The organism is Mastigocoleus testarum BC008 (genome assembly GCF_001456025.1).
GTDB lineage: Bacteria > Cyanobacteriota > Cyanobacteriia > Cyanobacteriales > Nostocaceae > Mastigocoleus > Mastigocoleus testarum.
In genome coordinates this window covers 57,672-173,014 of record NZ_LMTZ01000024.1, presented here as the reverse complement: position 1 = coordinate 173,014, position 115,343 = coordinate 57,672, and the positions used below count along the sequence as shown (strand labels likewise).

At 36.8% G+C, this 115,343-nt stretch carries 73 protein-coding genes (1 of these 73 only partly in view); 42 read left to right on the top strand and 31 right to left on the bottom strand.

The window, feature by feature from the left end; translation table 11 throughout:
* Nucleotides 1-1,112, bottom strand: partial view of a beta strand repeat-containing protein gene (locus BC008_RS05780; protein ID WP_027841439.1) — the 5' portion only. It extends 1,093 nt beyond the left edge of the window; 1,112 of the gene's 2,205 nt are visible here — the first part of the coding sequence; the start codon lies at nt 1,110-1,112; the stop codon falls past the left edge of the window.
* Between the two features lie 1,305 nt (nt 1,113-2,417).
* Between BC008_RS05780 and BC008_RS05775 the strand changes: the two genes are divergently transcribed.
* Nucleotides 2,418-6,578: an nSTAND1 domain-containing NTPase gene (locus BC008_RS05775; protein ID WP_027841438.1), complete on the top strand. Its 4,161-nt coding sequence runs from the start codon at nt 2,418-2,420 to the stop codon at nt 6,576-6,578.
* A 206-nt stretch (nt 6,579-6,784) separates the two neighbouring features.
* On the opposite strand, the gene BC008_RS05770 is transcribed toward BC008_RS05775, so the two are convergent.
* Entirely contained in the window at nt 6,785-9,133 is a 2,349-nt protein-coding gene (locus tag BC008_RS05770) for a LamG-like jellyroll fold domain-containing protein (RefSeq protein ID WP_027841437.1), read from the bottom strand.
* A gap of 758 nt (nt 9,134-9,891) precedes the next feature.
* Between BC008_RS05770 and tatC the strand changes: the two genes are divergently transcribed.
* The 5 genes from tatC (at nt 9,892) to BC008_RS05740 (ending at nt 15,264) form a co-directional block, all read left to right on the top strand.
* Nucleotides 9,892-10,674: a twin-arginine translocase subunit TatC gene (tatC, locus tag BC008_RS05765; RefSeq protein ID WP_027841436.1), complete on the top strand. Its 783-nt coding sequence runs from the start codon at nt 9,892-9,894 to the stop codon at nt 10,672-10,674.
* Nucleotides 10,675-11,788: 1,114 nt separating this feature from the next.
* The gene (locus BC008_RS50335; protein ID WP_201026083.1) at nt 11,789-11,962 is read left to right on the top strand and encodes a hypothetical protein; all 174 of its coding nucleotides are present in this window, start codon (nt 11,789-11,791) and stop codon (nt 11,960-11,962) included.
* Nucleotides 11,959-14,028, top strand: a complete 2,070-nt coding sequence (locus BC008_RS05750; protein ID WP_027841434.1) for an AAA family ATPase — start codon at nt 11,959-11,961, stop codon at nt 14,026-14,028. The genes BC008_RS50335 and BC008_RS05750 overlap by 4 nt, the downstream gene beginning before the upstream one ends.
* Nucleotides 14,021-14,695 carry a Uma2 family endonuclease gene (locus BC008_RS05745; RefSeq protein WP_027841433.1) on the top strand — a complete coding sequence of 225 codons (675 nt, stop codon included), beginning with the start codon at nt 14,021-14,023 and terminating at the stop codon, nt 14,693-14,695. The genes BC008_RS05750 and BC008_RS05745 overlap by 8 nt, the downstream gene beginning before the upstream one ends.
* A 95-nt stretch (nt 14,696-14,790) precedes the next feature.
* The gene (locus BC008_RS05740; RefSeq protein ID WP_027841432.1) at nt 14,791-15,264 is read left to right on the top strand and encodes a DNA phosphorothioation-associated protein 4; all 474 of its coding nucleotides are present in this window, start codon (nt 14,791-14,793) and stop codon (nt 15,262-15,264) included.
* Nucleotide 15,265: 1 nt separating this feature from the next.
* On the opposite strand, the gene BC008_RS05735 is transcribed toward BC008_RS05740, so the two are convergent.
* The 5 genes from BC008_RS05735 to BC008_RS05715 all read right to left on the bottom strand — a co-directional run bounded on the left by BC008_RS05735 (nt 15,266) and on the right by BC008_RS05715 (nt 26,309).
* Entirely contained in the window at nt 15,266-20,686 is a 5,421-nt protein-coding gene (locus BC008_RS05735) for a response regulator (protein ID WP_027841431.1), read from the bottom strand.
* 120 nt (nt 20,687-20,806) lie between these two features.
* Nucleotides 20,807-23,941, bottom strand: coding sequence for a methyl-accepting chemotaxis protein (locus tag BC008_RS05730; RefSeq protein WP_027841430.1), 3,135 nt, complete (start codon nt 23,939-23,941; stop codon nt 20,807-20,809).
* 53 nt (nt 23,942-23,994) lie between these two features.
* Nucleotides 23,995-24,531 (bottom strand): chemotaxis protein CheW, encoded by a 537-nt coding sequence (locus BC008_RS05725; protein ID WP_027841429.1) that lies wholly within the window; start codon nt 24,529-24,531, stop codon nt 23,995-23,997.
* A gap of 13 nt (nt 24,532-24,544) precedes the next feature.
* Entirely contained in the window at nt 24,545-24,910 is a 366-nt protein-coding gene (locus tag BC008_RS05720; RefSeq protein WP_027841428.1) for a response regulator transcription factor, read from the bottom strand.
* Nucleotides 24,911-25,145: 235 nt separating this feature from the next.
* On the bottom strand, nt 25,146-26,309 hold the full coding sequence (locus BC008_RS05715) for a response regulator (protein ID WP_027841427.1): 1,164 nt from the start codon (nt 26,307-26,309) through the stop codon (nt 25,146-25,148).
* 776 nt (nt 26,310-27,085) lie between these two features.
* Here BC008_RS05715 and hmpF point away from each other — a divergent pair.
* A complete protein-coding gene (hmpF, locus tag BC008_RS05710; RefSeq protein ID WP_027841426.1) occupies nt 27,086-28,822 on the top strand; it encodes a pilus motility taxis protein HmpF in 1,737 nt (578 codons plus the stop codon).
* A 26-nt stretch (nt 28,823-28,848) separates the two neighbouring features.
* On the opposite strand, the gene tilS is transcribed toward hmpF, so the two are convergent.
* Nucleotides 28,849-29,844 (bottom strand): tRNA lysidine(34) synthetase TilS, encoded by a 996-nt coding sequence (gene tilS, locus BC008_RS05705; RefSeq protein ID WP_027841425.1) that lies wholly within the window; start codon nt 29,842-29,844, stop codon nt 28,849-28,851.
* 183 nt (nt 29,845-30,027) lie between these two features.
* Here tilS and BC008_RS05700 point away from each other — a divergent pair, with 183 nt between their 5' ends.
* Complete coding sequence (locus tag BC008_RS05700; protein ID WP_027841424.1) at nt 30,028-31,527, top strand: ABC transporter substrate-binding protein/permease; 1,500 nt, start codon at nt 30,028-30,030, stop codon at nt 31,525-31,527.
* 283 nt (nt 31,528-31,810) lie between these two features.
* Here the strand turns inward: BC008_RS05700 and BC008_RS05695 are convergent, their stop codons facing one another.
* Nucleotides 31,811-32,131, bottom strand: coding sequence for a hypothetical protein (locus tag BC008_RS05695; RefSeq protein ID WP_027841423.1), 321 nt, complete (start codon nt 32,129-32,131; stop codon nt 31,811-31,813).
* 383 nt (nt 32,132-32,514) lie between these two features.
* Here BC008_RS05695 and BC008_RS05690 point away from each other — a divergent pair, with 383 nt between their 5' ends.
* The gene (locus BC008_RS05690) at nt 32,515-33,249 is read left to right on the top strand and encodes an amino acid ABC transporter ATP-binding protein (RefSeq protein ID WP_027841422.1); all 735 of its coding nucleotides are present in this window, start codon (nt 32,515-32,517) and stop codon (nt 33,247-33,249) included.
* A 183-nt stretch (nt 33,250-33,432) separates the two neighbouring features.
* Here BC008_RS05690 and BC008_RS05685 read toward each other — a convergent pair whose 3' ends face one another.
* Complete coding sequence (locus tag BC008_RS05685) at nt 33,433-33,969, bottom strand: hypothetical protein (protein ID WP_027841421.1); 537 nt, start codon at nt 33,967-33,969, stop codon at nt 33,433-33,435.
* A 184-nt stretch (nt 33,970-34,153) separates the two neighbouring features.
* Nucleotides 34,154-34,453, bottom strand: coding sequence for a phosphotransferase (locus BC008_RS05680; RefSeq protein WP_153009524.1), 300 nt, complete (start codon nt 34,451-34,453; stop codon nt 34,154-34,156).
* A 409-nt stretch (nt 34,454-34,862) separates the two neighbouring features.
* Here BC008_RS05680 and BC008_RS05675 point away from each other — a divergent pair, with 409 nt between their 5' ends.
* Together BC008_RS05675 and BC008_RS05670 are read left to right on the top strand one after the other, a co-directional pair.
* Nucleotides 34,863-35,510, top strand: a complete 648-nt coding sequence (locus tag BC008_RS05675; RefSeq protein ID WP_027841419.1) for a histidine phosphatase family protein — start codon at nt 34,863-34,865, stop codon at nt 35,508-35,510.
* Nucleotides 35,511-35,521: 11 nt separating this feature from the next.
* Nucleotides 35,522-36,583, top strand: coding sequence for a glucokinase (locus BC008_RS05670; RefSeq protein ID WP_027841418.1), 1,062 nt, complete (start codon nt 35,522-35,524; stop codon nt 36,581-36,583).
* A gap of 233 nt (nt 36,584-36,816) precedes the next feature.
* Here the strand turns inward: BC008_RS05670 and BC008_RS05665 are convergent, their stop codons facing one another.
* Nucleotides 36,817-37,833, bottom strand: coding sequence for a ribose-phosphate pyrophosphokinase (locus BC008_RS05665; RefSeq protein WP_027841417.1), 1,017 nt, complete (start codon nt 37,831-37,833; stop codon nt 36,817-36,819).
* Nucleotides 37,834-39,737: 1,904 nt separating this feature from the next.
* Here BC008_RS05665 and BC008_RS05660 point away from each other — a divergent pair.
* The 15 genes from BC008_RS05660 to BC008_RS05590 all read left to right on the top strand — a co-directional run bounded on the left by BC008_RS05660 (nt 39,738) and on the right by BC008_RS05590 (nt 65,695).
* Complete coding sequence (locus BC008_RS05660) at nt 39,738-41,606, top strand: serine/threonine-protein kinase (RefSeq protein WP_058183331.1); 1,869 nt, start codon at nt 39,738-39,740, stop codon at nt 41,604-41,606.
* A 113-nt stretch (nt 41,607-41,719) separates the two neighbouring features.
* Complete coding sequence (gene bioD, locus BC008_RS05655) at nt 41,720-42,409, top strand: dethiobiotin synthase (RefSeq protein WP_027841416.1); 690 nt, start codon at nt 41,720-41,722, stop codon at nt 42,407-42,409.
* 331 nt (nt 42,410-42,740) lie between these two features.
* Complete coding sequence (locus tag BC008_RS05650; protein ID WP_027841415.1) at nt 42,741-43,973, top strand: M20 metallopeptidase family protein; 1,233 nt, start codon at nt 42,741-42,743, stop codon at nt 43,971-43,973.
* Between the two features lie 198 nt (nt 43,974-44,171).
* Nucleotides 44,172-44,972, top strand: coding sequence for a hypothetical protein (locus BC008_RS05645; protein WP_036264782.1), 801 nt, complete (start codon nt 44,172-44,174; stop codon nt 44,970-44,972).
* A 274-nt stretch (nt 44,973-45,246) separates the two neighbouring features.
* Nucleotides 45,247-45,795 (top strand): TRAP transporter small permease subunit, encoded by a 549-nt coding sequence (locus BC008_RS05640; protein ID WP_027845725.1) that lies wholly within the window; start codon nt 45,247-45,249, stop codon nt 45,793-45,795.
* Nucleotides 45,785-47,131 carry a TRAP transporter large permease gene (locus BC008_RS05635; RefSeq protein WP_027845724.1) on the top strand — a complete coding sequence of 449 codons (1,347 nt, stop codon included), beginning with the start codon at nt 45,785-45,787 and terminating at the stop codon, nt 47,129-47,131. Before BC008_RS05640 ends, BC008_RS05635 begins: the two co-directional genes overlap by 11 nt.
* 678 nt (nt 47,132-47,809) lie before the next feature.
* Complete coding sequence (locus BC008_RS05630; RefSeq protein ID WP_027845723.1) at nt 47,810-48,580, top strand: FHA domain-containing protein; 771 nt, start codon at nt 47,810-47,812, stop codon at nt 48,578-48,580.
* Nucleotides 48,581-48,905: 325 nt separating this feature from the next.
* Nucleotides 48,906-50,939 carry an AAA-like domain-containing protein gene (locus BC008_RS05625; RefSeq protein ID WP_058183330.1) on the top strand — a complete coding sequence of 678 codons (2,034 nt, stop codon included), beginning with the start codon at nt 48,906-48,908 and terminating at the stop codon, nt 50,937-50,939.
* Complete coding sequence (locus tag BC008_RS05620; RefSeq protein WP_058183328.1) at nt 50,936-54,052, top strand: HEAT repeat domain-containing protein; 3,117 nt, start codon at nt 50,936-50,938, stop codon at nt 54,050-54,052. Before BC008_RS05625 ends, BC008_RS05620 begins: the two co-directional genes overlap by 4 nt.
* 245 nt (nt 54,053-54,297) lie before the next feature.
* Nucleotides 54,298-55,110, top strand: coding sequence for a hypothetical protein (locus tag BC008_RS05615; protein ID WP_027845469.1), 813 nt, complete (start codon nt 54,298-54,300; stop codon nt 55,108-55,110).
* Nucleotides 55,111-55,377: 267 nt separating this feature from the next.
* On the top strand, nt 55,378-59,217 hold the full coding sequence (locus tag BC008_RS05610; protein ID WP_058183326.1) for an NACHT and WD40 repeat domain-containing protein: 3,840 nt from the start codon (nt 55,378-55,380) through the stop codon (nt 59,215-59,217).
* Between the two features lie 485 nt (nt 59,218-59,702).
* Complete coding sequence (locus tag BC008_RS05605; RefSeq protein WP_027845468.1) at nt 59,703-61,559, top strand: NAD(P)H-quinone oxidoreductase subunit F; 1,857 nt, start codon at nt 59,703-59,705, stop codon at nt 61,557-61,559.
* Between the two features lie 259 nt (nt 61,560-61,818).
* On the top strand, nt 61,819-62,517 hold the full coding sequence (locus tag BC008_RS05600) for a carbonic anhydrase (RefSeq protein WP_027845467.1): 699 nt from the start codon (nt 61,819-61,821) through the stop codon (nt 62,515-62,517).
* A gap of 224 nt (nt 62,518-62,741) precedes the next feature.
* Complete coding sequence (locus BC008_RS05595; protein WP_027845466.1) at nt 62,742-64,247, top strand: NADH-quinone oxidoreductase subunit M; 1,506 nt, start codon at nt 62,742-62,744, stop codon at nt 64,245-64,247.
* Between the two features lie 128 nt (nt 64,248-64,375).
* On the top strand, nt 64,376-65,695 hold the full coding sequence (locus BC008_RS05590; RefSeq protein WP_027846064.1) for a CO2 hydration protein: 1,320 nt from the start codon (nt 64,376-64,378) through the stop codon (nt 65,693-65,695).
* 94 nt (nt 65,696-65,789) lie between these two features.
* Here the strand turns inward: BC008_RS05590 and BC008_RS05585 are convergent, their stop codons facing one another.
* From BC008_RS05585 to BC008_RS05575, 4 genes are all read right to left on the bottom strand, one after another.
* The gene (locus tag BC008_RS05585; protein ID WP_027846065.1) at nt 65,790-66,908 is read right to left on the bottom strand and encodes an aldo/keto reductase; all 1,119 of its coding nucleotides are present in this window, start codon (nt 66,906-66,908) and stop codon (nt 65,790-65,792) included.
* Between the two features lie 253 nt (nt 66,909-67,161).
* A complete protein-coding gene (locus BC008_RS49275; protein WP_161938079.1) occupies nt 67,162-67,314 on the bottom strand; it encodes a hypothetical protein in 153 nt (50 codons plus the stop codon).
* 270 nt (nt 67,315-67,584) lie between these two features.
* Nucleotides 67,585-68,634, bottom strand: coding sequence for a type III polyketide synthase (locus BC008_RS05580; protein WP_027846066.1), 1,050 nt, complete (start codon nt 68,632-68,634; stop codon nt 67,585-67,587).
* Between the two features lie 257 nt (nt 68,635-68,891).
* A complete protein-coding gene (locus BC008_RS05575) occupies nt 68,892-69,896 on the bottom strand; it encodes a zinc-dependent alcohol dehydrogenase family protein (RefSeq protein ID WP_027846067.1) in 1,005 nt (334 codons plus the stop codon).
* A gap of 106 nt (nt 69,897-70,002) precedes the next feature.
* Between BC008_RS05575 and BC008_RS05570 the strand changes: the two genes are divergently transcribed.
* Together BC008_RS05570 and BC008_RS05565 are read left to right on the top strand one after the other, a co-directional pair.
* Nucleotides 70,003-70,455 carry a winged helix-turn-helix transcriptional regulator gene (locus BC008_RS05570; protein WP_027846068.1) on the top strand — a complete coding sequence of 151 codons (453 nt, stop codon included), beginning with the start codon at nt 70,003-70,005 and terminating at the stop codon, nt 70,453-70,455.
* Nucleotides 70,456-70,540: 85 nt separating this feature from the next.
* A complete protein-coding gene (locus BC008_RS05565; protein WP_027846069.1) occupies nt 70,541-71,368 on the top strand; it encodes a class I SAM-dependent methyltransferase in 828 nt (275 codons plus the stop codon).
* A gap of 70 nt (nt 71,369-71,438) precedes the next feature.
* Here the strand turns inward: BC008_RS05565 and BC008_RS49270 are convergent, their stop codons facing one another.
* The 13 genes from BC008_RS49270 to BC008_RS05510 form a co-directional block, all read right to left on the bottom strand.
* A complete protein-coding gene (locus BC008_RS49270) occupies nt 71,439-71,576 on the bottom strand; it encodes a hypothetical protein (protein WP_161938078.1) in 138 nt (45 codons plus the stop codon).
* The gene (gene topA / locus BC008_RS05560; protein ID WP_027846908.1) at nt 71,549-73,894 is read right to left on the bottom strand and encodes a type I DNA topoisomerase; all 2,346 of its coding nucleotides are present in this window, start codon (nt 73,892-73,894) and stop codon (nt 71,549-71,551) included. The genes BC008_RS49270 and topA overlap by 28 nt, the downstream gene beginning before the upstream one ends.
* Before the next feature lie 32 nt (nt 73,895-73,926).
* Nucleotides 73,927-74,079 carry an alpha/beta hydrolase gene (locus tag BC008_RS46125; protein ID WP_161938077.1) on the bottom strand — a complete coding sequence of 51 codons (153 nt, stop codon included), beginning with the start codon at nt 74,077-74,079 and terminating at the stop codon, nt 73,927-73,929.
* Between the two features lie 203 nt (nt 74,080-74,282).
* The gene (locus BC008_RS05555; protein WP_027847098.1) at nt 74,283-75,635 is read right to left on the bottom strand and encodes a hypothetical protein; all 1,353 of its coding nucleotides are present in this window, start codon (nt 75,633-75,635) and stop codon (nt 74,283-74,285) included.
* 42 nt (nt 75,636-75,677) lie between these two features.
* Nucleotides 75,678-76,064, bottom strand: a complete 387-nt coding sequence (locus BC008_RS05550) for a hypothetical protein (RefSeq protein ID WP_027847099.1) — start codon at nt 76,062-76,064, stop codon at nt 75,678-75,680.
* Between the two features lie 180 nt (nt 76,065-76,244).
* Nucleotides 76,245-81,551, bottom strand: coding sequence for a CHAT domain-containing protein (locus tag BC008_RS46120; protein WP_058183324.1), 5,307 nt, complete (start codon nt 81,549-81,551; stop codon nt 76,245-76,247).
* A gap of 161 nt (nt 81,552-81,712) precedes the next feature.
* Nucleotides 81,713-82,252, bottom strand: coding sequence for a hypothetical protein (locus BC008_RS05540; RefSeq protein ID WP_027847100.1), 540 nt, complete (start codon nt 82,250-82,252; stop codon nt 81,713-81,715).
* Nucleotides 82,253-82,321: 69 nt separating this feature from the next.
* Entirely contained in the window at nt 82,322-82,654 is a 333-nt protein-coding gene (locus BC008_RS05535) for a PadR family transcriptional regulator (RefSeq protein ID WP_027847101.1), read from the bottom strand.
* Between the two features lie 388 nt (nt 82,655-83,042).
* Nucleotides 83,043-83,207 carry a hypothetical protein gene (locus BC008_RS50330; RefSeq protein ID WP_027847102.1) on the bottom strand — a complete coding sequence of 55 codons (165 nt, stop codon included), beginning with the start codon at nt 83,205-83,207 and terminating at the stop codon, nt 83,043-83,045.
* Nucleotides 83,208-83,322: 115 nt separating this feature from the next.
* Complete coding sequence (locus tag BC008_RS05525) at nt 83,323-83,529, bottom strand: hypothetical protein (protein ID WP_027847103.1); 207 nt, start codon at nt 83,527-83,529, stop codon at nt 83,323-83,325.
* 259 nt (nt 83,530-83,788) lie between these two features.
* Nucleotides 83,789-84,925, bottom strand: a complete 1,137-nt coding sequence (locus BC008_RS05520) for a DUF1822 family protein (RefSeq protein ID WP_058183322.1) — start codon at nt 84,923-84,925, stop codon at nt 83,789-83,791.
* Between the two features lie 169 nt (nt 84,926-85,094).
* Entirely contained in the window at nt 85,095-86,615 is a 1,521-nt protein-coding gene (locus BC008_RS05515) for a hypothetical protein (protein WP_072207692.1), read from the bottom strand.
* Nucleotides 86,616-87,524: 909 nt separating this feature from the next.
* Nucleotides 87,525-87,902 carry a hypothetical protein gene (locus BC008_RS05510; protein ID WP_058183318.1) on the bottom strand — a complete coding sequence of 126 codons (378 nt, stop codon included), beginning with the start codon at nt 87,900-87,902 and terminating at the stop codon, nt 87,525-87,527.
* 699 nt (nt 87,903-88,601) lie between these two features.
* Here BC008_RS05510 and BC008_RS05505 point away from each other — a divergent pair.
* From BC008_RS05505 to BC008_RS05500, 3 genes are all read left to right on the top strand, one after another.
* Entirely contained in the window at nt 88,602-89,717 is a 1,116-nt protein-coding gene (locus BC008_RS05505) for a DUF1822 family protein (RefSeq protein ID WP_058183316.1), read from the top strand.
* A 566-nt stretch (nt 89,718-90,283) separates the two neighbouring features.
* Nucleotides 90,284-90,454, top strand: a complete 171-nt coding sequence (locus BC008_RS49265; RefSeq protein ID WP_161938076.1) for a ribbon-helix-helix domain-containing protein — start codon at nt 90,284-90,286, stop codon at nt 90,452-90,454.
* A 540-nt stretch (nt 90,455-90,994) separates the two neighbouring features.
* Nucleotides 90,995-97,177 carry an nSTAND1 domain-containing NTPase gene (locus tag BC008_RS05500; protein ID WP_058183314.1) on the top strand — a complete coding sequence of 2,061 codons (6,183 nt, stop codon included), beginning with the start codon at nt 90,995-90,997 and terminating at the stop codon, nt 97,175-97,177.
* A gap of 449 nt (nt 97,178-97,626) precedes the next feature.
* Here the strand turns inward: BC008_RS05500 and treS are convergent, their stop codons facing one another.
* Nucleotides 97,627-101,013: a maltose alpha-D-glucosyltransferase gene (treS, locus tag BC008_RS05495; RefSeq protein WP_027846226.1), complete on the bottom strand. Its 3,387-nt coding sequence runs from the start codon at nt 101,011-101,013 to the stop codon at nt 97,627-97,629.
* Between the two features lie 250 nt (nt 101,014-101,263).
* Between treS and malQ the strand changes: the two genes are divergently transcribed.
* Nucleotides 101,264-102,817 carry a 4-alpha-glucanotransferase gene (gene malQ / locus BC008_RS05490; RefSeq protein WP_268768201.1) on the top strand — a complete coding sequence of 518 codons (1,554 nt, stop codon included), beginning with the start codon at nt 101,264-101,266 and terminating at the stop codon, nt 102,815-102,817.
* A gap of 138 nt (nt 102,818-102,955) precedes the next feature.
* On the top strand, nt 102,956-103,648 hold the full coding sequence (locus tag BC008_RS05485; RefSeq protein WP_027846228.1) for a glutathione binding-like protein: 693 nt from the start codon (nt 102,956-102,958) through the stop codon (nt 103,646-103,648).
* Between the two features lie 331 nt (nt 103,649-103,979).
* Here the strand turns inward: BC008_RS05485 and BC008_RS05480 are convergent, their stop codons facing one another.
* Nucleotides 103,980-105,236 carry an FAD-dependent monooxygenase gene (locus tag BC008_RS05480; protein ID WP_036269262.1) on the bottom strand — a complete coding sequence of 419 codons (1,257 nt, stop codon included), beginning with the start codon at nt 105,234-105,236 and terminating at the stop codon, nt 103,980-103,982.
* 682 nt (nt 105,237-105,918) lie between these two features.
* On the opposite strand from BC008_RS05480, the gene hemE reads away from it, so the two are divergent.
* From hemE to BC008_RS05435, 9 genes are all read left to right on the top strand, one after another.
* Nucleotides 105,919-106,971, top strand: coding sequence for a uroporphyrinogen decarboxylase (hemE, locus tag BC008_RS05475; protein ID WP_027844049.1), 1,053 nt, complete (start codon nt 105,919-105,921; stop codon nt 106,969-106,971).
* A gap of 199 nt (nt 106,972-107,170) precedes the next feature.
* Nucleotides 107,171-108,133 carry a hydroxymethylbilane synthase gene (hemC, locus tag BC008_RS05470; RefSeq protein WP_027844050.1) on the top strand — a complete coding sequence of 321 codons (963 nt, stop codon included), beginning with the start codon at nt 107,171-107,173 and terminating at the stop codon, nt 108,131-108,133.
* Nucleotides 108,134-108,355: 222 nt separating this feature from the next.
* Nucleotides 108,356-109,348 carry a porphobilinogen synthase gene (gene hemB, locus BC008_RS05465; protein ID WP_027844051.1) on the top strand — a complete coding sequence of 331 codons (993 nt, stop codon included), beginning with the start codon at nt 108,356-108,358 and terminating at the stop codon, nt 109,346-109,348.
* 197 nt (nt 109,349-109,545) lie between these two features.
* Entirely contained in the window at nt 109,546-110,598 is a 1,053-nt protein-coding gene (gene hemF, locus BC008_RS05460) for an oxygen-dependent coproporphyrinogen oxidase (protein ID WP_153009522.1), read from the top strand.
* Nucleotides 110,599-110,662: 64 nt separating this feature from the next.
* Nucleotides 110,663-111,667 (top strand): oxygen-dependent coproporphyrinogen oxidase, encoded by a 1,005-nt coding sequence (gene hemF, locus BC008_RS05455; protein WP_027844053.1) that lies wholly within the window; start codon nt 110,663-110,665, stop codon nt 111,665-111,667.
* Nucleotides 111,668-111,696: 29 nt separating this feature from the next.
* Nucleotides 111,697-111,936, top strand: coding sequence for a hypothetical protein (locus BC008_RS05450; RefSeq protein ID WP_027844054.1), 240 nt, complete (start codon nt 111,697-111,699; stop codon nt 111,934-111,936).
* Nucleotides 111,937-111,971: 35 nt separating this feature from the next.
* Entirely contained in the window at nt 111,972-112,592 is a 621-nt protein-coding gene (locus BC008_RS05445; RefSeq protein WP_036265935.1) for a helix-turn-helix domain-containing protein, read from the top strand.
* Nucleotides 112,593-112,707: 115 nt separating this feature from the next.
* Nucleotides 112,708-114,123, top strand: a complete 1,416-nt coding sequence (locus BC008_RS05440) for an FAD-binding protein (RefSeq protein ID WP_058183312.1) — start codon at nt 112,708-112,710, stop codon at nt 114,121-114,123.
* A 73-nt stretch (nt 114,124-114,196) separates the two neighbouring features.
* A complete protein-coding gene (locus tag BC008_RS05435; protein ID WP_027844056.1) occupies nt 114,197-115,249 on the top strand; it encodes an aromatic ring-hydroxylating dioxygenase subunit alpha in 1,053 nt (350 codons plus the stop codon).
* Nucleotides 115,250-115,343: the final 94 nt, after the last annotated feature.

Here is a 115,343-nt window from a genome sequence, read left to right as displayed (position 1 = left end):
TCAGCTATAGGTATACCATCATCTAAGTTTCCAGAAACAATATTACCCACAACAATGTTCTTAGAACTTCCATCTTTGATTTGAATCCCATCATCATTACCTAAGGCTTTAGTACCGGTGATATCTGTACCAATATAGTTACCTTTTACTTCATTGCGTCGCGTACCTTCACCACCAATGTCAACACCATCATCGATATTACCGGACATAAGGTTGCGATCGCGGAAATCTCCGGTACCAATTAAGTTTTTGGAAGCTCCTTCCTTAATTTTTACACCTTCATTTTCATTCCCTAGGGCGATGGTACCAGTTGCATCTGTACCAATATAGTTGTTCTTAAGTAAATTGTGCTTCGTCCCTCTACCAATCATTTTGATTCCGTTATCCTTATTACCCGAAATCAAGTTATCAGCAATATTATTCCGTGAAGCTCCTTCATTTAGACTAATACCATTGTCGTTACCCAAAGCAGCTTTACCTTGGATATCGGTACCGATATAATTTCCTTCTATCTGATTGTTTTTGGTTCCACGACCACTCAACGCAATACCGTCACCATCATTACCCAAAATGAGGTTACCATTTACTCCCAAGCTCTTGACGTTAGCAAGGCTAGTAGAAGTAACTGTATCTTTTAAGCCTCCACCAATGATATTATCAGAAGCTCCATTTTCAAGACTAATACCATTACCCTGATTACCGAGGTCTACAGTACCGGTTATATCAGTACCAATATAGTTACCAATAATTTTGTTATCATCAGAACCATTGAGGCTAATACCTGAACCACTGAAACTATGGATTGCTAATCCTCGAATAATACTACCACGACCACCGCGAGTAATAGTTAATCCATTAACATCAGTCCCTGCATTTACACCATTTAGTTCGATGCTCGGCATACCACCAAACTCAGATTGGCTAGTAGCATCAATAATAACTTTATCCGTAATATCAGGTAGAGCAGATGCAAGTTGGATAGTGTGGGATTCCATCCCTGGAATATCAAACAAAATATTATCCAAACCTGAGGATTGATTTGCTCCTAGGATTGCATCACGCAGAGAACCAGCACCAACATCATTGGTATTAGATACAGTAAATATTGTCATGACTTAAATACAACCTCTTTTGAATCACTTATGGGTAATATTTCTAGGATTGTTCCTTCTAGCCAAATTGCCATTCTGTAGGCTTATCGTCCATATCGCTAAATAGAGTTTCTGCCATTAATGGGGTTACTATAAATATTTTTGACAAGCTTGCAGATAAGATAGCTATCTATAAGAGCTTAAGCAAAGCTGAACTAGCTCAAAAAAGATTTTCCTTCTTTGAAGTTTAAAGGTCAAAAGTGACAAAGTTAGATAGAAAAAGTGACAAACTAGGGCTATATTAGCTTGATGCTTAAAATTGGGAATATGTTACGGAGAGAAGGAGAATTATGGAGAAATTGCAGCTTTATCTTGGTAAATATGGTGCTTAAGTTCAATTATCTGAGTTTATCTCTTGGTTTCTCATATCAGTTCTTTCATAATTAGCCACCTGTTTGCAAGACATGTTGGGGATTTGTTGTATATGTGAGGAGAGAATAATATGTCTCACGTATGTCAATCAGATAGTTTTAGAATAATTTGAATTAACACCTTTTCGTTAAATAAATTATTATTTCGTTTTTGTAAAAAATATTTGAATCGTGTAATTTAAAAATATTAAATGTACACAGTAATGAGTTTCTCACAACTTCATCACAGATATTTAACACAAGCAGACTGGAGGAGGAACAAGCACTTGTAATAAAATTTATAAATTTTTTTGAAAATTACGTAAAAGTGAAAAATCGCAAACAAGTATGTGTTAAAAATTAGACGATGTATTAAATTTAAATTAACAAGATTTATTTAAAAGCAGTATATAAGTTATTTTCCACAGTTACATATGATTTGTGTGATTCCCTTCAAGGGAGTCGCATCGAGTAACCGTAATATAGTCAGTGGGAAAAAAGATAACACAAAAGTAACAAATAACAACTATGTAGTTTAAATCGCTTGTTTGTAGAATTATAAATATGTAATATCCATAAAAGCTCACTAATTTTGATTTGAGAAAGTTGAGAATTGACTCCAATCATTAACAGTTCTTGATTGGGCTCACAAAATTACAGCGCAGCGCACCCATGGGAAACAACACCATTAATCCCAAACTAATAAACAAACAACACAATCAGAAGTAATATTTGCCGCAAAAAACCACCTACTTGTAAGGCTAACTCGGTGGCTTTTCCTGAACGTCAATAGTTAGTAATGCTAGCTAGAGTTAAGTTAAAAGGCGATATGAGATGTACTTAACACCATTAAAATTCTAGATAAGCAAATAAAAATCAAAGTTATCAATTAAATTATTATTCTTATTTCTAAAACATGGTTAAGAAAATTCTGATTTTGGCAGCAAATCCCAGAGGGGATCTCGAGTTAGACAAAGAAATACGTGATATCGAGGAAGCTCTGAAGGTTTCAGTTTATCGCGAGCAGTTTGACTTCAAAATCAAATTAGCTGTACGTGTCAAAGATCTGCAAAATGCAATATTGAAGGAGAAGCCCTGGATTGTTCACTTTTGTGGACATGGTAGCGGAAGTGAAGGACTAGTTTTAGAAAATGATTTAGGACAACAGCAGTTGGTGAGCACGGAAGCTTTAGCGGATTTATTTAGGCTTGTTGCTGATCGGGGGATAGAGTGTGTACTACTTAATGCTTGCTATTCCCAAATACAAGCCGAAGCAATTGGGAAATATATTAATTATGTTATTGGTATGCAGCAATCCATAAGAGATGATGCAGCTAGGGCTTTTACACGTGGTTTTTATGATGCACTTAATTTAGAAGAGACAATAGAATCTGCTTATAAGTTTGGCTGTCATCGCATTCAAGCCGAAATTGGTGGTCAACCGGGATTATTCGAACATTTGATTCCTGTATTACTTAAAAAAATCATTCCTGGCAAACCGATGGCAAGGTATGCCCTTGTAATTGCTGTAGGTGACTATCAAAGTCAACATTTAACTTCTATTTCCCAGTCAGCAACCGACGCTGAGGCGATTGCACAGATACTAGAAAAACATGGCAAATTTCAGGTAGAACGTCTACCAAAACGCCAAAATCAACAAACAAAGAGTTGGGAAGTAGTTGCAGAACCAGTTACCAAAGAACAGATTGTTCAAGCAATAAAAACCTTACTTAAGGAGCGTGCTGTTAAAAATGAAGCGTTAATTTATTTTACAGGACATGGCTTACAGATACTTGATGACTGGGATGAACAAACAGGATTTTTAGCAACTTCCAACTGTGAACTTGAATTCAGAGGTGAAAAATTAGTCAAACAGTCTAACGAGATACAACTTAAAGATCTAAATAATTATATTGAAAAATCAGATGTCGGACGTCTGGTGATGCTGTTGGATTGTTGTCATAGTGGTTCGTTTTTAAATCATCAGTTGTTGCACGAAACTTTTAAAAAAGCTTTCAGCAACCAGAAGGAATATTATTTGATAGCTGCTTATCCTCATAAGCATGGTGTTAAATACAATCCTCATCAGCAACATAGTATTTTCACTGATATCTTGCTTAAAGGATTGTCAGTCGGAAATATGAATAATAAAGGAGAAGTTACTTGTCAATCACTCTTAAAGTATTTTCGCAGTGAGGCGAGAGAAGTAGAAGTGCTGCAAATGGGTGGAGGGCGAACTATTAAGTTGGTTACTCATGAATATGAAATTATAAATCCCACAATGCATTTGAACAAGCACAATCCATATGTAGCACTTAAATCTTTTGATGACCAAAAGAAACAGTATTTTTATGGTCGCGAACAAGCAGTAAGAGCTTTATTAGATCGTCTCAATCAAAGTCGTTTTATTTCTGTAATTGGTGCTTCGGGATGTGGTAAATCATCGCTGGTGAAAGCAGGATTATTACCAAGAATACAAAGCGAACCCATTTTTGATAGTTATCAATGGGAAATAGAACAATTAATTCCTGGCGATCATCCTGTACAAACACTCATAAACAAGTTGACCCCCCTGCATCATCTCAATAAGCCATTTGTGTTATTTATCGATCAGTTTGAAGAGGTATTTACCCTTTGCAAAGATGATAAAGAACGTCGTGCATTCTTCCGTTTAATACAACAAGAGGCTACAAACGCTAGATCCCAAAGCAAACTAATTGTTGCTGTAAGGGGAGATTTTTTAGATCGGTGTGCAGAGTACTCTGAAATTGCTAACTTAATTAATCGTACTCAACCGACAACATATTTGGTAGAACCACTTTCTGCGGAAGAATTAAAAGCAGCAATTATCGAACCAGCAAGATTACATCAAGTGAAGTTTGAATCTGGTTTAGTGGAAGCAATGGTCGAAGATGTACTAAACCAACCAGGTGCTTTACCTCTACTGCAATATACATTGTGGCAATTATGGCATGAATGCATTGAAAGACCGGAAATACCCCAATCTCCTTTAAGTTGGAAACATTATCAGCAAATGGGTAAAGTTGGTGGAGCTTTGGACAGTCAAGCAGATTTACTTTACCAAAGTTTTGTTTCTCAAACCGATAGAGCTTTTGTGCAGCAGTTGTTTTTAGGATTGGTAGAGTTGGGAGAAGGGGAAACAGTGACACGTCGTCGTGTCACTAGAGATAGTTTGGTAGATATTGCTGATTCCGCCGAACGGTTAGATGAGATATTAGGAAAATTGACACAAGGTCGCCTAATTGTAGTGAGAAGTGAGAAAAAGGAAGAGGATGATTTTGAGAATTACGTAGAGGTCGCCCACGAAGCACTATTAACTAAATGGAAATCATTACAGTGTTGGATTGCCGATAGTCGAGAGGATATTCGTATCAGAAGTTGGTTTCGAGAGTATTTTCTTGCGTGGCGAGATAAATATAAAAAATCCGATGAAGCACTGCTGACAGGATTACGATTGAGTGATGTGATTGAGTGGGAGCAGAGAGGCAATTTCCAACTTTCTGATGAAGAGAAAGAGTTTATTGATAAAAGTCAGAAGAAGCGTGATCGTGAATTTCAAGATAAATTAAAGCAGGAAAAGAAATTAAGGGAAGTTGCTGAGAATCAAGCAAAAGCTGAGAAGGAGAAAGCTCAAGAAGCCGAAGCTAGAGCAAAAGTTCAGAAACAAAGAACTAGATTTGCAATTACAGCAGGAGTATTCATTTTCTTGAGTTTTGGTTTAGGATTATTAACTCAACAACTGGCAAAACAGAAAAGTGTACGTGAGGCTATTATTGCTACAGAAGCAGTTGAAAAATCAAAAATTTCGTTAGTAAAGAATAATCAACTTGAGGCATTGTTAGAGAGTGTTCAAGCACTTGAAACTCTCAAGAAATTTGGTTCAGACGAACCTAAATTACTCAAAAAATTAGAATCAGTAATTTATAGTACACACGAACGCAATCGATTAACAGATCATACAGCGGAAACTACAGGTGTTAACTTTCATCCTAAAGGTAAATTGGTTGTCACTGCTGGATCTGATAACAAAATAAAACTGTGGGATATAAAAAAGGGTCAGTTAGAAAAAAAATTTCCGGAGGAAGAAGGACATCAAGATGTCATTTGGAATGTCAAATTTAGCCCTAATGGTGAAATGATTGCTTCAAGTAGTTGGGATAAAAATGTCAAAATTTGGACTCGGAAAGGACAACTTTTACATACACTCACGGGAGATTCTGGTCATAAAAGTAGTGTCTATGGTATTAGTTTTAGCTCAGATAGTAGTCTTCTAGCCTCTTCAAGTCGAGATGGAACTATTAAAATCTGGGATACACAGACTGGTACTCTAAAAAAAACACTAACAAACCAAGAATTCCTCCAACAGCAAGATTATAGAGTTTACAGCGTAGATTTTCATCCTAAAAATAATAGTATACTTGCTTCCTCAGGTTATTTTGACGGTAATGTCAATATTTGGTACTTAGATGGTGACAGTAACCAAAGTTATACTCCTGTCGTTTTGCCTGAAAAACACGCAGACCAAGTTCGTGCAGTCAAATTTAGTCCTAATGGTCGTCTTCTTGCTTCTGCTGGGATGGGTGGAATGATAAAAATTTGGGATGTAGAAAATAGAAAATTATTTGCTACTATTGATACTCATTCAGAATATACTTACGGTATTGCTTTTAGCTCTGATAGTAGTATCATAGCAGCTGCGAATAAAGATGGAAGCATAAAACTTTGGAAATTAGATGAAGATGTGAATAATCACGGTAGAGCATTCAAAAATCCCTATAAAACTTTGAAGGGACATTCGGGTGCAGCTAATAGAGTTGGTTTATTTAGTACGAATAAAGACAAACTAATAATTGTTTCTAGTAGCGATGACAAAACTGTGAGAATTTGGGAAATTGATACAAGCAAGAAAAATAATTATAAATTAACAGATCTTGATAGTCTACTTGAGTATAGTTGCACAGCACTAAATAGCTACGGTTATTTAAAAACTAGCTCCAAACCTAAAATAGGTAAAATCTGTGATACTGTTTTGCCTTACATGATTAATCCCAAGTAAGTATTAGGAAATTTAACTTGCACATTTAATTTAACAAAAAATCTTGTAACACAAGTATATTTTCCGTTTTGTTGTGCAAATTAAAGGTATTTTAAGTTATAAATAGTCAATCTGAAAATCTATAACTTATGGTTTTTTAGAAAAATTAAATCTTGAGCTTCCGCTTTTTCGACAATGCATAAATAGTTTATTCTAACAATCAACTATTATCTCGTTTGAGGAGTTTTTGATTCATCAGGTTCACCAGAAGACAGATCTTCTAATTGTAAGCCAAAATAATCCGTATCAAACCACTCAGCTTTGAGCATTGACCACCAGTCAAAAGTAAGACCAGTAAGAACATAAATATAAGGAAGCCAACCATAACCTTCATCTCCCCATTCTTTTCCCCAAGAATTTCTAATCTTGAAAGCTCCTTTGGTATAAATTTTATTATCTTTGTCTTGGTAAATAAAATTATGGCCTTTAATAATTTTTATCTCCTTTTTATTCTCTTTGCTTTCTATATTAATTTGAATATAATTATTGTTTAAACATTGCAAATTTTGACTCTGTGAATATAGATCTATTTCTATTTTTTTATCATCATCATAACCAACTGCAACAACTGCATGATTATTTAATTGGCCTTCATCAGTATAAAACGATATATCTCCTTGATGTTGTTCGGAAAACTTCCTAGCTTCTTGAGAAAACTGAAATCCAAACATAGGAGGAAAACCAGTATAGATAAATATCTTGATACTATCAAGTAAATCTAATTTACTGTTTATGTTAGGATTGTCTAAACGAAAATAACTTTTTGCTTTATATTTCTGAGCAAGACTATATATAAAAGGAAGCGGATAAAAATCAGAAGTTTTATTATGAATAACATTTTCAGTACTATTTGTATTTTGTTGTTGTTTTTCTTGTTCTTCCCTTATCAAATCAGGGAAATATTTTTTTAGATTGTTATAAGGGAAATACTTTTCTGGTGGTACACCAAAAGTTATCATTGCCGACATAACTTCCCTAATAGATAAACCATCATTGTTATCACTAGCTTTCGAACTCAAATAAAATGCTACTACATATAGAAATAAGCTTGAGTAATCTTGATATCTTCCTGATGCTTTACGCTCAAAATATTCTAACAAAGAAACCGCTGCATGCGTTGTACATGAAGGTAATTCAGATTGTTCTTTAACCTTAGACCAGTTATTAAAATCTAAAAATTTTATATTAAAGTAATGGTTATTTTTATTTTCATTATCATCATGCCATTTTAATTGGTAAGGATAAAATATTTTTTCTAAAATTTTTCTCTTTATTTCTTTTGAATTATCAATGAAATATTTATCTACTATTTTTAATAGTTCTTCTTTTTCTCCTTTTGATTTTATTCTTAATAAATTCAAAATATCTTGATTTATAGTATCAATATTCAGAGGAACATTTAAAATAGTTTCAATAAAGTAATCATTGATTTTTTTTCTGAAAAAATTAATATTCTCAGAGCCTTCAATACCTTGATTAATATTATCTATAACTTGAATTAAGACTTCTTTTAATTTTGTTGATAAATCTAAAAAATTAATATTGAGTATTAGTTTATGATTTATTTCTGTATCAGGTACAATAGTTATTCGGAAATATTTATTTTTAATCTCGTCTTCTGGAAAAGATACTTTCCAGATATGAATATAATAAATTTGACCCTTGAATAAATTTTCTTTGTTTCCCCTGCAACCTAGATAAACATTTGATAAATTTTGTGTCTTTTCCTTAGAAGAATTAATGTCATGAATTGTATCTAGAGTTTTATCCTCTAGTTCACCATCAATATACAAATATAATGTGTAATCTCTTTTTACAAATACAACATGATGGAATTCTCCATCATCGATAGATTTTTTAGAAATTAATTGAGGTTGATTATAATTACCATCATAACGGCTACATACTACTTTACCAGATGTTTTTTCATATCTAATAGCAAATGGATATCCTTTTTTTATATTCCCATCCCATTTTTCTAAAATAGAAGCATATTTTTCATGCAAGTTTGTTTGTATTGAACTGGATTTAATCAATAATTCAATTGTAAATTCTTCGAATTTATGAAAGTTGACTTTCTGAATAATTTCTTCGTCAGATAATTCTATATATGCATTATTTCCATTAAAAGTCAGGGCTTTCGTTAATATATTTACTTGACCTGTATTATGAGATAATTGATGATTATTAGGTGATTTATGAAGTAGGAATTTAGTTGGTAAATGTAAATTTATTTTTGTTGTATCATCTGAGAATCTACTTGAAATAGAAGGTTTTAAAGGAACTAAAATTTCTTTCTGTGCTTGACTTATTTGATTAGGGTCAATTTGATAAATTTTTACTTCGTAATTTGTTGGTTCTCCCTCTTTATCTCGATTAGGCTGCCAAATACCAATCTTAATACCTTGCTGTTGTAACTTAGCAAGTTCTTCTTTCAACCTTTCAAGAGTGTCTACTACAATATAATCCCGATCATCAAAGTTATCTCGTCTGACACCAAATGTATAATCTGTCATAACAATCCTCCTAATTCAGACTTTTCGTTCTTCATCAAACTTTTGTGCTCACAAAAAATATTTATTAAAGAATAAGTAAAAATAAATACTACTTTACTAAAGCATGAATTAATTAATGCAATATATGTTAAATCAAAAAATCTTGTGTATTATGACACATGTACATGTTTATGCACAACATGTATTAATGTATTTTTTTATATCTATTTAATTAATAATTCAATTTAAGGTGAGAAATACATTGAGATGCTTTTTCTTAAAATCCCTTGGATATTAAGGATCTTGACACAAAATAAACCTATTCTTAAATTCAAGAGAATCCCAAAGACAATTTAAAAATACTTAAGTATTTAATCAAAAAAACAACAAAGATCTAGTGTAAAAAACGACAAGTGAATTAAGCAAAAAACTAGTATATATAAGATAATTCATTTGTGATTATCTACTTAGAGTATTTGTATCTGTACTGCTTTATCACTGACCCCTAACTCTCACTGACAGATGTAGGTTTTTCACAAATGGGTGATTAAGCATTTTGGTTAAGTACTAAAACTTCATATTAAAGTATTTGAATATACTAGTTGTCGTGAAAAATATTTCTCTTATGTGCATATTTCATGTCTTTTCATCCATGAAAGCCATTAAACATAAAAACCTACACTTGTGAGACTCTACATTACTCCAAAATCAAACAAAAATTTCTGCAACCCCAACTCCCCGGATAGAATAGTTAACAAACACTGTCCTATCCCTGACCCATGACATCTTCCCCAGAAACAGAAACACCCACATTAGAAACCGAAACCGACGATCCAACGGAAAAATACCTCGACGAATTACCCGGTGAAGTCGAAATGTCCCTATTCGACCACCTAGAAGAACTACGACAGCGGCTTTTTTACGCTCTGATTGCGGTTGCGATCGGTGCTATTACCTGTTTTATTTTTGTTCGACCAATTGTCCGAATTTTAGAAGTTCCAGCAGGAGATATTAAATTCCTCCAACTCGCACCGGGAGAATTTTTCTTTGTTTCCCTAAAGGTTGCAGGTTATAGCGGTTTACTGATTTCCACTCCCTTCATCCTCTACCAAATCGCCCAATTTGTCCTCCCCGGACTCACAAGACGGGAACGTCGTTTACTCGCACCAATTGTTTTAGGTTCCAGTATTTTATTTGTCGCTGGTTTATTCTTCGCTTATATTGCACTTATCCCTGCAGCTTTAAACTTCTTTATTAGTTACGGTGCAGATGTCGTTGAACAACAATGGTCAATTGAAAAATACTTTGAATTTATATTATTGTTATTATTCAGCACCGGTTTAGCATTTCAAGTCCCGATTATTCAATTACTTCTAGGAACTTTAGGAATTGTCTCATCCCAAAAAATGCTTTCGGGATGGCGTTACATCGTTTTTGGTTCTGTAATTGCAGGTGCAATTCTCACTCCTTCCACAGACCCGCTCACCCAAAGTTTACTTGCAGGCGCTGTAGTTACACTTTATATGGGTGGAATTATCATGGTCAAAATTTTTGGGAAGTGAGGTAACAGGGAATGGGGCTGTAATCCTATGATTTAATAAAGAATTTTCAAAACAATCAAAACAATAATTTATACCATTATTTAGTTTGTAGGGGCGCACCGACGTGCGCCCTATTTCCTATTTATTTATTGGAAATGCATTTTCTGTATTGGAAGTACATTGAAATATTTCCTAGAAAACAATCACAAATATTTCATCTTATAAATAATTGATGAGAATATCAAGAAAGTATTAAATGAAAGATAAATATAATTGATTTTATCTTCTTTTTCTTTGCTTCTTCTTATTCTTCTCATTATTTTTCTGAATATTCTGAAGATGGAATTGGTAATCACTTTTTTGAACACCTTTCCCAATAATTATAACTGCAGGAATCAGAAATACTAATAGGACTTCCCAAGGGGCTAATGTAATACTAATGAACAAACAAAAACCAGCAAAAGAAGCCCACACATACCGCATTTCATTGTATGCTTTGGTAAATAAATAAAGGGCTATAAGGGTCATTACAAGTGGAATCAGAAAGATAAACATTATGTTAGCTTTACTCTGAAATCACGACAAAATTCTTATTTGAAGGACAAAGTTAAACCTTGACCGAATAAACTTATTATTTTCTATTCAGGTATTCAGACCTAGAATGATTTACGTTATTGATGCTGACATCCGTCTACTCAGTAGTATAAGGCACACACCTATAGTGAAAAAATGATTTAAATTGATACTTTCATGCCCTGAATTTTGGATTGTTGGACTTGAATTTTTGGCTTTAAATTTTGGAATCTAATTTTCGATTGTTCGGTAAAAATCGAAATATTTTTCACTCTATGAATTTTAAAACAGAAAAGTGACAACTTTAGATAAAAAAAGTAATAAACATGGGACAAATCTTCGCTTTGACCAGTTCTTTCGCTGTGCATAACATCCTCAGATCTTGATGTCACACCTCTGCAAGCGATGTTTTTGTTCAAAAAGCACTCTATCAGAACAAGCTAATTCACGAAAAATTTTCTTAGCGTTTCTGTAGTTTTATTATTCTTAATAATCCGATTGAAAAAATCTAAAAAATATATGCTTAAATAGAACAAAAATACTATAAAAATATTGTTCAAAAATGACAAAACAACATAATATAAATGACGTCCAAGAACCAATTATTAACGCTCCTCCAGAAGTAAGGCAAATAATTGAGCGAGTATGGCAATTAGAAAAAAGCAGGTTAGATAAGAAGAGCCTCAGCCATATCAATGATGATATTTTAGCAATCGTCAAGGAAGCTGTGCAATGAAGCTGACTTCAATTAGATTGTGTAATTTTCGGTCATTTTACGGCAAAACTCCAGAAATTACCCTAGCCGTCGGAGATATCTGCAACACGACAATGATTCACGGGAATAATGGTGCGGGTAAAACTAGTTTACTCAATGCCTTTACTTGGGTATTATACGAGAAATTTAGTGCTGCCTTTGCATCTGTCGAACAACTAGTAAACAAACGCGCGATCGCAGAAGCTAAAACAGGAAATCCCATTGAATGTTGGGTAGAAATTTCTTGGGAGCATGAAGGTAAACGTTACCGGGTCAAGCGTCAGTGTCGTGCTTACAAAAATGAAACTGACTGTAATATTAGTAAGACTGAATTACTGATGCAGATATCAGGGGATGACGGACGCTGGTATTTTCCACCCCAACAACCAGAAGAGGTCATAGGGCAAATTTTACCTGCAAGTCTGCATCAATACTTCTTTTTTGATGGGGAACGTATTGAAGAGATAGTTCGTTCGGATAAAAAAGCGGAAATCGCTGAAGCAACTAAGATATTCTTGGGTGTGGAAGTGATTAATCGTTCTATCAGACATTTAGCCGAAGCGAAGAAAAGTTTAGAGAATGAGTTAAAAATAATTGGGAATTCAGAAGTTAGAAAGTTATTAAAAGAGCAAGGAAGAATTGAATTAGAAATTGAAAAGATAAAAAAACGTCAGACTGAAAGAATCCAAGAGTTAGATTATCAACAAACTTTTAAGAAAGATACTAGCGTAAGGTTACAAGAACTTAGTGCAGCCAAAGAATTACAGAGTAGAAGGGAAAATTTAGAAAAGCAAAAGATATATTATCAAAATCAACTGCGACAAACCAAAGAAGTTATCAAAAAAGCGATTTCTGGAAGGGGTTATAGTGTTTTATTACCGGAACTGACAGCAAAATTTCGCGAGATAGTCACACAATCCAAACAACGGGGCGATTTAAATTCGGGAATTTCGCGGGAATTTATTGATAATTTACTCAAATCTGGAAGTTGTATATGTGGTGCGGATTTATCTGCAGAAAATCATTCCTGTGAAAATGTCAGAACCTGGTTAAAAAAAGCTGGTTCCTCGTCAGTAGAAGAAATGACAATCCGCATGGGTTCCCAAGCAGATGAAATAGATAAACAAGGAATAATTTTTTGGGAAGATATTGATCGGGAACAAACCAGAATTACCCGATTAAGAAAAAATCTTTCAGAAATTGAAGCAGAGTTAGATAGCATTCAAGAAAAGTTGAGAAAAGACCCCAGTGAAGAGATTCGCAGCTTACAAAAACGCTTTGATGATATAGAAAAGCATATTACTGAATTAACCTTAGAACAAGGTGCAAATCAACAGCAGATTAATAATTATAATAAAGAATTAGAAGTTTTAACTAAACAAGTCGCTAAGCAAAAATTAAACGAAGAAAAACAAGCTTTAGCACAACGCCGGATTATTGCAACTCAGGATGCGATCGATAGATTAACCGAAGTCAAATTACGCCAAGAAAAACAATTTCGCTTGCAATTAGAAAAACGGGTAAAAGAAATTTTTAGCGAGATATCTTTTACCCCTTATATTCCCAAAATTAGCGAAAAATACGAACTCACCTTAGTGGAAAACACTGTAGGTTTAGAAATGCCCGTAGCAGCTTCCACAGGAGAAAACCAAATTTTAAGCTTATCATTTATTAGCAGCATAATCGACCGGGTGCGGGAATGGAGTGCGAAAAAAATGCTGATGTTAACGGACAGTAGCACTTTTCCTATAGTGATGGACTCACCCTTCGGTAGTTTAGATGAAGTTTATCGCCGACATATTGCCAAAATTGTTCCTTCTTTAGCAAATCAGTTAATAATATTAGTAACAAAAACTCAATGGCGTGGTGAAGTCGAAACAGAAATATCCCCAAGAATTGGGAAAGAATATGTATTGACCTATTATTCTTCAAAGCCCGACTGCGAACAGGATTATATTGAATTAGGTGGCGATCGCTATCCTTTGGTAAGACAGAGTCCCAACGAGTTTGAGTATACCGAGATTATCGAGGTAAATCGTGATGGTTAGTAGTTCTTCCACTCAGAATAAACTTACTCAAAATAAATTAGTAACAGATATTTGGGTGAAAGCAACCTGGGAAGAGTTTATTGAATTTGCAGACGATAAAAATGAGAAATTTGATGAAAAAGCCAAATTTTATTACCATGATGGCTACATGAGGAGTGAAATGTCACCAATCGGACCGCTTCATGCTAGACATAACTCAATTATTTCCAGCATCATCAAATTATTCGCAACTCTGAAAAATATCAGAATCGTGGAATTAAATAATGCTAGTTTTCGCAGTTCGGGTAGAAGTGAATTACAACCAGATTTGTCATATTACATCGGTTTGGAGTTTAAGTTACCGCCACGCAGTAATAAACCAATTAATTTAAATGAATTTCCCTCACCAACTCTAGTTGTAGAAATTGGTGCAACATCCATTAATGATGATTTGGGGATGAAAAGATTGCTTTACGAACAGTCGGGATCCCAGGAGTATTGGGTAGTTGATGCAAATGTAGATCGTGTAATTGCTTTTTCGATCGCCGATGGACGTAGCGGTCAGATTGATGAATCGGAAGTACTCAAAGGGTTAAAAATTGAATTAGTGGAAGAAGCATTGAAAAAAAGTCAAACGGAAGAAGATGGAGAAATCAACCGTTGGTTGTTAGATATATTTGGAAAATAAATAAGCCGCATAGAACTCTAGTATGGGAAGAAAGAAGATTTTCGACATTATTTGCGGCTTTCGGCTAAGATTGTTGCAAATTAAATGTTTGTGATATGGCTGAGACTGGTAGAATCAGGGTTGCAAAGGATAAGGCGGATCTAGTAAAAGCTTTGACTTGTGCAGATGGTGAAACGGGACCATTTCAAACTTTTGCTGATGCAATTGTATTTGCTGCTGCTTTGGGAGCGAAACATAATAAACGGGTCCCACTCGGTGAAATTTCTAAGCGGGAACCAGCACCTATCAGGTTAGAGTATTTCGCATCGATGGGACATGATTGGGTTTTAAAGTTGCTGGGAGTAACCGAAAGTAGAGATATCAAAGTACTTTCCCCCAATGAAGAAGAATATGTGACTCAACGCAATCATATTTTCGAAGAGTATGCTAATGGTGGTTTGGAAATATTACAGAAAGAATTGCGGGGAGCGGTTGATTACTCCGAGCGGATTTTGTTGATGTTGAGTATGGAAAGAAATAATGAAGAACAATCAGATGAAGAATTTGATTTGAGTAAGTTTTTATCGTGAGCTAACCATTACCAACTAACTTTTCACCTTTGAGCATTCTTCCTGCAGCTTCCAACAAAGCTTCTTCTAGATATGGTTTTGTAAAGTAACCGCTAGCACCTAAATCAATCGCCATTTGTCGATGTTTATCCGCACCCCTAGAAGTTAACATTGCAATGGGCAAATGATTGAGACCTTCATCTTTTTGAATTCGTGAAAGTAATTCTAAACCATCACAACGGGGCATTTCAATATCACAGAAAATGATATCGCAAGGTAAACCAGAACGTAATTTATCCCAAGCTTCTTGACCATCGCGAGCTTGTTCTACTCGGTAACCTGCTTTGCTAAATGTGAGTGAAAGTAATTCCCTAACTGTAATTGAGTCATCAACAATTAATACAGTCGGATCGACTTTTGTATCAGTAGTATCTGGGGGATGAGAAATCGTATTTTGTTCCCAAATACCTGTTATATTTTGTTTAGATGTTCGCCCTTCAAAGATATCAAGTATTTCTAAAACATCAGCGATCGCCATAATTCGACCATCCCCGAGTACGGTAGCACCAGCAACACCAAAAGGTTTAGGAGCTGGACCTTCAAATTGTTTAATTACAATTTCTTGTTCGCTAAGTACGCGATCGATTTGTAGAGCGATCATTTTGTTCGCCGAACGAACTATAATGATGGAAATCATATCATCATCACGATTTCCAGCATAAACGTTACCTCTACTGAGTTGACGATTATAAGTTAAAAGTTCTTTGAGAGGTTTAAATGGTAGTTTCACTCCACGCCATGAGATAAATTGCTTACCTTGGGAATCAGTTTGAATTTTTTTGACGGGTATATCTAAGGTATCTTCTACTCCATCCATAGGGAAAGCAATTCTTGCTCGTTCGGAAACGCAACAAAGGGCTTTACAAATACTTAGGGTTACTGGTAAACGAATGGTGAGGGAAGTTCCTTTACCGATGCTAGAATCAATACTAACTGTTCCCCGAATTTCACTAATTTCCGTACGAACTACATCCATTCCTACACCTCGACCTGCAAGATCGTCAGCTTGGTCCTTGGTACTAAAACCTGGTTCGAATAATAGTTCGTAAACATCCAGGGAAGACATTTTTTGGGCTTGTTGACTACTGACTAAACCTCGAGCTACGGCTTTTTCTTTAACTCGCTCGGGGTCAATACCTGCACCATCATCGCTTACAGAAATTACGGTTTGGTTACCCTGATATAATGCACAAACAGTAATAACCCCTATTGGTGATTTCCCCTTTGCTTCTCGTTCTTCTGGAGTTTCAATCCCGTGAGCGATCGCATTATTAAGCATATGAGTGAGGGGATTAGTCAGGTGTTCCAAAATCATTTTATCGATGAGGGTATCCTGACCTTCAATTACTAATTCAACTTGTTTCCCACATTTGATTGCGTTATCGCGTACCCCACGTTTGAGTCTATCGGTGGCTTCAGCAAAAGGTACCATTCGCGATCGCGTAAGTCCTTCCTGGAGTTGTGTAGTTACTTGTCGAAATTGACGCGCTACTCGTTCGGTTTCTTCAATTACAAATTCAATGTCACTCGATGACTCCCGTACCCGAACAATTAATTCAATCATCTCCTGAGACAAGGTATGGAAAGGAGTAAACCGATCCATTTCTAATTCATTTAAACCTCTGTCTCCGTCACTACTATCCAACAAACTTTTGTGACGACTTGCAAGTAATGATGCTTCTAAGAGCGAGCGTTCGTACAACTCCTGCATTCTCGAACCTACATCAGAGAGATAGTGTACCTGATGTAGTAAATTATCCAAGGATTGTCGCAAACGGTCTTGATCTTGTTCTAAAGTGTTACGATTAACTACCAACTCCCCAACCAAATTACTCATTTCATCGAGGTGCTTGACCGGTACTTTCATCAATTGTTCAAATCGAGCAACCCGACGAGTGGGAGAAATTTGACGACCTACAGTATTGCTTTTTTGAATTTTGCCTGAAGCTGGTATAGTGTTAACAACTTCATCTAATAATTTTTGTAAATCACTAAATTCATCTTCAATACTGGATAAGGTAGAATCTTTTTCTGAATTTGGTGTGTCGGATGTAGGTGTGTTTTGAGAATTATTTTGTAAATTATGTTTTTGAGGATCTGCGGTACTATTACTATTTGGTTCTTCCTTACCTAGTAATGTTTCTAAAGCAGCAAAATCTTCATTTTCAATGGCTGGAGTAGATGCTTTATTCTCATCTAATAATCCTTCTAACTCTGCAAATTCATCTATTGCATCTATGTTATTTATTTCATTCCCGTCTGTTTTATTTGAAGATGAGTTTTCTGTAGCATTTATCAACTCAGAGTTTACAACTTTAGAATCTACCTTTTTCTTCTCTAGAACTTCAGGATTTACAGTCTCAGGATTTACAGTTTCAGGATTTACAGTTTCAGGATTTATAGTTTCAGGATTTATAGCTTCAGGATTTACAGTTTCAGGATTTATAGCTTCAAGATTTATAGCTTCAGGATTTATAACTTCAGGATTTATAATTTGAGAATCTAATACTGCTGTATCTAAGACTTCAGGATGTTCTATTTCAGGACTTGCTATTTCAGAACTTAAAATTTCAGAACTTAAAATTTCAGAACTTAAAATTTCAGAACTTAAAATTTCAGGACTTTCTGCTTTAGAATCTACTTCATTAGAGTTTAATTGTGCGTTAAATTCTTCTAATTCATCTGATGAAAATAAATTATCGAGATTCTCGTATATTTCTAATTCTGCAGTGTCTGAATTAGAATCAAAACCTTGAATTAATTTTGCTTCAGCCCCAGGTAATTCTATACTTTTATTATCTTCGACTGGAACCCCAAATAAATCGTCAATTATATCTTGATTTATATGATGACTTGATTCTTGTTTAATAAAAGCAAATCCACCCGACAGTTTTCTCATTTCATCGGTGCTTAAATCTGTATAATCTTCAGAAATAGACACTTCAGATTCTGATATATCATTCAAATTTTCTGCATCAGAACCAGTAAATTCGGGAAATAATTCTAATTCTTCTGGTTGCTGCGAGACAGCGTGCACCTCCTGGGGTGGAAATTCTCCATCGTGGGATGGGGGAGAAATAATTTGCTCATTTGAAGGATGACCGAATAAATCATTAGTATCTTCGTCATAAAACATTAAAGCAAACTGTTCTTCGGAACCAAGATCCAGAGATAAATCCTCCAAGTCGAAGGTATCGTTACCTATATCCGAACTGAAAACGTTTTCCCGGTCTAAAGACAAATTTGCTTCCAATTCTTCTACAACATCTTCTTCAGTGGGAAGAACCATTTCTGAGTTCTGTAATTCTAGATGCTCATGTTCCCACCAATTATCATTGCTAGAAACAGCTAGATTTGGAGTTATTTCATTACTCTCATGATTAATTTCATCGAATATATTGCTATCTTCGTGATTTTCAGTCTGTGCGGTACTAGTTTCGTTATCCTCAAAGAATAAATTCTCTAATAGTAAACCTTCATCTGCTAATATTTTCTCAGAGTTTAAAGCTTCATAATTATGCTCATCAGTAGAAATTCTATTTTCTAGTAATTCAAAATTATCGCTCCCATCCAAAGTTAACTCTTCTAAATTCCCTGTTTGGGATTGGGATAATTCTAACTCTGCAATTGTTTCTGTTGGTGATGCTGTTGGTATTTCTGAATTTGATTCCAATTCTTCAGAATCGAAAGCCAGGGATAATAAACTCTCAATTTCTTCATCTACCTGTTCGCCGATTTCCCGGTCAAAATTGTTCTTAGTATCTTGAGATACGGTTTCCAATTCTCGATCTTTTGATGTTGAAGTGGAGTTAGTTATCCGATCCAAGCTTTGACCCGTGCTTCCCAATTCACTAGATGAAGTTTCTGATTGTTTCTCGTTGAAATCTTCTTCAAAAAAGTCATCACCAAATAGTTGTACTAAAGTTAAATCTTCTTTTTCATCCCGATTAGGAACTTCCACATTGCTACTATCATGTTCAAACAGAATATCTTTAATAAATTCGCTGTCAGTATCATGTTGCTGCTCTTCGTTGTTTTCAACTGCGAATTTATTGGTAGTAGCAGTATCAAGAATTTCTTCTTTTTCCCAAGTTTTTTCCAAGTCGGGAGTTTCACCTTCAAACAAATCTGCTAGGGTGTTTAATTCAGCTATTCCAACTTCAGGACATGGGGGTTCTGAACTATCAAGTTCGAGCTCATCTTCTTCATCATAAAATTGATCGAAATCAAATTGCAAAGAAAGTTCCGGAATACTGGTAACTCGATCTTGTGCTATTGGAAGATGCAAATTTTCCTGGAAATCTATCTTTGCATCGCTATCCAGATGATGATTATTTCCAACCTCAACTGCATTATCAAGATCGGTTTTCTCTGAAGTTCCAGTCCTTAAAGAATCTGTGTCAATTTCATTGACTTGTTCTGAGGTATCGAACTCTGCATCATGTACTATATCAGAAGTTAATTCTGGATTCTGCGTTTTTGTAGAAGGTACAGGTGTAGAATTTGATTGTGGAGAATTTATTTCTAATAAATCAATTTCTGGAACTGCAACCAAAGCTTCCAATTCTTGGGAAACGACTATTTCGTCATCTCTTCCAGCTACGGCTAACTCTAAAGATTGTTTAATTTGAGTGATAACAATTTTTGCTAAAACTAAATAGCTATTATCTGGATTTGCGATCGCGCCCTGGGCTGTCTCACATAACTTGCACCAGTTATGCAGATTCAAGACCTTACCAACGCTCAGCAATTCTTGGGTACAATTTTGTAGTTCTTGTCTGCTTTGGGATGTTACTTCCTGTTTGAATAACTGTAACATTACCCGTAGGGTTTGTAGCGTTTGGTTTTGCAAATTAACTAAACCATCACCTGTACTTGGTAAGGGAATGTTACTTTTTGTAGATGAGTTACTACCATCTCCATTGACACCTGTTGTCCCACTCTCACTTGAAACACCTCCTTCCTTAACCAATGAGTCAAGGTGTTCTTGTAACCACTTAAAAACAGGTTCTGCTTCCAACATTAGTTCTGAGGCTTTTTCCTCGGAAAGCCCAAAAGGTCCTTGAAGATGCTCTAAAAGAGATTTTAAAGTATCTGAGGCCCCAAGAAACAGAGATTCTAATTTTTGATCTACTTGAACTGGGTGTTCTTTAAGTAATTTAAAGCAATCTTCCAAACGGTGAGCCGTCCTTTGAATGCTACTCAGACCTAGCATCGCAGCTCCCCCTTTAATGGAATGAGCCGCCCGAAAAACTTCATTAATCGTTTCCGGGTCATTTAGGGTACCCTGAAGATTGAGCAAACCCTGTTCAATTGTATTTAAATGGTCTCTTGCTTCTTCAATGAAGTAACCTAAAATGCGCTGTTGTTGTTCTGGCAGCATAGTTAAAGCTCACAATTCATAAGTCATCGATGATACTGATTGTTCGGGGATAGTTGTAATTAGTTGTGATTTAAAATACTAACTATAGCTCAATTATTTGAACTTTTAGCTTTATTCACTTTACTTTGATTGGACAGTTTCTACACGGAAACGTTCCACAGATGAGATGAGATCGCGAGATACACCAACTAAATGCTGTAGAGCACCGGATACTCTTTGTGCTTCTTGGGAGGTTTCTTGTGCAGTTAACTCTACTGATTGCATTACATGGGCAACAGCTCGAGATGTGTCTGTTTGATTGACAGTATCAGCAGTAATAGAACGCACTAGGATATCGATACGCTTGGCTGTGTGGATAATATTTTCCAAGGAACGTTTAGCTTCTTCCGCCAATTTAGTACCTTTAATTACCTGTTGCGTACCTTCCTCCATTGCGGTCATCACAGAACCAGTTTCGCTTTGAATCTGTAAAACAATTTGTTCGATTTCTTTTAAAGATTTGGCAGATTTATCTGCTAACTGACGTACTTCATCAGCGACGATCGCAAAACCTCTACCAGCATCGCCCGCTCTTGCAGCTTCAATACTAGCATTAAGTGCGAGTAAATTTGTCCGAGAAGCAATTTGGGAAATCAAAGCCACAATTTTAGAAATCTCTTGGGAAGATTCAGCCAAGCGCTTAACTTTTCGAGTGGTTTCAGCAACTGTTTCCCGAATTTCTAGAATTCCAGCTACCGTATTTTCTACCGCTTCTCCACCTTTAAGAGCTGTATCGCTAGCATCACGAGCAACAGCTTCTGCTTCTCTTGCTGCTTCTGCTACCCGGTGGATGGAATCAGTCATCACCTGTACTGAATTAAGGGTACCGGCTAATTCTTCCGCTTGACGTAAAGCATCGCTAGATAATGCTCGAGCAAAGGTTTCCGAATTTGTCGCACCTTTAGTAACTTCTCGTGCTGCCACTTTAACTTGTTGGACAATATCGCGCAAATTTTGAATTGTTAAGTTAAAAGCATCTGCAACTGCTCCAAGTACGTCTGCTGTCACTTCAGCTTGCACTGTCAAATCTCCTCTAGCCGCTCCTTCCACATCGTCCAACAAACGAATTACTTGACGTTGTAGGTTTTCTTTGGCTTCTTCTTGTTCTTGGGCTTTGCGGGTGGCTTCATAGGTTGTTGTAAAGATGACCCGTGCCATTTCATTGAAACCGGTAGCTAATTGTCCCAGTTCATCTTCCGAATAAACTGTAGCTTGGACATTAAGATTACCTTGACGCACAGCGTTAAATTGATTTTGCAAGTCTTGAGTTGTCCGGCGAATTTGCCGCATTGTGAAGCTGCTCATAAAACCTGTAGTTGCAGCGCTAGAAATTCCTGCAGCTAAAGCCATCGCCCAACCTGTATTTCTGACTGATTCTCGTTGTTGAGGTGGGTTAAAGTTGGAAGCCAAATAGGTCACAGTAGCCACCACTATCATAGACACAGCACCCACAGCACCAGTAATTAGCCATTGTTTTTTCTTTAATGGGGCATTTTCTAAGGGAGCCAAAACTCCTTGCTCGACATTCACTTGTGGATCAACATGTTTGATGTCTGTCTGGGTAAAAATTGGAACTGCTTCTTGGGAAGAGTTAATACTAAATAGTTCGGCTTCGCTATCAGTCCCCCTGGGATCTTTAGATGACTTTTTATGACTTTTTTGTTCTAGTGGTTGACTGGAAGAAAAGTTGCTACCGGTATCTAAGTAACCAGAACTGGCTTGGGAATCGCCAAAACTAGAATCTCCAGGAGTGTCAAACCCAGGAATATTACCTAAATCATCAAACTCTTCAAAATCATCTAAAAATTCGATATTACTACTTTGAGGAATATCACTATCAGTTATCGCATTGCTATCTTCACTAGGATCTTGAGAAGCAAAAGCCGATTCAAACGCTTCTAGGTCGAAACTATTATTACCACCTAAATCAAAACTTTGCGATTGTTGTTCGTCAAGGTCAAAACTACTGAAGGAAGATGAAGTTTTTGATGGAGAATCATCTAATGAGATATTTTCTAAAGTTGATATTTCATCTTTAGCATCCACATCAGTGGTGCTTTCAAAATTATCTTCTAAAAGATTCTCATTATTATGAGAACTATTGTCCAAGGAAATATTCTCTGGGGGGTTATCATCTAAATTACTATTAGGGGAACTATTGTCTAGGGAAATATTATCTAAGGAATTATTATCTAAATTACTATTGTCAGAACTATCATCTAAAGAACGCTGATCTATAAGCGAACCTTGTACGTGTTCTGCTAGTTGTTCTTCTATTTTCGGAATAGTATTATTTGTAAATAAGGTATGATCTTCCGAATTATGACTACCAAATTGAATACTTTGATTATTTTCTATCTCAATCAATTCATTTTCTAAGATATCTGACTCTTCATTTGAATTATCATCGAACGATGATTCAAATTCTGCGAACGGCGAGTTATTTAAATCATCGGTTTCGTTATGAACTTCACCAGAAGATTTTTCCTCAGCCAAATCTTTTGAACCATAAGAAAAAATATCATTTGATTCTAAATCTTGATTATCTTTCAAAAAGGAAGGTATTTCTAAACTAACTGAATTATCTTCTTTATTCTCTGAGTTACTAGATTTAGATATATTCGGCTCAACACTAAAAGGATCTATAAAAATTTCATTTGCATTGTGGTCTGAATTTGAATTAGGCGTACTATCCAATTCCAGATCATTCATTACCATTTCAAAGGGATTCTTCACTTCCCCTTGGGATAGCGACAATTCACTCCAGGTATCCAAATTAAAACCACTATCAGCAAATTCCTCTGTATTCTCAATTTCTGAATTGTTATTTTCTTTAAAACTAGAGTTTAGATCTATTGAGACTTCAGAAACATTTGTAAAACTTCTTTCTGAAATATTTTCAGATAGATCTTCTGACATATTTTGAGATGTGTATTGAGATTGAGATTTAGAAATATTATCCAAACCTTCCTTAGCACAACTGATTACTTCCAAGTCTTCGGTTAAATCTAATACACTTTGATATTCAGCTTGTGCGATCTCATATTTATTTAACACATAGTAAATGTGACCTCTAAGTAAATGAGTGTTTGGGTCATCTGGTAAATTTTCTGCTACCTCATCAATTAAAGCAACTGCCTGGTTGTAGTCTTTTTGAACATAAGCTTTACAAGCTTGTTGATACTTATCAAAATAAGGGTTTATACTTGCTGTCATTTCCTATTTCCTCCCTCCCAAGTTTATCCAGCCAAAATTACTCCAGCTTAAACTCATCCGACCCACCTTGCGCTTCTTAAAATTGCTGTTTGATCCAGTAATTTCAAAGAATTACCTTTTTGAGAGTCCAGTACCCACTCTGCCCGCAAAAAAGGAGCCATTATATCAGGTACATTATTCGGTGCGACTGAGTTCTGAATATCTAGCCAATCCATCCCACCAATTCCCTCTACAGCTAAACCCACAATCGTATCTTGCTCTTCAATTGCAATTACTGAGATTTCAGCGCGATCGGTATTTAATGGGGTTACTTCCCCAAGGAATTGACCCAAGTCCGCGACCCAAATCACTCGACCTCGTAAGTTTAGAGTACCCAGCAACAATGGAGAAGCATTAGGGATCGGTGTGATTCTATCAGGAGAAAGTTCGATCACCTCCTTAATACCGGTTGCAAGCAAGGCAAACTCCTGATGCGAAGGAATATAAAAGCGTAAATGTAACTCACCTTCAGGGCTTTCTACCTGCAATTCCGGACTAAAATCATCTTCTTGTACGCCCCCACCACCTAAAAAGTCCGGTTTCATAACCATATTGCTTTCATCCTTATCCTCGCAGTAGTTGTTTGACTGTTCCTACCAATTCTGTGGGTTGAAAAGGTTTAGCGATATAAGCGTCTGCACCTTGCTTCATTCCCCAATACCGGTCAAATTCTTCGCCTTTAGAAGAACACATAACAACGGGAACATTCTGAGTTTTTGGATCTGACTTTAGGCGACGACAAACTTCGTAACCATTCATCCTGGGCATTACAATATCCAAAACTACTAAATCCGGACGAGTCGCTTGTATAGTCTCAAGTGCTTCCATCCCGTCACTAGCATGGCTAACACTTAAACCACTGGCTTTCAGGAGGTCTGTAATCATCTCCCTTTGCGCAAGACTGTCTTCAACAATCAAAATTGTATTCATAAATGCCTACCTCCTGACGTAGACTTCCCCAGGATGGAACGTTCCCTGATTTCCCCGCATTTTTTTAACATTTAATGTATTAATTAGTACTATCTATGATTTACTAGATAATTGCTAATTGCAATTATGAGATGAAGTTTTAGTTATGTTGATAATATTTTTTACCCTACATTTTATAAAAATAACAAGTATTATGTTTTTTTTATTACTTTAACCTTGACTGGTTCTAGGCTAATTACTTGAAAGCTGGTTGGCTTTGCAGGTATTTATCCACCAGAACGAGTAACTCATTATTCTGAAAAGGCTTGCTTAAATAATCTGTTGCTCCAACCATTTTGGCTCTTATGCGATCAATAAATTTGCACGAAGTACCCAGGATAATAATTGGAACTTTACGAAAAGTGCTTGAGTTGCGTAACATCGCACAAATTTCCCATCCATCTAAGTCTGACATGGTAAAAGCACAAAAAATTAAATCGGGTTTAATGTTGAAAATTTGACCTATTGCTTCTAGGGGACTAGTTATCGCGATTGCATCATAACCTCCTGCGTGCAGGGTGGACTCAATACTTTTTACAGTAGTTACTGCATCATCAATACAAATAATCCGATTCTTTCGATTCGGCTGGGACTGTATAGAAAGTTTTCTAGTATTTGAATATACCATTCTTACTAAATTATCTTGCATGTAAGGATAAATTGCCTTAGCTACAGTCACAGTATCTTTATTGAGACAGCGAGCTAGTTGACGTAAGGAGGTTTGACCATTAGCCCAATGCTTTAATTTGTTAACGGTTGGTTGGGGAAGATTAGAACTTAGTTTTTCAATATCGGTGAGTATTGGAAATTGCCTGGGAGATTGGATGTACGGGTATAATTTTTTCCAGTCTAGTGTTTGTTGACTAATTTCACTTGTAAGGGAAGAAATTTCAAAAGTTGTTACTTGGGGTTCCAAAACTAAAGCATTACAAAATGAAAAGCTACCTTGATGTAAAGAAAACAAATCAAACAAAACATCGGACACCAGACTGTAAATAATATTTCTGGCTTGATTGGGTGTAATAATTTTTTGTTCTAGGAGCGCCCACAGGTATCCGTACTCTGGAATAACAGAAGATGATAAGGAAGCTAACTCGATGCAATTTTGCCAATCCTTAACGCGGTAGTAGCGCAAATAATCATCAATTTTGGATGTATCACTTTCTCCTTCAACAGCGTAGATAATTTGACCGCTATCAAAAAATATTAACCATTGGGATTTTTCTTCTTGTCTTTGGTTGTAAGGGTTTATTTTCCCAGCGTTATTATCAGTTTCAACCCATAGAAATCCACTGCGTTGACCAAGTTCGATCAGTTCTAAAAGGCTACGAATATCTATTTCATTTAAATTTCCCTGCATTTATTTCATCGAAAACTAATTTAATTAAAATTACTTACAAGTAAGACTGTTCAAACTTGGTAAGATTGACACAGGCACATCTGAAGTTGATTTTTGTTTAAGCCTAATAAACATAACCTCAACTTATAAAAATTGGCAGAGTGATTTACCCCAGATTACCAGTAATTTGGAGTAAATTGCCAAGTAATAATGGCTCCTAAAAATCATAAACAGTGGTATTTATTTTTTATATAATATTTTGTGCCAATTTTACTTCAATCCTATTTTCTTTCTATTTATTAGTGTAATTCAACACTAAGAACTCGCAATTCATAATAAATTAATAATATAAAACTGAGTGATAACACGGTGGCCCAGTGGGCTAATAACAAGACAGAATATAGTGAATTAATAGGTGTATTTTATTTGTAGTCCAGCCTAGTATTCTTGCATGAGAAACACATATTAGGGTTTGTACAAGCATCCCAATAAAAATAATTTTTGAAAGAGAATCAAATTTCAAAAACCTTATTGTTATGTTCAAGCAATGTAAACTCTAAAATATATTTTGTCTGTTTTGCTTTTATCAACTTGAATCAAGCAAGACAATCGAAGGAATTAAAAGAAGATATATACAGCAATAAAACAATTAGGGCTTACGCATCAAAGGAAAGTAAAGAATCCGTAACTCAAAATTTGCGATTCTGAACTCTTTGTATACTTCCATATTCAATTGGAAGATTCGCGTAAGTCCTGATGAGTTAAGTGCTTTACCAAAAACTACAGGAATAAAAAGTGTGTTGTATTTAGCAGAGGTACAAAAACAAAAAGGTGGTTTACTCGGTAGCAGTTCCAAAACAGGATTAAAGCTACTTGCTTGTCAACGCAAAGATCAAAGTTGGGCAACTGTTTCAGAAGAAACTATCGGAGCTGAGGAAGCAAGCAAATTAAATGATGGTGTTCTTGTCCTGGTAGAAATTAATTCTAGCCATCAAGTACAGCGAATTCAGGAAGCTGGACATCCATTGGTGAACATCTTGCAGAATTTTTCCCGACAATTGGAAAAGTTCAAAAATAAAGAGCAAGAAATAGATCAATGGAAAGAGTCTCTAACATTTCAAGCACAAGAGTTTAACCGTCGAGAAATGGAGATGGAAACGCGCTTAGAAGAGCTTCAGCATCTCGAAGAAGAACAACAGCAGTTTGATACTCAGCGTGAAGAAATTCAAAATCTGCAAGCAGAAATTGAACGTAACCGCGAGGAATTGGAAGGAGCTTGGGAACATCTACGGGGCGAACAACGGTTAATAGAGGAGTATAAATCTGGAATTAAACAGCAACCAGTTCTAGATCGAGATAAATCGCAGTTACTTGCAGATTTACTTGAGCGGATGTCAAATCCTAGTACTCCGACTGAAGCACTAGGAAGTTATCTGCAACAAGCATTTGAAATTGTTGATAGCCAGCAAGCTGTCTTACATCCTTACTTGGAGCAGTTAGAACAACAACAAAATGAAATTAATCTTTCTCAAACTGAGGTAGATGAATTATCACAAAGATTAACTGAACATCAAAATCAGTGGGAGCAGGTTAAAAACGATCTGGATAATAAGCGATCGCAATTGCAGATCGAAACAGCAATCTTAGAAACTAAACAGGAAAAAGTTCAAATACTTCGAGAACAATTGCAACGTTCGGAAGAGTTACATACACAGCTTGAACCTTTGCTTGCAACTGGGAATACGGTTCTCAATGGAAACATAGATATTAAAGCCTTGGAAAATATGTCCTTGGAGGAACTGCAACAAACAGTTAGGGAATTAGAGGACAAACTGAAAATTGATTCTAGCTTTGTTGAAGAACAAGAACAAGAATTAAATTATAAACAGGAAACAATCACAGAATTAGAACAAAAAATTGCTCAAGCAACAGATGAAGAGCGTTCGGGTTTAGAAACAGAACTTCAAGATGAAAAAGATAGTTACCAGATGTTGAATGAAACTTTGGTGGGACAACGCCGTAGTTTATTAGAACGTCGATCTCTATTGGAAAAACATCAAGTTGTATTAGATCGCAGACAGGGCAATACAAACGGTAATGATACAACAGATAATACTGTTGATTTGACACCTATTCTTACAGAATTGAAAGCTCATCAACAACAGCACTCAGAAAATATAAAAAATTTAGAATCTGAAATTGAGCAGATTCTTTCTAGTATTAAAGAATTAGAAAATATTGTTGACTCTCTCACCCAAGAACAAGAAAGTAAGCGTCAAGAGATCCAAACAATTAAAGAAAACTTACTTTCTTTACGGACTAAAACTGCTGAATCTTCTGGTAGGTTTAATATCTCTCAGCAGGTATTATCACCAATACAAGATTACCTGAATAATTTACGCGAACAGTTACAAGGAATTGGCAATACATTAGGGGAAGCCCAAGAATTAGGAGATGCTAAACTACAGGCAATTGCTGAAATGCGCCAAATAATAGATAGCTTATTGGTTGAACCAGAACTGGTTGCATCATAAAAAAGGGGACGGAAAACGGGAGCAAATTAAAACTCGAAAATAATTCGATCACCTTCTACTTTAGCTATTTTCCCACCTGGAAATGGATCGGTTTGAGAACGATTTGGTGCTTGAATCAAGCTAGTGAGTTTTTCAATATGTTCAAAAGAAGGAGCGCAAGGCATTATTTGTTGTAATATTTGGCGCATTACCCTTCGTTGCAACGCGAGGGGTACATTTTTTAATATGTGGCGATTTACCTGAAAAATATCTGAATTGTCTCGAATAATTACTTGTTCTTGTAATTTTCTAGCTGTTTCCTCTAAATATTCTACTTCAGCTTGCAAGAGTTCTGCTGTTTGAAAAAGTGCGGACTCAACTTGTGGGTTGAAGTTTTCTTTTAAATAGGGTACTAATTCTTGTCTAATTTGGTTGCGAGCATATTTTAAATCTTGATTGGTTGAATCTTCCCATACTTCTAATTGCAAGTCTTGGCAAAATTTTCCTGTTTGAGTGCGGGTAATTTCTAAAAGCGGGCGAACTAGCATAATATCCCCATCCAGAACACGCTTCCAATTCAAAGCTTGTAAACCATCTGCACCGGAACCTCGCATCAAATTATAAAGTAAAGTTTCGGCGCGATCGCTGGCGGTATGTCCAGTAACGATGCAGTTATAACTATTTTCTCGAGCGATATCAGCTAAAACTTGATAGCGCCAATTTCTTGCTTTCGCTTCACTATTTATACTTAAATCTTCACTAGCTGTTTGCAAATAAAAAGTAATTTCCCAACTTCGGGCTAAATTAGCTACGTGTTGAGCATTCGCTTTTGAATCGCTACGCCAGCGATGGTCACAATGTGCAATACCTAAGTGCCAATCCCATTTCGATTGTAAATCTAAGAGTAATTTAATTAAACACAGGGAATCTTGTCCGCCAGAAACTGCAACTAGTATCCTTTGCTTAGGTTCTAATAAGTGACGGGCGCGGATCGTACGATGTATTTTGGCGTGGAAAGAAGTCCAAGAAAAAACGGAAGACATTTATCAGTTATCAATTAACAGTTATCAGTATTATTTGCTATTTTCTATTTTGTATATCTCAAAGATACTTTCAGAAATTAAAATGCATTAGTGCAGCACGAATGTCAGGTCATCATGTTGCGTCTCTACGGGATTTATCTGTTTGCAAATCGATTAAGATTACTATGTATAAGTACTAAGCTGATGATAAAACCCAAATTATTCTTACTAACTCTGCTATCAATATTTATGGTGGTATTTATTTCCATCATTTTAAACAATAATTCTTTACAAGCAGCTTCGTTAGTTGGTAAAGAAACCTTAACAATGATTACCTCTCCTGACTATCCCCCCTACGAGTTTTACGATACCAGGAAAGGCAAACGCCAAATTGTTGGTTTTGATATTGATATTGCAAACTATATTGCTGCTGAATTAGGATTTACTCTCAAGGTTACAGAAGCTGATTTCAATGGTTTAATTCCAGCACTACAAGCTAATCGTGCAGACTTTGTCATGGCTGGGATGACTCCAACTCCTCAACGCCGTCAAAATGTAGATTTTTCCATCGTTTATTATGAGGCAAAAGATACGATAGTCAGTCCTATAGACAGTAAGATTACAGATACACAAGATTTATCAGGTAAAAAGATCGGGGTTCAATTAGGGACCATTCAGGAAGAAAATGCGAAGAAAATAGCTGCTAAAGTACCCGGTATTCAAATAAAGCGACTCAACAGAGTACCCGAAATAATTCAGGAAATAAAATCTGGGCGTATTGATGCTGCAATTATTGAAGATAACGTAGCTCGAGGTTCGATACAAGTCAATCCAAGTTTACAATTAAATGTTATTCCTTCTGTTGAAGGTGCTTCAGGTTCTGCAATTGCTTTTCCTAAGGGTTCTTCTTTAGTGAAACCATTTAACAAGGTTTTACAACAGATGAAAGATAATGGTGAGTTGGAGAAATTAGCAAAAAAGTGGTTCGCTCAGAGCGTCGCAAAAGATGCAACATCTACAACAACAGAAGATCCTCAAAAAACTCTAAATTTAGATTTTAGAAGAATTATTCCAGAAATTCCTTTTATCCTCCAGGGTATTCCCACCACATTATTGTTTACTTTTTTATCAGTTTTTCTGGGTTTAATTTGGGGTACCTTACTTTCGCTATTAAAAATTTCTAGAATCAAATTTCTAACTTGGTTTGCAAATGCTTACACTTCTATTTTTCGAGGTACACCTCTACTTTTGCAATTATCCTTAATTTATTTTGCCACACCCCAACTTACGGGTTACGACATTTCAGCTTTGCAAGCAGGCGTCTTTAGTTTTACCCTCAATTCTGGAGCATACATGTCAGAAACTATCCGGGGTGGAATTCAGGCTGTAGATAAGGGACAAACAGAAGCAGCAATTTCCATGGGTATACCTTACCCAATGATGATGGTAGACATTATATTTCCCCAGGCTTTAAAAAATATTTTGCCAGCTTTGGTTAATGAAACAATTGGTTTATTAAAAGATTCCTCTTTAGTTGCAACTATTGGTGTTGTAGAAATTTTACGTAGCGCTCAAATTGTCGGAGCAAATAAATATATATATTTTGAACCCTTGCTATTTGCAGGATCAATTTATTATCTTTTAGTTATGGGTTTGACCTTCGCTGCTTCGGCTTTGGAAAAAAGATTAAGACAAAGTGAATAGAAATTTATCAATTTAGGGATTTAGGAATTTAGGAATTTAGAATTCAATTAGCCTGACTCAAAAGATAAAATCAGAATAAAACAAAAAATATCCCTATCTACGAGTGATAGGGATACATGATAATTTAGTGCTTATTTGGTTCCCGAACGTATAAATAATGTAGATGCGGTTGCAATAAGTATGCAATATACCCTTTTTTAATAAAATGCTAAGCAATTAATTATTTGGGAAAAGAATCAGCAAAACTCGTTCAACAAGCTTCGTTCTGAATTATGTGTGATAATTAATGTTTATCGCCAGAAGTTTGACCAACTTTCTCCAATTGAGGTAATAAACCAGCATCAGCGATACCATCAAAATCGTTATCAATGCCGAAATTAACTCCAATACTGGAAAATTGATTAGAAATCGCTAAGTTATCACTTGCACTACTACCCGGTACAGTTTCAAAATTGATAAAAGAAGATGCTTGAGCCTCTTTCATGGTTGCTATAGACAAAGTTGCTAAACTAGCTGCAACAAGACCGATTTTAGTAAAAGTTTTTGCTATTTTAATTACAGTCATCTCTTCTCTTCTCTTATTTTCTTCTTTATTAAGAAACACTTTCGTTTCTTATCCACACTAATCATATTAAAATTATTCACTTCTGATTGGGTTAAGAACTTTTGAATATTAAATATATTTTGGGTGAATTAAACTTATATTTTTTGGTTTAATGAACAGAGGAAATACTGAGAATAGTCATGAAATTTAAAAGATAAAAGTTATGGAGAAATCTTTTATACTTGAGCCTCCTATTATGCAAAAATCCGTAAAAATACTAATTTTAAATTGTATATCTTACTATAAAAAATCTGGATTTAAATTTGAATAAATTTATAAATAATTCCAAATTGAAACTACGGAAAAAGTAAAATAAGTAAGAAAATAAATTCAAGCTAAAGTGAATTATATTTTAGTATTTACTTACCGACGGTCGATTAATCATGAACAAAATAATCATAAAAACCGAAAATCTAAGTAAATCCTTTGGGAAAATCGAAGTTTTGAAAAGTATTTCTACAGAAATTTACCAAGGTGAAGTAGTAGCAATTCTCGGTGCGAGTGGTTCCGGAAAATCTACTTTTTTGCGCTGCATCAATTTATTGGAGCGTCCAAGCACAGGAAAAGTTTATTTTCACGATCAAGAAATTACCCATCCTAAAGCCAATATTGCCAAAATTCGTCAGCACTTAGTGATGGTATTTCAACACTTTAATTTATTTCCCCATATGACAACATTAGAAAATATCACCTATGCACCAATCAAAGTGAAAAGAGTAGAGAGACATCAAGCAAAACTTAAAGGGATGAAACTCTTAGAAAGAGTGGGATTAACGGAAAAAGCTAATGTTTATCCCGCGAAACTATCAGGTGGACAAAAGCAAAGGGTAGCGATCGCCAGAGCTCTAGCAATGGAACCAGAAGTGATCCTATTTGACGAACCAACTTCTGCTTTGGATCCAGAAATGGTTAAGGATGTCTTAGAAGCGATTCAAAGTTTAGCTGAAACTGGAATCACAATGGCGATCGTGACTCATGAGATGGGTTTTGCAAGAGAAGTCGCTAGTCGAATTATGTTTCTAGACCGAGGTGTTTTGGCTGAAGATAGTTCACCACAGGAATTTTTTCACTCTCCAAAGTGCGAACGCGCCCAACAGTTTTTGAATAAAATGCTTTAGTATTTAATATTTGGTCTTAGTAAGGAAGAAATTTAGATTAGTAATAAATTTATTTTTATAATGCCAATTTTAAAAGTTCATATACAAAGTACACAAATGACCTAAGCACTTTTCCATCACAATAAAAACTCTATAAACGTTTTACTTAATGCTCCAAACAGAAGTTTAACCTACTCTAGTTCCTCAAGTTACTTTGCAAAGCCAGACAACTAAATCACCAACATGGAGTGGAATTTCCTGACCTAGTGTTTGAATATAAATCAGACCATGCCCACATTCTACATTCTTAATCGGATACCAGGTATTTCTGGTTCGAATCAGCATTTCTAAAGGAATTCCTCCCTTAAGTATTTTTTGACGATATTTCCACCAAGAACGCCACAAAAGCACTGCTTTAGTACAATTACCTTCATAGCCCTTGGGTAGTTGAACGTATTGATATTGGTAGAATCTCTTGTTATCCATTTTACCAAAGAGAAGATAATTGCGAGCTACCAAAACTTGATTAATAGATTCCCAATACAATGTACCTTCTTTTAGGCGAAAGACAGGTAATTTATCACTAAGCTTGAATGTAAGTAACAGACCTTCACCTTTAGAAGATAACTGATTGCTATCGTATATTGTTTCAGCCCGCAAGTTTGGGTTTGAAAGTAATACTTCTTTTCCCTCAATTGAGTTTTTTATGAATGCTTGAATTAATTCTAAATCTGATAACACCTTATTTTTCTGCTTACTGTGCTGTGTCCCTTAGATTTAGACTACCCACTTTAAACAAATAATTATCTAGTATAGTAATAAGTAATATTTTTAACTTCTATATGAGCTTATTTCATTTACAAGTATGATAATTCATCCATAGTGTTCGAGATCGTCTTTTGTGCTGAAATTATGACATTTCTCCTCAGAGTTGCTCGATTGAGAAATTCAACCCAAGCAAGTATAACAGTTTACTCATAACTTTCCATTTCGTTGGGAGAAAACCACCATTTTTCACAAAACTATCAATTAGATTTTGCTCAAATCTACTTTTCGCACCCAATGGGTGACGCAGAATGTGTCCAATATCGGCGAGAGTTGAACCGCTGTAAGCAAACTCCCAATCTAATATTCCACTTACCATCCATCCTTTTTGAGTTAAACGCATTAGAATATTTGAAGCACCGTAGTCAGAATCAACTAAACAAGGGGCGTGAGTATTAATTTCATCTAAAAGTCTAAATTTACGAGCGCTTCAGACCTTTCCCAAGTATCTCTCATATTTAAATCAGACATATTCAAACCAGAAGTAAATGGGTAAAACCCATGTTTGAACTGCACAGACTATCTATAATTTGTTTAAAAAATATCATTTACGATATTGATTTGTACTTTATTACATCATATTATTTGACCTTAAAAGTAATGAAATAAAGCACTTGTATTAGAAACTATTCAGCTAGCAACCTTAATTAATAGCTGTAAACACTTAACAGCTACGAGTCAAATAAATTACAGTTTAAAAATTACTGCAGATTCAGTAGTGAAAATATTACGTAATATTACAAAAATGGCGTAATATTTTATTTACTACCCGCGTTCTTGGGCTAAACTTTTTTACTGGGAATCTCTGCATGAGTCAAATTGTATGGATTGCAAGACATGCTAATCGTCTAGATTTTGTAAACCCTGATTGGTTTCTTACTGCCGAAAGGCGTTACGACCCTCCATTATCAAATGATGGTTTTGTACAAGCAAGTCAGTTAGCTCAACGTCTGAAAAGAGAAAAAATTTCTCATATTTTTGCTTCGCCATTTTTGCGCACTGTGCAAACAGCCCATGCAGTCGCAGAAGTATTGGATTTACCAATTTACTTGGAAACTGGTTTGAGTGAATGGTTAAATCCCGACTGGATGACGGAGGAACCGAAAAAACATTCTTTGGCTGAATTATTCAAATTGTTTCCTAGAATTGATATCAGTTATACACCTCGGATTGCTGCAAAATATCCAGAAACAAAGCATCAGGTCAGACAACGTTCCGGACAAACGGCGAGATGTTTGGTGCAAGAGTGTTCCCCAGATAATATTTTGATGGTAGCTCACGGTGCTTCAGTCTTGGGAGCTGCTATGGGTTTAGTCGGAGATATTGCGATCTCTGAAGTTAAAGCTTCATTGTGTTCTTTAGTGAAAGTTGTGCGTCAAGAAGGCCAATGGCTGCTAGAACTAAAAGGAGATACTTCCCATTTAACTAATGTTGAGGAAGTGGTTAGATTTAATTAGTAAAAGCAGCAATGACTTTATTATTGGCAGGAGATACTGGCGGTACAAAAACCATTTTGCGATTGGTGGAGGTTTCCCCAGATTTTAAATTAAAGACAATTTATGAGGAACGCTACCCCAGTCAAGATTTCCCAGATTTGGTTCCGATGGTTAAACAGTTTATAGCCGAAGCTGGTAAATCAACAGCACAAGAAGTGACACCTGAAAAGGCTTGTTTTGCAATCGCTGGCCCTGTAACTAATAATACGGCTAAGTTAACTAATTTGGCTTGGTTTTTAGATGGGGAACGATTGCAGGAAGATTTGGGTATAGCACGTGTTTCACTAATCAATGATTTTGCTGCTGTTGGTTACGGAATTTTAGGTTTAACAAAGGAAGATGTATTTACTTTGCAAGCAGGGAAACCAAATCCGGAAGCACCTGTTGGTATTATTGGTGCAGGTACGGGATTGGGACAAGGCTTTTTAGTTAAACAAGGAGATATCTATCAAGTTTTTGCTTCGGAAGGGGGACATTCAGATTTTGCTCCCCGTAACGAATTGGAATTCCAACTGTTGAAATATCTGATGGATAAACATGATATTCAACGGGTATCGGTGGAAAGAGTGGTTTCTGGTTTGGGGATCGCTGCTATCTACCAATTTTTACGCGATCGGCGCAGCCGCGTGGCTGATCGCAAAATGCAGCGGGAATCTCCGGATATTGCTCAAATGATTCGAAGTTGGGAAGAACAAGCCGGACAAACGGAAAAAAGTGTCGATCCTGGAGCAGTAATTGGTACTGCAGCTTTAGAAAAGCGCGATCGGATTTCTGAACAAACCATGCAGATATTTATTGAAGCTTATGGAGCCGAAGCAGGAAATTTAGCATTAAAGCTTCTACCCCATGGTGGTTTGTATGTTGCTGGTGGGATCGCACCTAAAATACTTCCTTTGTTACAAGAAGGTAGCTTTTTATTAAACTTCACTCAAAAAGGTAGGATGCGCAGCATTCTCACAGAGATACCCGTGCATATTATTCTTAACTCACAGGTGGGATTAATCGGTGCGGCGATTTCTGCAGCTAGGTTGTAAACAATTTATTGATTGTTAACCTGTCATTGAAAATTTATCATCAGTAAACCTATTATTGATGCTCGCAATCCAACAAAATACATCTGCGGACTCATTAATGCTGTATTAATAGTTATGGATTATCCGCTACAAATCTTGTGTAGAGATGTATCTTACACCTCTACACAAGACTTCTCCTTAGTATGCCAAGTTATTTAGTAACATATGTGGCAAGATGTCTATAGGAAAATTATCTAGCGAAACATACTACTTACTGAGCTATCCTCATGGATACGCCAGATAGTTTCTCCTAAAAGATTTGCTACTGACAATATCTTTAATTGTGGGAAACGATCGCTCTCAGGAATGGGAATTGTATTAGTAACAATTATTTCTTCAAACAAACCGGTTGAGAGTCGCTCGATGGCTGGTGGAGAAAAGACTGCATGGGTGGCACAAGCATAAACTTGACGTGCTCCCTCTTTACGTAGTAAGCGCGCAGCTTCAGAGATTGTACCGGCTGTATCTATCATGTCATCAACTAAAACTGCTGTTTTATTTTTGACATCACCAACAACATTAAGTACCTCAGCTACATTATGAGCCTGACGACGCTTGTCAATAATTGCTAATGGGGAATCACCCAGCTTTTTGGCAAATGCTCTCGCCCGTGCGACGCCGCCAACATCTGGAGAAACCACAACAATATCAGAAAGTTGTTTTGTTGACAGATATTCAAGTAATACGGGTACAGAATAAACATGATCGACCGGGATATCAAAATACCCCTGAATTTGAGCCGAATGTAAATCCATGGCCAAAACACGGCTTGCACCTGCTTCTGTGATGAGATTAGCCACCAATTTAGCAGTGATTGATTCTCGCCCGGCTGTTTTGCGATCAGCTCGAGCATAGCCGTAATAGGGAATTACTGCAGTCACTTGTCGCGCGGATGCTCGACGACAAGCATCAACCATAATTAGTAATTCCATTAGATTATCGTTCACAGGATGACAACAGGGCTGGATTAGATAAACATCACAGCCCCGTATAGATTCCTGAATTTGAACGTAAAGTTCGCCATCCGCAAATCGTTTGCGAATCATTGGCCCCAAGTCCATGCCCAGATAACGAGCAACCTCTTGAGACAGTTGTATATTTGCAGAGCCAGAAAACAACCGCAGACGATGATTGTCTGATAATTCTGTTGTTGTTGGTTGCACTTTTAAAGTTGCAGTACTGAGCACAGCAGTTCCTCGATGTGCATTCATAGCAATAATATTATCATTAGATATTTAGCTTCTTTAACTGAAATATTATTAGAATTATCTTGGGAGATTTTCCAAAATATTTATTTTAATCTTTAAACATTTTTTCATGAAACTACATTTTGTGTATTCTGAATATCTTTTAGTTAATTAGCCATTGACTGCTTAGTTGTATGCAAATTTTATTGACTAGATCTTAAGGGTACTGTTCCCGTAGGTGTCAAACATCAGGAAAGTGCTTGTGTAATATCTAAAATATACTCCAATCAACTGATAGCAGATGATAATTTATAATTGTAGGTCAGCATAGAGCGTTAACGACTTGAGTCTTAAATTCTGTAATTACAGGTATATGAAAATCTATCATTTTTCTACCCAATATGCTAATAACAAATTTGGTATTCCATTGTACTTATTGTGCTTCTAGTTGATGAAAATCAGCTATATTCTTTGTAGAATAAGGATTATAGATTTTTATTGAATTTATATTGGATGCTATATGGCAACCAAAATGTGCAATATTCAAAATCTATCCTTCTAACTGATAGCATAACTTAGAAGAATATAAAGACTTTATGTAAGACCACTTAACATGATGAAGGTTATTCAACACAAAATAGCAAAATTCTTCATAGAATTCCTCATAACTATTGACTAATAAGAATCTGAATAATATTGGTCGCCATACCATAGATTCATAATATTTTGCTTCCCTGCTTGGTTGTCAAGAGCTAACGATTGAAAATTCAAGGTATTCAATCTTGGCAGTAGAAAAATTATCTGTATAAACATATTTCGAGGAATTACAAGCTACATTTAAGACTTCTATGAATTTGTCATAAATTACGAAACTTGTTGAGCATTTAATTATTTGTTGGTTAAGTATTTTTTGGATAAGTAAAAAATTACATATATAATCTCAAAATTTGATAAAAATAGCTACATTTAATGATTCTCACTGCATATTTTTGAGATTAATGTGCTATGTGTTTTGTGAGAGCTTTTGAGTTAGATTTTTGACTGACAAGTATACGGCTACTAAGCTATTTGTAGTTTATGTGTACTAAAAATTATATCTATGGGTATTTTCGATGTAATCTATTTTTGTATTACTTGTATTGAAGTATTAACCACATCGAAATATTAGCTACATTAAAAGTATCAAAATTTTTGATTGGCGTATTTCAGGACACATCAAAATTATTTTTAAGGGCAAATGTACGCGTTTAAATAAATTTGAATGACTATTCAGTAAAGATTTGAAATAGACACTTAAAAATTATTTCATAAGTATCTGGGTAATGTTAATTAAATATTTTTATTGAAAGTAATAAATAACCTTCTAATACATGTATCTAGTGAAAATACAGCAAAAAATATTATATTCATAAAATTAATTTAATTTTCCAAAGGTTGCTGTGATACATAAGTACCGAAGAAGGAATGTAAAAATAGAACTCAAGAACTCTTACTGAGACACCTGTCGCGGATCGTAAGTCAATGGGGTAGAGCTAAAAAACTAAAAAATAGGTATAAAGAGTATTCTAGTCCTGGCTCATGTCTTCTGAATTCTGTTAGCAAAGCGATGCAGGGCGGTCTTGGGGGTTTTCTCCAGGCGGCTGCATCAAGAAGTGGTGTACTACCTCACACAATTCTGCTATAAAGTTCATTTGAGCTAAAACACCTATTGTTCAAACACCTATTGTATAGCAGACCTGTTCTGACTCTTATCACCTTTCTCTAGGAAAAATATTTAGGGCACAAACAAGCAAATTTTTGTGAGAATAAACAAAAAAGCTTATTTTCTCTGAAACGTTAACATTGATAAATAAAATCGGTTTTTCTCCAAATGCTTGCGAATTTAGTAACCCATCCCTAAAGGGGAAACTATATTTAATAAATTAATCATGCAACCACCTATTCCAGTTGGCACACTTTTACAAAATCGTTATCGCATAGTTAAAATCCTAGGTCAGGGAGGATTTGGTAGAACCTATTTAGCTCAAGACCAACGGCGTTTTGAGGAATTTTGTGCAATCAAAGAGTTAATTCCGATTGCTGAAGATGCTGAAGCTTGGGAAAAAGCTCAAGAACTTTTTGCTCGAGAAGCTGCTACTTTGTATCAACTTCACCATCCTCAGGTTCCACAATTCCGGGAGCAGTTCGAGCAGAGTCATCGTTTATTTCTAGTTCAGGATTATGTTGCAGGAAAAAATTATCGAGCTTTATTGGAAGAGCGCCAAGCAAATGGAAATGGTAGATTCACAGAGGAAGAAGTATTACATTTACTCAATTCTTTATTACCTATTTTAGAATATATTCATTCCCAGAGAATTATTCATCGAGATATTTCCCCAGATAATATTATTTTGCGAGAACGAGACCGATTGCCAGTTTTAATTGATTTTGGGGTAGTTAAAGAAATTGCAACTCAGATCCAATCACCAGATAAAATCGCACAAGTAACAACTGTGGGGAAATTAGGTTATTCTCCCAGCGAACAAATGCAAGCAGGAACTGCATATCCTAGCAGCGATCTATACGCATTGGCTGTTACAGCGATAGTTTTACTTACAGGAAAGGAACCTAATGAGCTATTTGACGAAACTCAAGCTGATTGGAATTGGGAAAAACAGGTAACTGTAAATCCATCATTTGCTCGGGTTTTAAATCGTATGCTTAGCTACAGACCCAGCGAACGTTATGGAAATGCAGCAGAGGTTACGCGATCGCTGCAGGCTTTAAATCCAAATACTGGGTCGCAAACTACTGGTTTACAAACTCAAAAAGGTGTTTCTCCCTCAAATCCAGATTTATCGCAAATGCAAACTGTTGCGGTTGGTCGTCCTCCTGAAGAGTCACGTTCCTCAACAGGTACACCAAGCTCAAAAAAACAGAAACCTCGAGCAAATACTAATAATTCTTCTATTTTAGATAGCCCTTTAGCGATTTTTATTATTGTTTTTACTGTTGCTATTTTCGCTGGTTTTGGTTCTTGGGCGGTAGTTAGCTTCTTGCTGCAAAACAAAAATGCTGAGTCACAAACAGTAACTCCACAAGCTTTCCCTTCACCAATTGTTTCTAATACCCCAACACCAACTCCAACAGTTACACCTGAGGATGAAGAACCTGAGGATGAAGAAGCGGTTACATACACCACTAAAACTAAACGTCTCGTATTTGATATTCAAGATAAAGCAGAGGTCAGGGGTAGAATTAAAGACAATGAAGTAGTTCAATACATTTTCTTTGCGAAGGAAGATCAAAACTTCACCGCATTGATTAGTGAACATGCTGGTGTTGTGATGACTGTACTCACGCCCAATGGGGAACCTATTGATACTGGAGGATTGGAAGTTTTTGTACAAGCTAGATTACCTTCTAGTGGTAGATATACCATACAGTTAAAAACTGCTCAAGGGATAAGTGAAAGTGACTATCAACTAAAGGTTGAGTTGGAAAAAGCTGTTAGAACCATACCAGAACAGCCGATTACAGAAGAAACCCCTTCCACAGAAGATATACTGCGAGAACCTGTAACAGGAGATCCGACACAAGAACCTAGGACAGGAAGTGAAAACATACCCACAGAAAGTACTACGGAAGACGATACAGAAAAACCCCCAGGACAATTTCCCTTGGAAAATCCAGATCGGGATCCATCTTTCCCCATAGATACTGAAACCGATAGAAATACCGAAAATGATTCTGTAAATTCCCAAACAGATACAGAACAAGAGTCAGAGGATGACGAGCGGGAAGTGGATGATGATTAGTTGCTAAAAAACAAAAAATACAGCGAATCAAAGAAATTGGTAGTTCGGGACTAGTACAATAATTAGAGATCGCATTAATGATCGTAAAAACTCATCAAAAATCGCCTGTTGTTTTGAATTCACTACTGATTGCTGGAACTGATACGGAAGCCGGAAAAACTGTCTTGACCACTGCTTTGGCTGCTCATTGGCAGAAATTTTCTTCCCAACAGAGTTTGGGAATTATGAAACCCATTCAATCGGGTGTGGGAGATTTGGAACTCTACCAAAAGCTATTTGATTTATCCCAATCTGCGGCAGAAATTACTCCCTTATATTTTCAAGCTCCTTTAGCTCCCCCAATCGCAGCAGCCCAAGAAAATTCTACTGTTGATTTAGCAGTTGTATGGCAAGCTTTTACAGCTTTACAGCAACAGCGAAAGTTTGTTTTAGTTGAATCTTTAGGTGGATTAGGTTCCCCTATAACTGATGAATTTACAGTCGCGGATCTTGCTCGTGAGTGGCGTTTTCCTACAGTTTTAGTCGTACCTGTAAAGCTAGGTGCAATTTCTCAGGCTGTAGCAAATGTAGCCTTAGCTAGGCAATTAAAAGTAAATTTAGTTGGAATTGTTCTCAATTGTTGTCAGCCCCGTACAGAGACAGAAATTGCTAATTGGACTCCTAAACAATTAATCGAATCACTCACGCAGATACCTGTTTTGGGTTGCTTACCTTATCTAGAAAATCCACAAGATTTGGATAAGTTAGCACAAGTTGCATCGAATTTAGATTTGGAAGTTTTGTATCGGGGGTTTGGGGATTAGTGACTGGGGATTGGGGATTAGCGACTGGGGGTTGGCGACTAGGGATTGGCATTAGTGGAAAGCCATAAGCACTGCGTGCCACCGCCTTGCTGTAATGGTGATTGGTAATGGTCAAAGCCTGCGCCTTACGGTGTTAGCAAAGGTGAAACGTTCATAAAGTGTTAGCAAGGCGAGGCGTAAGCACAGACACTGAAGTGTCTACAGTTTCATTGTGATAATTGCTCATTATTAATAAGCTAAATGACTCCTTACTCATTACTCATAAACAATTACCTTTGAGAACAAAGATAATAAGAATATTCGACTGTAGCTTAAAAATTAATTTATAAAAATGGTTTCTACTTTCCCAAACTCTGCTTCTGTTAATTTGTCTTCCGTGCGTTTACCTATCCGTTCATTACAACCACAATTGGTAGAGTGGCGACGAAGCATACATCAAAAACCCGAGTTAGGTTTCCAAGAACAAATAACTTCGGAATTTATCGCTCAAAAATTACAGGAATGGGGAATTGAACATCAAACAGGAATTGCAAAAACTGGTATTTCTGCTGTTATTAAAGGCGAAGGAAAAACTCCAGACAGTGGATCGAGTGAAAAAGTTTTGGCAATTCGCGCTGATATGGATGCTTTACCGATCCAAGAATTGAATGAAGTACCTTATCGCTCCCAACATGACGGGGTGATGCACGCTTGCGGACATGACGGACATACTGCGATCGCACTTGGTACGGCTTACTATCTACAGCAACATCGAAAAGAGTTCAGCGGAACTGTTAAATTTATCTTCCAACCAGCAGAAGAAGGTCCCGGTGGTGCAAAACCGATGATTGAAGCAGGGGTTTTGAAAAATCCAAATGTTGATGCCATAATTGGTTTGCATTTGTGGAATAATTTGCCCTTGGGTACTGTGGGCGTCAGAGCAGGAGCCTTAATGGCAGCAGTAGAATCTTTTAAATGTACAATTTTTGGTAAGGGCGGACATGGTGCGATGCCCCATCAAACAATTGATTCAGTCGCGATCGCAGCACAAATTGTCAATTCCCTACAGACCATCGTGGCGCGTAATGTCAACCCCATTGAGTCCGCAGTAGTGACTGTGGGCGAACTCCATGCTGGAACCAAGGGTAATATTATTGCCGATACAGCCAAGATGAGCGGTACGGTGAGATATTTCAATCCCACCTTTGCTGGCTTTTTTGAAAAAAGAGTTGATGATATTATTGCTGGGATTTGTCAGGCTCATGGTGCAAGTTATGACTTAGATTATTGGTCCCTTTATCCTGCAACAATTAATGATTCGGATATGGCAAAATTAGTCACATCCGTAGCAGAAGAAGTTGTGGAAACTAAACTTGGTGTAGTACCAGAATGTCAAACAATGGGCGGCGAAGATATGTCTTATTTTTTGCAAGAAGTTCCTGGTTGTTATTTCTTCCTCGGTTCTGCAAACCCCGAAAAAAACTTAGCATATCCCCACCATCATCCACGTTTTGACTTTGATGAGACAGTATTAGCAATGGGTGTGGAAATGTTTGTCCGATGTGTCGAACGATTCTTTAAATAATTCCATCATCTCTGTATAAATATACTAGGCATCTCCGACAAAATCATGGGAGATTTCCGATCTGAACCTCAGTAGAGACACATATTCCTGGGTCTCGAAGTAATCTCTTGCAGATGTCTACTGGATTCGCAGATAACAGACATCGCTATAATGTCTATTGTCTGATTAAAATGTACTTTTTTATACTAAAAAATATTGATGCTTTCCCAAACTCTAGCTCCAACCGTCAGAACTGCATTAGTCAAGTTTGAGGAATCCTCATCTCCCAGCGCTTGGAAATGTTTAGATAAAAACCTATTATTGGCACAAATTAAATTACGTTTGCAAGATCCTTTTCAGGTCAATCAAGGAAAACAAATTTTTTGTGGACCGGCTGCAATCTTGTTTGAGTTAGTACGTACTCAACCATTACGTTATTTGGAAATTTGTCGTAGTATCTACGAAACAGGTGGATTTGAAGGTAAAAGTGTCCGCTTTAAAGCTTCGGAAAAACTACGTCATAGTGAATGTCGCTTGCGAATGAATCCAGTAGATTGGATGATATTATCAACTTTGCGAGAATCAGAAAATCGTTTCTTACCGGTGGAAGCAGACGCACCGGAAATCATGCGAAATTTGGCAGGTTTAACCAAATCATGGCAAATGAAGGGTTGGACAAAAGAAGTATTGGGTTATAGTTACGTCAGATATCACAATACTTTTCTTTACGGTGAATGGGAAGCATTAAAAGAAGCCAGAGAAGTAATTGCATCGGGTGGTGTGGCTTTTGGTTTAATTACCAGTCAAAGTTTATTTGGTAAAGAACTTTCATTTCTTCCCAGTCCGAATCATTGGCTTTCAATTATGGGAAATATTTCCATTCAAGATGATGAATGGGAAGAAGACAATAAGCGTATTAGCTTAGACGTTTACTCCTGGGGACAAAAATTGCAAATTGACCAAGACGAAAGTTTGTTTGAAGATTATTTTTGGGGTGTTGTGTTGGGGACTGGGGATTAGGGATTGGGGATTAGGGATTGGGGATTGGGAGTAAAAACTAGGCTGTTGACTCTGTGGGTTTTTGGGAGATAAAATTTAATTCAATATTTGTGACAGAGCCTCTAGCTGCGCTACCTACGGATCCGGTACGCTTACGCTAGCCACTAACGCTAGTCGCTAATCCCCAGTCGCCAGTCGCCAATCCCCAATCCCCAACAAAATGCGAACTAATTAACATCACTTATCCCTTTTGGGCTGTAAACTACTTTTACGGTGTAAAAAGGGGAACGGGGCGTTGGAGCAACTGTTAAAAATATCCCGATTAATTGATGGATTTAATCAACGTATTGGTAAGTGGAGCAGCTGGCTGGTACTGGTAATGATAATTATCGGTACCTGGAATGTTGTCGGACGACGTTTAGGACAACTGATAGGTACAAATCTGAGTTCAAATGCTTATATTGAAGCTCAATGGTATCTTTTTGATTTAATATTTTTTCTTGGCGCGGCTTACGTACTCAACAATAATGGGCATGTCCGCGTCGATATTTTTTATAGTAAATTTAACCGCAGACAAAAAGCAATTGCAGATTTGTTGGGAACAATTTTATTTTTACTTCCTTTCTGCATCTGGACCATTATTTTTTCTTGGGATGGGATTATTACTTCTTGGCAAATCTTGGAGCAGTCACCCGACCCAAACGGTTTACCGCGTTATCCAATTAAAAGTTTAATTATAGTCGGTTTTTCTCTACTAATTTTACAGGGAATTTCCCAGGCAATCAAAAGTGTGGCCATTATTACAGGGAGAATAGAAGCTCAGGAGGAAGAGAATGGTAATTGATGATTTTTTGGGCCCATTAATGTTTGTGGGTGCCTTATTATTACTGTCTGTAGGTTATCCTGTCGCTTTCTCTCTGGGTGCTGTCGCTATTATATTCGGATTTATTGGGGTTGGGTTCGGGTTTTTTGAACCAATCTTTTTCCAAGCGATCGCAGACCGTATTTTTGACATCATGGCAAAGTACAATCTCTTGGCTATTCCCTTTTTTATTTTCATGGGATCGATGCTGGAAAAAACTGGAATAGCTGAAAGATTGTTGGAAACTATGGGGATTTTGCTGGGACGTTTGCGTGGCGGTCTAGCATTAGCTGTAGTCATTGTTGGCGCTCTATTAGCTGCAACTACAGGTGTTGTCGCAGCGACGGTAGTTGCAATGGGTTTGATTTCCCTACCGATTATGTTGCGTTATGGCTATAACAAGCAATTAGCTGTAGGTGTGATTGCTGCTTCTGGAACTTTAGGACAAATCATTCCACCTAGTGTTGTGTTGGTGGTACTAGGAGATCAGTTAGGAATCTCGGTGGGAGATTTATTTATTGGTTCTTTAATTCCTGGCTTGATGATGGCTGGTGCTTTTGGATTGCATGTTTTAATTGTGTCTTTTCTCAAACCTGATTTAGCTCCACCCTTACCTGCGGAAGTACGAGAAATTGGTGGTAAGGCAATATTTAAAAGGGTTTGTAGCGTGATGGTACCACCTTTGCTACTAATCTTGTTTGTACTTGGTAGTATATTTTTTGGTTTTGCTGCAGCGACAGAAGCTGGTGCTGTTGGTTGTGTAGGTGCGATTATCCTTGCTGCTTTCAATGGCAAACTTACCATCAAAACTTTGAGTGATGTATGTGATGCAACCTTACAGATCACTAGTATGGTGATTTTTATTTTGCTGGGTTCGACTGCTTTTAGCTTCATTTTCCAAGGGCTAAATGGCGAACACATTATGTCTACATTTTTGAGCAGTATACCTGGCGGTCAAATTGGTTTTATGACTGTCAGTATGTTGGTGGTATTGCTATTGGGCTTTTTTATTGACTTTTTCGAAATTGCTTTTATTGTCATACCGTTATTTGTACCGATTGCCCAGCAATTGGGAATCGATCTGGTTTGGTATGGTGTAGTTTTGGGAGCAAATCTGCAAACATCTTTCCTGACACCACCTTTTGGATTTGCGTTATTTTACCTCCGAGGTGTTGCACCACCAGAAGTTACTACTAGCGACATTTACCGGGGTGCAATTCCTTTTGTAATTTTGCAACTGGTAGTTTTGTTACTAATAATTATTTTCCCAGGAATTGTGAGTTTTCTTCCATCTTTAGCGACGCGATCGGTTGGGTAAATGGTTTTTAGTAGGTTTGTGTACCGTCTGGGTTGTGGAGTCGAATATTACGCTTTTTGTTCTCATGAGATCATGGTAGCTATTGTGTAGATTCCATGTTGCTACGACTTTATTTTTCGAGACCAATTGTTACATTCTGGGCAATTGTGACATTTTTGAGTGCAGAATATGGGTTATAGTCATCTCATTAGCTTTCTACATCGAAATACTTACATTAAAAGCAATAAATAAAACAAAAATAACAAATACTTTATAGTTATTTCTTTAAGAGTTTTCAGGAGACGGGAGTTGGTGTTGTACCTAGGGTTTAGGAAAAATTTCTTAAACCCTCTAAATATCCCGACTAATTGGAGAACGCAGTTGTAGAGATTTAGCACCGCTACGTCTCTATAGGGTTTTGACGACAAACTAATCTGTCATACTTAATAAGATAAACCAGGACTTACACACGAACAACATCAGGGAGATATCAGATAAATTAGATCTCTCCGATAATTAGCTTGAAACTAGTGTGATTACTGAAATAAAACTTAATTTCCGGAGATATCTATTAACCTTCTTATTCCCTCAACATCAACCGCAGGCGATAATTTTTCAATTCATATTCAATTCATATAAAAGGAATGTGGTGATAATCTTATAGGAAAGCGAAAAGCTGTAATTTGCTTGGATAAATTAATGGATTCAGAATACCCATTTTTAGAAGTTCAAAGACCAGATGGTTCGTCTGATTTAATCAACCTTAAAGATATTATTCAACAGCAGCAATACAAAAATTTTGTGACAATAGGACGCTCTAAAGAAAATGACATTGTATTACCCGATCCGAAAAAGAAAGTATCTCGAAAGCACTGTATGTTAGAGCATAATATCGGTCAATGGTGGGTTGTAGATGAAGGTAGTGCCAATGGTACTTTTGTTCAGCGTTTCAAAAAAGAAGATTTTCTTGATGTTCGCAGTGATGGAAAGTTAGCTTTGGCTGATGGGGATGAAATTCTAATATTGGGTAATTTTATTGAACCAGATGATTATATATTTTGGCATTTTACATTTCGAGATCCAAACCAGACAGAGGAAGTCAAAAAATTTCAATATGTAAAGTCTTTGGAATATAGCTTTCCCCAAGAAAAGCTGTTTCGTAAAACCTCTCGAAATCGAGAAGAAATTAAATTAACTCCACAAGAAAGGAGATTGATTAAGCATATGGCTCAGCGCAACCACGAAAATAGGAATGAGCCAGTAATGTGTAGTTACGAAGAATTAGTACAAGCAATTTGGTTAGAAAAGTTTGGTCATACTAACACAGAAGTAAATCGCTTAATTTGGAGCATTCGCAACAAAATAGAAGCAGACTCTGGTGAACCCAAGTTTCTCCAAACCGTCAAAGGTAGTGGTTATATACTTTACGTCGATCTTGATGGACAAGAGAACATGGGAGGGGGAACTTAAAAGTAAAAAGTAAAGCATATGACCTGCAGTCATGCAAATACAGCGAAGCTGTTTGGACGACGCGTGCAAAACGCAAACAAAACATGTCCTACGGATACGCTAGAGGCTTATAGCTGCGCTACCTGCGGATCCGCTAACAAAAGTCAAAAGTTATCAGCTTTTTTGTTCGCTGCTCCCTTTTAAGTAAATAAGTTTTATAAAAATAGAAATCTCGCATCAAAATAAAGATGTAGCCTTAAGTAACATATAGTAGCTTGCAATTACCATACAGGAAAGCAGACACCATGTAGATTTTGACGAATAATATTATAACTTATGAAGAATTATGAGAAATTCTCAAATGAAATGGCAAATGAGTTTTCCAAGAAATTGGCTATTTCCAGGAAGGCGCGATGGACATAATTCTATGATAGGTAAAATACTGCGCGAGAAGTACAGAATTAAGCATCGGATGGGAGGAGGTGGTTTTGGAGAAACTTTTATTGCTGAAAGTCTAGATTCTCAAGATGATAAGTACTATGTAGTAAAAAAACTCAAGCCAACCATAACAGATCCACAGATTTGGAAACAGTTTTCTCAAGAAGCATCTGTTCTTAAAAAACTGGGACAATACCATCCCCAGATTCCCGAAGTTTATGATTATTTGGAACAAAATAAAGAATTTTATCTCATACAAGAATATATTGATGGACATGATTTAAGTGAGGAAATTCGACCGGGAGAACGTTGGAGTGAAGCCCAGACCACAGAATTTCTAGCAGAAATTTTAGAAGTACTCACCTTTGTTCATAAGGAAGGAATACTTCATATGGACATAAAACCGGCGAACATAATGCGCAGAAGGAGCGATCGCCAACTGGTAGTAATAGACTTTGGCTCGGTGAAGCAAATTAGTACCCAGGTAGTGGAGAATGGAAAAATCCGCATAAATCCAAATACGCTTGTCTTTTGTACTCCCGGGTATGCACCACCGGAACAGTCAGAAGGAAAGCCAGATTTTTTTAGCAGCGACATTTACGCACTCGGAATCACAGCCATCCAAGCCTTAACTGGAATATCTGCAATCGAATTATTCAAAGAAAATGGTAAAGTAATTTGGCGTAATGAGGTCGGCGATAGTGTTAGTCAAGCTTTCGCAGACTTTTTGAGCACAATGGTTTCTTTTGCTCCTCGAAAGCGGTACCAAGATGCCAGAATAGCACTGCAAGAGTTGGAAAAGATTCTAGATAACACTGATGAAACCACTAACTCTTTACAATCCCCATTTCCACCACGGATAGATGTCCCATCACTGGATAATTATGATGACACAATTCCACCATTGGAAGTCCCAAATGGTCCGGTTCCTTTAAATTCGCCATTTTACATAGAACGTTGCAGTAGTAATATGTATGGGCGCAGTACAGCTTTGAGACGAGTTAAAGCCCCAAGAAAGTGGGGTAAAACCTCTGCAACTATTCGCATGATTGAGCATGAACGAGAACAAGGATTTCATATTGTCTGTTTAAATTTTCAAGAATTTGACAAATTAGATACAAAACCATTGCAAAATTTAGGCATTTTCTTGCAAAATTTCTGCGAAAGTATTATCCAAGAATTGAACGATAAAGGATTGCAAATAGAGAATAATGTCGCCGAGCATTGGCAGAATTCTTTAGTTCCAAATAATAAGGCTAAATGTAGAATATATATTCAAAAATATATACTTACAGTCATTAATAAACCTTTAGTCATTGTCTTAGATGAAGTCGATAGAATATTTGGTAATTCTCAAATAGATGCTGAATTTTTTGCACTTTTGCGAGTTTTTTACGAAAAACGTGCATCGGAAGCAATTTGGCAAAAACTGAAAATGATAATTGTACATTCTCAGGACTATACAGAAACAAGTAAAAATAAATCGCCTTTTAACGTTGGAGAATCTATTGATTTACCAGAATTTGAAGAATCGCAGATCGAACAATTATTACAAAAACATGGATTGAATTGGACATCCGAGCAAATCAACCAGTTGATGGAAATGGTCGGAGGTCATCCTTATATGGTGCGTGTTGCTCTATACAATATTGCCAATCAAGAAATGACATTTTCTAAATTTTTGCAGTTAGCACCAACTGAAGCAGGTCCTTTCTCAAGAGATTTGCTTTATCACTGGGGGAACTTAGAAAAATATGACGTCAAAAATGAGTATCGAAAGGTGTTAGCAGCAAAAGAAGCAGTACAGATAGATGCTCAAAAAGCAAATATTTTAGAAAGTATGGGATTAATCGGGCGTGACAAAAATAATCCCAACAAAGTCAAATGTTTTTGTAAGTTATATCGCCTCTACTTTCGCCAGCATTTAGGATTAGAAAGATGAGTATGGAGAATTTTCAGTATGAAGTCGGGGGAGCTTTAAGTAAAGATTCTCCCACATATGTAAGCCGTCAAGCAGACCACGAGCTTTACAGCTTTCTTAAATCAGCAGAGTATTGCTATGTCTTTAATGCTCGTCAAATGGGAAAATCCAGCTTGGGTAAGAAAACAATGCACCGTCTTCAAGCAGAAGACTGTGCATGCTGCTGGATTGATATGTCGGAAATCATTGAGCAAGATATTACCCGCAAAGACTGGTACGAACAAATTATCCTTAGTATTACTGAAGGATTAGAATTAGAAACAAATTTATTCGCAGATTGGTTTTGTAATTATACTCAAAGCAGACCTGCTAGTAGATTTAGAGATTTTTTTGGTGAAGTTTTACTAAAAAATATTCAGAAAAATATCATTATCTTTGTAGACGAAATTGATAATATCATTGAGTTGAATTTTGATGTAGCCGATGAATTTTTTAAGCAAATAACAGCTATTTATAATAAACGTTCCGAAAATGTTGAATATAAACGTATTTCCTTTGCATTTTTTGGCGGAGCAACTCCATATGAATTGATTCAAAAACCAACTTTTGGAATTGGTAGAGCGATTGAATTAAGAGGTTTTGAATTAGACCAAACACTGAATTTAGGTACGGGCTTAAGTACCCAAACAAATGATTTTCGTATTCTGTTAGAAGAGGTGTGGAAGTGGACTGGCGGACAACCTTTTTTAACCCAAAAAATTTGTCGTCTTCTATCTGAAGGAGAGGTGATTCCTGAGGGTTCAGAATCAGAAGCAGTACAAAATTTAATTCAAACTATAATTGAGTATTGGGATAGCGATAAGCAAGATTCTCCTGTACATTTTAGAACTATTTACCGCAGAATATTAGATAGCAAAAACAGTAATAAATTGCGACATCTTTGTCATCAGCTTTTTCAGAATGGTAAAATTCCCATTGATAAGACTTCCGAACAGCTTGAGTTTCGCTACACTGGCTTGGTGGTGCGCAGGGGTAATTATTTAGAATTTTTCAATCCAATTTACCAGCATATTTTTAATAAAAATGTTATCCCAGAGCCCGATGGTGCACCGTTTGTATTTATAGAACGTTTTGAACAACAAAAATATTTTAAACAAATATTACATTCTTTATTAAATTCACAATCCCAAGATAATAATCCGCAAATTTTCTTACTCTACGGACATCAAGGAATGGGTAAGTCCGCTTTTCTTAGACGTCTGCGTCAGATGATTTCTGAAGAACCTTTCACAGGTAAGATTAACAATTTATTTTTAGATTGGGCTGTTGAATATGAAAACTACCCCAAATTGAGAGTTGGACACGACAATATTGAACCCACTACTGTTTTAGAAGTAATCTATCAAAAATTTGTGTTTGAAGGTTGGGAAAATTACTTCGAAAATTACCGTCAAACTAAAGATTTGTGTAGTAGTGCAAATCAAAAAATTGCCGCAGCATTAAAAAGTTCGAGTGTAAAAAATATAGAATCTATTGAAAATTTGCGTCCTTTAGGTGTTGATGGAATTATCGACTTGTTAAACGAAAATGAAGTAAGTTTAGATGAGGAAGAGCGAAAGGAATTTCAACAAGCAGAGAAATTTATCCAGCTTGAACTGTCACCCCAAGAGTTAGAAGTTTTTCAACAGCAAGAAACAAATCTCGCTGTTTCTTTAGGAATTGGAATTGTCAAAATAGTTGAAGAAAAACCATTGGTGATATTTTTAGATACTTACGAAATCGTAGATTCACTAAAATGCGACTATATTCTCCGCAATGTGATTGATCGAAGTAGCCAGAAAGTAGCATGGGCGATCGCCTCTCAAAGAAACCTTGTAGATAGCGGAAAGAGAAATGATATAGCTAAATTAGTTTTACAAAAAACCTTAGAACATACAGATCCCGATGTGGTAGTAGCAACTATTAAAGCTTTAACAAAGTATGATGATGGAATTACAGTTCCCGAATTAATCAACTTTCTCTCTCTACCTGCAAACCCTTCTCCCAACAACCCCGCAGGTGACCGCTATGTGCGCGAAACAGCAACTCGCGAACTGGGGAAAATTCTTGAAAATCAAACCAGTTTAGAACAACTTTCGCAAGCAGTTGAAGCTTTAGTTACTGCAATGCGAAATGACTACATTAGCAATGTTCGTGAAACAGCAGGGAAAACATTAGAAGAAATCTTCGACACGATAATCAAGTTAAGAGAAACTCAAGCTTCAAAAATTATCAAAAGAATTCAACGTAATCTGACACTTGCAGGTAAGTTAAATCGAGAAGATTCTCACGAGTTAAACAACACACCTATTGAAATACTCATCGAAGGTTTATCTAGTCAGGATTTAGATATTAGAGTAAGCAGCGCTGAAAAATTAGGTCAACACCAACAAGCGGGAGAACATCTCGTACAATTACTTTGTAGCTCACAGCAAGAACCCGATGTCCGCGCGACAGCAGCAAAATCATTAGGGGAAATCGGAATCACTGCGCCGATAAATGCAGTTAGCGAACTAATCAAAGCAGTAGATTACGAACAAGAACCAGATTCTTATGTGCGAAAACAGGCGGCGATCGCACTAGGTAAACTCACAGCTACAGCAGAAATTATAGATGCATTAAATAAAGTTTGCCGCCAAGATAAATTTAGTAGCGTTCGCAATCCTGCTCAAGCATCTTTAGAGTCGATCGCAAAAACAGCAGATTCAGAAAATGCAAGACAAGCTGCACTTTATATAGAGCAACTGACTCCCCAACCACCTTGTCAATCCACAGTTCTAGAATTAATTGAACAACTAAATAGTCAAGACAGAATCAAGAGACAATCTGCTGTGATTGCATTGGGTAAAGTCAACATAAATAAGGATGAATTAAATCAATTAAAAGTCATAGAAAGGTTAATAAATATGTGGCGAAATGACCCAATTAATACGGTGAGAAATTCTATTGAGAATACATTATATAACATATACAAATGTACGCAGCATCCAACTGTATATAAAGCTTTAAAACGATATCCCGATTATACCAATAATGAAATTCGAGAAAAATATAAATTGCTGTTTGAGCAATATCCTCTATCTATAAATAGTTGATTAGAAATGAGGTATTGGGGATAGCACTGCGTGCCACCGCAAGCGGCATATGACAACTGGGGATAGCACTGCGTGCCACCGCAAGCGGCATATGACAACTGGGGATAGCACTGCGTGCCACCGCAAGCGGCATATGGCGACTGGAGATAGCACTGCGTGACGCCTTGCATATGGCGATTAGTAAATTATTACTTTTTACTTTTTACTTTTGATTACAAATCTTTACTACAATATTGGAGAATAAGATGAATTTTTTAGTGCATGCTAGAGAAGGTAATTCTTACACCACAACACAAGGAAAAGTTGTAACCATATCTGAAACTTTTACCAAAATTTCTGCACCCCAAACCCAAAGGGAAGCATTAAATTATATCGGCATTCAATTTATAGGCGATCGTCTAATACTTAATTTTCTCGAAACAGGTAATCCCTATGCTGATGCTCAAGGTGATAGAACAAAATTAGGTGAAAAAATAAGTGATACAGTATTTGTAGAATTAGCTTTAAAGCAAAACCCACCCCAAGCCTTAGAAATACGAGCATACTTGCTACCATTTATTGAAGATGGGGTCAACTTTGCTGGTAACGTCAACTTCAAAACTCCCTGGGGTGAAAAGCGCAAAATCCCAATGACTGGTAGGGGAACAGCAGCTTTGGAAGGACGAGCTAATGATGCACATGCAGGATTTTGTACGGGGGGTGCTTGCGCTTCATTTCAAGAAAGAAGTGCACTAGTTTTGGCGGTTGCTGCTGCTGCTGGTGCAAGTGACGAACAAATTGACATTATAGGAGAAAAACTTAGGCAGCTTAACGATAAATTTCATGGGAGAGGAGATATTCTTTCTTACTGCATAGAATGTGCTAAAACAGCACAAAATAAAATACCAAGTTATAAGGAGTTTATGACTGTTCTTTACCCAAAAGGTCGTCGTCCTCCGTTACTTGAAAGTATCATTAATACAGGAAAACCAAATGATGCTTATTTTGCAAAAGCCTTAACCAAAATGACTGATGAAGAACTAGCTGCAGATAAGGAAGTATTACAAATCAGGCTATAAACCAATACAGGTCAGTTAAGAATTATCCTACTGTAGAGATATTTCAGAGCTTAGGGCTTTAGTTTAGTCTCTGGAACCTCTCTACAGAAACAAAGCCGTTAATATAATACGTACAAACACTTCTTCCCTCTTTCCTCTTTCTTCTTCTTTCTATCAGAGGAGATAAAATCAAAAATCTTATTTTTCATCGTCCGCGCAACCGGACTTTCTAGGTTTAGCCGCCGCATCCTTAGCGGGTGTCGGCGATTACAAATAATAGGAAAGATTATGAATAACCACAATCATTTCTTTTCATTTTCTCGTAATTTAGAAAATCAGCCAAGTTTCGTTCAAGCTAATTTAATACCCGAACTCGAACAGCATTCCTTCGATAATTTACAAGATGCTTTTAGCTTTTATGATGGTAGTTTATTATTACTAGGTGAACCGGGAATAGGTAAAAGTTTTTTATTAAAAGAATTTCAACAAAATCTCAAACAGCAAAATAACGATCATCTAATAATATTTTTACAAATTTGGACTTGGAGTAACAAACAACTTCCAATTCTTGATTGGGTAGCCTACCATAAAGGATATTCAGCAGAGTTGTTAAAACAAAAAATTCAAGGACAACAAGTTGTATTAGTCTTAGACGGACTAGATGAGCTTCCTGATCGTGTCTCTAAATTACCGGAAGACCCAAACTCAGAAAAAGAAGATTACCGCTTAGAGTTTCTTCAACAGTTATCTGAGTTTAACCAAGAATTTACAGGGGTCAATATACTTGTTAGCTGTCGGAGTCAAGATTATAAAGATATATCAAGCAATAATAATATAAAAATTATATTCAATGGAGCAGTAGAACTTAAAGCTTTAAAAAACCAGGATATTCAAGACTATATAAACCAAATTTTCGATAATGATACTCAAATCAGTAAGATACTTTGGAATCTACTCAGGAAAAATAGAGGATTGCGGAAGATAGTTAGCAATCCACTACTACTAAGTATTTTTGTCGAGACTTGTAAAAGTACTCAAGATATTGATAAAGTCGCAGCTATTGGTAATATTGGCGAATTGTTCAATAGTTTTTTGGACAAGACTTATGAACGTTTAGAAAAACGAAATTGGGAAACCCATGGAGAAAAATTACCATTATCTTTAGATGATCTCAAGAATCTATTAGGACATGTTGCGATTGCAATGATGGGGGATTTACACCCCGATGACAATGAAATTTATTTGAATACATTTAGGCTTGTTATCCAAAGACATTATCAAGTTATTGCTCAAAATAAAATTGACGAATTAATCACACTATCTCAACAGTTAAACTTAATAGTTTCTACTAATCAAAATCCTGTAACTTATAGTTTTAGACATTTAATACTAAGAGATTATTTAGCATTAAACTTTCTCCAAAAAGAGATTTGTAACATTACAACAGCAACTAAGATTGAAGCAGCACGAGCTTTAGGTGGGATAAATCATCCTAGAGCTTCTGAGTTACTAATTACTTTATTAGAAGACCAAAATACTGATGCTAATGTTTGCTATGAAGCTGTTAATTCCATAGCGGAGTTAGATGATGGTGTTGATTTTCGGGGTTATATCCAAGATTTTCCCCGACATACTATAAGTTCTCAAATTAATGAGTTTAGTATCGATAATATCAAAGAATATTTTAATAAATTCGCAGAATATAGACCGATAACAAATTCAGATGCTCAGAAATTTAAAAAATTGACATTTGGGAATCCTTTAGCAGTTAAAATGCTAGCAAATATGTGGCGTGATGGAGTCGCTAAAGACACAATATTTAATCATCCAGAAGCGCCGATTCTTACAAAAGGGAAAAAACGTTTAGTCGCACAACTTTTTCTCAATCAATGTTTAAACGAACAAGATAAACAGGCGGTGTATGCATTAGCAGTTATGCGTCGTCCCGAAAAGGAATTATTAAGAAGGATACTCAAAGCTCAAGACGATACGGAATTGTACTCAAGATTGCAACAACTCCATCTTCGCTATTCATTTGTTTTACCGGATGAATTTAAGTTGGATGAGCAGTATAAAGTGTTTATCCAAGAGTATTTGTTAGAACCAGAGCAGCGCTTTACTCCAGAAATATTAGACCTCAACAGACGGGCGAGAAACTATTTCCAACAACGTTTGGATAACCTGATTCAAAATTTAAATATTAAGCAGCAATTAGAAACACAAGAAGTTACCGAGACAATCAATAATTTAGTTCATCATTGGCAGTGGCGCGATGAAAAAGAATATGATGAAAACTTTGTTTGGAACGATACTAAACTAACAGAACATCTAATACTGGGATGGCAATATAATATTAACTGGGCACGCAATCTTTTGCAAGATGCTACTGTTTTTACATCTACAATAAAGTATAAGCAGCGCTGGCAACTTTTCGAACGGGCTTTAGCGTCGGAAGCTAGTCTTGACGACAAGTATTCTCTATTAAAATATTTAGAAACTGAAGTTAATGACCGAGAAATTTCACCGGAAGCAATGGCAATTATTTTGCTTAAACGCGGTGAGTTACTCTTGAGACAACAGAGAAATCAAGAGGCTGAAAATAATTTCAACGAAGCACTTTTACAAGCACAAAGTGTCAACGCGCGAGATTTAATTCCACATATACAAGCTTTACTTCCACAATTAAAATCCGAGATTATTGTCGAGCACTCAGATTATATAACATCAGTTTGTCCGAGTTCGGATGGGACAAAAGTCTTGTCTGGGAGCTTTGATAAAGCCCTAAAGTTATGGGAAGTTTCTACTCAAAACATTTCTACTCAAAATAAGTTACTAAATTGTTTGCTTACTTTTGATGGTCATACAGAAGCAATCTATTCAGTTTATCTCAGCCGCGACGACAAATTAGCTATTTCTGGTAGCGCCGATAAAACTATTAAGTTTTGGAATGTTCAAACCGGAAATTGTATTAAAACATTCGAGGGACATACCAATACAGTAAGTTCGGTTGTCTTGAGTCACGATAATAGTTTCGTTATATCTGGTAGTTTTGATAAAACTCTAAAAATATGGGATGTTGAAACAGGAGAATGTCTCTCTACTCTAGACGAACATCAAGATGCAGTGCGTTCAGTTGCTTTGAGTCCGGACGATGGCTTTGCACTATCCGGTAGCTTCGATTGCAGTTTGAAATTATGGGATATCGCGACAGGAGAATGCTTGCGTACTTTCGCAGAACATACAGCCCAAATACGTTCGGTTTGTTTTAGTTCCGACGGTAAATTTGCATTATCTGGTGCTTTTGATCGAACTTTAAAATATTGGGATGTTAATACGGGTAAGTGTTTGCATACATTTCATGAAGACGCTGACGTATATTCAGTTTCTCTAACCAATGATAATCGTTTTGCCATATCGGGAAACGGGAATGCAATTATTAAAATTTGGGATATCAGCGAGAAAAATGCAGATAAAACTTTAAAAGTATTTGAAGAACACGCGGATGTTGTCTCCTCCATAGCTTTAACCCCAGATAATAGCTATGGGATATCTGCAAGTGGTGATGAAACAATTAAAGTCTGGAAATTAGACTTACCTAAAACACCAATTGGTATAAAACCTCCAAGTGCGCCTAAAAAACCAGATGATACTGAACCAAAAAATAAAAAACCAGATGATACTGAACCAAAAAATCCTTGGAAATTGGCGACTTTAATATTATTAGTCATTTTGTCGTTTGGTTTTATATCCTGGATATGGTTTGTCATCTCTGGTAGAGAAGAGCAGAATACTTCGATCCAAACGATTTGTAAAAAAGCAACAGCTAAAGCGCAAGCAGGTATTATGAATTACAAAAGCCGAATAAATCAAAATGGAAATATTAGTGAAGATGCAATATTGAGATTTGGGGAAACACTTAAAGAATTAGAAACAACATATGAAAATAACGGGAAACCAGATTGCTTAGAAGAACATTTAGGTAGAATAATGCATACCTATGCTATTGAAGTATCAGCTTCTAGCGGTCACAAGCAAGAAGCTATTGAATTACTCAAGAAAGTTCCTCCTAAATATAGCGACTTTGAAGAAGTCAGAAAAAGACTACAGAAGTGGGAAACTGAAAATTAAAAAATTAAGAATATGACCTGCAGGCTGCGTGCGGTCCTAAAGGGACCTTAAGCCTAAACGGAGATGCTTACGCCGAAAGGTACAGCAACAAGCTATAGCTGCGCTACCTAGGGAACTGCTACCTTATGGGTCCGCTGTCGTTACGTAAATCCTGATAAAATGGTATACTTTACAGATTAAAAAATCCATAATAAAAAATCCCTAAGATAAAACAATATTATTTATTAGATAATTCTATATATAAGAATTTCTTACAATATATATCGTTGAATTATCTATGAAAATAATTCCATTTTTCCTTATATAAAGCTAACCTAATAAGTAATAACCTGTAATAAAAATTAACTAGGCTAAATTTTTGAGACACGTATTATTAAGGGGCAGCGGTTGCAGTTTTTCGTGCATATGACCGTAACTACTATCTTTGCAAATTTAGAATTTTTCACATTCAGAGACATTTAGAAACATTTTAGAAACAGATATCTATGGCTGATTTCTTGCTCGAAAGCGTTTGGTTAGTGCCTTGTTATGCACTAATTGGGGGACTTTTATCTATTCCCTGGTCGCCGGGAATACTTCGCCGTACGGGTCCAAGACCGTCGGGTTATGTAAACTTAATTGCGACCTTTTTGGCATTTGTTCACAGTGCTCTAACAATACCATTAGCTTGGAATCAGCCCCCGTACGAATTATCTATTCCTTGGTTAAATACAGCAGGTTTAAATCTATCTATTGATTTGGAAATATCTGCAATTAGTGTGACAGCCATGGCTGTAATTGCAGGTTTGAATTTTCTCGCCCAGGTATATGCCGTAGGATATATGGAAATGGACTGGGGATGGGCGCGTTTTTATTCTTTATTGGGTATATTTGAAGCTGGTCTGTGTGCCCTAGCTTTATGTAATAATTTATTCTTCAGCTATGTGATTTTGGAGGTCCTAACTTTAGGAACTTATCTCTTAGTTGGTTTATGGTTCAGTCAGTCTTTGGTGGTAACGGGTGCAAGAGATGCTTTTCTAACCAAACGGGTAGGAGACTTGTTTTTGTTAATGGGTGTGTTAGCAATATATCCCTTAGCAGGAACTTGGAACTATTGGGAATTAGGTGAGTGGGCTGCTACAGCTAATGTAGATCCAAAATTAATGTTATTAGTTGGTTTAGCATTAATTGCTGGTCCTATGGGTAAATGCGCCCAATTTCCCTTGCACTTGTGGTTAGATGAAGCAATGGAGGGTCCAGTTCCCAGTACAATTTTACGGAACTCGGTAGTAGTTGCTAGTGGAGCTTGGGTATTAATTAAGTTACAACCGGTGTTGAGTTTGTCGCCCGTAGTTTCCACCACAATGGTAGTAATTGGTTCAATTACTGCTGTTGGTGCTTCACTAATTGCGATCGCTCAAATTGATATCAAACGTTGTTTATCTTACTCTGTGAGTGCTTACATGGGTTTGGTATTTATTGCTGTAGGAACCCAACAAGATGAAGCTGCACTTTTATTGGTACTAATTCATGCTTTATCTGCGGCATTATTAGTGATGGGTACCGGAACAATTGTTTGGAATAATATTACCCAAGATGTTACCCAACTCGGAGGACTGTGGTCCCGTCGTCCCGTATCCGCAATTGGCTATATTGTAGGGACTCTGGGTTTAATTGCTGTTCCACCTCTAGGTGGCTTTTGGGCGTTATTAAAATTAGCTTCCGGGGTGTGGACTACCCAACCTTGGTTAGCAGGGGTGATTATATTGGTTAACGGCTTAACAGCATTTAGTTTAACCAGAGAATTTGGTTTAATTTGGGGTGGTAAACATCAGTCAATGAGTTATCGCTCTCCTGAAGTGAGTTGGCAGATGATTTTACCGATGACTTTTTTAGTCGGTTTTGTTTTACATTTACCTATCTTATTGCAAACCGTATCAATTTTACCCAGTTGGGCAACTTTAAACAAAGATGTGGGATTACTGCTGATTTGGTCGAGTATTTTTGGTTGCAGCATTAGCGGTGTAATTTATCTGGGTAACATCCCTAAACCGATTCGTCTTCCTTGGAAAGGTTTGCAAGATTTAATTGCTTATGATTTCTACACCCCCAAGCTTTATCGCATGACTATAGTTTTGGGTGTTGGTTTATTGTCTCAGCTAGCAGACATTGTTGATCGGTTTGTAGTGGATGGAATTGTGAATTTGGTTGGTTTAGCATCTTTGGGAGGTGGAGAAGGTCTCAAATACAGTAACTCAGGACAAACCCAATTTTATGTCCTTACCGTACTTTTGGGAGTTGGTTTTTTAGGAGTTGCTTTAACTTGGAAATACTGGAACAGTTTTTTGGAAGTGATATTTTAAGTTTTAAGTTTTAAATTTTAAGTTTTAAGCTTGAGATTTAATTCCGCTCGGCGTTAATAGTCTTACATTTTCTAAACGTTTAGTTGACAGGAAAGGTTTGCAAGGACAATTAGTTGACAGTTGACAGTTTGCGGTTAACAGGTAAAGTAAACATTTAACAGTTAACTGGTTATAAATGGGTGAAGCTAAAACTCATTTGTATGTTTTGTTACGCTGTTTCCATTTGTTTCCTATTGACTATTAATGTGAGGAAAAATAGGTGAAAGAACATCTATCTAGAAGGAATTTAATTAGATTTGGTGCAGGAGCATTAGGGGCAGGAATATTAGCAGAAGAATTAGGTTCTGAGTTAATATCTCCCCAACCAGCTGTTGCTGAAAACAATATAAGTCCTGATGAAGCACTCCAAAAATTGATAGATGGTAACAGACGTTTTCTTTTCAGAGAACAAAAGAAACCTAACCGCAGTTATGCACGTTTATTACAAGTAGCAAATGGTCAGAAACCTTTTGCATCAATTTTAAGTTGTGCTGATTCGCGAGTCCCAGCGGAAATGTTATTTGACCAGGGTTTTGGGGATTTATTTGTATGTAGAGTAGCTGGTAATGTTGCCACTCCCGAAGAAATCGCTAGTTTGGAATATGGTGCATATAAACTAGGTACAAAAGTAATCATGGTTATGGGACATAAACGATGTGGTGCAGTTACAGCAGCTATGACAGATGGTGATTTCCCAGGTCATATTAGTACTTTAATTAGTGCGATTAAACCAGCAGTAAAAAATGTTAAAGGTAAGTATGGCGATGCTCTAGAAAATGCTTGTAAGGAAAATGCATTATTGCAAATTAAAACTCTGATGACATCACCAGTTCTTGCTAAATTTGTGGAGGATAAAAAGCTGAAAATAGTTGCTGGATATTATGATTTAGATACAGGTAAAGTTAGTCTCGTCGCTTAATTTTATTGAATTAACCCTGACTTAATTCTTAATTAAACTAAGGCGGGTAAATCCCGCCATCCAAAAAATTTAGTTATTAATTATAAAAATCAAATATTAAATCCTAAAAAAACGAATAACAAAAGTAAATAATTAAAAATTTCGACGATGAAAAAATAATTATCAAAACATCAAAATACATCTCAAAAATCATCTAAATTTCACATCTAATATCCTTACAAAAAATGCTCAGTACTTTAATTTGGTTACCGATTTTTGGTGCAGTTATTATTGCACTACTGCCAAAAAAGATTCCTGCAAATCAAATTCGTTTTGCTTCTGCATTTATCGCAGGTATTACTTTTCTATGGAATATTTTTATACTGTTCAATTTTGATATTGCTAATCCCCAGTTCCAACTACAAGAATATTTATCTTGGAATGAAACTTTAGGTTTAAGTTATCAGTTGGGGGCTGATGGGTTATCAATTTTAATGTTGTTGTTGAATAGTTTGCTAACTTGGATTGCTATTTACAGTAGTAGTAAAACTACTGAACGGCCTCGACTTTTTTACTCCCTGGTTTTGCTGGTGAGTGGTGGAGTTGCTGGGGCATTTTCTGCAGAGAACTTGCTGTTATTCTTCCTGTTTTATGAGTTAGAGTTAATTCCTTTTTACCTACTGATTTCCATTTGGGGTGGTAAGAGGCGTTCTTATGCTGGTATAAAATTTTTGATATACACTGCTGTTTCCGGCGCTCTAATTCTGGCAAGTTTCCTTGGTATTGTCTGGTTAAGTGGCTCTTCAAGCTTCAATTACGATGTTATTTCAACCGAAGGTATATCATTAACTCTGCAATTAATTCTACTTACTACAATCATAGTTGGATTTGGAATTAAAATTCCCTTAGTTCCCTTACATACTTGGTTACCAGACGCTTACGTTGAAGCTTCTGCACCGGTCGCAATTTTACTAGGTGGAGTATTAGCAAAATTGGGAACCTACGGTGTTTTACGCTTTGGAATGGGTTTATTCCCCGAAACTTGGGGTCTTGTCGCTCCTGGTTTAGCAATTTGGGGAGCAGTCAGTGCAATGTATGGAGCTGTAACCGCGATCGCGCAAAAAGATATTAAACGTATGGTGGCTTATAGTTCCATTGGTCACATGGGTTACATTCTGTTAGCTGCTGCTGCAAATACTTCGTTAGCGTTAGTTGGTGCAATATCCCAAATGGTGAGTCACGGTATTATCTTGGCGATTCTGTTTCATCTGGTGGGAGTTGTGGAATCCAAGGTGGGAACCCGAGAATTAGATAAACTTAATGGTTTAATGAGTCCGGTACGGGGTTTACCGTTTATTAGCGCTCTACTAATTTTAGGAGGTATGGGTAGTGCCGGAATTCCGGGAATGACAGGTTTTATTGCTGAATTCATTGTTTTTCAGGGTAGTTTCTCGATTTTCCCCATTCCTACATTATTATGCGTTATCGCGACGGGTTTAACAGCAGTTTATTTCGTAATTCTTCTCAATCGTACCTGTTTCGGCAAACTCGATAATGATTTAGCATACTATCCCAAAGTATTTTGGCATGAAAAAATGCCAGCAGTGATATTAGCAGTTTTAATTATTTTCTTAGGAGTACAGCCAAATTGGTTAGTGCGTTGGAGCGAACAAACCAGCGCTGCGATGGTTGTAAACGTTTCTACTCAGCAATCAGTACAAACAGCATCTTTGGTGATGGGTAATGAGTAATGAGTAAGGAGTAAAGAGTCAGGAGTCAGGAGTCAGGAGTCAGAAGTCAGGAGTCAGAGGGAGTAATCAATTACCCATTACCAATTACCCATTACCAATTACCAATTACCCATTACCAAGCTAAAAAAATGGTACAAACCCCAGATAAAACAAACTCAAAATTACCACCTTCGGATCATGAATTTGCAGAAGTAATTCACCGTTTGGAAGCAGGTGGTTCAATGTTACCGGATACTCCGGAAAATTTAATGCAAATTATTGGTATTTATAAAGCTTACGCCGTACCGATGGATTTTTATTGGCGGGATTTGCTTTATATTGGCGAGAGAGTATTTTTAAATCCCTTACCTTTTTTTAAATACTTCTTGCCAAAGGAATACTTAGAATTGCACAATCATTATGCTGGTGACGATGCAGACTTAAGAGTTTGGCGTGGTGAAGCTACAGCCCATCCTGAATTGATGGAATTCATCGAAAAGGGCGAAACCTTTAAAATGCCCAAATTATTGCATCACTGGTTTCATGATCGCATCAATATGGAATTTGCTGAAGCCTGTATGCGGTCAATGTTATGGCATGGTAGAGATATGGGTTTAGGTAAGTTTGATGCTTATTTAGATTCTGAAGAATATAAAGAAAATGCCGACCGAGCAATTAAGGCTTACTTTAAAGGTAATCCGATCATGCAAGGTTTTTATAAACTGTTCCCGGACATGTTTTTAGAGCAGTGTCGTCAGGCTTCCTATTATGCGAACTTGGGTTTATTCTGGGAAGTAATGGCACCAGTTTTCTTTGAAATGTCAGATTTATATGATGAAGGAAAACTGACTAGCGTCCCAGAAGCAATGGATTTTCTTGTTAATGGAATCTTTGCTGTCGCAGGTCGTCCCATTTACCATCACGTTTACATTCGCGGTGAATGTTATGAGGTAATTCCCAAATCTAAAGGATTTACTTGGTTGTATGAAGCTGCTTTACCTTATGTAGAAGCAATTTTCTATCGTACTGCTCCCTTCAGGGGTACAAAATCCTATAACGCCCAAGCCAAACAAGTTCCGGACGAACAAAAAGATTTTCATTATGGTATCCTTTATGCAGATGTTTTTCCTGTAGGTACCGCTGGGATTCCCCCAACATTATTGATGCAAGATATGTTGCATTTCTTGCCCCAGTATTTAGTCGATTATTATCAAGAATACTGCCGTGGTGAAGATGATATGTTGATTCAATTGGGAATTACTTTCCAAAGGTCAATGTATAATGTGACATCAGCAGTTATTCAAGCATTACGGACGGCACTTTTGTATTCATTAGACGATCCAAATATCGAGCATTTGAAATCAAACCGAGAATTCTTTGAAACCCAATTAAATCGTTTTTGCCGTCATGAATATGGTATGCGTGATGCTGCGCGTTTACGAGATATTCAAAGAAAAGATTATCGGTAGTTTGTATTATTTTGTTTGAATATTAAAATATCATTTTTTTAGAGGCGTAGCAGTCGCAGACGTAGCAGTGCTACGTCTCTACGTGAAAGTAATATTATTGATCGGAGTCAACGCCTGCAGCAGTACCACTGGTTTCGATTTTGGGATAGTAACCTTCAGGTTTAGCACCCACTGTTACTCCACCATGAATCATACTTTGAATTTCCGAACCAAAGAAACTATAGGGAAATGTTGGAGTTGAAGCGCTAACTTGGTTAAGAGTTACTAAAAGCTCATCAGGAATAGTAAAATCTAAAGCTTGTAAATTATCTTGAAGTTGATGGAGTTTTGTCGCACCAATAATTACTGAAGCAACTCCAGGTTGATTTGCAGACCAATTCACTGCTACTTGCGCCATACTGCGCCCTATCTTTTTAGCTACTGTTTCTAATTCAGCGACAATTTGCCAGTTTTTTTCAGTGAATTTTTGAAAGGCTGGATTATTTGAACCTTTCATCATTTCCAAGCGACCTTCACCCGCTCCTTCTTCACTGGGGCGATATTTACCACTGAGCAAACCGCCAGCTAAGGGACTCCAAACCATAATTCCCATTCCATGTTCTGTCCCCAAAGGAACAAACTCATTTTCAATATTTCGTTCCACCAAGGAATATTCTAGCTGCAGAGTACATAACCTTTCATAACCCCTTAACTCTGCAATCGTTTGAGCGCGAGAAGCATACCAAGCAGGAACATCAGAAAGACCAACATAACGCACCTTACCGGAACTTACTAGATCGTCTAGGGTACGCATAACTTCTTGTGCAGGAGTAATTCTGTCCCAAGTGTGCAGTATATAGAGGTCAATATAATCAGTATTTAAACGCTTAAGTGAGCCTTCCACCGCACGCATGATATTTTTACGTCCATTACCGCCAGCGTTAGGATTTCCAGGTTCACCATTGTAGGAAAATTTAGTAGCGATGACTATTTTATCTCTTAAATTGCGATCGCGAATAAATTCTCCCACCAAAGTTTCACTAGTCCCATTAGTATACAGATCGGCAGTATCAATAAAATTTCCACCTGCATCGACATAGGTATCAAATAAAGTTTTGGAAGTTGCAGGATCCGTACCCCATCCCCACTCGGTTCCAAAAGTCATTGTACCTAAAGCTAAAGGGCTAACACGCAATCCAGAACGACCGAGGGTGTAATAGTTATTGAGGGACATAGTTGGTATTTGCTTTAAGTTTTGAATTTACACAACATTTGATTATTACGGATTAATTGCTAGTTTGTATAGGAAGTTATTGCTCTTTTTTGTCATGCTAACTGATATCATGTCAACTAAGGTTAAACGATTGCTTCAGAGCTATTTTACCTAAATCAACAAGACGAGCAATTTGAGAAAGAATATCAGAATGCTAGGAGCTATTGACGTCAAATAGAATTGGGAGCAGCAGTAATATTGGTACTGTATAATTTTAACCGTTTGCCCTTGAAAGCTTTCCTAACTCTATAGTTTTGTTATCTGTTATTTCTACTTTTAACTTTAGTAATAGAGATTCTACATCTGCTTGCAAGTATATATATTTTATTTGCTGTTTTTCTTGGTAAAACTCAATTGACTTATTCATAATTAAAATACCAGTACTTATTTACTTCTAGTTTCATTTACTCTTAACTTGTACATTTTCAAAACCTTACATAGCAAAGGTTTCAGTCAAAGCCAAAAAATATGTTAGTTTTATTCGTTACGAGGGGGTTTAATTAATTTTGAATTTTGTTAGCGGCTAGCGATAGCGTACCGTAGGTATTGCATGACCGCAGGTCATATTTTGAATTTTGAATTCCCCCTTGTGGGGCGCTTACAAATTAAACTTGATTAGTACGCAAAATTATTTTCTTTATGCTTCTGACCAAGAACCAATACTCATTTCAGCAATAAAACCAGGTCCAAAAGCTGCAAGAAAGCCTTTGTCGTTATGTTTTGGTCGGTTATTTTCAAAAGTTCTCTTGAGAACATCAAATACTACAACACTAGCTAAATTACCTGATTCAGCTAAACTAGCTCTACTCTCATTGATTAGTTGCTCGTCTATAGAAAGATTTTTAACTATCTCATTTAATATTTTTCGTCCACCTGTATGGAATATATAAAAATCAAGTTTTGATATATTCTCTCCTTGTTGATTGACAAAACCTTTCATTGCTGGCGTTGTTGGCTCAATGGAGTTTAGTATTTCTTTGTCTAGTCTAAAGTGAAAACCAGTATTTTTGACATCATAAGCAATATAGTGTTCTGTATTAGGGAGTCCAAAAGTTGCATTGGCTTCAAGTTTGAAACCAGTTCCCCCCAAGCCTCTCATCACACAAGCTGAAACCCCATCACCAAATAAAGCTGAAGAGAGCATCGGACCAATATGTCCATCGGTTGGCTGAAAGCAAAGAGAACACAGTTCTACAGAAACAATCAAAACATTAACATTCCCATAAGCCAGACAAAAATCATGGGCGCGGTTAATTGCTGAACTCCCTGCAGCGCAACCTAGTTGAGCAATTGGAACTTGTCTAGTTGTCGAGGGTAAACCTAATTCATTGACGAGATATGCTGTTAAAGAAGGCATTAGGAAACCAGTACAAGATGTGACGATAATCATATCAATATCGTCTGTTGTTAATTGAGCATTCTCGAGAGCCTCCTGCGCAGCTTGTTTGCTTAATTTCTTTGCTTCTCGAGCATAGATATTATTTTGCTCTTCAAAACCCTGGTGTACTATACTCTCTTCTAAAGGTCTAACAAAGTGTCTTTTATCTATCTGGGTATTGCGTACCATTTTCACCACGCGCTCAAGATTGGGATTATCAGCATAAAATCTCTCCATCAGTTCAATCATCTGATCTTGGGTAACTACATAATCTGGTAGGATGACGCTGGGTTTGCATAAAGTTGCCATAATATCAATATCTCCTTTGGTTGTTTTATCTTGATTAACAATATGGGGTATGAGTATGAATAATCAGTGATTAATTAGTGAGAATTAGCTGAGATTTGTCTTAGAAATATGAAAGTAAGCCCTACGCACAAGTTATTAGGAGATTCGCAAGTAGCGTAACTACCTGCGAATCTCCTAATGGTGAGCAAAAGCTTACAAATCATAGCTGTTGGGATTTATCAATGTCCTAACATTATTACGTAGGGCGATATTTGCGTTTAAGTGGATTCGAAGGATTGCTCTAAAGTAACTTTACCTATTGCATTTCCTGATTCCTGATATGTATGGGCTGCGCTGACATCCACGAACCTAAAAGACTTAGAATCTAGAAGTGGACGTAATTTACCTTCATCGACAAGATGAGCAATTTGAGAAAGAATATCAGAATGATGGGAGCGATTAACATCAAATAACATTGGGAGCAGCATGTAAACAAGGTGTAGGGTTAATCCTTTAGCATGAAGTAAAGTCAAATCTTGTTGAGATAAAGAAACCAAAGAGACTACAGTTCCGTTGAGTTTTGCTGCTTTGAAGGCGTTTTGCAAATTATCGTTTCCAACTGTGTCAAACACGATATCAAAGCCTTCACCATTCGTGTACTCTGCAACAAATTCTTCAATAGGAGTTTGGCGATAATTGATAGTGAAATCAGCACCTAATTCACTTGCGATCATTGCTTTTCCCTCGCTCGATATCAATGCGTAGACTGTAGCACCAACCCATTTTGCTAACTGCACACCAATATGACCCACTCCTCCAGTTGAACCATAAACTAAAACCTTTTGACCTGGTTGGATTTTGGCGCGATCGACGAGACCTTCCCATGCTGTTATTGATACGAGTGGTAATGCAGCAGCTTCTAACATAGTCAAAGATTTTGGTTTATGGGCAACGAGCCTAGCATCCGCTAACATATACTCAGCCAGAGCTCCTCCCATTCCTTTGACCCCTCCAGCACAACCATAAACCTCATCACCAACTTTGAAACCTTCAACATTATCACCAATTTTTTCAATTGTCCCGGCTACATCTCCATGTAAAATTGCTGGAAAACTGGGAGCAATATCAGGAACAACACCTTCACGGATTTTTACATCTACTGCGTTGATGCTGGTTGCAGCGACCCGAATTAAGACATGATGGGGAAGTACTTCTGGTATGGGTAAATCTGCTGTTTGGAAAACACTGGGTTGACCGAAACGTTCAATGACAATAGCTTTCATATTTATTTATTCGTCCAAACTTTGTACTCAATTGAGTAACATAAACAAATAGACACCCGGAAGGATTTACGGGAAAGTACATTAGTAACCTTTTGGTAAGTCAAAGATGACTTTTAATCTTGATCGCAACCGAGGTGAACTAAATTATCCACCTCAACCCGCACTAGATCGCATCGCTAATATGGGGGTATTTGATACTAGTTGTGAGGGACACCAACTTCTAGAAAAAATAGCGAACAAATGGACAATTTTGATAATCTATGCCTTAACTCAAGGGAAAAAAAGATACACCGGTTTAAAACAACAAATAGTTGATATATCACCTAAAATGCTGGTGCAAAATCTCCGCAATTTAGAACGCTCGGGGTTAATCGAACGAAAAGTATTTCCAAGCGTTCCACCTCGAGTTGAATACTCACTGACACCTTTGGGTGAATCTTTAGCTGAACCACTTGCTGTTTTGGGAGAATGGGCTTATCAGCATATTAAGGATGTAAATTTAGCGATTGAAAAATATGATAATAATTCCAAGTCTGAAGATTTCTGGGAACCAAAATAGAATAATTTATAAATTATGAATTACAAATTATGAGTTACAAATCATTAAACATAAATCATGAAATATAAATCATGAAATATAAATCATGAAAAAATTCGAAGAACAATTTAAACATATTTATTCCCAAGACTTATCGGAGAAAAAAACTTGGTATTCTTCTGTTGCTGAAGCTTACAACAAAACTAGACCGCGTTATCCCAAACAACTTATTAATCGTATCGTAGAGTTAGCCAAACTTACCCCGAACGCTAAAATTCTGGAACTAGGATGCGGTCCGGGAATTGCAACTGTGGAATTTGCTAAGTTGGGTTTTTCTATAGTGTCTTTGGAACCGAGTCCAGAATCTTGTGAATTTGCTCGTGAAAACTGCGCTCAGTATCCTAATGTAGAGATCCAAAATATTACGTTTGAGGAGTGGGAATTAGGAACTAATAAATTTGATGCGGTAATTGCTGCAACTGCTTTTCATTGGATTTCACCTGAAATTCGCTGTTCTAAATCTGCTCAAGCTTTAAAAGATAATAGTAGTTTAATTCTGTTATCGAACAAAGAACCACAACCAAGTTATGAAATTTACCAGTTATTAAGTGAAGTTTACCAAAAGCAAGCTCCATCTGTAACAAGATATGAAGATCCAGAAATTCAGGAAAAAACTATCAGGGAGTTTGGGGGAAGGATAATCGATTCTAGTTATTTCCAAAGCTTGTTTTACGAATACTTACGGTGTGAAGTAAATTATAGTATTGATGATTACTTGGCGATGTTAAGTACTTTGTCTCCTTTCATTGCGTTGGAATCACAGCAACGAAGTTCTTTATTTACAGCTTTAAAAGAAGTTTTGGAGCAGAATTGCGAAGGAGATATTCAAACCTCTTACATTTCAGCTTTTCATATTGCACGAAAAGCTATTTAAAATCACTTATAATTAATCGAGTAAGTGTAGGGTAAAAGCTAAAATTTGGGTTTAAACCTCATTATAAAAGCTAATAATATTTTAGGGAAAACACTATCCTGACTCCTGACTCCTGACTCCTGACTCCTGACTCCTGACTCCTGACTCCTGACTCCTGACTTCTATCTCCTACTAAAACCTTTAAAGCTCGCCAAATTTTGGACTCCACCAGTCACCATTTTTGGTTTTAAAGTATGCTACATCTTTATGCTTCTTATCCTGACGCGACTTTGAATCAGAACATCTCAGCATGCTTTTTTTCTGTCCATTTTTACTATAACTATATTCTTCCAATGGTTTTTTACAAACAGGACATGGATAGGAAGTAAGGGATTGTGGAGGTTTATGATTTGGAGAGTTATGATTTAAAGATTTATTATTTGGAGATTTTTGATCTAAAGATTTATTATCTGTTTGATTTTCTTTACTCCGAGGTAGTTGCCATTTTTTGCTAAAATCATTCCAAAACATCACCAGATTTTCACAACCGCTCGTACATTTGAGAAAATATTTTTTCTTAACTTTAGTGCTGGGAATTTTGGATAGAAATTGATTACACTCAGGACAACGAGTTCTGGATTTTTTAGTTGTAGTTCCAGTTTTAGTTGTAGTTCCAGATTTACCTGCAGATTTAGTTGTAGTCCCAGCTTGAGCTTTGGTTTGAGTTGTATTTTTAGTTTTGTGTGTATTTTTAGTTTGATATTGGAAAGAACTGCTATTCTTTGCAGCTTCTGGAATTAATGTCTGAGCTTTAGAAAGGGCTGGTATTAAATAAGTTTTATTCCAATTTGCCAGATATTGTTGCCAGTCGCGATCGCCAAGGGCGATAGTATCTAGAGCATCTTCCATCTGAGCGGTGAATTGTGCTTCTAGTAAATCGGGTAATGCTTTTTGTAAAAAGGTATCGACCTCTAACCCTAAAGTTGTGGGTTGTAAATTTTTCTTGATTAATTGGACGTAATCTCTTTTTTTCAGGGTTGCAATAGTAGAAGAATAGGTACTAGGACGACCAATTCCCACTTTTTCCATTAATTGCACTAACTTTGGTTCGCTGTAACGAGGTGGTGGTTGAGTTTGTTTCTTCTCATACTCTGCATTTTTCAGGGTCAGTGCTTGATTAGTTTGCAAATGAGGTAATACAGAATCTTTACTGATATTATTCCAATAGCGGGAATAACCACGGAATTCGACAACTTGTCCCCTCGCCTGCCATAATAACTTTTCTGATTGAGTGATTATATTTGTTTTACGTAGCCGAGCATCTTTACATAGAGAAGCGATTGCTCGTTTCCAAATTATTACATACAGGTCGAACTCGTCAGGGGGGACTTTTTCGCGTAAATCAACACTCTTGAGAAATACATCGGTTGGACGGATCGCTTCGTGAGCTTCTTGAGCGGACTTACTGCTACGATATTTTGTCAATCTGTTTGGTAAATTTTCTGGATCGTTTTGTTGTAACCACTTCCGAGCGCTAGCGGTAAATTCAGGACTCAAAGCGACTGAATCTGTCCGCATATATGTTATTAAACCAGCCTCATATAGCTTTTGGGCGACAACCATAGTTTTATCTGGAGAAAACTTTAGTTTGGAACCCGCTGCTTGTTGGAGAGTGGAAGTGGTAAATGGTGGAGGTGGTTTGCGATGGACAACTTTTCCTTCAACTTGAATAACTTTATGGGAATTATTTCTTGCTATTTCGACTAATCTTTTTGCTTCTGCTTCAGATAAAACACGTTTCGACTCGGGTGTCTTAGTATTTTTATTGTCTGTTGCATCATCTAAGATTTCTGTTTCTTGCTCTGTAGTGTTTCTGTTGGAAGAAGAATCTTCGGTTCCCTTATAATAAGCACGAAATCCTTCTGAACCATCAGACCCAAGAATGTAATCCACCCAAACATTCCAATAATCTTGAGGGACAAATGTTTGGATTTCCCTTTCTCGTTTACAAATTAAGTGTAATGTGGCGCTTTGAACCCTACCAACACTCTTCGCACCATTATTTAATTTCCAGATTAGAGGGCTACATTTGTAACCGACTAATTTATCTAAACAATCTCGACATAATCCCGCACCGACTAACTTTAAATCGAGTTCTCTGGGATTAGCGATCGCTTCCCGAACTGCTGATACTGTAATTTCGCTGTAAGTTACCCTTTTTGGTGCTTGCCTTAATCCTAATTCTTCTTTAATATGCCAAGCAATGGTTTCACCTTCGCGATCAGGGTCGGTTGCTAAAACTACTTCTCTAACCTGTTTAGCTGCAGACTTTAGCTTCTGAATTGTTTCTTTCGATCGCACATCGCGAGGAATGTAATTACATTTAACCCTATTACCATCTATACTAAAACCGAGTGAATCTTCACCTTTGTTACTTAGTCCTCGGATGTGACCGCAACTTGCACGCACAATCCAATCTCCGCCTAAAATTTGACTGAGTTTTTTAACTTTACCGGGAGATTCGACTATGAGAAGGCGTTTTGCCATGATGCACTCTTAAAAATAAACTTTGAGAAAACTTATGATATCTGTGAGGGTAGGTAATGGGTAATTGGTAATGGGTAGGTAATGGGTAATTGGTAATGGGTAGGTAATGGGTAATTGGTAATTGGTAATGGGTAATTGGTAATGGGTAATTGGTAATGGGTAATTGGTAATTGGTTAATCAACAATTATTGACAACCTCAACCGTATAGTAAGTAATTAGTGGAATCTGATATAAATGGTCGATTTTCAATATTGCCTTAGAGGCAAAGTATAAACCCAAGTAGGAAGATTTTGGCAAAAGTAGTAACAATACTCAAAACAAACATTTACTATTGCGAATTTTTTTGTATTTTTCTTTTCCCTGTATTTTTTAGGGATGAAGAAAATCTCACTTCTGTCTAAACAAAGTAAGTATAATCCAAACCAGAAAACTTGCTACTAAACCAGCAGCAATACTCAAAACGAAAGCTTCAGTCAGGAAGAAAGGAGGACATTTTTCGGTACATTTTTCGGGAGGTTTTTGGGCAATAATTACAGCAGATGCTAGTTGACTGGTTGCTAATCCAACTCCTGCGATCGCTACGGTGTTGTTGAGATTGCGGTCGCGTTGTGCTTGTTCTATTTCTACCATCCCGCGAATGGTGCTGGTAACGTTTTCTAGAATTGCTAAACCTGGGTTGAGACTAAGGTAATCTTTTTCTAATTGAACTTGATACTTATTTTTGGCTATTTGACCGAATTCTGCTAAAAATTTCTCTGTAGGAAAGTCATCTTGACGTTGTTTTTCGTAGTTATCTAAATTGACTGCTACTGTATTTTGTTGAATTGGTAGTAAATTTATATCTTGGATGTAACTTGATAATATCTTACTATTTGTTTGTAAATCTTTTTTGAGTTCGCCCAATCCTTTTTTTAATAATGTAGTGTTATTATGTGTATCTATTAAATTTTGCTTCAATTGTTTTGCTAAGCGGGCTTTGAGTTCTCTTCCTTGTTCGTAAGCCCAAATAATTTTATGTCTGCAATAAAATAAGGATCGCCAAGCATTATAACGTCTAGCAGCTTCGCCAAATGTATCCTTATCTTGATAGAAAATAACCATAACGTGACTATTTTTGTCTATTCCTTCCCAACGACGGTTAGTTAAACTAGAGGTCTTTGGGGTATCGCTACTCCACATTTCCCAAACTGTCGCGCCTAAAAATTCCCCCTTTTGCTGATGTTGATGTTGTTTACCAATTAAAGATTTGTAAATCCTACTGGCGATGTCTTCAGTGGTTTGATAGGTAGGAATTTGAGAACTATCTGGAACAGTCCAACCGGATACCATCCAGGTTTTTCCCAAAAAGCCATGAGGCGAGAGTTGTCCGGATGATAAATTATCAGTTAATTTATTAGCGTTGGGTAAATCTGCAAAATCTTTAAGTTCTTTAATGGTAGATGGAATTTGTGATATATCTACTTCTTTCTCTAAAGAGCAACTGTAGCGCAAACAAGTAGTATCATCAAACATTATCCGACTATAACAGCCATCAACTCCATAGCGAATCTGACCGTTGAAATCTAGACGTTGTGTGTCTTCGTGGTTGATTTCAGTTGAAAAGTGCTTTTGTTGTAGTCGCTCTGGTAAATTTGACCAATAATTTTCATATACTTTGTTAATTTCAACTTCAATTTCACCTGATTGTTCTATAAGGTTATAAATAAATAAATCCAGTGTCGGATATACAATCTTACTCATTAATATTTTTGTAGTTATTCAGGCATGATTTTTAGGTATGATTTAGACACGGTCTTGAGGCATAATTTCTGACTTGTGGTTTTTTGCTTCTTTACTCGAATCAGGAGCTTGAAAGATAGCGATCGCAATATTAGCTATCCGTTCTGGAGGAACTGCTGGAGCTTTTTGTTGACTGGGTTTATCGAATTTATTACGTTCTTGAATTTCATAATTTTTCTGAATATTAATTCTTGCTTGCTGATAAGGTTCTTTAATAACATCAGATTCTGCTAATTTTATCAAGTAATTAATTGCTTTATCTGGTTGTGTTTGATACATTTTAGCAACTTCATTAATTTCCCTTTGTAATTGTGCCGGTAATGGAGAATCTAATTCTACTAAAGCTCTGAGAAAAGAAATTAGTGTGACTTGTTGGAGTTGGTTAAGCATAGAAATTTAGAAGATGGTATTCCGATTTGAAAATTGACTTTGTAGAGACGCGAAATTGAGATGGATCTATGTCCGACGGACACGCTTTGCTAACGATGAACGCGTCTCTACAAGGTTTTGACAACAAACGAATAAGTCAGAATTAATGATATGAACCACCAATATTAGAGTTTATAGTTATCACGCAGGTTTACCAGTTAAAATAAATCCAGCCCAATAATAAGGATGATCATAGATACATTTATTCGATATCATTTTATTTCGGTCACTTTTAATCATTAATGCTTCAGTCTTTAAATAATCAATACATTGGGGTTCCTTTAATTTTGCAGCTAAATTTAAATACCATTGTGCTAGGTCTTCGTAAGTAAGTTGACGCAACCATTGTTTAGCTTGTTTCAAAGCAATATTAGCGGTATTGCCTTGCTGGAGTAACTGGTAGAATTGAATCATTAATAAAGCAGTGGAACGTTCGTCTACTGTCCACAGACTATTGATAACGTAGCTTGCACCTTTGGCGAGAAAAGCACTTACTAAACCTACATATTCATCAACTAGACTTTCTGCACTAGTAATTCCCGTTTCGCATGCGGAAAGACAAATTAATTCGTAGTGACTCAAATCTAATTGTTTGTCATCAACAATATCCCCCAAGGTTAATTTATCAGTTTGCGTTAGCTGCAAAAATGATTCTCGCGGCTGTTCTGGGATGTGGTCGCCATGTCCGGTAAAATGGAAATAACCATTATTGCTTTGCTTTAAAGCTGTAATTAGAGATTTTTGGTTGATTTCAGGAGCTTTCAACTCGCGACAGTTTGGATATAGGGTTGCAAGTGCGATCGATTCAATTGCTGTAAATGGTGAATCATTAGTTGTAATATTTAGTAACGCAGGAAAAGACTGTTTATCCTTTACCTGGTTGGATTTGCTTGGTGACTGGGCTACAAGCTTTAAACCGATTTGAAAACTGGGTAAGTATGTAACGTTGAAACGTGAGGGAAATAGGTAATCTAAAGGTAGTAGATGTAATTCCCGGTGGGGTACCAAAATTAACTGCTCAACATCTGTGAGATATTCTCGGAGACGATTAATTTCTAAAATGTCACGGAGTTCATTGAGCAACATATATTCTATATTTTGTCGCCAAGATGCTGTTTCTTTAGTTTCACTTGTATAATCTCCTTGGCAATAATTTTGATAAGTTTGTTTCCACTTCTCCATCCAAGTTTGAAAACTTTGTAATTGTTCGAGATGGGTGAAGCTAGATTCTTGCTGTGATGAGTTTTGCAAAAAATCAGCAGGGGATAAAACTATAGGAGACTTATTATATTTAATAATGAATGTAGTAATAACATTAGGGCTGATATGCCAGTAAATCGCTGCAGTTTTGGGATTAAGCAGTCTTTGCATATCCTTGTAAGTGAACTGAGGCGGTTGATAATCCCAATTTTCTTGCAACCAAGCCAGACAAGTGTTCTTTCGTTGTTCCGCCAATTCTAAAGCAGCTATTTCCTTGTTTTCATCATTTGATTGGAGGCGAAGATCTACCCGCATTTGGTTAAAAGCTGCAAATTTCCGCGCTAGACTAATTTTACTTCCTTTATTTTCAGATTTTGCTAGTAACTGTTCTAAGCGCTGAGTGGCTTCTTCCAAGTGTCTTTGGAATCCGCTTTTATCACCCAAGGTAGAATAAACTTGGAGCGATTCTTGCAAAACCTGTAAGTGACGTTGGGGGAATTTCTCGAAGCTGAGGAAATTTAGGGCTTGTTCGTAGCTGTCCTTAGCGTCAAACCAGTCAGGGAAAGGATTAGCTTGTTTCTTCCCGTGGATGTATAAGATTTCGCCCTTTTTCCGATGCAACTCACCACAACCTTCTTCATAGTTGGGAGTATCAGGTTTGAGTGTTTTGATACCATTATTCCAACATTTTACCGCAGCTTTATAACCTTGGGAATTCAGAAGTGCTATACCCTTATTACTCCAAGCTAGCCAATATTGGTAATCTGTTAGGCGTAGGGCTTCATCAAAAGACGCGATCGCTTCTTCATATTTTCGTAATTTGTCACAAAGTATAGCCCCCCTAGTGTTCCAAGAATCATAAAATTCAGGTTTAAGTTCTATAGCTTTGTTACAAGAAGCAATCGCTTCTTCATATCTTCCTAAATTAACCAATGCTAAGCCCCGGTCACTCCAAGTATCGTAGAATTCAGGTTTAAATTCTATAGCTTTGTCATAGGAAGCAATTGCATCTTCATATCTTCCCAAGTTAACTAGCGCCAAACCCCGGTTTCTCCAACCATTATAGAACTCAGGTTGAATCTTTATAGCTTTGTCGTAGGAAGCAATTGCATCTTCATATCTTCCTAAATTAGCCAACGCCAAACCCCGGTTGCTCCAAGCATAGTAGAGATCGGGTTTAATTTCTATGGCTTTGTCAAAGGAAGCAAGTGCATCTTCATATCTTCCTAAATTATTCAGCACATTTCCCTGATTGTTCCAAGCATTATAGTAGTCAGGTTTAAGCTCTATGGCTTTTTCATAGCAAGTAATTGCGCTTTCATTTTTTTCTAAATTAGCTAGCACAACTCCTTTGTTGTACCAAGCATCGTAGAAATTAGGTTTTATTTCTATGGCTCGAACAAAAGATGATAACGCTTTTTTATATTCTCGTAAGTTGTCACAAAGTACAATTCCCCGGCGATTCCAAGCGTCATCAAAGTCAGGTTTAATTTCTACAGCTTTTTCGAAGGAAGCAATAGCATCTTCATATTTTTCTAAGTTAGCCAGTGCAATTCCCCGGTTGTACCAAGGATTGTAGTCATCAGGTTTAATTTCTATTGCTTTGTTACAAGAGATAAGTGCTTGTTCATATTCTTGTAAATTATTCAGCACGTTTCCCCGGTTATTCCAAGCATTGTTATCATCAGGTTTAAGTTTTATTGCTTGGTCAAGAGAAGCAATTGCATTTTCATATTGTCCTAGATAGTTAAGTGATAATCCCCGGTTGTTCCAAGCATTGTTGTCACTGGGTTTAATTTCTATTGCTTTGTCATAGGAAGCAACCGCTTGTTCGTATTGTTCTAAACTTATGAGTGCAGTTCCTTGGTTGTTCCAAGTATCATAGTCGTCAGATTTAAGTTCTATTGCTTTGTCATAAGAAGCAAGTGCATTTTCATATCTTCTTAAATTAGCCAAAGCTAATCCCCGGTTATTCCAAACATAGTAGAGATCGGGTTTAATTTCTATTGCTTTATCATAGGAAACAAGTGCTTCTTCATATTTTTTTAAATCACTCAGCGCTACTCCACGGGCGTACCAAGTAGAGTAATTACCAGGTTCAATTTCTATCGCTTTGTCATAAGAAGCAATTGCATCTTCGTATATTTCTAAGTTAGCTAGCGCCCATCCCCGGTTATTCCAAGTACTATAGTGGTCAGATTTAAGTTCTATTGCTTTATCATAGGAAGCAATCGCTTCTTCATATTTTTCTAATTTACCCAATGCTACTCCACGGGTGTACCAAGCAGAGTAATCATCAGGTTCAATTTCTATGGCTCGCTCGAAAGAGGCGATCGCTTTTTTATATTCTTGTAAGTCGTCACAAAGTATAGATCCCCGACTTATCCAAGCATTGTAGTTATCAGGTTCAATTTCTATAGTTTTGTCGTAAGAAGCAACTGCATCTTTATATCTTCCTAAATAGCGCAGTGCAGAACCCCGGTTACTCCAAGCATGATAAAAGTCAGGTTTGATTTCTATCGCTTTATCATAGTAAGTAAGTGCTTCTTCATATTTTTCTAAATCACTCAGCGCTAACCCCTTAGTGTACCAGGCATTATAGAATTCAGGTTTAATTTCTATGATTTTGTCATAGCAAGCAACTGCATCTTCATATCTTCCTAAAAGAAACAGCATCCCTCCCCGACAATTCCAAGCATTATAGTCATCGGGTTTAATTTCTATAGCTTTGTCATAGGAAGCAACAGCATCTTCATATCTTCTTAAGTAAGCAAGCGCCAACCCCCTTTTGTACCAAGCATTATAATCATTAGGTTTAATTTCTATGGCTTTGTCACAAGAAATGAGTGCTTGTCCGTATCTTCTTAAGCAAGCAAGCGCCTCTCCCCGGTTGTACCAAGCATTATAGTCATCAGGTTTAATTTCTATGGCTTTATCGTAGGAAACAACAGCATCTTCATATCTTCCTAAATTAAACAGCACCACTCCCCGGTTGTACCAAGCATTATAGTCATCAGGTTTAATTTCTATGGCTTTATCGTAGGAAACAACCGCATTTTCATATCTTCCTAAGTTACCCAGCGCTACCCCACGAGTGTACCAAGCATTATAGTCATCAGGTTTAAGTTCTATTGCTCTGTCATGAGAAGCAATTGCATCTTCATATCTTCCCAAGTAAAACAGCGCTGCTCCCCGATTTCCCCAAGCACTATAGTCGTCAGATTTAATTTCTGTTGTTTTGTCATAACAAATAAGTGCATCTTCATATCTTCCTAAATGAAACAGCGCTGCTCCTTGGTAACACAAAGTATCGTAGTCATTGGGCTTTATTTCTATTGCTTTGTTATAAGAATTAACTGCTTCTTCATATTTTCCTAAATAAAAAAGTGCCAATCCTTGGTAATCGCAACTATTATAGTCATCAGGTTTTATTTCTATTGCTTTGTCATAGCAAGCAACTGCTTCTTGGTATCTTCCTAAACAATACAGCGCTGATGCCTTGTTGACCCAAGCATCATAGTCATCAGGTTTTATTTCTATGGCTTTGTTATAGGAAGCAAATGCATCTTCGTGTTTTCCTAAATCAACCAACGCTAATCCCCGGTTGTTCCAAGCACAATAGAAGTCAGGTTTAATTTCTATGGCTTTGTCATAAGAAGCAAGCGCCTCTTCATATCTTCCTAAAGAATACAATGCTACTCCTCGATTTATCCAAGCATAGTAGTGGTTAGGTTTAATTTCTGTGGCTTTGTCATAGGAAGCAACTGCATCTTCATATCTTCCTAAATCATCCAGCGTCACTCCCCGGTTGTACCAAGCATAGTAGTGGTCAGGTTGAATTTCTATAGCTTTGTCGTAGGAAGCAACTGCATCTTCGTATCTTCCTAACTTACTCAGTGCAAGACCTCTACCCCGCCAATCTTCCGCATCTTGAGGCGTCAATTTAATAACTCGCTCAAAAAACTCTGCTTGCTGTGTCTGCTTTAGTTGTTTATACGCCATACCCCGACGTGCTAACGCCAAAATATAATTCGGTTTGACCTCCAAAGCTCGCTTGAGAAATTCTACCGACTCCTCATATTTTTCCTGTCGGTAACAAGCTAAACCCAAACCATACAAAACCTTGTGGTTTTGCGGTTCCAGTGCAGCAGCTCGGTGAAAAGTTTGTAAACCGGCTGCGTAATCTCCCTTATCTAGTCGGTCGTGTCCTTGTTGGATTAAGCTAGCTACACTGGGCTTTGGCGTCATCTTTCCATAGTTAAGAGTACTAGCCTTTAATTATAGATTAATAGTTTTAAATGTAACCAGCTATGTAGTTTGTATTACTATTACGCAATACTATTTATATTTTTGCTCGAAATATACAAGGTCAAAATAATGGTTTTTTGAAAAGAATAATAACTGAAAAACTAACGCAATTTCCTAACAATTCTGGCAAACCTTCTCAACTTAATCGCACCCACGGTTACACATAATGCAGTTAACCGCCAATAAGTAATTAAAGTTACTTTCCACTTTGCAATTCCACTATTAAGTAACTGACGACGAGCAAGTAAAATATCGTGCAACCAGTCTTGATACTCTTCCCATTCTCGCGGTGAATTTTGTGAAAGTATTCCAGCGATCGCATCAGCAAACCTGACTTCACCTTTAACTGAGTTGTGTGGTCTATTTTTTCTCGAACGACGGGTAATAATTCTATGCTGTCTAATTGTTGTATAGCTAATAATAAGAGTTGCAATAATAAGAGTAATACTCAAACCCAGAGCAAAAGCTTGAGGTACGCCGAATTTTATCAATAGAACGCCAATAACTAAAATAAGAGCGTAAATTGCACCTTCACAAATTAGATACAGAAGAGTTTTAGGAATTGCAATCAATACTAGACGCAATTGACTAAAAATACTCTTGAGCAAATAATTAGTAGATTTTCGACTATATTTTTTCATATTTTAGTTTTTCCTTAGATTAGTTCAAAAAATTAATTCGAGTAGAGATTAAATCAAGTAGAGATTAAATCAAGTCGCAAATAGCCTTAATGCTTCTAAAAATTGTTCCTTTTTATCCAGTGCTTGCAACCCGGAACCTGTGATTTTGTAATATCTTCTCCGCGCTCCTGTTGTCTCCTCTGCTGCTTCATCTCCCCATCGAGACTCTACAAATCCCCGTTTTTCTAGTTTCCTTAATGTAGGATAAAGGGAACTAAAACCAATTGTGCGATCGCCATTACTAGCTTTAGCGATCGCGTCCATGATTTCTAATCCATACCTTTCTTTAAAGGAGAGCGCATTGAGAATGGCTTCTTCTATGAGTGTTAAATCTAGGGTGTCCTCTTTCTTACGATTAGCCATATCTTTAAAATGATGATTATCCTAATAATTATTATATATTCAAAATTTGAATATATGCAGGTACAGTAAAAGTAAAAATGATACAGACTCAAAGTCCCCCCATTAACTTTAAGGGGGTTAGGGGGATCTAAATCCGACAGAATTGTAACTAGTAACTGATGTTATTGTTATTTAACCGGGTACAAAAAAATCTCGCTCATGGAATCGGTCTTTCTCTAGAAGTGCAAACTTAGAGAGAAATCATCCATAAAGCGATCTCAATTTAATTCACGTTAGACGTAAATTATCCATGAATTTTTAGAAAAATCGAAAAACCGAAAAACCGTTGTCCTAAACACTGGGAGGTGTTTAATCTCTCTTTGAGAGATAGTTTAGACTTTAGACAGAGCTAATCCTTATTTGTTGCGGGATCTCCTTCGTAGGGTTGTACTCCTGTCTTGGGATAGTCATCATCGGTAGGAGTAAAAATTCTTTTAGCCCCACCGGAAATAAATTCAATAGTTTTTTGAAAAATATTTTCAATTGACTGAGCAATTTTACTAAATGCGGACATAATCAATGCTCCTTGATTTCATTCATTGAAAAATCTTCAACAAATTTCTCTAATATTAAATAAAGACTCTAAATACTGAAACATCGCAAAATCTGAAACAGCAATTTAATTTGTTTTAGCGATAAGCTAGCTCTCCCATAATCGGGGGAACAATCTGTACATTATTTGTTTGTTCGGTATTTGCTATATTCGGATCTATAATTTCGGGTTTAGGAGTTGTGCGTCGCGTCCACCAAATACTTACGAGCAAGGTTATAAATAACATTATTATGTAAGCAATCGAAAGTTTCTGATGGAATGGATTGGTATCTTGGGTCTTCATGTTCACCTCCCCCACTGGCGATCGGGTTTAATTTCTTAAAGATTGTGAGACTTTAAGGTTTACCCTTTGACTGCTTCCGTTAACTCCACTATTAGATTAGGACAAGAATTTGGGGAAGTTGTGAGGATCGGAAAATAGTTATATCAATTTTCTTTAATATTCCTGTACTTTGTTTATAAAAGGGAACAGGGAACAGGGAACAGAAAACAAATATAAATTCAAATGTTTGATATTTGGCAGTATTTTGTCGATACTGGTATTACAAGACAAATTCTTCTGTGAATACAGCATCTTGATAGATTGCTTCCACTTTAAACTTTTTACCAGGAGATTCACAAAATCCTAGCTGAATAAAGCAATCTGATTCGGTTGCGATCGCTTCTTCGCTTTCTGCTTGATTTGTATTATGGTTTAGGGTTATTTTTAACTTTAAATCCTGTGGTAAATAATATTCATTTTCCGTTTTTGGACGAATTTGTACAATTACACCTTTTTCTTCATTTTCTTCGGGTTTCATCTTTACTACCAAGGCAAATTTTTTATTATTAAGTAATGATCCGAAATCAAATAATTTACCTTTCTGAATTGGATATTCAGGAGAATGGTTACTTCTTAAGTAAACAGGATCGGGTATTTGCAGTGTTAAAATTTCTCCAAGAGATTCCCATCCTTCTTCGAATACGTCATTCCACCATTGACCCAGATTTACCAGAGATTGAGTAATAGCATGGGAAGCTTTATGAATTTTTGCGATCACTACTGGAGTGACTACATTTTCTGTGGGTAAGGTAATCGCGTCAGGTTCCAATAAGCGAGAATAAATTAGAAGATTATTGATTTCGGGATCGAAGCGAGAAAATGGGACTTTAACACTGTTATTGTGTCGATTTGTACTAGTAGTATTAACGGACTCTTGATATTTTAAAATGTCATCACGATGCATAAAACCATGAATTATCAATTGTCCTTCTGCTTCCATTATCTGGAGTAGTACATATAAATGACCTGCTAGTTTAGGGGAATTGATGATACTTTCCGGTACAGTTATCCAATCATCGCTTAAATTATCAATTGTAATTAAACAAAGCTTCAAGTTACTAAGTTGTATATTACAGACTGTATCGGTTAAGCTTTTATGTTGGGGTTGAAAAATAGAAGCGTTGTCAATGTCGATTTTGATATCTGGTACTATTTCCTGCAATCCTTCTACAAAAGCAAACAAAGCGATCGCACTTAAGTAAGTTTTCCACTGATTTTCTTCACCTATTACTTTCTGACTAATTTCTCTAGCTTGATCGAAGTATTTTGATTGTAGGGGAATAATTGGTGGTTCCACGTTTAGATCCAGATATTTTGGATTATTTAATAGTGAGTAAAGCATATCTTGTCTATTCATTATTGAATGTAGATTTTTTGTATGACTTCGGAGTTTAAGGTGAGATGGAGTTTGAAGTAAAATATTTGCGATATTTACTACTTATTTTCACTGAAGGCTTGAATCCAGTATCCAATTTTACATTTTAGATTTCAAGTTTTAGATTTATTACTTTAGTACATAATTTTGTTTATGCTGTATTCTTATCTTCGAGGTATTGACGTAATAGTTGGGCAAACAAACTATTTCTGCTAAGATATCTACCGTTACTGATTTCTGCAAATGCTTCTTTAAAAGCCATTTGGTGCATGTATTCTTTGATTACTTCAGCAATATTTATTAGTTCCTCTCGATTTTTAGATAGGGAAGTTAAGCGAGGATCTACCGGGTTTTTTATGAGATCTTTAATCAATGTCTCCTGGGTTAAGTACTCAGTAGATTTGATCAGTTCTTTTAACTTGAATATCCGTCTAGCTTGAGATTTATCAATAGACCATTGATCTGCAATTTGAACGATGCTTAAAGGATTCGTTTCTCGATAATAGAGCTTTAATCCTTCTGGGAATATGCTTGCAAAACGGTTATATTTTCGACTTTTTGCTAAGTCTGAAATCTTATCAGAAATCCTTTGGGCGATCGCTTGAGACAGAACTTCCATGAATAACTGATTAAGAAAATTTAATAATTCTTGCCATTCAATCGATACTGGATCTAAATAACTACCAGGAGGGAGATGAGATTGAAGTGAATAATTATTACTTTCATCTGTTTCCAATGGTGTATCTATAGATTCAGCATGGGGGGTACCAAGCTTTTTAGAGTATATATCTTGACGTAATATATGTGCAATTTCTTTGAGCAGTCGAATCAGTTCTTCATAAGAATTCAGGTTGATATTTTTTTTCTTTAAGGAAGCGAGCATTTCTGTTAGTTGCTCTTTCGTTGGATTAGTACATTTTCCTGTTTGACCACAGGAGCGTCTATCCCGACGGTAAACCTGATGAAAGACTTCTAAAATTTCACGCTCGTGATTTTGTAAATGAAACTTAAGGGAATTAGGAACATCTTTACATAAAACTGACCAATCACTAGGAACACCTATTCTATATTCCAACAGGAAATTTCTCAATTCTTTATTCTGTCGGGTACATCTGATTGTCCAATTATCTAAGCTTTCTGTTTTACTTAAATTTGGATTATAAGTTCGTAAAATTTCTAAACTTTGATAATTCCCCTTATTTGATATTGCTTGAGTAAAGCCATTTTCTTTTAGAATCAACTGAGTTTTTCCATCTCTGTCCAAAATGATGAGGGTCTTTCCATCATCATTGAGAACGTATGGTAGTAATTCATGGTATGTAAAGGGTTTAGGAGTATCAATCCCAAAATTGTTATTGGTAATTAATATGCAAGTTTTTCCGATCGCGTGAGAAATGTAACATCTCAAACAAAGTCCAGCTAAAGCACGAATTTTAAAGTCGAGAGTGTGATTGTGGAAAATATTCCACAGATCTGTTTGAATATTCCTGTTTACTTGTTTTGATAGAGTTTTTTGGTTGCTTTCTTCTGGGAAATTTTCTGCGAAGAACTGTTTTGCTAGGTCAGATTCTCGATCTTTATAACCTCTTGTTAGGTGACTATCCCTGTTTCTAGGATTGGTAATAATACGAATCATCCAATACCTTGAAGTATTTATAGTATCGATATCCATAGTTTCAATATGCACCTTTAATTAGCTCATATGTTCTTGTTTGATTTGTTCTCAAGTGAGTTCAGCTTTGTGAAGAAAAATAGTAGCAGACATATTGTTTGGGACATAAAACACTTTGCAAGTCAACGAGGTAGCAAACCCATATCTTCAAACTCTTTTTGTATAAGAATTAATACCTGTCTGAATGTACGTCACCAAACTGAAATATACTGTAAAATTTTGCTCATAGGGGAATGGAGAACAGAAACATTTCCTAAGAATCTTGGTTATTGATCTATTACCTTTATCTATTACAGAGAAAATATTCAGCCAGTTATTCATATTCTTAAGTATTCGCAAATCAAAGCTTTTCATGTTTACGTATTTATAAAAAATTGGTATCATTTCACTAATGAATCCCAACTACAACTTTTCACGACAAAATAAAGTTTTCAAACGACCTCAAAAAAGTTTTTCTTCCTGAAAATACGAAAAATATACGTTTCTGAAAAAATTGCACATCGCGTTATTAAATTATTGGTAACTCGTAATTATCCCAACAATATTTATAACAATACACTCGAATCACCATAAAATTTCTTCTTCCAGCAATACCAAATTTTCGTGCAATAACGAGAGTATGTTACAACTGATAATCTGCACCGATCTGATTCAGTCCAATCACCTATGAAAATTAATTTTTCGCCCTCATAGGATTTACTCCAAGCCCGGAAGTCTTCCATAAGTATTATGTCGTGTTAGCAATCGTACTCTAAAAACCACTGTTAGCACAGCGTGTCTGTAAACTATAAAGCCTTACACAGTTTGACTTCTCAGACTTTATTCTATGAGGACAGGGATCTTAATCCAAGACGATTATTGAGAATGGCGCAAGTTATCAGTTATTATGAATTGAGTACAGAGAAGAATTTAATAATCCGAGCGTAACTCTGGAAAGGGTTGAGTTTTGGGTTGATTGTCTGTTTGTGGTTTGGAAGTGTCCATTAGTATTAATATAGCAGAAATTAGGCATATGATTAGAAAAACAGGGGCTCGACCCCTGCGAAAAGAATATTCTTTACCGCACTTCACGCAAACTTCCCGGTAGCGGTCTAAAGGATCTGTTTTAAACGGACAATTACTTTGGTCACATTCATAATTACAATAGTTTGAACTCATAGCTAATCCTTTTTGCTTAATTGCTTTTAAGGGATTTCCAGCAATCGCCGCTCTGAGATAAAAGTTGAAGCGTTCATATATGGAATTCGGAATAGGGTAAACAGAGATTCCACACCTGATGGCGCTCAACTTTGCTATGCGCGACTAATACATAATCTGTCACGTTTACGCTAGAGCAATCGCAATTACTTTAGGGAACTTGATATTACACTTACTATATAGGTTCATTATTTTTTACTGTTTACCTTCCAATAAAATTTTGTTCTGTTATTATTTGTAAAGATTTTGTCTTAAATACAGATTTTGTACTGTGCCTAACCAAATTACTACACTATGTTGTAGAGATATCTTTGCTAAATAACATTGGAAGACATTACAGGTAAAGCTTTCAAGGATTTTTGCAAAGTAAATACGAGGAAATAACAGTAGTATCAAAAACCTTGCACTTTAGTCGGTTATATTGCCGGGTAAATTATAAGCTAAGAGACGAAACTATTATGTTGCAAGGTATGTGGTTTCTCGATTTACAATGCTTTACTTTCTCAGCAATCTCTGGACACTCAATTTGTCTAGCTCTGCGAACATATCACACTGCCCTAAATCGATCAGTAAAATTTATTCAATCCTATATATAGGAGTAAAACTTCTTCAGTCCTATAAAACCGTGCGGTACCAAATCGAGTTTATTCGTCGGGATAGATGCTAATCCCATCAAATAAGAAAATCTACGAATCCAAACAAACAACAACTACAATAAACGCTCACTTCCTTGGGGAAACACAATCTCACCTTTAATTCTCCTGAAGAATTCGTTTTCTGTCTACAAATATGTTGTACTCACTATTAAACAACCCAAAATATCTAGGTCTAAACTTGGAACCACTAATTATTCCTTTACAATCAAAATACTTCGATAAAGCTAGAAAAATCAGTGAGAAAGTAACTGGTGAAAGAAATCAGTGGAAAACCTACTTGAGTGCGATCGCTTTATTTGCTTTTGAAGAATACTTACAGGAACTAATACCAGATATTCAATTTGATATCAATGATGTTTCTATCTTTCAACTTCAACATCAAAACTTAACGGATACCGTCTGTAATACACAACTTAGCAATTTTAAGCTTTGTTTAATTACAACCGACAATTTAGTGGATGATTGGATAACTGTACCGGAAAAAATTATCAATTCCCCAAAACTAGCAGGTCATTTGTATGTATTGCTCGAAATTATGGAAGCGGAAAAACAATTGATAATTCATGGTTTTATGTATCGCGATGAAATATTGAAATATCAAGAGTCCGTTAATATAACTAGTACCACTCAAGATAATAAGAGTATTAAAATCCCATTCTCTCGTTTCGACCCTGAAATCAATAATCTTCTAATTTGTTGCCGTTTATTGAAACCTGAGGCTATTAATTTACCCAAAGACGATACAATCGCTCCAGTAGTGATCGCAAATATTCATAAAGCTTCCCACGCTATAGCTCAATCTTTAGTGAACCTTGGCCAATGGGGAAATGGAATATTCGAGGAAGGTTGGGAATCTCTTGAAGAAATTTTAACACTGCAAATGCCCGATCCGGTTTACTTGAGAAATAAAAATTATCCTGAATATCCAATTCAGAAAGGTAAATTGTTTGATTTTGGATCTTTACTAAATAATAAAAAATTTGCCTTGGTGGTAAAGATGAAACCCGAAGAGAATGAAGAAAAAGGTGTAATTGTACAGATTCGTCCGGAAAATGAGTATTGTTTACCACAGGGTTTGAAATTAAAAGTAACGCTGAATCATAATACAAATGAAGTAGAAAGCGAAGAAGCGATCGCTACAGAATCAGATTGCATTATTCAGCTAGGATTTTGTGAATCTCCTGGTAAACAGTTCAAAGTGGAAGCAATCTATCAAGATGCCGTACTTACAGAAGAATTTGTCTTGTAACCAAGCTCAAAAATCTAATATCAGCTAGGCTCAATTTTACTGTAATCCACCTAAACACAACTCAGTTCACTTATAGCTACATTTTCGATTTTCAATCACATTTTTTATCGCGTCGCATCTCGTTTCGACTGGTACTAGAGTGGTTATAACCTGATTTCCTGGTTTATCCGATGATACAAAGTCTCCAGGAGGAACTGTAAAAGCAAGAAAAGCCAACTGAGAGGAAATTAAATTTATCGTCAAATTACGCATAATGAATACCCACACCCTATAAATATAACCTTGTGGCCACAAAAGACCACAAAGGACCACAAAAAATAATGGTAACGGGCTATATTTGAATTGTCAATACTCTTTAGAATTCCGCTAACCCCTTATTTTTTTCAAGGATTCAAAACCGTTAACAATAAGTTTGTGGGAAAGAAAAATTGCTTCGTGGTTTGAGGGAGAACCCCTAGCGAAAATTCAGACAGCAACCCTATTTGATTTGCACTTCTCTACACCACAAATGTAGTACGCGTGTAGTGAAAAGATTTACCGTGAACCCTAACAACATCAATTGACCTATGAAAAAAAATAATTCTACAAATTCAATTTCAAGAAATAAGATGCTGAAAATAAGAGTTAACGATCAAGAGTACAACTTTTTAAGAAAAATGGCGGAAGTAGACGGAATATCAATGTCTGATGTTATTCGAATGCAAATCAAAAGGCTTGAAAGAGAATCTAAAAAATAAAATGTTTGACAACATCAATTATTTTAGCTAATCTAGCAGAGTGATTTGATGTACGTTGACGTAGTTTACCCTAGAGTGTTTATTCGGGTAGGTGTAGTCCTAATTATCCGATTATTTCTAAAAATAAATAAGTATTAAAACTTCCTTGACATTAATTTTCAAGATTTACTCTGATTTTTTTAGCGTGTCGATACAGCTAATATCTTTATATTTATTGTAATTTTTGATAGAATGGTGACAAATATAATTGTCCACAAATTCTGAAAGAAGAGCTAGTTTACCTAGTTCTTTTTCCCACTAATTTTGAAGGGCTAGTTTACTCAAAAAAATGTAGAAATCACCAAAGGTTTTGCCAATACCGCAGGTTCTTCTGGTTATCCTCTACAAATCCTCATGATTGATGTCCTCACTAGCAAGGATTGCATGAATATTTTTCCATAATGGTAGTATGAGTGATGCCCAACTTTGGAAAATAATGTTTCCAAGGTCTAGTTTTCCAATGGTCTTTGTGGTATGAGATGTAAAATTAGGAACTGAGGCATGCAGGTACTGCTAAGTTTGAAGTTTGGTGATGGTGACTTTAGTAACGGATTCTCTGAGATCGTTATTAGGGCAAGCATTGCTTCAGGTCAGTACTCTAAAGATATAGAAGTCCAGTTACCCTCTGCACCACTAATTCCTAGTTTGTATAAAAATTGGCGAAATAAATACATTAAGTTATTTGAAGCTCGTGGGATCAAACTTTTACCCTCCAAATCTTTGGCGACAAGTTTTTATCCAGAGAATGACAATGATGTTATCAGAGGTTTCACGAAAATACCAACTAATTTATCATTTGAGCAGTCTAAGCAAGAGTGCGATAGTTATGCATTGGATTTATGTACTGAAGTTAACCAATGGTTAGAAAAAATCAGGTCACAGTTAGAAAGACAACTGCTGTTAGAAGCAAATTCTCAAGTTTTGTTGGAGATTCATACTCAAAATATTACATCGCAGCAAACGAAAGACATTTTACATCGTTTACCTTGGCGGGAATGGGATTATTTTCAAGAACGTTCTGATTTAAAAGTTGAATTTGAAGTTGTTTTGTGTTTGAGTGAATCGAATTCCCGTGCGCCAGAGGTTAAAGATGATGGGATATTTAGAAGGGTTAGAATTACAAGTATCTTTGGCGATAGTAAGAATATAAGTGTTGCTGACGATAAGGAATTAATCGCTAAACTGAAGAAACGCGGAGCAGAATTAATTAATCTGGAGCAACCACAACGCCAAGATTTTAGAAAGTTATGGGATGAACCTTGCGATATTTTATTTTATAGCGGTCATAGCGAAACCTATAATGATGGAGCTGTTGGTTCGCTGCAAATTAATTCAGAAGAAAGTTTAAAATTACAGGAAATCAGAAATACTTTAGGGGAAGCTGTAAAAAAGGGTTTAAAGTTAGCGATATTTAATTCCTGTGATGGCTTGGGTTTGGCGAAACAGTTAGCAGATTTGCATTTACCTTACATCATAGTTTGGCGCGAACCAGTACCGGATAAAACCGCAATTCGGTTTATTGAGTATTTTCTCAGTTCCTATGCTGAAGGAAAATCTTTGTTTACCTCGGTGCGAGATGCAAGACTTAAGCTTTTTGAACTAAGCTCCTCGGAGGAAAGGAAAAAGCAAATACCTGGATTAAACTGGTTACCAATCATTTGTAAAAATACCAGCAATCCACCTCCGACTTGGGAAGATTTAGGAGGGTTAACAGGTAAACTTCCCAATTGTCCTTACAAGGGATTATCCGCATTTACAGAGGAAGATGCAAAATACTTTTTTGGTCGAGATAATGCGATCGCCGATTTAGTTCAAGCGGTAGATACTCAACCTTTGGTTGGGGTGATTGGTGCTTCTGGAAGTGGGAAGTCGTCCTTGGTGTTTGCAGGTTTAGTTCCTCATTTAAGGACGACTGGTAAGGTAGAGATAGTATCCTTCCGTCCGGGGAATAATCCTTTTGATGCTTTGACCGTTGCTTTGAGTTCCCATATCAGGTCCAGGTCTACTGTAATTGCGACCCAAGGAAGCAATCCCAATCCATTAGAAATTAGTAACAAGTGCGCAAGTCCAACACAAATAAACTTGCTTCATGATGAAAAGGCTTTGCATCGATTAATCGAAAATATTGTTGCTTATGGTCAAATTTCCCCACAATCCTCTAAAAACGTACCACAAATGTGTAGAGACGTTGCATGCAACGTCTCTACAGGGGATTATGGGGTAAAGGATAATTCTGTTGTGGGGACATTTAACGGACAGAAATCCTACCAACATTTTGTATTAATCGCAGACCAATTTGAAGAACTTTATACTTTAACCTCGGAAGAACAACGTCAAGCTTTCTTAGATGCATTGCTTTACGCGGTCAGATTTACCCCATGTTTCACCCTGGTGTTCACCCTCAGGGCTGATTTTATGGGGAAAGCCTTTGTTGAATATAAACCAATGGGTGAGACTTTGCGGAAATACCCCCCAATATTAGTCACACAGATGAACCGTGTTGAATTAACCGCAGCGATCGAACAACCAGCGGCTAAGATGAAGGTTGAATTTGAGAAGGGTTTAACTAGTAAAATCATTGACGATCTTGGCGATAGACCAGGACGTTTACCTTTATTGGAATTTACCTTATCCCAGCTTTGGGATAGACATGACAAATGGTATCTCACCCATCAAGCTTATGAACAAATTGGTGGTTTAGAAAAAGCTTTAGCTAAATATGCAGATTCAATATTAAATTCCTCATCTACTGAGGACAAAGAAAAAGCTGAGCAGATATTTATTCAGTTGGTTAGTCCTGGGGAAGGGACGGAAGATACCAAACGTAAAGCTACTCATAGTGAAGTAGGGAAAGATAATTGGGATTTGGTGGAATTTTTTGTAAATAAACGTTTGCTGATAACTGGTTGGGATCAAAGCATTCAAGAAAAAACGGTAGAGATTATCCATGAAGCGCTGATTCGAGAATGGGGAATGCTCCGGGAATGGATCAAAAGTAATCGTCAGTTCCGGGTTTGGCAGGAACGGTTACAGTTTACAGTAGTTAAATGGGAAGATAAACAGCGCGATTCGGAATACTTGTTAAGTGGTGGAAATTTAGGTGAAGCAGAGGGTTGCTATTTTGATGAGAAATATCGGGAGTATTTGAGCAATTCTCAAAGTGAATTTATTCAAGAGAGTTTGGATGCAAGGAATCGGGAAAAAGTACAAAGAGAACGTCAACGACAGGAAAAAATACGGTTGCAAAAACGTGCAATTCGTTGGCTTGGTGGTAGTTTGTTAGCAGCTTCCTTAGCTACCGGATTTGCTGGATTCAATTGGATCAAAGCAGAGATAAGCACAACAGAAGAAAAGCTTAATAATTCAGTTTTAACTTCAGAAACCTTTTTGAATTTACAAAATAATGGGGATGCATTATTTGAAGCAATTAAAGCGCAGCAATTATTAGATAATTACTGGTGGAAAAATTGGATACCTATCTATATCAAACAGAAAGTTAAAATAGCAATGCATCAGTCAATTAATCATTCTTGGGTTGAAGAAAAGCGCACTTTAGAAGGGCATCAATCCCAGGTTGAAAGCGTGGAATTTAGCCCAGATGGAAAAATAATTGCTTCCGCTTCATCAGATAAAACAGTGAAATTGTGGTCCAAAAATGGTAAATTACTCCACACTTTAGAAGGACATAAAAAATCGGTGTGGAGGGTAAGATTTAGCCCAGATGGAAAAACAATTGCTTCCGCTTCACTAGATAAAACAGTAAAATTATGGTCGGTTGAAAGCGGTAAATTACTCCACACTTTAGAGGGACACCAAAACAATATTAATCACGTGAGATTTAGCCCGGACGGGAAAATAATTGCTTCCGCTTCACTAGATAAAACAGTAAGATTGTGGTCGGTTGAAAGCGGTAAATCACTCCATACTTTAGAAAGACATCAAAAAACTGTTAGGAGCGTGGAATTTAGCCCAGATGGGAAAACAATTGCTTCTGCTTCAGATAAAATAGTAAAGTTGTGGTCAATTGATGGTCAATTACTCCGTACTTTAGAAGGGCATCAAAAGACAGTTAGCGATATAGAATTTAGCCCGGATGGAAAAACTATTGCTTCCGCTTCAGCCGATAGGACAATTAAATGGTGGTCACTTGATGGTCAATTAATCTACACTCTCTTGGGACATCAAGACGCAGTTTGGAGAGTGAAATTTAGCCCGGATGGAAAAACTATTGCTTCCGCTTCAAATAATAGTACAGTGAAATTGTGGTCTGCGGACAATGGTCAACTACTCCATACTCTATTATCCGAAAATGACAACAGAGTTTGGAAGGTGGAATTTGGTCCACATGCTAAGGTAAGGAGATTTCATGATTATGTTGGTATTTTACTTCGTACTTTACCTGAACATCAAGACGCAGTTTGGAGTATAAAGTTTAGCCCTGATAACACAGTTATAGCTTCTGCTTCTGCTGGAAAAGTGAAATTGTGGTCTGTAAATAATGGTCAATTACTAAATACAGTATCTGGGCATCACAAAACAGTTAGCGATGTAGAATTTAGTCCAGATGGAAATACTATTGCTTCCGCTTCATGGGATAAAACAGTGAAATTGTGGTCAATCGAACATAGTCGTCAATTATTTCATACCTTATCTGGACATCAAGACTGGGTTTGGAGTGTGGGATTCAGTCCAGATGGAAAAACAATTGCTTCCACTTCATATGATAAAACAGTTAAATTGTGGTCAATAGAAAATGGTAAATTACTCCGCACCTTTACTGGACATCAAAACTCTGTCTTAAGTGTAGAATTTAGCCCAGATGGAAAAACAATTGCTTCCACTTCAGATGATAAAACAGTTAAATTGTGGTCAATAGAAAATGGTGAATTACTCCGCACCCTTACTGGACATCAAAACTCGGTTTTGAGCATGAGATTTAGCCCAGATGGAAAAACAATTGCTTCTGCTTCATCAGATGGGACTGTAAAATTGTGGTCAACAGAAAATGGTAAATTACTTCACACCTTTACTGGATATCAATTCTCAGTTAATTTGGTGGAATTTAGCGCGGATGGAAAAACAATTGCTTCTGCTTCATCAGATGGGACTGTAAAATTGTGGTCAATAGAAAATGGTAAATCACTTCACACCTTAACTGGACATCAGTATTCGGTTTTGAACATGGGATTTAGCCCAGATGGAAAAACAATTGCTTCTGCTTCATCAGATGGGACTGTAAAATTGTGGTCAGTTGAAAATGGTAAATCACTTCGCACCTTTACTGGACATCAAAGCTATGTCACAAGCGTGGGATTCAGCCCGGATGGAAAAACTATTGCTTCCGCATCAGATGATAAAACAATAAAATTGTGGTCAATAGAAAATGGTAAATCACTTCACACCTTAACTGGACATCAAGAAACGGTTTTGAGTGTGGGATTTAGCCCAGATGGAAAAACTATTGCTTCCACTTCAAGTGATAAAACAGTGAAGTTGTGGAATTGGGATTTTGATGATTTACTAATGCAGGGTTGTAAAAAGCTTCAAGATTATTTGATTAACAATCCAGATAAACTGGAAGAACTTAAAGTTTGTCAAACTCCAAAAATAATCGCTCATGCCGCCGCTGAGACTTTGTCAAGACAAGGTGAAGATTTGGCGCAAAACGGTAATTTTGAAGGTGCTTTGAAGAAGTTTCGTCAAGCAAAAATTTGGAATCCGCAATTAGATTTTAATCCACATTCAAAAGCAAAAGCAATTACTTTAGTTGCTAAAGGTAGAGAATTAGCACAACAAAAAGGTGATTTCAAAGGTGCAGTAGACAAATTTAAAGAAGCACAAAAACTCTATCCAAGTGTTAACTTTGACCCCAACGGAGAACAATCAGATAATGACCCCAAATTAGTCGCTAGAAAACTTACAGCAGAACATTTTGTACAACAAGGTAGAGAATTAACACAAAAAGGTGATTTCAAAGGTGCAGTAGACAAATTTAAAGAAGCACAAAAACTCTATCCAAGTGTTAACTTTGACCCCAACGGAGAACAATCAGATAATGACCCCAAATTAGTCGCTAGAAAACTTACAGCAGAACATTTTGTACAACAAGGTAGAGAATTAGCACAAAAAGATGATTTCAAAGGTGCAGTAGACAAATTTAAAGAAGCACAAAAATTTTATCCAAATATTGATCTTGATAACGAAACACAGGAGTTAGATGACGATCCCAAACTAGTAGCTAAAAAACTTATAGACAAGTTTAAAGCAAAATCTTTTGTAACTCAAGGGAAAGAACTTGTAGGCCAGGGTAACGTCAAAGAAGCTGTTGCAGCTTATAACAAAGCATTGAAATATTATCATAACTTGCAAATATCTGCAGAAGATTGGAACTCACTTTGTTGGGGTGGTAGCTTACATAATCACGCCAAGGAGGTGCTGTTTGCTTGTGAGAAAGCAGTAGACCTTGCACCTGAAAATGTGGATATTATAGATAGTCGTGGGCTTGCTAGAATGCTAACTGGGTATACTCAAGGTGCTATTGAGGATTTTGAGGTGTTTGTAAATAACAATTATGAATCAGAGAAAACATCGCAGCGTCGAAGTTGGATTAATTACCTACGCAAAGGGGGGGATCCTTTGACGCTTAAAGTGTTAGAGGAGTTGCGTAAGCAGGAAGGACTATAGCGCTGCGCGCAAGTCATTAGCGTAAGCCTTCTCGGGTATAGTAAGTCAAAAATTAAAAGTCATTATTAAAAGTCATTTGTGCATAGCCCCCTAAATCCCCTAATACTGGGGGACTTTAAGAGCTTATTCCCCCCCCAAAATATGTGATATCATGTCCGGTAAAACACTTACGATAAGGTTCGTAGTAGCGCTTGAGCGCCAATATCTTTACTATGGCGCTAAAGCGCTACTACAAACAAACATATTTTTTCATAAGTAATTAAGCGGACATGATATAACTTATCCATGATGTGACCTCCTCCTTCTCGACATCATGTAGCGCTATATGTGCGGGGAAAATATTAATTGTGCATTACCCACAAGACATTGGTGGAGACGTAGCATGCTACGTCTCTACATCATCATTTAATTAATATTGCGTCTGGGAAATAATTAACTGGAAATACCAATTAATAGTTACCGTTACTCGACTCCAACAAATCAAACAACCGCTCCAAAGGAATTTCCACCATATCGGGACGATTCTTAAGTTCGTAATCCAAATCAAGAATAGCTTTCTCTAACACAAAAGCATCAAGCAATACTTGCAATTCTGCGGGATCTTGGGGAAGGAACGGTGCATTTGCAGTTAATTCCATATAGGATTGCAGAAATGCTACTCCAGACCAAGTGTGCATAAATTGAGTCCAGTTTTCCATCGACGCCAAATTATCCGGACGAATTAAACCGCTTTCCTTTTCATTACGCAAACCGATGCAGCTGGCGTAATAAAAAGACTCTAGCATAGCCGCAACATCACGCAAAGGCGATCGCTTCATACGACGTTCGCTTAAAGGACGGGAAACTTCCCCTTCAAAATCGATAATTATAAAATCTTTACCGGTGTAAAGTACATCTTTGAGGGAGTAATTACCATGACAGCGCGTCCGCATAGCGCTAATTTTTTGATTCAAGATTTTTTTGAATCTATCCAAAAGTAATTCTTTACTGTTAAGTACTGTTTGAGCAAGGGGTTGAATGTCAGAATTAAGATGACCCAATTGTTTTTTCAGTAATAATAGCGCCTGACCTGCTTGGTTACGCATATACTGATAAATCGAGCGCTGGTAAAATGTAGAAAATGTTTCAGCAGCAAATTCCGTATCTTCCTCATCTGCTGAAGCTAAAGCCATGTGTAATTCTGCGGTACGTTGTCCTAATAATTGAGCAGAACGCAAATAAGACCCCATTAACTCATAAGCTAGATCGGGGATTTTGACTTTTAAGGCTTCTACTAGAGATGATGGCGGAATGGGAATTTCAACATCATCATTTAATTTGACCATTACCTGCTCGAAAAAGTCCCGCAGGGTATCTAAACTATATTCCCAACCATCAGTAATATCGGGAATATATTGGCGTAAAATTCCTAGGGTAATTGGATGACTTCCGCGACGACGATATTCTAAAGCACCTGCGATCGCTGCAAAGTGTTCTGGTTGGGGTATACCTTTGTTAGTAGAACTCTTTGTGAGAAAACAACCAACTTCAAAATCTGGGTTACTTCCTTCTTCTACCTTACGGAACAGTTTAAAGAAAAAGCGATCGCCATAAATTATTGCACTATTACTATATTCACCACCTAGTAAACGTGGTTCTAAATTAGTATCACCTGCAGCATCTTTTTCATTACCAAATAATTCTTTAAATGCTTCTGTTTGGGTTGCTGCGAGTTCCCCGATGTTACCTTTGTAGGTATGTCCTTGGGCGATTATATCTAAGGGGAAATCAAGAAATTCTTGATCGCCAAAAGCATCAAATAAAACCCCAACTTCATCTTTGTCCCGGAGTTTAATTTGAGCAATAACCTGTTCTGGATTGTTTTCTAAGCGGTCTTTACCCTTACTACCTGCTTCATAAGCCATAGGAACGACGTAGGTTTCTGGATCGCCTTCGGTATAGTTAATTTGTAATAAAATTATCTCGATTTGACTATTACGGAAGGATAAAGGAAAAGTTTCGCGAATTTGGGCTGATTGAATAACCCGACTTTTACCACCAAACCAAGGATAACTACATAGATAATCAGATAAAACAGATTCTAAAGCAACCCTAGTTTCAGGTTTATTAAATACATTGTGCCAAGATTCGTTAATTTCTAATAGGGACGGTTCAGTGTAACCCCGTACTCCACAGGTAAGACTTGGTTGTAATTGGAGAGTAAACCAATAGAAGGTATGGGGAGCTAAACTCAAGAAATAAAGGTCGTCACCAATGGGAGGAAATTGGGTACGTCCAAAAATTTCCACTGGAACCATATCGTTAAATCCCGATAAATCCAATTCTACCGTCTGTACAAATCGGGATAGGTTCGCAACAACTAAAATATGTTCGCCGTTATAGGTACGAGTAAAAGCTAATACCTTGCGATTTTCTGGATACAAAAACTCAAATGTACCCCGACCAAAAGCTTGGAAACGGGCTCTAGTTGCTAATAAACGCTTCGTCCACCACCACAAAGAATTAGAATTTTCTCGTTGGGCTTCAACATTAATTGCTTCGTAGTGATATTCCGGTTCAATAATTACCGGTGCGTATAACCTCTGGGGATTTCCCTTACTAAATTCAGCATTGCGATCAGCGCTCCACTGCATTGGAGTTCTCACACCATTGCGATCGCCCAAGTAGATATTATCCCCCATCCCGATTTCATCACCGTAGTAAAGTACGGGAGTTCCGGGTAAGGACATTAACAAAGCATTCATCAACTTTATTTGACGTTGGTTATTACCCAACAAAGGCGCTAACCTTCTGCGGATACCCAAATTTAACCGAGCTTGGGGGTCTTGCGCATAAACCCGATACATATAATCTCGGTCTTCATCGCTGACCATTTCCAAAGTTAACTCATCGTGATTGCGTAAAAATAACGCCCACTGACAGTTATCGGGAATTGATGGCGTTTGTTGCAAAATATCAGTAATAGGAAAACTATCTTCCTGCTGAATAGCCATAAATAAACGTGGCATTAGGGGAAAATGGAAATTCATATGGCACTCATCCCCTGCACCATAATACTCTACTGCGTCCTCAGGCCATTGATTGGCTTCAGCGAGCAACATCCGGTTGGGAAATTTATGATCGATGTGCGATCGCAGTTTTTTCAAGAAAGCGTGGGTTTCGTCTAAATTTTCGCAGTTAGTCCCTTCCAGTTCGTATAGATAGGGGACAGCGTCTAAACGCAATCCATCCACACCCATTTCTAACCAGAAATCAACCACCTCAAATAGGGCTTTCTGTACTTCAGGGCTTTCAAAGTTTAAATCTGGTTGATGAGAGTAAAAACGGTGCCAATAATAAGCCTTAGCTACAGGATCCCATGCCCAGTTAGAATTTTCAAAGTCCTGGAAAATAATCCGCGCTTCCGAATATCTCTCTGGATTTTCACTCCAAACATAAAAATTTCTTTCTGCGCTACCTGCAGGGGCTCTACGTGCTCTTTTAAACCAAGGATGTTGGTCGGAAGTATGGTTAACAATCAGTTCGATAATTACCCGAATACCCCGTTGGTGAGCAGCATTTAAAAAAGCTTTAAAATCTTCTAAATTGCCGTAGATTGGGTTAACACTGGTGTAATCAGCAATATCATAACCATCATCCCGTAATGGTGAGGGGAAAAAGGGTAATAGCCAAATTGCTGTAACTCCCAAATCTTGAAGATAATCTAACTTGGACGTTAAACCGCGAAAATCTCCGATACCATCACCATCACTATCCGCGTAAGCACGTACCGGAACCTCATAAATTACTGCATCTTTAAACCAAAGGGGGTCGTCTTTTAATAATGGATTTTGCATAATCGTAATATCTACTGCCTTATTCCCATACGCTATTTTACAAAGCACAATTGCTGCTTGGAATTAATTGTTATCAACTGTGCTTGATTAATTTAAAGTTTTGTGGTTGTACCGGCATTGCATTCAAATACAAAATATTAACTGTCAAGGGTATAAGTACTTATTTGGTGGTGAAAGGATTTCTTCACGGACATTAACCTCACCCTTAAGGGGTTGACGATTGAATGCCTAAAACCTCATAAGTAAATTAGTGTCTTCCAACGCAAATCAGTATCAGGAATTTGTCATGAGTTTTCCCAGAGCCAGTGGAATTTTGTTACATCCAACTTCTTTACCTAGCCATCATGGTATTGGCGATCTAGGAGAATCCGCATATGAATTTATCGATTTCCTGGCGAATAGCGGTCAAAAATTATGGCAAATTCTGCCTTTGGGACCGACAGGATACGAACATTCTCCCTACACAATGAATTTCAGCGCCTTTGCAGGCAATCCCCTGATGATTAGTTTGGAACAGTTGGTTACAGAAGGGTTACTGAATCAAGATGAATTAATCCCCCTATCTCCAAGTGCTCAAGATAATCCCCAACGGGTTAACTTTGATGAGGCGATTCCCCACAAAACTCAAATCCTTAAACTAGCTTATCAACGATTTGGGCAATCTTTAGCTGAAAAATCTAATCCCGAATTTGAAGACTTTTGTCAGTCACAGTCGGCTTGGTTAGATGACTATGTATTATTTATGTCTCTATTAGAGGCAAACGAATATAAAGCCTGGAATTATTGGGATAAAAGTGTTGCACGTCGCGTTCCCGATGCTCTCAAAGCCAAAAATGAAGAACTAAAAGACCAGATTTTATACCGTAAGTTCTTACAATTTAAGTTCTTTGAGCAGTGGAAAGAACTTAGAAAATATGCCAATGATAAAAATATTCAAATAGTTGGGGACATATCGATTTATGTGTGCCACAATAGTTCGGATGTATGGGCAAACCCAGAAATTTTCCAATTAGATCCTGAAACCCTAGAATCGGCATATATTGCTGGGGTACCACCCGATTACTTTAGTGCTACAGGTCAATTGTGGGGTAATCCAGTTTACGACTGGGATAAATTAAAGGAAACTAAATATGCTTGGTGGATCGAACGTTTTCGTGCCACATTACAATATGTGGACATCGTCAGGATCGATCATTTCCGGGGATTTGAAGCTTATTGGCGCGTAAAAGCTGGCGAAGAAACCGCAATTAATGGTGAATGGGTACTAGCTCCCGGTGCGGAATTTTTTGAAACCTTGGGTAATAGTTTGGGTAGTTTACCAGTAATGGCGGAAGATTTGGGGATTATTACTCCCGAAGTTGAAGAATTGCGCGATCGCTTTGATTTTCCAGGAATGCGTATCTTGCAATTTGCTTTTGGTGGGGATGCTGATAATCCTTATTTACCCCATAATTACATTCCCAACTGTGTAGTTTATCCCGGTACCCACGATAACGATACAGCTGTTGGTTGGTGGCAAACAACTGGTGAGGCTGAGAAACAACATGTAGCAAAGTACTTGGGTTATGACTCCCCAGAAGATGTTAAAGAAATCAACTGGGAATTTATTCGTATGGCTTTAGCTTCCGTGGGAGACTTGGCTGTTTTACCATTACAGGACATTTTAGGCTTAGATAATTCGGCACGGATGAACGATCCTAGTGTTATTCCTGGTAACTGGCGTTGGCGTTATACCGGTTCTAATTTATTAACTTCTGAGTTGAGTCAACGATTGTTGGAAATGACTCAACTTTATAAGAGATAAGTTGAGACGTTAATTTATTTTGTAGGAGCGCACATCGGTGCGCCCTGACCAATCAATGTGAATATCAAATAGGCGTATAATTGTTTCAACATTTTTTATTTTTGATTCATAAACACCTTCTTGGGGAAATTTTAAAACATGATAGAGCTTTATTATTGGACAACTCCCAACGGACATAAAATTACAATTTTTTTAGAAGAAGCTGAATTGAACTACACGATCAAACCTGTAAATATCTCTACAGGAGCACAGTTTGAAGCTGATTTTTTAAAGATTTCCCCTAACAATAAAATACCCGCAATTATCGATCGCAACCCTGTTGACGGTGGTGAGCCCATCAGTGTTTTTGAGTCCGGTGCCATATTACAATACTTGGCGGAGAAAACTGGAAAATTTCTACCCACAGACCTGCGTCGAAAAACTCAAACAATGGAATGGTTATTTTGGCAAATGGGCGGACTAGGACCGATGCTCGGTCAAAATCATCACTTTGTCACCTACGCACCGGAAAAAATTTCCTATGCAATTAATAGGTATGTCAAAGAAACAGAGCGTCTATATGGTGTTTTAGACGAACAACTTACCGACCGAGAATTTATTGCAGGGGAATATTCAATTGCAGATATGGCTGCTTATCCATGGATTGTCCCCCACGAAAGACAACAACAAGACCTGAATGATTTTCCCCATGTTAAGCGATGGTTTGAAGTAATAAAAGCACGTCCTGCTGTCCAAAAAGCTTATGCTAAAGCTGCAGAAATAAATACACAATCAACCGTCACTGAAGAGTCCAAAAAGATTTTATTTGGTCAGGGGAGACGTCGGGAATGATGAGTAATGAGTAATAAGTAATAAGTAACAAGTAACAAGTAACAAGTAATAAGTAATAAGTAATAAGTAATAAGTAATAAGTAATAAGTAATAAGTAATAAGTAATAAGTAATAAGTAATGTTAGCGAAGCGGGGCGCGTTAGCAAAGCGGGACACGTAAGTGTACACAGCGCACAGTAATGGGTAATGGGTAATGGGTAATGGAAGATGAAAATAATAGGGGATAGGAAATGGTAGTTACTCCTTTCTTACTCTGAGATAACTGATAAAAATTTCTCCTTTTCTTCCCACGTCTCCCAAATTCCCCACACTCCTCACACTTTCCTCTAACTTAATTAGATAAATTTTCACCAGGATAGGAGTTATGATCCCATGAAGGTTGGTAGTCAAATAACCATTTAAACTGTAAATCTGCTAACCAAGTGGGAGTTAATTTATAAATCCAGTTGCGGAAGAAACATCCCATTACAGAACTGCTTTGTCCCAGATTTCCTACCTGACGGGAAACAGTAAAGACACGATCTACCCTTGGACTGCGTTGACTTTCGAATTGACGTAATACTGATGGAACTTGCTTATCATCTGATGTGAAAGTAAGTACTTTTGCAAGTTCAAATGCATCTTCTATACCCATGCAACCTCCCTGACCGAGATTGGGTTGGAAGGGATGTGCTGCATCTCCAATTAAAGTTACTCTACCTCTTCCCCACTCAACACCCAAAGGTTCCCGATCAAAAATATCATCTCGATAAATTGTGCTTTCATCTAAAGTCTGAATAATACTTGGTACGGGTTCAGCATAATCAGAAAACAGTAACTGCAAAGCTTTGAGTTTTCCACCAACCTTGTCATCATTACCGCCAGGTTCGCTATTATTAAAACCGTAGAAGGAATATTCTCCTCCTCCCACATCAAAATATCCAAAGCGATTTCCCCGTCCCCAGTATTCCATCCAACTATATCTTTCATCTAGTGTTACCTTCGAACTGTTGAAATATCCCCTCCAGCAACACATACCACTGTACAATGGCTCTTGTTGCTTTTCAGTACCATTTAGGCGAGCGCGTACTTTGGAGTAAAGACCATCAGCACCTACTAAAATATCTCCTGTCGCTGTGCTACCATCCTCAAAGTAAACTTTTACATTTTCCCCATTATCCTCAAAATGCGAGAAGTTAAAGCCTGTTTTTACTGTATCTTCAGGTAATGTCTCGTACAAAATTTGTTGCAGTTTAGGTCTCAGAAGACATACGCCTAGATCTTCTTCCCCGACAAATTTTGGAGTATTAACATACAGGAGAGTTGCTTTTTTACTGGAAAAACCACCACTTAGAATTTTACCTCCCTGTTCGTACAAGCGTTGATAAATTCTTCCTTCCCACAGGAGTTTATAAACTCGCATTGCATTTCTTTGAATAAAAATACCTCCTGGTCCAGAAAGCATTTCATCCAATTGACGCTTTTCGTATAGTTCAACTTCTATACCCATATCAAGACAAGCACGTGCGAAGGTCAAGCCAGCAATACCACCTCCAATGACAATTGCTTTTTTTACTGAGGTCTCCACAACTTTCTCAGATATTTGCATTGGTTTCTCCAGATTTATGGATCACTTCTCTTTCATTTACTCTACTATCGGAATAATAAATTAAAATTTGTAAAGTTTTTTTCAGCTATAACGATTTGTTTGCTATAGTTTACAGACCTTTCAGGATCGTTAATAAAAATATAATTATTAATGTCTAGCTTTAATAAATGCGAACTACATATACATGATGCTGTTGGCGAATTAAAAAGGGGTCTAACCCATCAGTTCTAAATTGTATTAATTTTCTGAATTTCAGTTCCTTGGAACTGACTTAGGATTTTAGCTCACAATTTATTACAGGACATAAAAACAACGCAATATTCATGTTTTGAGGGCGAGGGGTTTAACCCTGTGAGAATTGACCAACAGCATCATACATTACTAAATATATCCGCATCTATATCTTCAAAAGATTACCTCAAAAGGCTTACAGTAGTTTAGGTAAAAAGTTTAGACAAAAATATGATTGATGCATAGCTATTCCAAACCGTGGATATAGATCGATTTTTAATGGAGCTATATTTTTGTAATTATCGAATTAAAAATACATAAAAGTGTACATAATGCAGCATAAATGACAGTTTATTAACCGCAGGTAAATTTTTTATTCTTTACAACAAGACGGGGAAGCAAACGAGCTTACCTTGAGTTCAAAACTGTAATCTGTAACGTAAGAGGCAAAATGATCGAACATAAATTATTGCAAGTTGCTCGGGGTCAAGAACTAGATCGTCCCCCAGTATGGATGATGCGTCAAGCAGGTCGTTACATGAAGGTTTATCGGGATTTACGCCAAAAACATCCTTCATTTCGCGAGCGTTCGGAAAACGCCGAAATTGCTGTAGAGATATCTTTGCAACCTTTTCATGCTTTTAAACCAGATGGTGTGATAATGTTCTCTGATATTTTGACACCACTACCAGGTATTGGGATTCCTTTTGATATCGTTGAAAGTAAAGGACCGGTATTTGAAGTTCCAATCCGCACTCAGGAACAAATTGATGCTCTCACACCATTGGAACCAGAAGTATCTTTACCATTCATCCGTCAGATTTTAACTACCCTCAGAAAAGAAGTTGATAATCAAGCCACGGTTTTGGGATTTGTGGGTGCTCCTTGGACATTAGCAGCTTATGCTATTGAAGGTAAAAGTTCAAAAGACTATGCCATCATCAAAAAAATGGCTTACTATCAACCAGCCATGCTGCATCAATTTTTAGGAAAATTAGCTTCAGCGATCGCTACCTATGCTTGTTATCAAATAGATTGTGGCGCTCAAGTTTTGCAACTATTTGATTCTTGGGCTGGACAATTAAGTCCTGAAGACTTTAAAAAGTTTGCTCTACCTTACATACAACAGGTAGTGAAACATATCAAAAAAATCCATCCAAGCACTCCCATAATCCTTTACATCAAGAATAGTGGTGGACTACTCGAGTTAATGGGACAATCCGGTGTAGACATTGTCAGTGTAGATTGGACAGTTGATATGGCTGTTGCACGACAAAGACTTGGAGCCAATATTGGCGTTCAAGGAAATATAGATCCCTGTATTTTATTTGGTCCTCAAGATTTGATTCGCGAGCGGATTATCGACACAGTCCGTAAAGCTGGGAAAAACCGACATATTTTCAACCTTGGTCATGGAGTCTTACAAAATACTCCTGAAGAAAACGTTGGTTTCTTTTTTGAGACTGTCAAGGGGCTCAATTACTCATCTATAGATTTTAACTAATACTAGTTTCAAATACTAATTTCAAATACTAATTTCAAAAAATATTGCTACACATCAATTATTTAAATCTGTTTTCTATAACCTGTTCCCTTTTCTCTCTTATAAATGGAAGTGTAGCAACAAAGCTGGAAATTAGTATGACCAAATAACTCAATCGAGCAAGCAACTAAGTAACTAAGTAACTAAGTAACTAAAAACTATGACACCTACAACTTCTCTTCTTTCTCCAACAATTCGTATTGGTTCTCGCAAAAGCGAATTAGCCTTAGTTCAAACCTATTGGGTCCAACAACAACTCCAAAAACACTTTCCTCATATATCCTTTGAAGTTGAAAAACTTTCTACCCAAGGTGATAAAATCCTGGATGTTGCACTATCTAAGATTGGTGATAAAGCACTATTTACCAAGGAACTAGAAATTGCAATGCTAAATCGGGAGGTTGACTTTGCCGTTCACTCCCTCAAGGATTTACCAACTCGTTTACCAGAAGGATTAGTATTAGCAGCAGTTACAGAAAGAGAAAATCCTGCAGATGCTTTAGTTGTCCACGAAAAGTACAAAGATAGGCAAATTGATACATTACCAGCAGGTACAGTTATTGGTACATCCTCCCTGCGCAGACTAGCCCAGTTGCGGCATAAATTTCCCCACCTTACCTTCAAAGATGTGCGCGGGAACCTCAATACTCGTCTAGCAAAACTGGACAACGGCGAATACGATGCATTAATTTTAGCCGTAGCAGGATTAAAAAGATTGGGGATGGACAAGCGCATTCATCAAGTGTTACCACCAGAAATATCTTTACATGCTGTCGGACAAGGAGCTTTAGGTATTGAATGTCGAAGTGATGATAAAAAAATATTGTCCTTACTTAAAAACATTGAAGATGTACCTACCCGTATTTGCGTTACCGCAGAACGTGCTTTCCTAAGAGATTTAGAAGGTGGTTGTCAAGTACCTATTGGGGTTAACAGTCATCTAGACAAAGAGACTCTGACATTGACTGGTTTTGTCGCAAGCGTCGATGGTAAAAGGATGCTCAAAGACTCCGTCACTGGAAGCTCTAAAAACCCAGATCTGCTAGGTCTGCAACTGGCTGATAACCTACGCAACATGGGAGCACAGGAAATCTTATCAGAAATTTACCAAACACATAGGTAATCAGTCAAAATACACGTACAAATATCTATAGATGGGAAGTTACGATACATAGCATTCTGTCTTCTGGTTAGGATTTGTCTTTCTCTTCACCCTTTCCCATTTCCTACCTTTTTTGAAACAAAAATTGAGGTATAAATTCCTAACCTATCTACTGACCCAGAATATTATTGCTACAAAGGTAAATCTCCTCACCCAATACTCAGTAGTTTTCCTTGATAAATTATGTTTCCAAATCATCGTCCTCGTCGCCTAAGAAACCATCCCCAAATACGTCGGATGGTACGAGAAACAGTCCTCAACACCAATGACTTAATTTATCCCCTATTTGCTGTACCCGGTACAGCGATAGCCAAAGAAGTATCATCCATGCCTGGAGTTTACCAGTTATCGGTAGACAAAGTAGTAGAAGAAGCCAAAGAAGTTTATCAGTTAGGTATTCCTGCAATCATTCTATTTGGCATTCCTGAAGATAAAGATATAGAAGCAACAGGTGCGTGGCATGATTGTGGTATAGTTCAAAAAGCAGCAACCGCGATCAAAAAAGCAGTACCAGAATTAATCGTTATTGCAGATACCTGTTTATGTGAATATACCAGTCATGGGCATTGTGGATATTTGCAATTAAATGACTTAACTGGGCGTGTTTTGAATGACCCCACATTAGAACTGCTGAAAAAAACCGCAGTTTCTCAAGCAAATGCTGGCGTTGATATCATTGCTCCTTCTGGAATGATGGATGGTTTTGTAGGTGCAATCCGAAGTGCATTAGATGCAAATGGTTATCAAGATATACCAATTATGTCCTATGCAGCCAAATATGCTTCCTCCTATTATGGTCCATTCCGTGACGCCGCAGATTCAGCTCCCCAATTTGGCGATCGCCGCACCTATCAAATGGATCCCGGTAACGCTCGGGAAGCTATTAAAGAAATTGAACTTGATATCGCTGAAGGTGCGGATATACTGATGGTTAAACCAGCCTTAGCCTACATGGATATTATTTGGCGCGTTAAGCAAAATAGTAATCTACCTGTAGCTGCTTATAATGTTTCTGGAGAATACTCCATGACTAAAGCCGCTGCTCTCAATGGCTGGATTGACGAAAAACGAGTAGTTATGGAAACTCTCACGAGCTTCAAACGGGCTGGAGCAGACTTGATTTTGACATATCATGCTAAAGATGCGGCTCGTTGGTTACAGAGCGGGAATAATTAACATAGAATTTGACCGTAAAATTCCTTTGATTGTGGGTATAAAGATTTGTCAAAATCTCCTATAAGTTCAAAATCTCCTATAAGTATTTGAGGATGATATCCAATCGCTTCGCAAAGTCAAAAACTTTAGCCCTCAAACAATCCGTAAGTTTGTAATTGTGTAGTTCTCAGTAGAAATAGAAACAAAAGTGAGATATTATGACAATTGTTTCAACTCAGCAAGTTAAATCTTCTCAAGCGAAAACTTCTCAATCTTTACCTCCAAAAAATAGTAAGGCTATTGTTAGCCGGTTCATGCAAAATTTGCAGTCACAAATCTGCAGTAATTTAGAAGTAATAGATGGTACTGGCAAATTTAAAGAAGATAGTTGGGAACGTCCTGAGGGAGGTGGAGGGCGATCGCGCATTCTGCAAAATGGTAATGTCTTCGAACAAGGAGGAGTTAATTTTTCTGAAGTTTGGGGTTCCCATCTTCCAGCTTCTATTCTCAGCCGACGTCCAGAAGCAGCAGGTCATAAATTTTACGCCACAGGTGTATCCTTAGTTTTACATCCTAAAAATCCCTATGTACCAACAGTCCATCTAAACTACCGTTACTTTGAAGCAGGTCCGATTTGGTGGTTTGGTGGTGGTATAGATTTAACGCCTTACTATCCATTTGCAGAGGATGCAGTTCATTTTCATTCCACCCTCAAGCAGGCTTGTGATGCTCATCATCCCGACTATTACCGAGTATTTAAACCTTGGTGCGATGAATATTTTTATCTCAAACATCGTCAAGAAAATCGTGGGATAGGTGGTATATTCTTTGATTATCAAGATGGGGAAGGTCAATTATATCGAGGAAGTAATTCTGATTCCCCAGCGGCGATAGTCAGCAATACAATTGGTATCCCTAAACCCTGCCCTTGGGAAGAAATATTTTCCTTTGTCGGTACTTGCGGAGAATCATTCATCACTGCTTACTTACCAATAGTAGAACGACGCAGGTTAATGGAATATGGCGAACATCAACGTAACTTCCAATTATATCGCAGAGGTAGATATGTAGAATTTAACTTAGTTTATGACCGTGGCACCCTATTTGGTTTGCAAACTAACGGACGTACCGAGTCGATTTTAATGTCTTTACCACCCCTTGTACGCTGGGAGTATGGTTATCAACCAAAAGCTAATACCCCGGAAGCACAACTATATGACACCTTCTTAAAACCCCAAGATTGGGCAAATGGAGTAGTTTCTGGAAAGTAAAAATATATTTTTTCCATTTTGATAAATTGCAGACATCAATTAGTCAATTTAGTAGGTAATAAAAATGGTTCAACTTCAAGAAGAATCAGTTGTAAAACAACCTAAAATGCGTGGTATCGCAGATAAAGTTTTTCAACAGATGTTTGAGAATACTTGTCAAACCTTAGAACAAATAGACGGTAAAAAATTAAGTGAGAAATCCTGGAATCGCGATCTAAACGGAGTTTGGGTACCTGGAGAAAGTAGTGAAGATACTACATATATTGACCGCAGTTTACATAACGGTAATGTATTTGAAAAAATTGGGATTAATTATGTAGCTCTTACAGGTAAACTTCCACCGGGAATGACATTCCAGACATCAGGTGCTTTAGCAACAAAAGAAGTAGATGGGCTCACCGATGATAAAGGTACTCCTTTCTTTGCTACTGGTGCTAGTTTTGTTATTCATCCTCATAACCCCATGGTACCAACTGCCCATGCTAATTATCGCTATTTTCAAATTGGTGATGGTTCTCAACCTGGTTCTTGGTGGTTTGGTGGTGGTGCGGATTTAACCCCAGCTTATTTATTTGAAGAAGATGCTACTCATTTTCACAAGGTACATCAACAAGTTTGCGATCGTTATGACTCTTCCTATTACCCTCGCTTCAAAAAATCGTGCGATGACTACTTTCATATACCCCACCGTGGTGAAAGTCGAGGCATAGGTGGTATTTTCTTTGACAATCTTAAAGGAGAAGATATACAACAATTACTTTCCTTTGTCACAGACTGCACTAAAGCCTTTGCTCCTGCATATATACCCATTGTAGAAAAACGGAAAAATATGCCTTTTACTAAAGAAAATAAGCATTGGCAACATCTTGTTCGCGGACGCTATGTTGAGTTTATTCTGACAAGTGATCGAGGTTTACGTTTTGGTTTAGCAAGCGGTATGGTTAATTCCCAAAGTGTTTTTAATTGTATGCCTCCAGGAGCTTGTTGGGAATATGATGATAAACCCTTAAGTGGTACTCAAGAAGCAAGACTTAGGGAATTACTCAAACATCCTTCAACATGGGTATAAAAATTCCAAAAATATAGGAGTTGGTGGTAATGGAAACCAAAAAATTACCTAATCTGGAAGATTTACAACTTAAATATAGGAGTGTTGATCTAAACAAAACTAACAACAATATTTCAACAAGAATAGTCAGTAATTACAGAGAAGAGAATCAATTAATAAGTAATGTAGAAGTCGAAATAGTATTGGCTCTTATTCAAATTTTAAAATACTTTACCATTACTTTCTTCTTTGTTTATTTTTTCTCAAGTTTTTTCTTAATTCCGCAATAACTGTAAAGGATTATAAACAAATAAGGAGATATAAAATGAAAGAAAAAATGGGTGGTGGTGACTTACGTATGGAAGATATCCTACAAATGGATACATCCAAAGCCACAAACCTATTTAGGAAGAGATTTAGCAGGTATAAAAGGCTAATAAATGAAATGGGAGAAGCTGCTGCATATGAGAAAATGCTAGAGAAATATCCCGAACAACAGAAAGCATTAATGGGGGCTTTTATTGATGAAAATACTCTTGCTGAGGGTTTTAAAAAATCAATTCCCCTCTTGAGACTTATGGGATTTACAACGGAAATAGTGGATATTTCTCAGAACGGAATAGATGCAGCATTAGAAATTCAGAGAGTTTGTCCAGTTTTAAATCTCGCAAAAGAATATGGATTTGAGACACCTTGTCAAGTTCTTTGTGAGATGGAACAAGAAGCTGCGAGAAGAGCTTTCCCTGGAATGAAGGCCTCTATTATGAGTAAACAAGCAGAAGGAGAATGTGCTTGTGTCTTCAAATATGAAAGGCCAGCCAAAACAGCAATGCAAACCATCGAGAATAAATCTAATTCATTGTCTCAAATACTAGGGTTATTCAAACTAGCTCCGACCTTAGTAAAGATTGGATTTAAAACCTTAAAAAGGCGTTTATTAGCCTAGTTTGCATGAATAAGAGGACTAGAATAAAACTTAATTATTAAAATTATGTTGATATCTAGTTCCTACTTTTACTCAGAATTTACTAACTAAAATCATAAAAATAGGCAGAATAGTCATGAACAGTATTGTTAGAGATCTAAAAAATATTATTAGCGGAGAAGTAAGTAACATAAAAGAAGATTTACTTGCTGTTTCTGAAGATTTTGGAGGTATAATTCAGAAAAAACCTCAAGTTATTGTTCGTCCTCAAAATTCTGCTGATATTGCAGCTTCAATTAAATACGCTCAAAAACAAGGGTTAACAATTTCATCAAAAGCAGCAGGACATTCTTTAAGTGGTCAATCACTTAATAATGATGGAATCCTCTTGGATATGAGAGGTTTGAATCAAATTCACGAATTTCACCCAGATCGATTATGGTTTAAAGGCGATACTGGTGTTACTTGGCAACAGGTAGTTGATAGATCCTTACCAAATGGTGTAACTCCTCCTGTTCTTACCAATTACTTCGGTGTCACTATAGGAGGAACCCATTCTGCTGGTGGTTTAGGTCCAAGTTCTTTTCGCTATGGAACTCAAGCAGATAATTGTCTGGGTTTGGAAGTTGTAACAGCAAATGGTGATATCGTTTGGTGCGATCCAGAGGAAAATAGTGAACTTTTTAACCACGTTCTGTGCGGTTATGGTCAATTTGGTATCATTACTCAAGTAAAACATCGACTAAGAAAATACCAACCCTTCACTCGTACTTATTTTCTCTGTTATGACGATCTGAATCTTCTATTAAAAGATGAATATTTTCTAGCAGCATCAGAAAATTTGGTTGATGCCTTAATGTGTTTATTTTCTCCTTGCATTATGGGAGTATCTAGGACGGGGAATAATGGTTTAAAACCTCTGATCAAATGGTTTTATAGAATGCAAATTACTCGGGAGTTTAGCTCAGAAGCAGAGATGAATGATGACAAATTCCTTTCCCAACTCAACTTTTACCGTCATATCTACACAGAAAACCTCACCTTTGAGAAATTTATCCAACCAACTATGACAATGACATTTCCAGAAAGTCACGCTCATCCTTGGTTGGATGTGATTTTACCAGGATCTATGGCGAAAGAGTATATTGATTCCGCTCTTGAAATAACACCTTCTTTCATAGATTTTAGGAATACGCCAATTGGTTCGTTTAGCATGCTTAAGAAAAATAGCAAAATGCCTATGTTTTCCTTACCAGAAGAAGATTTTCTTGTTGGATTTGGAATGTATCCTAGTGTTCCAAAATCTCATGTTCAACCTGTTTTAGAAAAAATGAATTACTTGACAGAATTGGGATTTCAAATGGGTGGTAAAAGATATATTGCAAGTTGGTCAGATTTGGATCTTCCAAAATGGCGATTACAGTTTGGTGATTATTGGTTAAAGCTCAATGAGATGAAGCGCAAATATGACCCCCAAGGAATACTAAACCCTGGCTTTTTCCAATACGAATACGAACAAGTTGCACATCCCAAGGAACAAGCACTTATTTAATCGAACAAAATCACCCGATAATTCCGCAACACCATATATCTAACTAACCTACTAACTAACTTAGGAGCAAATAATGTTAAAAAACTTTTGGTATGCTTGTGCATTTAGCTCAGAAATCACTAATAAACCGAAGCAAATAGTGATGTTAAAACAGAAATTTGTTTTCTATCGCGATTCTCAAGGAAAAGTAATAGCACTCAAGGATCGATGTCCCCATCGCGGTGCTGCTCTCTCTTTGGGGTGGGTAGAAAATGGCTGTATTCGTTGTCCCTATCATGGATGGAAATATCAAGCTGATGGTAAATGTATTGATATCCCTGCAAATGAATCAGGAGTTGCTATTCCGAAAAAAGCTCGCGTAGACTCCTATCCAGTACAAGAAAAATATGGTTTTATCTGGTTGTTCTATGGAGACTTACCTGAAGAACAACGTCCACCAATTCCATCACTACCAGAACTTGAAGATCCAACTTTACATCCTATCTATTATGAATTTAAGGTCAATGCTCACTATACTCGCACCTTAGAAAATGCTATTGATTTTGCCCACGTTCCAATCATACATGGTAATTCTTTTGGTAAAGGATTTAAGTTAGACCAAAAGATTGAAACGTACGATCTAAAAATCACCGATTGGGGTGCCAGCGCTAAAGTGGACCTATTAAAATACCATAAGCAAAATAATTTTTTAAAATATTTTGTGCGTCCATCAACATCAAAAGTAGAATCAAAAATTAGTTTTTACTTACCCAACATCAATAAACTAGAAGCCAGTTCTGCAGAGGGTAAACTTGTAAATTTTGGTACCCACATTCCGATTGATGATAACACTACCATAATTAAGCGAATTCAGTTCCGTAGTTTTTTAACTTATCCTTGGTTAGATTTTCTATTCAAGAAAAGTAGCTTCAAAGCCAATATTGAGGATAAAGTAGTTGCAGAATCTATATATTCCCCCATTCTTCCTGCTAATTTATCAGAAGAAGTCCACGTTGCTTCTGATATATTACAAATAACTTATCGTAAGTTGCGACAAAAATATCTGACATTAAATACAGGCGAACAAAATAAATCAGATAAATACCACGAACATCGACTAAAAACTACTACTACATCAGTTAACTAATTTCATTCCTGGTAATGAGTTTTATTAGCTTGGGTATATCTTTTCTAAACCAAACTTTCTAAACCAAGTAATGAAAAAAACTGTAAATAAGACT

What these genes read in the sequence shown, in the direction of transcription:
- BC008_RS05775 (WP_027841438.1), top strand. Translation starts at nt 2,418, where the DNA reads ATGGTTAAGAAAATTCTGATTTTGGCAGCAAATCCCAGAGGGGATCTC.
- BC008_RS05770 (WP_027841437.1), bottom strand. Translation starts at nt 9,133, where the DNA reads ATGACAGATTATACATTTGGTGTCAGACGAGATAACTTTGATGATCGG.
- tatC (WP_027841436.1), top strand. Translation starts at nt 9,892, where the DNA reads ATGACATCTTCCCCAGAAACAGAAACACCCACATTAGAAACCGAAACC.
- BC008_RS50335 (WP_201026083.1), top strand. Translation starts at nt 11,789, where the DNA reads ATGACAAAACAACATAATATAAATGACGTCCAAGAACCAATTATTAAC.
- BC008_RS05750 (WP_027841434.1), top strand. Translation starts at nt 11,959, where the DNA reads ATGAAGCTGACTTCAATTAGATTGTGTAATTTTCGGTCATTTTACGGC.
- BC008_RS05745 (WP_027841433.1), top strand. Translation starts at nt 14,021, where the DNA reads ATGGTTAGTAGTTCTTCCACTCAGAATAAACTTACTCAAAATAAATTA.
- BC008_RS05740 (WP_027841432.1), top strand. Translation starts at nt 14,791, where the DNA reads ATGGCTGAGACTGGTAGAATCAGGGTTGCAAAGGATAAGGCGGATCTA.
- BC008_RS05735 (WP_027841431.1), bottom strand. Translation starts at nt 20,686, where the DNA reads ATGCTGCCAGAACAACAACAGCGCATTTTAGGTTACTTCATTGAAGAA.
- BC008_RS05730 (WP_027841430.1), bottom strand. Translation starts at nt 23,941, where the DNA reads ATGACAGCAAGTATAAACCCTTATTTTGATAAGTATCAACAAGCTTGT.
- BC008_RS05725 (WP_027841429.1), bottom strand. Translation starts at nt 24,531, where the DNA reads ATGGTTATGAAACCGGACTTTTTAGGTGGTGGGGGCGTACAAGAAGAT.
- BC008_RS05720 (WP_027841428.1), bottom strand. Translation starts at nt 24,910, where the DNA reads ATGAATACAATTTTGATTGTTGAAGACAGTCTTGCGCAAAGGGAGATG.
- BC008_RS05715 (WP_027841427.1), bottom strand. Translation starts at nt 26,309, where the DNA reads ATGCAGGGAAATTTAAATGAAATAGATATTCGTAGCCTTTTAGAACTG.
- tilS (WP_027841425.1), bottom strand. Translation starts at nt 29,844, where the DNA reads ATGTCTTCCGTTTTTTCTTGGACTTCTTTCCACGCCAAAATACATCGT.
- BC008_RS05700 (WP_027841424.1), top strand. Translation starts at nt 30,028, where the DNA reads ATGATAAAACCCAAATTATTCTTACTAACTCTGCTATCAATATTTATG.
- BC008_RS05690 (WP_027841422.1), top strand. Translation starts at nt 32,515, where the DNA reads ATGAACAAAATAATCATAAAAACCGAAAATCTAAGTAAATCCTTTGGG.
- BC008_RS05675 (WP_027841419.1), top strand. Translation starts at nt 34,863, where the DNA reads ATGAGTCAAATTGTATGGATTGCAAGACATGCTAATCGTCTAGATTTT.
- BC008_RS05670 (WP_027841418.1), top strand. Translation starts at nt 35,522, where the DNA reads ATGACTTTATTATTGGCAGGAGATACTGGCGGTACAAAAACCATTTTG.
- BC008_RS05665 (WP_027841417.1), bottom strand. Translation starts at nt 37,833, where the DNA reads ATGAATGCACATCGAGGAACTGCTGTGCTCAGTACTGCAACTTTAAAA.
- BC008_RS05660 (WP_058183331.1), top strand. Translation starts at nt 39,738, where the DNA reads ATGCAACCACCTATTCCAGTTGGCACACTTTTACAAAATCGTTATCGC.
- BC008_RS05650 (WP_027841415.1), top strand. Translation starts at nt 42,741, where the DNA reads ATGGTTTCTACTTTCCCAAACTCTGCTTCTGTTAATTTGTCTTCCGTG.
- BC008_RS05645 (WP_036264782.1), top strand. Translation starts at nt 44,172, where the DNA reads ATGCTTTCCCAAACTCTAGCTCCAACCGTCAGAACTGCATTAGTCAAG.
- BC008_RS05635 (WP_027845724.1), top strand. Translation starts at nt 45,785, where the DNA reads ATGGTAATTGATGATTTTTTGGGCCCATTAATGTTTGTGGGTGCCTTA.
- BC008_RS05630 (WP_027845723.1), top strand. Translation starts at nt 47,810, where the DNA reads ATGGATTCAGAATACCCATTTTTAGAAGTTCAAAGACCAGATGGTTCG.
- BC008_RS05625 (WP_058183330.1), top strand. Translation starts at nt 48,906, where the DNA reads ATGAGAAATTCTCAAATGAAATGGCAAATGAGTTTTCCAAGAAATTGG.
- BC008_RS05620 (WP_058183328.1), top strand. Translation starts at nt 50,936, where the DNA reads ATGAGTATGGAGAATTTTCAGTATGAAGTCGGGGGAGCTTTAAGTAAA.
- BC008_RS05615 (WP_027845469.1), top strand. Translation starts at nt 54,298, where the DNA reads ATGAATTTTTTAGTGCATGCTAGAGAAGGTAATTCTTACACCACAACA.
- BC008_RS05610 (WP_058183326.1), top strand. Translation starts at nt 55,378, where the DNA reads ATGAATAACCACAATCATTTCTTTTCATTTTCTCGTAATTTAGAAAAT.
- BC008_RS05605 (WP_027845468.1), top strand. Translation starts at nt 59,703, where the DNA reads ATGGCTGATTTCTTGCTCGAAAGCGTTTGGTTAGTGCCTTGTTATGCA.
- BC008_RS05595 (WP_027845466.1), top strand. Translation starts at nt 62,742, where the DNA reads ATGCTCAGTACTTTAATTTGGTTACCGATTTTTGGTGCAGTTATTATT.
- BC008_RS05590 (WP_027846064.1), top strand. Translation starts at nt 64,376, where the DNA reads ATGGTACAAACCCCAGATAAAACAAACTCAAAATTACCACCTTCGGAT.
- BC008_RS05585 (WP_027846065.1), bottom strand. Translation starts at nt 66,908, where the DNA reads ATGTCCCTCAATAACTATTACACCCTCGGTCGTTCTGGATTGCGTGTT.
- BC008_RS49275 (WP_161938079.1), bottom strand. Translation starts at nt 67,314, where the DNA reads ATGAATAAGTCAATTGAGTTTTACCAAGAAAAACAGCAAATAAAATAT.
- BC008_RS05580 (WP_027846066.1), bottom strand. Translation starts at nt 68,634, where the DNA reads ATGGCAACTTTATGCAAACCCAGCGTCATCCTACCAGATTATGTAGTT.
- BC008_RS05575 (WP_027846067.1), bottom strand. Translation starts at nt 69,896, where the DNA reads ATGAAAGCTATTGTCATTGAACGTTTCGGTCAACCCAGTGTTTTCCAA.
- BC008_RS05570 (WP_027846068.1), top strand. Translation starts at nt 70,003, where the DNA reads ATGACTTTTAATCTTGATCGCAACCGAGGTGAACTAAATTATCCACCT.
- BC008_RS05565 (WP_027846069.1), top strand. Translation starts at nt 70,541, where the DNA reads ATGAAAAAATTCGAAGAACAATTTAAACATATTTATTCCCAAGACTTA.
- topA (WP_027846908.1), bottom strand. Translation starts at nt 73,894, where the DNA reads ATGGCAAAACGCCTTCTCATAGTCGAATCTCCCGGTAAAGTTAAAAAA.
- BC008_RS05555 (WP_027847098.1), bottom strand. Translation starts at nt 75,635, where the DNA reads ATGAGTAAGATTGTATATCCGACACTGGATTTATTTATTTATAACCTT.
- BC008_RS05550 (WP_027847099.1), bottom strand. Translation starts at nt 76,064, where the DNA reads ATGCTTAACCAACTCCAACAAGTCACACTAATTTCTTTTCTCAGAGCT.
- BC008_RS46120 (WP_058183324.1), bottom strand. Translation starts at nt 81,551, where the DNA reads ATGACGCCAAAGCCCAGTGTAGCTAGCTTAATCCAACAAGGACACGAC.
- BC008_RS05540 (WP_027847100.1), bottom strand. Translation starts at nt 82,252, where the DNA reads ATGAAAAAATATAGTCGAAAATCTACTAATTATTTGCTCAAGAGTATT.
- BC008_RS05535 (WP_027847101.1), bottom strand. Translation starts at nt 82,654, where the DNA reads ATGGCTAATCGTAAGAAAGAGGACACCCTAGATTTAACACTCATAGAA.
- BC008_RS50330 (WP_027847102.1), bottom strand. Translation starts at nt 83,207, where the DNA reads ATGTCCGCATTTAGTAAAATTGCTCAGTCAATTGAAAATATTTTTCAA.
- BC008_RS05525 (WP_027847103.1), bottom strand. Translation starts at nt 83,529, where the DNA reads ATGAAGACCCAAGATACCAATCCATTCCATCAGAAACTTTCGATTGCT.
- BC008_RS05520 (WP_058183322.1), bottom strand. Translation starts at nt 84,925, where the DNA reads ATGAATAGACAAGATATGCTTTACTCACTATTAAATAATCCAAAATAT.
- BC008_RS05515 (WP_072207692.1), bottom strand. Translation starts at nt 86,615, where the DNA reads ATGGATATCGATACTATAAATACTTCAAGGTATTGGATGATTCGTATT.
- BC008_RS05505 (WP_058183316.1), top strand. Translation starts at nt 88,602, where the DNA reads ATGTTGTACTCACTATTAAACAACCCAAAATATCTAGGTCTAAACTTG.
- BC008_RS49265 (WP_161938076.1), top strand. Translation starts at nt 90,284, where the DNA reads ATGAAAAAAAATAATTCTACAAATTCAATTTCAAGAAATAAGATGCTG.
- BC008_RS05500 (WP_058183314.1), top strand. Translation starts at nt 90,995, where the DNA reads ATGCAGGTACTGCTAAGTTTGAAGTTTGGTGATGGTGACTTTAGTAAC.
- treS (WP_027846226.1), bottom strand. Translation starts at nt 101,013, where the DNA reads ATGCAAAATCCATTATTAAAAGACGACCCCCTTTGGTTTAAAGATGCA.
- BC008_RS05485 (WP_027846228.1), top strand. Translation starts at nt 102,956, where the DNA reads ATGATAGAGCTTTATTATTGGACAACTCCCAACGGACATAAAATTACA.
- BC008_RS05480 (WP_036269262.1), bottom strand. Translation starts at nt 105,236, where the DNA reads ATGCAAATATCTGAGAAAGTTGTGGAGACCTCAGTAAAAAAAGCAATT.
- hemE (WP_027844049.1), top strand. Translation starts at nt 105,919, where the DNA reads ATGATCGAACATAAATTATTGCAAGTTGCTCGGGGTCAAGAACTAGAT.
- hemC (WP_027844050.1), top strand. Translation starts at nt 107,171, where the DNA reads ATGACACCTACAACTTCTCTTCTTTCTCCAACAATTCGTATTGGTTCT.
- hemB (WP_027844051.1), top strand. Translation starts at nt 108,356, where the DNA reads ATGTTTCCAAATCATCGTCCTCGTCGCCTAAGAAACCATCCCCAAATA.
- hemF (WP_153009522.1), top strand. Translation starts at nt 109,546, where the DNA reads ATGACAATTGTTTCAACTCAGCAAGTTAAATCTTCTCAAGCGAAAACT.
- hemF (WP_027844053.1), top strand. Translation starts at nt 110,663, where the DNA reads ATGGTTCAACTTCAAGAAGAATCAGTTGTAAAACAACCTAAAATGCGT.
- BC008_RS05450 (WP_027844054.1), top strand. Translation starts at nt 111,697, where the DNA reads ATGGAAACCAAAAAATTACCTAATCTGGAAGATTTACAACTTAAATAT.
- BC008_RS05445 (WP_036265935.1), top strand. Translation starts at nt 111,972, where the DNA reads ATGAAAGAAAAAATGGGTGGTGGTGACTTACGTATGGAAGATATCCTA.
- BC008_RS05440 (WP_058183312.1), top strand. Translation starts at nt 112,708, where the DNA reads ATGAACAGTATTGTTAGAGATCTAAAAAATATTATTAGCGGAGAAGTA.
- BC008_RS05435 (WP_027844056.1), top strand. Translation starts at nt 114,197, where the DNA reads ATGTTAAAAAACTTTTGGTATGCTTGTGCATTTAGCTCAGAAATCACT.